Raw genomic sequence first — 109,399 nt, 5'->3', positions numbered from 1 at the left:
TTCCCGCGCGGACGCGGGGGTCGGTCCGCGGTCGGCGCGCCACCCGCCGTTGGCTACGATCGCGGGGGTCCCGGGAGCGCAGTCGCGGGACGACAGTCGCGGCAGAGTCGGAGGATGAGGACGTTGGGTCCCCTAGAGAACACTGACCCCGAACGCATTGGCCGGTACCGGCTGATCGGGCGCCTGGGCGCCGGCGGCATGGGGCAGGTGTTCTTCGGACGCTCGGCCGCCGGCCGGGCCGTCGCGGTCAAGCGCATCCATCCGCACCTGGCCGCGGACGCCTCCTTCCGCCAGCGCTTCGCGCGCGAGGTCACCGCGGCCCGCCAGGTGAGCGGGGCGTTCACCGCCCCGGTGATCGACGCGGGTCCCGACGACGAGGTGCCGTGGCTGGTCACCTCCTACGTTCCCTCGCTGCCCCTGGACGAGGCGGTGCAGGCGTACGGGCCGCTCCCGGAGGCGAGTGTGCGGGTGCTCGCCGCGGGGCTCGCCGAGGCGCTCGTGGAGATCCACCGGGTCGGCCTGATCCACCGCGACCTGAAGCCGGGCAACGTGCTGCTGTCCGAGGACGGGCCGCGGGTGATCGACTTCGGCATCGCCCGTGCCACGGACGGCACGGCCGCCACCCAGTCCATCATCGGGACCCCGGGGTTCATGAGCCCCGAGCAGGTGCAGGGGGAGCACCTGACGCCTGCCGGCGACCTGTTCGCCTACGGCGCCGTCCTGGCCTTCGCGGCGTCGGGCACCGGGCCCTTCGGCGAGGGCAACATGCCCACCATGGTCATGCGCATCATCAGCCGGGAGCCCGACCTGTCGGCGGTGCCCGAGAGCCTGCGCCACCTGGTCGCCGCCTGCCTGTCCAAGGACCCGCAGGGGCGGCCCGGGCCGGGCGAGATCCTCGACTACCTGGGCGATGTGCACGCCGGGGCGTCCTGGCTGCCCCCGGCGGTGATGGCGGGTGTGCAGGAGCAGGTGGCCAAGGTCAACCGGGCGCTGGCGACCTCGGCGGGGGACCCGCAGGCCACCGGCGGCCACCAGCGCACGGAGGTGCTCGGCGCCGGCGGCGCGGCCGCCCTGGGCGGTGCGGCCGGGGCCCTGGGGGGAGCCGCCGCGGCGGGGGCGTTCGGCGACGACCAGGCCACCCGGGTCGCGGGCACGCAGGGCGCCGGCCACGGGGCGGGTTCCGCGCCGGGCGGGTACCAGCCCACGGCGCAGTTCCCGCCCACGCAGCAGCAGCCCGGACAGACGGCCTCCCCGTACGGGCAGGGGGCCACGTCCCAGTACCAGCAGGGGCAGGCGTACGGCGACCAGGGCGCGGACGACCCCTACGCCGACCTGTACGGCGGGCCCCGCGGCGGGCGTGCCGACACCGGCGCCCACCAGCGGCGCCAGGAGGAGGAGCGCCGCCGGCAGCAGGAGGAGCAGCGCCGCCTGGCCGCGGAGCAGCAGCGCCAGCAGGAGGAGCAGCGCCGCCGCATGGAGGAGCAGAGGATCGAGGAGCGCCGCCGGCAGGAGGCCGAGCGCGTGCACCGCGACCGCCTGCGCGCGGAGCAGGACGCGGCCCGCAGGGCGCAGTCCGAGGCGCGCCGGGCCGACCAGCCCGGCCTGTGGGGTTTCGTCAAGCTCCTGCCGCTGCTGATCCTGCCGCTGATCCAGATCCCGCTGGGGTACGGTGCGGCCCTGGCGTGGGCGTGGTTCACGACCGAGACGGATGTGTGGACCGGTTCGGCCTACTACTTCGAGCCGCTGTCGATGGACGGGTTCTGGCACGCGACGATGCTGGGCTACTTCCTCCTCAACAACCTGGTGTCGCTGGAGTTCCTGGTGCGTTCGCTGCGCACCTCGTTCGTCACGGGGGCGGTGCTCGCCCTGGGCGTCGTCGCGGCGACCAACGGCCTGCTGTACAGCTTCGGTTTCTGGGGCTGACCGGGGAGGGTGCCCCCCCGGGGGCACCGGTCCGGCCGGGCGGCCGCCCGGGGAGGGGGCGGGGCGGTCCCCGTCGGCGGGGAGGCCCCGGCCATGTCCCCGGGCCCCTCGTGCACGGGGGCCGCGCCACCCAGTGCGGTGCGCGTCGGCGGGCCTCGCCGGACACGGTTCCGAATACTTCCCTGAGGGTGCGAACACACTGACCTTTGCGCACTCCGGCGTTCGCGGCGGTGGGCTCGCGCGGAGGCGGCCCCGGGTGTCCGGGCGGTGGTCGGCGCACGTCAGGGGAGCCCGGTCCGTGCGAGGGCGGACGGGGTTCCGCAAGGGCCTGTAGCTCAGCGTGTCCGGTTCGATCCGTACCGCGAAAATTCTTCTCCAGGACCCGTTGTGGGCCTGTGTCGTTCCTGTTAACTTGCACCGTGCAAGGCCATGGGAGCGTTCCCAAAATGAATGCCCGTTCATGGTGCTCACGAAAGTCCCGATACGCCCCCGCCCCCGTCGGGGCGGCGCAGCCGATTCCTCGGCGGGCGCCGCCATCGTGCGAGGAAAAGGGGCGGTCGGGGCAGCCCTGCCGGGGCCCTCGCCGGGTCCACCCGGAACGGGCAGGGCGAGGAGCCGCCGGGAGGCCGGGCGGACAGGCCCGCAGACGGAAAGGAAGACCCCCCGTGAAGACTGTGACCAAGGCGGGCGCGATCGCCGCGGCCGGCACCCTCGCAGGTGCGCTGGCCGTGTCGCTCGCCCCGCAGCCCGCCGCCGCCCACGGCGCGTTCACCTACCCCGCCAGCCGCACCTACGCCTGCTACGTCGACGGACTCGAGGGCGGCGCGGGCGGCAACGTCGAGCCGACCAACCCCGCCTGCGCCGACGCCCTGGCCGAGGGCGGCTCGTACCCGTTCTGGAACTGGTTCGGCAACCTCATCGGCGACGCCGACGGCCGCCACCAGGAGGTCGTGGCCGACGGCGAGCTGTGCGGGCCCACTCCCGCCTTCTCCGCGTTCAACGCGGCGCGCACCGACTGGCCGACCACCGGCCTGCCCTCGGGGCAGACGGTCGAGTTCCACCACAACGCCTGGGCCCAGCACCCGGGTACGTTCTTCACCTACGTCACCGAGGAGGGGTGGGACCCCGGCTCCCCGCTCGCCTGGGACGACCTGGAGCTCATCGACGAGGTGACCGACCCGCCGCTGCGCCAGGGCGGCGTCCAGGGCGCCGAGTACTACTGGGACGTCGACCTGCCCGAGCGGCAGGGCCAGCACATCGTGTACGTGGTGTGGGAGCGCTCGGACAGCCCCGAGGCGTTCTACAACTGCTCGGACGTCGTCTTCGGGTGATCCGCCGCCCCGGCCGTGCCGTTCCCCCCGCGCGGGGGGAACGGCACGGCCGGCCGACGTGCCCGCGTCCGCCGCCGAACGCCTCTAGGGGCGGGGCAGGCCGGTGTAGTTCTCCGCCAGCTGGGTCGAGGCGGCCCGGGAGGAGGCCAGGTACTCCAGGTGCGAGAGCTGGAGGCGGTGGTCGAAGGCGTCGCCCGAGGTGTGCAGCAGCGTGGTCATCCAGTAGGAGAAGTGCTCGGCCCGCCACACCCGGCGCAGCGCCGCGGCCGAGTAGTCCTCCAGCGCCCCCGTCCCGCCGTGCGTGTACCGGGCGCGCAGGCCCTCCGCGAGCAGCGCCACGTCGTGCAGCGCCAGGTTGAGCCCCTTGGCCCCGGTGGGCGGCACGATGTGCGCGGCGTCCCCGGCCAGGTAGAGGCGCCCGTGGCTCATCGGCTCGGTGACCAGGCTGCGCATGGGGGTCAGGCCCTTGGAGGTGAGCGGTCCGCGTCGCAGTTCCCAGCCGGGCACGGCCATGCGCTCGGCCAGCTCCTCCCACACCCGCTCCTCCGGCCAGTCGTCGGGGTCGGTGCCGTTGGGCACCTGGAGGTAGAGGCGGCTCACCTCCTCCGAGCGCATGCTGTGCAGGGCGAAGCCGCGTTCGTGGCGGGCGTAGACCAGCTCCTCGCACGAGGGCGGCACGTCGGCCAGCACGCCCAGCCAGCTGAAGGGGTAGAGGCGCTCGAAGGTGCGGACGACGCCCTCGGGCAGGCTGCGCCTCCCGATCCCGTGGAAGCCGTCGCAGGCCGCCACGTAGTCGCACTCCAGCACCTCCTCCCGGCCCTCCAGGGTGTGGCGCACGCGGGGGCTGTCGGTCTCGATCCCCTCGATCGCGGTGGCCCGGGCCCCGAAGAGGACCTGTCCTCCGTCGGCCAGGCGCCGGGCGGTCAGGTCCTTGACGATCTCGGTCTGCGCCCAGATCTCGACGCTGCGCCCGCACAGGTCGGAGAAGTCCACGCGGTGGGATCGGCCGTCGAAGCGCAGTTCGATGCCGTCGTGGGTGATGCCCTCGCGGTCCATGCGCTCGCCGAGACCGCTGCGGCGGAGGAGGCGGGCGACGCCGTGTTCCACGACGCCCGCGCGCTGGCGGGCCTCGACGTAGGCGCGGTCCCGCGTTTCCAGCACCACCGACTCGATGCCGGCCAGGTGCAGCAGGTGGGAGAGCAGGAGGCCGGCGGGCCCTGCTCCGATGATGCCGACGCGTGTGCGCATCAGGTGTCCCCTCGTCGGTCGGGCTTGGCGCCCGGGTGCCACAGAAGTTCCTTATGCGAACACATATTCACATGACGAACGAGCAGGAGGGGCGGTGGGCCCCGTCCGGCGGCGCGGATCCCGGAGTGTCCCGCCCGGGCGCGGCCGTCCCGCCGTCGGCGTCCATGGCGTCGAAATGCGCCCGCACCATATCTTGACCCGGTGAGCCGCATCACCTATGTTCGCCAAAAGAACAAGTGTTCGCAAAACGTACAGTGGTGGGCGCCGGTGCCCACCCCGACGCGGTTGGAGCGCCGATGCGCCGTGGGCCGGCAGTCCTCACCACCGGGGCCGCACCGCCGGCCGTACCCGCGGGCGGCGGCGCCCGCACGCGCCGGGCCGCGCGCGCGGGCCCCGACAGGCCGCTCCTCGGGGCCCTGGGCATCGCCGCCCTCCTCGCGCTCTGGGAGGCCGCGCCGCGCCTGGGAGCCGTCTCCGCCCGCCACCTGCCGCCCGCCTCCGAGGTTCTGGCCACCCTGGCCGAACGCGCCGCCACGGCCGCCTTCTGGACGGCCGTGGGCGACACGCTCACCGGATGGGCACTGGGCCTGGCCATCGCCTTCGCCGCCGCCGTCCTGCTCGGCCTCACCCTGGGCTCGCTGCCCCGGGTGCGCGCCTTCACCGACTCCACGGTGGACTTCCTGCGCCCCATCCCCTCGGTCGCGCTCATCCCGCTCGCCGTCCTCATGTACGGCACCGACCTGCGCTCCACCCTGCTCCTGGTCGTGTACGCCTCCTTCTGGCTCCTCTACATCCAGGTCCTGTACGGGGTGGCCGACGTCGACCCCGTCGCCGAGCAGACCGCGCGCTCCTACGGGCTCGGCCGCCTGGCCCGCGTCCGCCACGTCGTGTGGCCCACCACCCTGCCCTACCTGATGACGGGCCTGCGCCTGGCCGCGGCGGTCGCGCTCATCCTGTCCGTCACCGCCCAGCTCGTCATCGGCTCCCCGGGCCTGGGCCGCGAGATCGCCGTCGCCCAGTCCAGCGGCGCCGTTGCCTCGGTCTACGCGCTCATCGTCGCCACCGGCGGCCTCGGGGTCCTGGTCAACACCGGGGTGCGCGCCCTGGAACGCCGCGTCCTGCACTGGCACGCGTCCGTCCGCGGGGAGGCAGCGGCATGAACCGTCCCCTCGGGACCGCCCGGTCCGACGACAGCGCCGGGACGCGGGCCCCGGCCGCGCGACCGCGCCGCGGCGCCGCGGGCCGACTGGGCCTGCGCACCCTGCACGTGCTCCTGCTCCCCGTCGTGCTCGTCGGGGTCTACGCCTACGCCGGCGCCGCCTCGGACAGCTACTACACGCCCACCCCCGACCTCATCGCCGCCGCCTTCGTCGAGCTGTGGTTCTCCGAACGCCTCTTCACCGACGTGCTCCCGAGCATCGCCCGCCTGCTCACCGGCTTCACCGTCGCGGCGGTCCTCGGTGTGGGCCTGGGGGTCCTGCTGGGCCTGTCCCCCCGGACCCGGGCCCTCCTGGAGCCGGTCCTGGAGTTCCTGCGCGCCGTCCCGCCGCCGGTCCTGGTGCCGCTGATGATCCTGCTGGCCGGCATCGACGACTCCATGAAGGTCATGGTGATCGTCTCCGGCTGCGTGTGGCCCGTCCTGCTCAACACCGTGGAGGGCGTGCGCGCCGTGGACCCGGTCCTGGCCGACACCGCCCGCTGCTACGGCATCACCGGCGCCACACGGCTGCGCGTCCTGGTCCTGCGCTCGGCGGCTCCGCAGATCATGGCCGGGCTGCGCCTGGCCCTGGCCCTGGCGATCATCCTCATGGTCATCAGCGAGATGTTCGCCAGCTCCAGCGGCCTGGGGTTCGCCATCGTCCAGTTCCAGCGCAGCTTCGCCATCCCCGAGATGTGGGCGGGCATGGTCCTGCTCGGCCTGATCGGTTTCGCCCTGTCGGCGCTGTTCGAGCTCGTCGAGGGCCGCGTCCTGGGCTGGTACCGGGGTTTGCGCGCCGCGAACCGGGGCGGGTGAGCCCGTGGGCGCCGCCGCGGAACCGACCACGACCACGACCGACCACGAGGGAGAACGCCCCACCATGCTCAAGGTCACCGGCCTCCGGAAGGTCTACGACGGGGGAGCCGTCGCCGTCGAGGCCGTCCGCGACCTCACCTTCGAACTCGCCGAGGGCGAACTCGTCTGCCTCGTCGGTCCCTCCGGCTGCGGCAAGACCACCCTGCTCAAGTGCATCGCCGGGCTCATGCCGCCCACCGGCGGCACCGTCGAGCTCGAAGGCCGCCCCGTCACCGCGCCGCCGCCCGACATGGCCGTGGTCTTCCAGGAGTACGGGCGCAGCCTCTTCCCGTGGATGAGTGTGCGCGCCAACGTCGAACTGCCGCTGAAGCAGAAGAGGCTACCCGTGGAGCGGCGCACCGGCCTCGTCCGCGAGGCACTGGAGGCGGTGGGGCTGGCCGGATCCGCCGACGCCTACCCCTGGCAGCTCTCCGGCGGCATGCAGCAGCGCGTGGCCATCGCCCGCGCCGTCGCCTATGAGCCCAAGGTCCTGCTCATGGACGAGCCCTTCGCCGCCGTCGACGCCCAGACCCGTGCCGACCTGGAGGACCTGATCCGCGCGCTCTGGAAGCGCCTCGGGGTCACCGTCCTGTTCGTCACCCACGACATCGACGAGGCCGTCTACCTGGGGGAGCGGGTCCTCGTGCTCTCCTCCTCGCCGACCGTGGTGCAGGACGACGTCACCGTCGACCTGCCTGCCGGGCGGGACCAGCTCACCACCCGCCGGGACGGTCGCTTCACCGAGCTGCGCACCCGCGTCTACGCCGAGATCCAGAGGGCGAAGAGGGGCGACGCGGGGGCGGACGGCCGCCCGCAGGACCGGACCGGGGGCAGGGAGGGCAGCCCGGTCGCCGGCGGGTCCCCGGCGGGCTGACCGCCCACCGTCCACGGGCGCCGGTCCCGTGCACCGGCCCCACCGAACAGCTCCCGCACGCACGCGCGGGAAACCGTCGAAGGAGACACACCGTGACCCTGATCGCCTCCGAGGACTTCACCTCCGCCGTCTTCACCGGGGCGTGGACCCCGGCCAAGGGCGGTGACGCCCCCGTGGTCTCGCCGTCGAGCGGGGAGGTGCTGGGACGCACCGGCATCGCCGACGCCGACGACGTCCGCGACGCCGCCGCGCGGGCCGCCCGGGCCCAGAGGGGGTGGGCCGCCGCGTCCTTCGAGGAGCGGGCCGCCGTCCTGCGCCGCGCCGGAGACCTGCTGGAGGCCAACGCCGGCGAGATCATGGGGTGGCTGCGCCGCGAGGGCGGCGCGGCGGCCGGGATGGCCGGCTTCCAGGTGCACGTGGCGGCGGGGGAGTGCTTCGAGGCCGCCGCCCTGGCCTCCCAGCCGCACGGCGAGATCCTGCGCACCGGGAAGCCGAGGCTGAGCTTCTCCCGCCAGGTGCCGGCCGGGGTGGTCGGTGTGATCGCCCCGTTCAACGTGCCCCTGATCCTGGGCATCCGCTCGGTCGCCCCGGCCCTGGCCGTCGGCAACGCCGTGATCCTCAAGCCCGACCCGCGCACCGCGGTCTGCGGGGGCGCCGTCATGGCCGAGGTCTTCCGCAGGGCGGGTGTACCCGAGGGCGTCTTCCAGGTGCTGCCCGGAGGGGCCGCCGCGGGGGAGGCCCTGGTGGCCGACCCGCACGTGCGGGTCATCTCCTTCACCGGGTCCACCGCCGCCGGGCGCAGGGTCGGAGAGGCGGCCGGGCGCCACCTCAAGCGGGTCCACCTGGAACTGGGCGGGAACTCGCCGCTGGTGGTCCTGGACGACGTGGACGTGGACGCGGCCGCCTCCGTCGGCGCCTGGGGCTCGTTCCTGCACCAGGGGCAGATCTGCATGACCACCGGCCGCCACCTGGTGCACGAGTCCGTCGCCGACGCCTACGTGGACCGGCTCTCGGCCAGGGCGGACGCCCTGACCGTGGGAGACGCCGAGTCGGACGGCTCGGCGCTCGGACCGGTGATCGACGCCGGCCAGCGCGACAAGATCCACGCGCTGGTCACGGGCAGCGTGGACCACGGGGCCGAGCTGCGCGCGGGCGGGACCTACGAGGGGCTGTTCTACCGGCCGACCGTCCTGGACCGGGTCGACGCCGCGACCCCCGCCTACGCGGAGGAGGTGTTCGGGCCGGTCGCCCCGGTCGTGCGCTTCTCCTCGGTGGACGAGCTGGTGGAGCTGGCCAACTCCTCGGAGTACGGCCTGTCCCTGGGTGTGCTCACCAGCAACCCGATGCGCGGCATGGAGATCGCGGACCGGGTGCCCAGCGGGATCGTGCACATCAACGACCAGACCGTGGACGACGAGGCCGTCGCCCCCTTCGGCGGTGTGGGCGACTCCGGGACGGGGTCCCGTTTCGGCGGCACCCGCGCCAACCTGGAGGCGTTCACCGCGACCCAGTGGGTGACGATGCAGGCCGACCCGGCCCGTTACCCGTTCTGACCCCGCGCCCGGCGGCCTCGGGCACGGGTGCGGTGGCCGCTCCCAGGGCCCTCAGCAGGTAGGGGAGCAGCCGCTCCGCCATGTCCACGCCCGGTCGTGACCCCGGGGTGTGGGGGATGAGGAAGGTGTGGCTCACCATGGGCCCGATGACCATCTCCCCCACCACGAGGGCGTCCTCCACCGGGGGGATCTCCCCGCGCCCGGCCGCCCGGTCCAGGACGGCGCCGACCCGCTCCTGCAGGGGCATGACGAACTGGTCCATGAGCACGTCGGCCAGGGCCCGGTTGTGGGCGGCCTCGCCCAGGACGGCGCGCAGGAGGCGGCCGGAGGGCCCGTCCAGGGCGGCGGCCTTGTCGTGCAGGAGGGCGCTCAGGTCCGAGTGCAGGGCGCCGGTGTCGCGGTCGGGGCCCAGTTCCTCGGCCCAGGCGCGGGCGGCGCCGACGACGAGGTCCTCCTTGGAGCGCCAGCGGCGGTAGAGGGTGGCGGTGGAGACCCCGGCCCGTTTGGCGACGGCCGCGGTGGTCAGGCCGCTGTAGCCGTTGGCCTGGAGTTCGGCGAGGGTGGCGTCCATCAGCGCGCGGTCCCGGGCGGCGTCCCGCGGGCGCCCCCGGCGGGGGGTGCGGGAGACGCCGGGCAGATGGTCGGTGGTCATACCGGAATCCTATGCGAGCGCCCTGTTGGAAACGAAACACTTTCGTTTACCATCGGTTCATGACGACAACCGACACCCCCGCCGAACCGCTGACCCTGACCACCGACATCCCGCCGATCGTGGCAGGGCTGCGCTCGGCGTTCGCGTCGGGACGCACCAAGCCGATCGCGTGGCGGCGCGCCCAGCTGCGCGCGCTGCGGCGCCTCCTCACCGAGGAGCGGCCGGCCCTGGAGAAGGCCCTGTACACCGACCTGGGCAAGAGCCCGGTGGAGGCCCACACCACCGAGATCGGCTTCGTGGTCAACGAGATCGACCACACGCTCAAGCACCTGGCGTCGTGGCTGCGCCCGCAGCGGGTGCCGGTGCCGGTGGCCCTGGCCCCGGCCAGGGCGCGCAAGGTCCGCGAGCCGCTCGGCACCGTGCTGATCGTGGCGCCCTGGAACTACCCGGTCAACCTGTCGCTGGCACCCCTGGTGGGCGCGATCGCGGCGGGCAACGCGGCCCTGGTCAAGCCCAGCGAGCTCGCCCCGGCCACCTCGGCAGCCCTGGGGGAGCTGGTGCCCCGGTACCTGGACGGCGAGGCGATCGCGGTGGTGGAGGGCGGCATCCCCGAGAGCACCGCCCTGCTGGAGGAGCGCTTCGAGCACATCTTCTACACGGGCAACGGCGCGGTGGCCCGCATCGTCCTGGCCGCGGCCGTCAAGCACCTGACCCCCGTCACCCTGGAACTGGGCGGGAAGAGCCCGGCCGTGGTCGAGCCCGGCGCGGACCTGGCGGTCACCGCACGGCGCCTGGCCTGGGGCAAGTTCACCAACGCGGGCCAGACCTGTGTGGCCCCCGACTACGTGCTCGCGATCGGGGACACCGCCGAACCCCTCCAGCGGGAGCTGGCGGCCGCCATCACGGAGATGTTCGGCGAGGACCCCTCCCGCAGCGCCGACTACGGGCGCATCGTCAACGAGCGCCACTTCGACCGGCTGTCCGCCCTGCTGGAGAGCGGGACGGTGACGGCCGGGGGCGAGCGCGACCGCAAGCGGCTCTACATCTCCCCCACGGTGCTGGGCGACGTCGACCCCGACTCGCCCGTGATGGGAGAGGAGATCTTCGGGCCGATCCTGCCCGTCGTCCGGGTGCCGGACCTGGACGCCGCGATCGCCTTCGTCAACGAGCGGGACAAGCCGCTGGCGCTGTACGGGTTCACGGCCTCGGACCTGACCAAGCGGCGCCTGACGACCGAGACCTCCTCGGGCGGCCTGGCGTTCGGCCTGCCCATCGCCCACCTGGCCGTCCCCGGCCTGCCCTTCGGAGGCGTGGGGGACAGCGGCATGGGCGCCTACCACTCGACGGCCTCGATCGACACGTTCTCGCACACCAAGTCGGTGCTCGACAAGTCGCTCTTCATGGACACGATGAAGGTCGCCTACGCGCCCATCACGGGCGTCAAGGAGAAGCTGCTCCGCAAGCTCCTGTGACCGGGGCCGGGCCGGCGGGGCCGCGCGGAACTCCCCGGCGGCGGGAGCGCGGCCCGCGGGCCCGCCGCCGGGGACCTGCCACGCGCCCGCGGCCCGGACCGGGGCCCCCGTGGGAGCCCGGACCGGGCCGCGGATGCGATCCCCGGGATCAGTCCCCGCCGCCGCCCTCTCCGTTCCCGTCCCCGCCCTCTCCGTCCCCGTCCCCGCCGTCCTGTCCGGCGGGCTGGGCGTCGGTGTACACCTTGCCCGCGGTGAGCGCGTCCGCGCCGAAGATGTCGGTGACCGTCACGAAGTGGTAGCCCTCCCGGTGCAGCCCCGAGAGCACGTCCGGGATGGCCCGCACCGACGTCTCGTGGATGTCGTGGAAGAGGACGACGCTGCCGGGCACGGAGTGCTCCAGCGCGTGCTCGCTGATCGCGCCGGTGTCGCGGCTCTGCCAGTCCAGGGTGTCCACGTCCCACAGGATGAGCGGCTGGTCGACGGCCTCGCGCACCGTGCCGTTGAGCGACCCGTAGGGCGGGCGGATGGTCGGCGGGTCGGAGCCGATCACCTCCTTCACGGCCTGGTTGGTGCGTTCGATGTCCCGCCGCACCGCCTCGCCCGACATGCCCGCGAGGTCGTCGTGCTTCCAGGTGTGGTTGCCGAGCTCGTGCCCCTCCGCCGCCATGCGCTCCAGGGGCTCGGGGAACTCGCCCACCAGGGACCCCAGCACGTAGAAGGTGGCTCGGGCGTCGTACTCGGCGAGGATGTCCAGGAGTTCGTCGGTGTGCTCGCCGGGCCCGTCGTCGAAGGTCAGGGCCACGCACTTGAGGCGCTCGCAGTCCAGGGCGCCGGCCCGGGCGCTCAGCCCCCCGCCCAGGGGGAAGTCCTCGTCGGCGGTGTTCCGGCCCAGCGCGGCCTCGCGGGCGTGGTAGCCCAGCTCGGACAGCAGCTCCTCGGCGTCCCCGGGCTCCACCGGCAGCAGCACCTCGTCGACACGGCCCGCGCCCGGCACGTCGGCCGCCTCCATGCGGACGGCCAGGCCGCCCGCGGTGCTGAACGCCAGGTCCTCCAGAGGGGAGCCCGACCAGCGCTCGGCGGCCTCCGCGGCCTGCTCCGGGTCGGTCAGGTCCAGGGGCTCGCCGCCCCCGTCCGGCCCCCCGTCCCGGGCGTCCCCGGGGGACGGGGCGCCGCCATCGGCGGCGGCGGTGTCGGCGCCCTCCTCGCCCTCCTCCCCGTTCTGCGCGGCCCGGGCGGCGACCTCGCCGACCAGGCCCGGCATCTCCTGGACCGGGAGGTGGTAGCTGTCCTCCAGGATCCCGGCCACCTCCAGGTGCGCCTGCTCGATGGCGGCCTCGTCGCGAAAGAGCGAGGTCCAGGGCAGGACCCTCTCCCCGGCGACGTCGTACCACAGGCTGCGCGCGTCGAAGGTGTCGTTGGTCCCCGCGGAGGCGGCCGCGGTGAGCCGCACCCCGACGACCTCGGAGGAGGCGGCCAGCAGGGCCACGTCCTGGTGCAGTTCCGGGGTGCCGCCCCCGGGAAGCTCCTCCAGGAAGGCCGTCTGCCGCTCGGCCATGGAGGTGCGGAGTTCGGTCATGAGCGCGGGCGCGCCGCCCAGCAGCGGATACCGGTAACTCACCACACTGTGGTCGGTGGTCACCGACAGGGTCTCCGACTCCAGGCCGGGCATCTCGTCGACCGGGGTGCGGACCGCCTCGGCGTACGGGAGCGCCTGGTCCGCGGCATGGCAGCCCGGGACCAGGAGCAGGCCCAGGGCAGCGCTGACAGAGAGATTTCGTCGCAGTGAGGTGACAGCCACGGGGGGACCATATCGAAGCGCCCGGCCGGGGGAGGACCACCGCGCGTCTCCTGGAGCACTCTGGGTGCCGAATTGGCCAATTCGATGCACTCACCAGGCCGAACGGGACCGTGAACGCCTCCGCGGCCCCGTCGGCCGACCCCTCAGGCCGTCGGGGGAGAGGCCCCCGCGGCCTCGGCCACGGTGCGCACGATCTCGCGCACCTGGGCCAGGACCGCGGCGTTCTCGCCCGGGCCCGCGACCTTGGGCAGGTGGACGTGCCCGGCCGGGACCTCCCACCCGGAGCGGTCCCGGAGCAGGGTGTTGCGGTAGGCGATCTCGTTGGAGAGGTAGTTCCCGCCGCCCCCGCGGCGCGCGGCGGAGCCCTCGCTGGGGCCGTCGGGCCGCTCCCGCTGCTCGTCGGCCCCGGCGGGGACCTCGGTGACCGCGGCGTTGACCACCACCGGGTAGGGGCGTCCCGCGGTGGCCTCCGCGATCCTGGCGCCGGGGAGCGACGAGCGCGTCCACTCCGGCGCGTCGGGGCCGGGCACCGGGGCGCGGCCGGTGCGGACCTCGCGGACGTTGTCCGGCCCCCCTCCGCGCCAGATCCCGTTCCACTCCTCGATGTCGAACCGCCCGGGGCGCCCCCGGCTGAGGGTGACCACGGCGTCGGCGCGCCCGTGCTGGTCGGCCAGGGCCTCCTCCACCAGGCCGGCGTCGAAGTCCGCCCACCGCACGGGGAACACGGCGGTGCGCACCACGGCGGTGCGCCCGCCCACGGGGAAGGTCCATCCGTTGAGGTCCAGGGCCGCGGCCCCCGACGGGTTGGAGCACCCCGGGTCCTCGTCCAGGCGGAAGGGGTCGAAACCGGTCACGACGATCCGGATCCACCGCTCGCCCGGAGGGAAGTCGAGGTCGGTGATCCCGCGCGAGCCGGTCTCCAGCAGGTGCAGCAGGTCGGCGCGCTCGGCCTCGGAGAGTGCGAACCCCGGTCTCCAGGTGCGCAGGCGGGCGGCGAGCACCAGCCGTGCCCAGTACGGGGGGCGGTCGTCGGGGCCGTCGACGTCGGTGCGTGTGGCCTCGGTCCACAGGCGGGAGGCGTGTGCGGAGACCGCCTCGCGGGCCTGGGCGAGGTCGGTGGCGGCGCGCAGGTCGGCGCTGAACAGGGGTTCGGCTGCGCCGAAACCGGAACGGGCCAGGATGCGGCGGGGCTCGGGGAGCCCGGCGCGGTCCTCTTCGGGCGTGGTGTCGTGGTGCACGGGGTCGCTGTCTGTCGGAAGGCGGGGCTGGCGTGTGCGGGGATCCGGGGGGTGGAGCCAGCCGAGTCTAACGTCGCCCGAACCCCGCTGTGGCAGGGGTGTGCGGCGCGTCCCGGAACAGGTCCCGGGGGCTGGACCGGGCGGCTCGGACTTGGCAGGGTGTGTGGTGACCGCAGGCCCTCTCAACGGAGAGAGAAACACATGGACACTTCCGCCCTCCCCGACACCGAGCGACTCGCCGAGCGCGCGAGGGACGCCCTGGGACGGTGCGGCGTCGAGCGGCTGCGCGAGCCGGTCGGGGCCGCCGGGGTGGCGAGGACGCCGATCACCGGACAGATCCTCTTCCCCGTCGAGTTCGACACCGCCGCCTCCGCCGAGCGGGCCGTCACCGCCGCCCACGAGGCCTTCACGTCGCAGTGGCGGGACACCCCGGCGCCCGTGCGGGGCCGGCTCGTGCACCGGCTGGGCGAGCTCCTGCGCGAGCACAAGGCGGACCTGGCCGCGCTGGTGACCGTGGAGGCGGGCAAGATCCACTCCGAGGCCCTGGGCGAGGTCCAGGAGATGATCGACATCTGCGACCTCGCGGTGGGCCTGTCCCGGCAGCTGTACGGCCGCACCATGCCCTCGGAGCGGCCCGGCCACCGCCTGATGGAGACCTGGCACCCCCTGGGCGTGGTCGGTGTGATCACGGCGTTCAACTTCCCGGTGGCCGTGTGGTCGTGGAACACCTGTGTGGCGCTGGTGTGCGGCGACACGGTGGTGTGGAAGCCCTCGGAGCTGACCCCGCTCACCGCGCTCGCCTGCCACGGGCTCCTGATGAGGGCGGCGGAGGACGTGGGCGCGCCCGCCGACGTCCACCGGCTGGTGCTGGGGGACCGCGAGGTCGGTGAGGCCCTGGTGGAGGACGGGCGGGTGGCGCTGCTGTCGGCGACCGGGTCGACGGCGATGGGCCGCGCCGTCGCGCCGCGTGTGGCCGCGCGGATGGGCCGCTACCTGCTGGAGCTGGGCGGCAACAACGCGGCCGTGGTCGCCCCGTCCGCCGACCTGGACCTGGTGGTGCGCGGGAGCGTGTTCGCCGCGGCGGGGACGGCGGGGCAGCGGTGCACGAGCCTGCGGCGGCTCATCGTGCACGAGGACGTGGCCGACGAGGTCGCCCGGCGGGTCGTGGACGCCTACAAGCAGCTGCGCGACCGCATCGGGGACCCCTTCGAGGAGTCGACCCTGGTGGGTCCCCTGATCGGCGAGCGCTCCCACACCGCGATGCGGGCCGCGCTGGAGCGCGCGCAGGCCGACGGGGGCGAGGTGCTGGTGGGCGGCGCCCGCAGGTGGGAGGAGGCCGCCGCGGACGCCTACTACGTGGAGCCCGCGGTGGTGCGCATGCCGGCGCAGACCGAGGTGGTGCGGGAGGAGACCTTCGCGCCCGTCCTGTACGTGCTGGCCTACAGCACGCTGGAGGAGGCGGTCGAGCTGCACAACGGCGTGCCCCAGGGGCTGTCGTCGGCGATCTTCACCCAGGACCAGGCCGAGGCCGAGCGGTTCCTGTCGGCGGCGGGGTCCGACTGCGGGATCGTCAACGTCAACATCGGCACCTCCGGCGCGGAGATCGGCGGCGCCTTCGGCGGTGAGAAGGACACCGGTGGCGGCCGCGAGTCGGGCTCGGACTCCTGGAAGGCGTACATGCGCCGGGCGACGAACACCGTGAACTACGGCGGAGAGCTGCCCCTGGCCCAGGGGGTCCGCTTCCTGTGACACCCCGCTGTCCGCGCCCCGCCGCGGGGCGCGGACAGCGCGCCGCACAAAAAGTTGTGGTCAACCATGTTGTGTGCAACTGAATTCTGCTACGGTGGTGCCACCGGCAAGCCCGCAGGCGCGGGGCCCGCGAGGCAGGAGGGAACACCGTGGCGCATCCCGACGAGGGCGACCCCCTCGCGCTGGACAACCAGCTGTGCTTCTCCCTCTACACCGCCTCCCGGGCCCTGACCGGGCTGTACCGGGAACTGCTGGGGGACCTGGGACTCACCTACCCCCAGTACCTGGTGATGATCGTCCTGTGGGAACGCGGAACGCTCACGGTCAAGGAGCTCAGCCGCGCCCTGCACCTGGACTCGGGCACGCTCTCCCCCCTGCTGCGCAGGCTGGAGGCCTCCGGGCTCCTGACCCGGGAGCGCAGCACCACCGACGAGCGCGTCGTCCGCGTCACCGCCACCCCGCGGGGCCTCGCCCTGAGGGAGCGGGCGACGGACATCCCCGGCCGGCTGGTCTGCGCCACGGACCTGACGGCCGCCCAGGCCCGCGAGCTGCGGGACGCGCTCGGCCGCCTCACCTTCTCGGTGGAGACGGCCGCGAGCAGGCGCGCCCCGTGCGACACGGCCGAAGCGCCCGGAACCTGACCACGCACCGGAAGAAACCCACCACTGTTGGCTCCGCGCGTGCGGAGCCGGGAGAGAGGCAAGCAATGGCATACAAGGCCATGTACACCACCAACGCCACCGTCACCGGCGAGGGCCGCAAGGGCAGCGGGAAGACCGACGACGGGCGCCTCGCGGTCGACCTGTCCGTGCCCAAGGGCGTGGGCGGCGACGACGGCCTCGGCACCAACCCCGAGCAGCTCTTCGCCGTCGGCTACGGCGCCTGCTTCCACGGTGCGCTCAAGAACGTGGCCCGCCAGTCCAAGACCGACGTCGAGGGCTCGTTCATCGAGGCCCGGGTGACGCTCGGCAAGTCCGACGAGGGCCTGGACATCGCCGTGCAGCTCACCGTCACCATCCCCGGCGTGGAGCAGGCCAAGGCCGAGGAGCTCGTCGAGGCCGCCCACCAGATGTGCCCCTACTCCCGCGCCACGCGCGGCAACATCGAGGTCGACCTGGTGGTCAAGACCGCCTGACGCGCCGATCGCAGACGCGGCCGGTACGGGGCGGGGCCCGCCCCCGGCGGTCCCCGTACCCGCCGGCCGGGGTTCGACGCCCGCACGCGCCCCCGGCAGGGGAGGGCGGCGGAGGGCGGGCCCCGGCCGCCGCATCCGGCACGATCCGCGACGAGGGGGAGGGCGCGTGAGCGCCCTCCCCCTCACGCGTGCGCCAGGCCGCCGGGCGCACGCGCAGCCCCCGCGGCGACCCGCCCGTGCGAAGGGGCCGGGAGGGACCCCTCGGTCCCTCCCGGCCCCGTGACGCACCGGTTCCGCCCTCGTCAGGCGGCCGTCTCCAGCAGCAGCAGGCGGTCCAGGATGTCCTGGAGGGTGACCAGGCCGATCACCTCGCCGTCCTCCTCCACCAGCGACAGGTGGCTGCGGCTCTCCCGCATGATGCTCATCGCCGCGTACATCGGCGTGCCCGAGGGCAGCGTGAGCACGGGGCGCATCAGGTCCGCCGCGGTCGTCCCGGCGGGGCTCGTCAGGGCCTCGCGCACGTGCAGGACGCCCACGGGCTCCTCGCGGTCCATGACCACCAGCCTCAGGTGCGTGGAGCTGCGCGACACCTGCTTGATGACCTCGACCCCGTCCTCGGGGGCGACCGAGGCGATCTCCTCGCGCCGGGTGACGATCTCGCTCAGCGGGCGGGAGTTCACCTCCAGGGCGGTGGCCAGCTGGGCGCGCCTCTCGGCGTCCAGGGCGCCCGCCTTGGCGGAGTGCTCCACCAGCTCCCGCACGTCGTCCGGGTTGTGGCCGGAGGACATCTCGTCCACGGCCTCCACACCCAGCCGGTGCAGGCACCAGTTGGCCATGCCGTTCAGCATCAGCAGGGCCGGGCGGGTGAACCACATGAACGCCCGCATCGGGATCGCCAGCATGATCGCCGACTTCTCCGGGTGGGAGATCGCCCAGGACTTGGGCGCCATCTCGCCCACGACCAGGTGCAGGAAGGTCACGATGATCAGCGACACCACGAACGAGACCACGTACCCCACCGTGCTGGGCAGGCCGCCGAACAGCGGCTCCAGCAGGTGGTGGACCGCGGGCTTGGAGATCGCGCCCAGCGCCAGGGCGCACAGCGTGATGCCCAGCTGCGATCCGGCCAGCAGCAGCGACAGGTCGCGGGCGCTCTTGAGCGCCGCCCGCGCCGAGGCGCTGGTCTCCGCGGCCTCCTCCAGCCGGTAGCGGCGGGCCGCCACCAGGGCGAACTCGATGGCCACGAAGAACGCGCTCAACGCGATGATGACCGCGGTCACCGCCATGGCCACCCACACGTTCATGTCACTCATGCGCGCACCTCCTCGGCGCCGTTCTCGGCCGCTTCGCGCAGGCGCAGCTCCACGGTGTGCGGAACGTGCCTCTGCACGGTGTTGACGATCAGGGTCAGCGCCATGTCGGGGTCGCCTTCATGGGCGCTGGGCGGACGGGGCAGGGCGATGTCCACCCGGTCGCCCGTCTCGGGCAGCCGGTGCAGCTCGTGGATGACCAGCCCGCCGACGGTCTCGTAGTCGCCCTCGGGCAGGTCGTGCCCGATCAGCCGCTCGACCTCGTCGATGTGCAGCGCGCCGGGGACCAGGTAGGAGCCCTCGCCGTCCAGGTAGGACGGGGACTCCTCCTCCGGGGTGTGCTCGTCGGCGATCTCGCCGACCAGCTCCTCGGCCAGGTCCTCGGTCGTGATGACCCCGGCCAGGCCGCCGTACTCGTCCACGACGCAGGCGAACTCCTCGCCCGCCTCGCGCAGCTGGTCCAGCAGCACGGGCAGAGGCAGGGACGCGGGAACCATGACGGTCTCCCGGGCCACCTCGCTGACCTTGACGTCGGACAGGTCGCGGTCGCCCTGGGCGAGCACGTCCCGCAGGCAGATGACGCCCACGATGTCGTCCACCCCGTCGCCCAGGACCGGGAAGCGGGAGTGGTCGGAGGCCATCAGCTCGACGACCCGGCTGACCGGGTCGCCCTCCTCCACGGTGGTGACCTCCGGACGCGGGATCATCGCGTGCCCGGCGGTGCGCTCGTGGAAGTCCAGGGTCCGGTCCAGCAGGGTGGACAGCTCGGCGGGCAGGTCCCCGCTCTCGCGGGACTCGGCGATGATGCTCTCCAGGTCGCGGGCGGTCGCCGCGTGCTGGACGTCCTCCACCGGCTCGATCCGCACCGCCTTCAGCAGCAGGATCGCGGCCTGGTCGAAGAGCCAGATGACCGGACCGAAGATCTTGAGGTAGATCCCCGTGGACAGCGCCAGCCAGCGTGCCACGGGCTCGGGCCGGGCGATGGCCAGGTTCTTGGGGAAGAGCTCACCGAAGACCATCTGGATGACGGTGGAGAAGACAAGGGCGAGAACGGTGCCGATCGCGACGCCGGCGCCCGTGGGCACCCCGACGCCGCCGAGGAGTTCACCGATTCCCTGGCCGATCATGGGCTCTGCCACGTAACCCACCAGAAGGGCGGTCACGGTGATGCCCAGCTGGGCGCCGGAGAGCATGAACGACGTGCGGTTGGTGATGTCCAGGGCCCGTTTGGCCCCTGCGTCACCGGCCGCGGCCCTCGCCCGCAGGCGCGAGCGGTCCACGGCCATGTAGCCGAACTCCTGGGCGACGAAGTAGCCCGTCGCCACGGTGATCAGGAAGACCACCAGGAATCCGAAGGCGATACTGAGGACTGTGCTCATCATCGGGCACGCACCGCCTGGTTCCGGTTCGTGGTCGGATCCTGGTTGCTACGAGGGTGCGCACCCTTCGGAGAAGGAGGCTCGTCGAGGTCTGGGTCACAGCATCCGTGAGGGATGCTGCTGGTACTTCGGGACGGGTCCACTGTTCCTCTCTCTGCGCTGACACGCGTTGAGTGTGTGACTGGTGTTGGTACTGCGATGGAATGACGAAAAAGCCGCCGGGAAAGTTCCCGGACGCTCAGCTCCCGACGGGAGCGTCGGCCTCTTCGCCGAAGGAGACCCACTCGCGACGGCGGGCCTCGGCGAGGGCGATCGAGGTGGCGACGGCCACGTTCAGCGATCCCACCCGCCCGATCTGGGGAATGTAGGTGACGGCATCCGCGCCCGCCAGGAGGGCGGGGGAGCAGCCGTGGTCCTCGGCGCCGACGGCCAGGCACACGTCAGGCTCCAGGGGGGCCGCGTGCAGCGGCACCGCGCCCCGGGCCAGTTCGACGGCCACGACCTTGTAGCCGTCGGCCCGCGCCGCGGACAGGGCCTCGGCGGTCGAGGAGAGCCGCGTGTGGCTCACCTTGGCGGCGGTGCCCAGGGCGGTCTTGCCGACCTTGGGGTCGTCGGGGTCCGCGCTGTTGCCCGTGAGCCAGACCTGGTCCACCCCGAAGGTCGCGCAGGTGCGCAGGATCGATCCCAGGTTGAAGGGCTGGGTGACGGATTCGACGATGAGGGCGAGTCGCCCCTCGGTGCGCCGGCGCCATTCACGGTTGAGGCGTTTGACGTCGGTGGGGCGCAACTGCGTGCTCAACTGCGGTGTGTTCCTCAGCGGGTGTACCCGGGCGGTCCCGGTGTGCGGATGTTCGCAACAGGCTACCGGTCAGCGGGCCCGCGCGCACGCATGACCCCTGACACATCCAGGCAAAACGTCTCTCAGTCGGCCGAACGCCGCACGGCCAGGACCCGGAAGCCGGCCCGTGAGGCCACACGTTCGGCGGGCAGGCCCTCGGCGTCCAGCCACTTCTGGAGCGAGTCGGACCCCAGGTGGCGCTGGACCACGAGGTGGGCCACGCCCTCGGGGGAGAGCCGGCCGAGCCAGGTGCGCAGCATCGCGTGCAGCACGCCCTTGCCCACCCGGATCGGCGGATTGGACCACAGCGCGTCGAAGGGGCCGAGCAGGTCCTCGGCCAGGGGCGCGGGAGCCCCTTCCCGGTCCTGCTCCGGCACCGGCTCCCCCTCGGGGGAGACGACCGCGAACCGGACGTTGTCCAGCCCGTGGTCGGAGGCGTTGCGCCGGGCCAGGCCCACGGCGCGGGAGTTGACGTCCACGCCCAGCACGGTCGCGCCCGGGGCGCGTGAGGCCATGGTCAGGGCGACGGGGCCGTAGCCGCACCCCAGGTCGAGCAGGCGCCCGCCCGCCGGCGGGGCCGGGACCGTCTCCAGGAGCACGCGTGTGCCGAGGTCGACCCTGTCGGGGGAGAAGACGCCCCGGTCGGTGTTCAGGCGCAGGTGCAGGTCCGGCAGGACCAGGTCCGCGGTGGAGGGCCGGCTGGCGGCGTCGGGGTCGGAGTCGAAGTAGTGCTGGGCCACGCCGTGACGCTACCAGGGCCCGTGGCGCGCCGCGTACCGGCAAAAACCTCACCTGCCCGGGGGAACGAAATCCCCAACCCCGGAGACCGTGCCCGGGACAGTGCGGAAGATGGAGGTATCCGAGGTTTGTGGGGTATCCCATGCGAGCAGAGGTAGGGGACCGACTGGTGGTGGAGAGCCCGCGCGACGACGCCCACCGCAGGACCGGCGTCGTCACCGGGATCCGGGGGGCGGGCGGGTCGCCCCCGTACCAGGTGCACTGGTCCGACGCCGAAGGCGGGCACGACGCCCTGGTCTACCCGGGGCCGGACGCCCACATCGAACACCCGCCCGGCGGCACGGGCGCGGAGGCAGAGGGGACGGACGCAATGCACACGACCAAGCGCTGGAACGTCGACGTCGTCGTCGAGGAGGAGAACGAGGGCGAGAGCGCGCGCACCTGGGCCGAGGTCGGGCTGGTGGCCGACGACGGTACGGCTCTGCGCGGACACGGCATGTCGCGCAAGCACCCCACCGACCTCGACGTCCCGGAGATCGGTGAGGAACTCGCGGTCTCGCGGGCGCTCTCCGACCTCTCACGCCAACTCCGCCAGGTCGCCGCGGAGGACATCAACGACAACACCGGGACCCCCTGGCGTCCCACCTGACGCCCGGGAGGCACGGCCGCCGCTCGCCCGCCCGGGTCGCCCGGAGGTCCGGAACCGGCCACCTCCGCCATAGGAGGTTTGCACCCGGTGGTCACCGGCATCGGGCACACTCGGAAGTCGGGCACGACTCCCGCCCCCTCGGCGGGGGGACGTCCCAGCCCCGGACGGGCTGGGACTTCGTCGTGTCCGCCAGGGAACGGACGACGAGGGGCGGATTCACCCGAGCAGCACAAGGCCCGACGTCACGTTCCGAGGTACCGCTGTGCTTTTGCCGGAGGAACTCCGGGGAGAAGCGCGTCGCCGTCCGGCGCGAGCCGGGAGTACTCACGCAAGGAGACCCCGTTGACCACCCCTTCCGGGCCCCAGGCCAGACCCGCCAGGGTCCTCGGTACCGTCGACGCCGTCGCCATCGGTGCGGCCTCGATGCTCGGCGCGGGCGTCTTCTCCGTCTTCGCCCCCGCGGCCCTGGGCGCGGGGGCGTGGCTGCCCGTGGCCATCCTGATCGCGGGCGCCGTCGCCTACTGCAACGCCGTCTCCTCGGCCAGGCTCGCCGCCCGCCACCCCGAGTCGGGCGGGGCCTACGTCTACGGGCGCGAGCGCCTGGGGGAGCTGTGGGGCTACCTGGCGGGCTGGTCCTTCGTCGTCGGCAAGGTCGCCTCGTGCGCCGCCATGGCGCTGACCTTCGCCGCCTACGTCCTGCCCGGCTGGGAGAAGCCCCTGGCGGTGGCAGCGGTGGTCGCGGTCACCGCCCTCGACTACCGGGGCCTGAGACGTTCGACCCTGGTGCTCAAGCTCATGCTGGGCGCGGTCCTGGCCGTCCTGGCCGCCGTCGTCGTCACGATGCTGCTCAGCGGCCGGCTGGCGGCCGTGGCCGAGGTCGACGGCCTGGGGCCCTGGCCCGGCTCCTTCGGCGTGCTGGGTGCGGCCGGGATGATCTTCTTCGCGTTCGCCGGGTACGCGAGGGTGGCGACACTGGGCGGGGAGGTGCGCGACCCCGGGACCACCATCCCCCGCGCCATCGCCCTGTCCCTGGGCGGCGTGCTGGCGCTGTACCTGGTCGTGGGCACCGGCCTGCTGATCGTGCTGGGGCGCGAGCGCCTCACGACCAGCGCCGCGCCGATGGCCGACGCCGTCCAGGTGGCCGGGTTCCCGTGGATGGTCCCGGTGGTGGCCGCGGGCGCCGCCGTGGCCAGCCTGGGCGCGCTGCTCACCCTCGTCCTGGGGGTCTCGCGCACGACCGCGGCGATGGCCTCCGACGGGCACCTGCCCCGCGCCCTGGCCGCGGTCCACGAGCGCCACGGCGTGCCGCACCGCGCGGAGATCGCCGTCGCGGCCGCGGTCGTCGTCCTGGTCCTGGTGGCCGACCTGCGCGGCGCGATCGCCTTCTCGGCGTTCGGCGTCCTGGTGTACTACGCCATCACCAACGCGTCGGCGCTGAGGCTGGGCCCCGACGAGACCCGCCCGCCGCTGCTGGTCCCCCTGACCGGGCTGGTGGGGTGCGTGGTCCTGGCGTGCAGCCTGCCGCTGCCGGCGGTCATCACCGGGATGGCGGTCCTGGCCGCCGGAGCGGGCCTGTGGTGGCTGCGCGAGCGGCTCGCGCTGCGCTAGCCGGCCCTGGCGGGCCTCCCCGGCGGCACGCGCCGCCTCAGCGGGGCGGGGCCGACCGGCCGTCGCCCGCGACCACGTGGGCCAGGCCCCTGCGGGCGGTCGTGGACAGGTGCAGCCCGGCCACCTCCCCGGGCTCGAACCAGCCGCAGTCCGAGGTGGAGCCGTTCTCCTCCATCACCCGGGCCGGCCCGGGGTTCGCGACGTACACGCGGAAGAAGGCCCACACGGCGTAGATCTCGTAACCGGTCGGCGGGACCCGGTGGTGGCTGGCGGCGGTGACCAGTTCCCCGACCTCGCCGTCCTGCCCGGTCTCCTCGGCCACCTCGCGCCGCAGCGCGGTGCGCACGTCCTCGCCCGCGTCCACGCCCCCGCCCGGCAGGTGCCAGGTGCCGCCGCCGGGGAACCCCTCGGCGATCCGGCTGAGCAGGATGCGCCCGGCGGGGTCGGTGACGATCCCGTAGGAGGCGAACCGGCGCAGGCGGGGACGGGTGTCCTCGGGGAGCTCCTCCTCGGGCAGCAGCTCGGCGGCCGAGGGCGCCAGCACGCCCTGCGGGGCGTCCGCCGGGGCGGTCCCGGCCTCGGCGAAGACGACCCGCTCCACGTGCAGGGGGGTGCCGTCGGGGGCCTGCACCAGTTCGGTCAGCACGTCCACCGCGACCAGGGGCGTGTGGGGGGAGAGCCCGCCCAGCTCGCGCACCACGTCGGCCGGGTCCTGCCCGAACAGCACGCGCGCGCCGAGGACGGAGGGGCCCCCGGTGAGCAGGTGCGCGGTGACGCGCCGGGCGGGCACCTCCGGGGGGACTGCTGTCACAGGGACCCCGCGGCCGGCGCCAGGCCGGGCGCGCCCAGGCCCACCATGCGCAGCAGCTCGTCGAGGCCGCCGATGGTGGTCACGCCCTCGACGCGCGGCCGGCCGTGCCGGTCGATCAGCACCGGGCGCATCCGCGAGGCGACCGCGCCGACGCCGTCGGACTGGATCTGGTCGCCCACGTGCCAGCAGGCGGCGGGGTCCACGCCCAGGCGCTGGGCGGTCATGTGGAAGATGCGCGGGTCGGGCTTGCCCGCCCCCGCGGTGTCGGCGCACACGACGGCGTGGAAGTAGGGGGTCAGTTCCAGGGCCTGGAGCTTGGCGTGCTGGAGCGACTCGGCCCCGTTCGTGAGCACGGCGAGGCGGTAGCCGGCCGATCCCAGGGCGTTGAGGGCGGCGACGGTGTCGGGGAAGACCCTCCAGGCGGAGCGGTGCGCCTCCAGGTAGAGCCGGTAGAGGTCGTCGCAGTGCTGGTCGGCGATGTCGGCGTGCCCGGCCTGGACGGCCAGGGCGCGGACGCGCTCGCGGCGCTGCTGCTCCAGGCTGAGGTTTCCCCGCAGGTAGGCGGCGAAGGAGATCTCGGTCTGCACGTCCCACAGGGCGCGGGCCGCGCCGAAGTCGGGGTGTCCGAGCCGCTCCATGACCGCGCGCAGCCCCTGGGACGAGGCCCCGGTGTCGTCGATGAGGGTGTCGTCCAGATCGAAGCAGATGGCGGTCGGCGGTGCGGGTAGGTTCGGCATCGTTCCTCAACAGGGTGGCCTGACAAAACATGCCAACGCTAACCCCTGGACATAACATAAATGGTGTAAACCCCACCTAAAGGGTTGTGACCAACGTCACCGAAGTCCTGGTTTACGACCGGTTTCCGCACTCCGCCGACGTCACGGAAGCCGCTGGAACCACAGCAGGGACGTGAGAGCGGTGGCCAGTCCCAGGATGATCGCGACCAGCACGAACCGTGTGACGATCTCCTCGTGGACGAGCTCGGTGCCCAGGGACGAGCCGATGTCCTCGTAGACCTCGTTGAGCTCCGTCTCGCTCTCCGCCTCGTAGAAGTGGCCCTCGGTCTCCTGCGCCAGCCCGCGCAGCGCGTCCTTGTCGATGTCGGCCGGCACCTGGTACCCGTCGATCTCGATCATCGCCGCCCCCGTGCCGAACGCGATCGTGGAGACCGGCACCTCCTGCTCGGCCGCCGTCGCGGAGGCCTGCACGATGTCGCGCCCGCTGGTGTTCTCCCCGTCCGACAGCAGCACGATCGCCGACGGGGGCGGGTCCTCCTCGGAGTCCTCGTCGAAGCTGCTGATCGCCTCCAGGGAGGCGAACACCCCCTCGCCGATGGCCGTGCCCGGCCCCAGCTGCAGGTTCTCGATCGACCCGATCACCGCCTGGTGGTCCTGCGTGGGCGAGGACACCACCGTCGCCGTCGAGGAGAACGCCACCAGCCCCACGTTGAACCGGTCCGGGAGCGTCTCCACGAACCCCTGCGCCGACTCCTTGGCCGCCTGCAACCGGTCGGGCTCGATGTCGGTCGCCGCCATCGACAGCGACACGTCCACGGCCACCATGATGGTCGCCCGCTCGCGCGGCTGCTCCACCGGCATCGCCGGCAGGGCCATCGAGGCGATCAGGACCGCCAGGGAGGACACGAACAGCACCGCCGGGACGTGCCTGCGGATGTCGGGGCGGTGCGGCGCCACCTGGTCCAGCAGCGCCAGGTTCGTGAAGCGCAGCGTGTACTCGCGCCGCTGGTTCTGCGCGAACACGTACGCCCCGACCACCAGGACGATCAGGAGCAGCCACCACAGCCGCTGGGGCTCCAGGAAGGTCATCGCTCAGTCCCCCGTGCGTCGGCACTGTCCCGCGGGTCCGGCCCCGCGCCCTCGTTCGGTTCCATCGTGCTCCGCTCTCACCGGGGAGACCCCGGAGTGTGGCGGGCCAGGTGGTGCGCGGTGCGCCGTTGGTGGATGACGAACCGTGCCGTATCCAGTACCCAGTCCCGGTCGGTTCGTAGCAGGAGGTGGTGCACCCCGCACCGGCGCAGGGCGTCGCGCACCGCCGTCCTCTGGTCGGCCGCGGCCCGCCGGTAGCGCTCGCGCACCGCCTTCGTCAGCCGCACGTCGCGCACCCGGCCCGACCGGGGGTCGCGCATGGTCACGTCCCCGACCTCCGGGAGGTCGAGTTCGCGCGGGTCGACCACCTCCACCACCAGCACCTGGTGCCGCGAGGCCAGCTGGCGCAGGGGCCGCTCCCAGCCGATCTCACCGCCGAACGCGGGGGTGTCCAGGAAGTCCGACACCACCACGCGCAGGCCCCGGCGCCGACGGGTGCGGACCAGGTCCGTGAGCGCGTCGGCCAGGGTCGCCCGGTCGGCGGAGGGGGCGCGCTCGTCGCCCGTCGGGGCCGCGGCCACCGTGGCCAGGAGGGCCAGCAGCGCCTCCTTGCCCGAGCGGGCAGGCCAGCGCCGGATCCTGCCGTGGTGCAGGAAGTGGGCGCCGAACCGGTCTCCGACCTTCTGGGTCAGCAGGTTCGCCGCCACCATCGCGCCGACGGCGACGTCGCGCTTGGAGCGCAGACCGGTGCCGAAGTCCATGCTCGGCGACAGGTCCAGCAGGGTCCAGCTCTCCAGCTCCCGGTCCGCGACCAGGTCGCGGACGTGCGGGGTGTCGGTGCGCGCGGTGACGGCCCAGTCCATGCGCCGCACGTCGTCCTCGCCCGGCTGGTAGAGGCGCGCCTCGGCGGCCTCCGAGCCCGGGCCGAGCCGCAGGCCGAGGTGCTCGCCGTGCAGCAGCCCCTCCAGCCGGTGGACGATGTTCAGGTCGAGGCGGCGCAGTGCCGCGCGGAGTCGGGGATCGGTGCCGATCGCCGGAGTGGTCACGGGGTCACCTCGGGGAGGCGAGGGAAGCGGTCTCTCCGCTGGGAGGCTCGTCCCAGATCACACGGGGCGCCAGGACGGTCGACAGGATGCGGTCGACGACCTGGGCCGGGGTGATCCCGTCGGCAAGGGCGTCGAAGGTGAGCACCAGCCGGTGCGCGATGACGTCGTGGGCGAGCACGCGAACGTCGTCGGGGAGCACGTAGTCGCGCCCGCGCAGCAGGGCCAGGGCCCGCGCCGAGGCCACCAGGCCCAGGGTGGCGCGCGGGCTGGCGCCCACCTCCAGCACCTGGCGCAGGTCCGGCATCTGGTAGGCCTCCGGCTCCCGGGTGGCCATGACCAGCCGCACGACGTAGTCGGCGATGAGCTGGTGGACGTGCACGCGCTCGGCGTCGGACTGCAGCTCGCCCAGCGTGACCGGGTCCAGGACCTGGTGTGCCGTGGGAGGGCTGCTGGACATGCGCCGCAGGATCTCCATCTCCTCGTGCGCGCGGGGGTGCCCGACGTCGACCTTCATCAGGAACCGGTCCCGCTGGGCCTCGGGCAGCGGGTACACGCCCTCGGACTCGACCGGGTTCTGTGTGGCGATGACGATGAAGGGGGAGGGGAGTGGGTAGGTCGTCCCCCCGAGGGACACCTGCCGCTCGGCCATGACCTCCAGCAGGGCCGACTGGACCTTGGCGGGGGCGCGGTTGATCTCGTCGGCGAGCACGAAGTTGGCGAACACCGGCCCCAGCTCCACGTCGAACTTCTCGGTGGAGGGATGGTAGATGCGCGTTCCGACGATGTCGGAGGGCACCAGGTCCGGAGTGAACTGGAGCCTGGTGAACGAGCCGCCGGTGACCTTGGCCAGGGTGGACACGGCCAGGGTCTTGGCGATGCCGGGAACACCCTCGATCAGGCAGTGGCCCTTGGCGACCAGGGCGATGAGGGAGCGCTCCACCATGCGTTCCTGGCCGACGATGACCGTGGACACCTCGTGCAGCGCCGCGCGCAGCAGCCTGGTCGGCTCGCCCGGCGCGCTCTCGGAGCCCGACCGGGGCGCTGAGCCGTTTCCGGGTGAGGTTTCTGCCATGTCCCGCCTTCCTGGCTGGGAGCCCCCGGGAGGGGCACCGGATAGGTTGTGGATCACTCACCTGTGGCGACACTACCTGCTTCGCGGCCGCCGGTCCGGTACACGACGCGGCGGAGCGGACCGGGTGGGGACGGGAAAGGGGGCGTGACATGGCGGTTCCCACGATGGGACTGAACGAGGGAGATCCGCGCCAGCTGGGCGGCTACCGCCTCCTGGGAAGGTTGCGCGACTCCTCCCTGGGAGTGGTGTACCTGGGACGGGACGGTGCGGGGGACCGGGTCAGCGTGGCCGTGCTCGACTCGGGCGCGGGCGGCGACGGCTCGGCGCGCTCCCGCTTCGTGGAGGCGGTCAAGGGGAGCGAGGACGTGGTGGCGGCGCGCACCCACGGGCGCTCGCCCCTGTGGGTGGCGGTGCCCTACGACGGCTCCGGCCGGGGCGCGGAGGACTTCCTGGAGTCGGCTGCCAGGTCGGGGCGCGTGTCCGAGCACGGGCCGGTGGTCATGCCGCACTGGGCGGGTTCGCGGGGAGGGGCCGCGGTGCGGTGGGCGCCGTGGGCCTCGCGCGGGGGCAGTGCGGTGGAGTCGGGGAGGGGCAACTGGTGGCTGATCGGCGGCCTGGGCCTGGTCCTGCTGCTGCTCCTGCTGCTGGTGTCGCTCCTGTACTGGTGGATGCTCCAGTTCCCGCCGCCCGAGATGCCGGGGCCGGCGCAGCCCTCGGAGGCGGAACAGGAGGAGGGCGGCGAGGGGGAGGAGGCCCAGCCGACCCCCGGTGAGGACGGGGGGAGCGGACCCTCCCAGCCGATACCGACGCCGGGGGAGGGCGACGGGGAGTGGGGCGAGCAGCCCGAGGACAACCTCTGACCGGGGGTCGGGGGAGATTGCCGGGGGCGCGGCACAGGTCCGCGCCCCTTCTTGTCCCATCACAAAAATCTACGTCGTAAAGGTGGGCCGCTGTTTCTGTAAAAACAGAACAGAGAACCTGATTCGTGCGGCTACGCCGCCCCCTTCTAAAATTTCCGATGCCGGAGAAGCCGGGCGTGTCGTGGTCGGAGGGGTAGGGGCCTGGAACGTGTTCAGCGTCGTTCAGTGGGCCCGCCGGGGAGGGACCCGGTAGGCGGGGGAGGGGCGGAGGCGCGCTCCTCCTACCGGAGATCTGAGCGCCGCGGTGTCCGGGCGTCGGCGGGCCGGTGCCTATGCTGGTCCGCGTGCTGAAAAAGGTGATAGCGACGCGATACGTGCTCGCGCTGCGCGAAGGTGGTTCGCTCCCGGGGTTGGTCGAGGCCGACGACCTGGGGATGTACGTGGTCAAGTTCATCGGCGCCGGCCAGGGGCGCAAGACCCTGGTCGCGGAGGTCGTCGCCGGGGAGCTGGGCCGGGCCCTGGGGCTTCCGGTTCCCGAGCTGGCCCTGGTGGACTTCGACGCGGTGATCGCCCGCGGTGAGCCCGACCAGGAGGTGCAGGCGCTGCTCAAGGCCAGTGGCGGGCTCAACCTGGGGATGGACTTCCTGCCGGGGTCGCTCGGGTTCGATCCCCTGACGTTCGAGGTGGACCCGGGGTTCGCCGGGCGGGTCCTGTGGTTCGACGCGCTCACGGGCAACGTGGACCGTTCGTGGCGCAACCCGAACATGCTGCTGTGGCACGGGAGTCCCTATCTGATCGACCACGGTGCGACGCTGATCTTCCATCACAACTGGTCGGGCGCCGACCGCTTCGTGGGTCGTGCCTACGATGCCGCCGACCACGTCCTGTCGGGGTTCTCGCCCGACGTGGCCGCGGCGGACGAGGAGTTCGCCCCCCTGGTGGACGAGGATCTGCTGCGGGGTGTGGTGGGGCTGGTGCCTGACGAGTGGTTGGTGGACGAGCCGGGGTTCGGCGCCCCGGAGGAGGTGCGGGAGGCGTACGTGAAGCACCTGTCGGCGCGTGTGGCCGACCGTTCGTGGCTGCCGGGGGTGGCGGGGTGAGCGACGTGAGGCGTTACAGCGATGCGGTGACGACGGGGCGTGTGGGCGTGGAGCGTGACCGGGTGGTGTTCGAGTACGCGTTGTTGCGGGTGGTTCCCTGTCTGGAGCGCGGTGAGTGCGTGAACGCCGGTGTGATCGTGTACAGCCAGGAGCGGGGGTTCCTGGCGGCCCGGTGGTCGTTGGACGAGGGGCGTCTGCGTGCGGTGTCGCCGGGGGTGGATGTGGCCGGTGTGCGGCGTGCGCTGGAGGCGGTGGAGGCGATGTGCCGGGGTGGGGCCGGGGCGGGTGCTGCGGGGCGTGAGCGGCCGGGGCAGAGGTTCCGGTGGTTGACCGCTCCGCGGAGCACGGTGGTGCAGCCGGGGCCGATTCACGGGGGGTTGGCGGAGGATCCGGAGGCGGAGTTGGAGAGGTTGTTGGATCGCCTGGTGCGGTGACGCACGGGTTGGTAACGGACATCACAGGCGATTGGTCGGTCGGCGGGGGAGCGATTCGTCCCTTTGGGGTGTTGGTATGGAGTGGTCCATGCCTGTGGGTTCGCTCCCACGCGGCCCCCTTTTCCTCTTTCTTGAGCTGGAGCGCCTGTGCAGTCCCCGAACTCCCCCGCCTCGCCCCCTGCGCAGGGGGCGGGTGAGAGGTCCGAGAACCTGTCGTCGTCCGAGAGTCCTGCTGTGTCCCGGACCGTGCCTTGGACGCGGTCGCGTAGGTCGATCGCGCTGTTGGTGATGGTGCTGGGTGTTCTGACGGCCACGGGGCCGTTGGCGACCGACATGTACCTGCCGGCTTTTCCGGAGATCACGCGGGCTCTGGGGACGGGTGAGGCGCAGATCCAGCTGACGCTGACCTCGATGATGCTGGGTCTGGCCGTGGGGCAGTTGATCCTGGGGCCGATGAGTGACGCGTGGGGGCGTCGGGGTCCTTTGTTGGTGGGTGTGGCCGTGTTCACGGTCACGTCGGTGCTGTGTGTGTTCGTGCCGGATGTGACGTCGTTCATCGTGTTGCGGTTCGTGCAGGGTGTGGCGGGTGCTGCGGGTGCGGTGATTTCGCGTGCGGTGGTGCGTGACCTGTTCGCCGGTGATGACGCGGTGCGGTTCTTCTCGCGTCTGGCGCTGGTGATGATGCTGGCTCCGCTGTTGGCGCCTTTGGCGGGTGCGCAGTTGTTGCTGGTGGGTCCGTGGCAGGTGAGTTTTTGGGTGCTGGCGGTGATGTCGGCGGTCAGTTTCGTGTTGGTGCTGGTGTGGTTGCCGGAGAGTCTTCCGGTGGAGGCGCGTCGTCGTCAGGGGCCGCGTCAGTTGTTGTCGACGGTGGCGGGGTTGGTGCGTCAGCCGCGTTTCGTGGGTCCGGTGCTGACGCTGGGTCTGAGTTTCGGGATGTTGTTCACGTATGTGTCGGCGTTCTCGTTCGTGTCGCAGCAGGAGTTCGGTGCGTCGCCGCAGACGTATGCGTGGCTGTTCGCGGTGAACTCGTTGGGGATGATGGCGGGTACGCAGGCGAACGGTTTCCTGGTGGGTCGTGTGGATACGTTGCGGCGTCTGGGGTTGGGGCTGGGGATGGCTCTGGCTTCGGTGGGTGTGCTCGCGGTGTTGGCGTCGGTGGGTGTGGCGTCGTTGTGGACGGCTGTGGGGTTGTTGGCGTTGATGATGTTCAGCGTCGGTTTCATCATGCCGAATGCGACGGTGACGGCTCTTGACGGGCAGCCGGTCTCGGTGGCGGGTACGGCTTCGGCGTTGATGGGGTCGTTGCAGTTCGCGCTGGGTGGTGGTGTGGCGGCGTTGGCGGGGATGACGCCTTCGGGGCAGGCGTCGTTGTTGAGCATGGCGGTGGTGATGGTGTGTGCTGCGTCGTTGTCGTTGGCGGCGTATGTGTGGACGGTGCGTGCGAAGGTTCGGTGATCCCGGGGGTGTTGGGGTTCGGGTCGTGGTGCCAGGTTGCCGTGGGGTGTGGATTGTGGGCACAGTAGGTCACAATTCACCGATTGAGGCGGGTCTGGTCTTGTGTGGGCCCGTCTTCCGATGTGGCAGAGGATGAATTGGTATGGGCGAGCCGAGTGACACCCCTGGTGCGTGGGCTGTGGGCCTTTCGGGTCTGAGTGACCTGGTCTATGGGGTGGCGAACTCCGACGCCCATGCGGAGGTGTTCTCGGTGCCCCGGGGTGAGGGTGGCTGGGAGCGGGTCACGGCGGGTGAGTTCGCGACCGAGGTGACGGCGGTGGCCAAGGGGTTGGTGGCTGCCGGGGTGGGGGCGGGGGACCGTGTCCTGGTGGCGGCTTCGGCGCATCAGGACTGGGTGCGTGTGGCGTTCGCGGTGTGGTCGGTGCGGGGTGTGCTGGTTCCGTTGCCGGAGTCGGCTTCGGTGGAGCGGGTGGCGCATGTGGTGCGGCAGACGCGTCCGGCGGCGGCGGTGATCCAGGGGGATCGGTTGTTGCGTGCTGCGACGGGGTTGCAGCGTGAGTTGCCGGATCTGGGTCGTGTGTGGCGGATGGAGGCGGGCCTGGAGGGGATCGTCTCGTTGGGCCAGTACATGGATGCGTCGTCGGTGCGGTTCAGGCGGGACGAGACGATGCCGGAGGATGCGGCGGTGGTGCTGTATCCGGTGAGTACGGTGTCGCGTTCGATGCGTGGTGTGGTGTTGTCGCACGGGGCGTTGTTGGCGTCTGCGGCGGGTGTGGTGGATCGGGTGTGGCCGCGGTTGTCGGAGTTGCCGGCGGGGCGGGCGAGTGCGTTGTTGGATCTGCCGTTGTCGCAGGTTCAGGGGTTGGCTTCGTTGTTGGCGTGCATGGTGGGGCGTGTGCGTGTGGGTTTGGCGGGGCCGGGTGGGTTCTTGCGTGGGGCGGAGGTGTTCCGGCCGACGGTGTTGGTGTGTGGTGCGGGGTTGTTGGAGTCGGTGTTCGAGTCCGAGCGCGGGAGTGCGCGTTCGACGGGGTGGGACTCGTTGGGGACGTTCAATTCTGCGGTGGATTCGGCGGTGCAGTTCGACCGGTCGCCGAGGAAGGGTGCCTGGCAGCGGTTGTCGAGGTCGATGTACGACTGGCAGTTCGCGAGGTTGCGTGAGGCGTTGGGGAACCGGGTGCACTTGGCGGTGTGCTGGGGCGGGGGGTTGTCGGACCGGTTGGACTCGTTCTTCGGCGGTGTGGGGATTCCGGTGTTCCAGGTGTTCGGTACGGCGGAGACGGCGGGGGCGTTCGCGGCGGCCGGTGTGGGGGAGCGGGTGCCGGGGACGGTCGGGCGTGCGGTTGGCGGTCGGGAGGTGTGGGTTTCGCGGGAGGGTGAGGCCCATGTGCGTGGCGGGGGCGTGTTCTCGGGTTATTGGGGGGATGAGGAGGCGACGCGGAGTGCGTTCCGTGAGGGGTGGTTGGCGACGGGGTTCGCGGTGGAGGTGGACGGGGACGGTTTTGTGAGTGTGGTGGGGCGGTTGCGTCCGCAGGCGGCTTCGGTGGAGGTGCCCGGGCGGTTCGTGTCCGGGGCCGTGGCGGAGTTGGAGGTGTCGTCGGAGTCGGAGCCGGTTTTGGTGGGGCGGGTTGTGGAGCCGGCGGTTTCTCCGGTTGCGGCGGTTGCTGCGTTGCCGGCGGTGGAGGAGCCGGTGGAGCGGGGGGACGCGGAGCTGGTGGCGGAGTTCGAGGCGCGGTTGCGTGCTCATCCGTTGATCAGTCAGGTGCTGGTGATCGTGGAGGGGCGTCCGTTCGCGAGTGCTCTGGTGACGTTGGTGCGTGATCAGTTGGAGTACTGGCGTTTGGTGAACGGTCGGCCGTTGGCGATGGCGCCTGAGGAGATCGCGGGGGATCGTGATCTGCTGCGTGAGGTGCAGGGGTTGGTGTATGAGGCCAATCGGAGCGTGCCGCGGCATTTGGCGGTGCGGTCGTTCCATGTGTTGGCTGAGGAGTTCACGGTGCAGTCGGGGTTGGTGCAGCCTTCGGGTGAGTTGCGGCGTGAGGCAGTGTTGCGGGCGTTTTCGGAGGAGATCGACGGGTTGTATCGGGCGCGTCGGGATCGGTAGTGGTGTGGTGGTGGCCGCGGCCCTCGGTGTTGTTGCCGGGGGCCGCGGTTTTTTGTGTCTATTGGCCGTTGAGGTAGGCGAGGACGGCGAGGACGCGGCGGCTGTCGTCGGAGGAGGGGGGGAGGTCGAGTTTGGTGAAGATGTTGTTGATGTGTTTGCTGACGGCTTTTTCGGTGATGTAGAGGCGTCCGGCGATGGCGGAGTTGGAGCGTCCTTCGGCCATTTCGGCGAGGACTTCGCGTTCGCGGGGGGTGAGTTGGGCGAGGGGGCCGCTCTGGTCCTGGCGGGCGAGGAGTTGGGAGATGACGGCGGGGTCCATGGCGGTGCCGCCGGCGGCGACGCGGCGGACGGCTTCGATGAACTGGCCGATGTCGAAGACGCGGTCCTTGAGGAGGTAGCCGACTCCGCCTTCGGCGTCGGAGAGGAGTTCGCGGGCGTAGAGCTGTTCGACGTGTTGGGAGAGGACGAGGATGGGGAGTCCGGGGATCTGGGCGCGGGCTCCGATGGCTGCTTGGAGGCCTTCGTCGGTGAAGGTGGGGGGGAGTCGGACGTCGACGACGGCGACGTCGGGTTTGTGTTCGGTGAGGGCTGTGTGGAGGTCGGGTCCGTTGTCGACTGCGGCGACGACGGTGAAGTCGTGTGCTTCGAGGAGTCTGATCAGTCCGTCGCGGAGGAGGGCAAGGTCTTCGGCGATGACAACGCGCACGGGATCTCCAGGGTCACGATGGTGGGGCCGCCCGGTGGGCTGGTGATGTTCATCGTGCCATCGAAGGCGTCGAGGCGTCGTCTGATGCCGGCGAGGCCGCTGCCGGGGGCGGGGTCGGCGCCGCCGGTTCCGTTGTCGGTGACGGTGATGACGAGGCGGTTGCGGCCGTGGTTGATGTGGATCCAGGCCTGGGTGGCGTGTGCGTGTTTGGCGGTGTTGGTGAGGAGTTCGGCGATGGCGAAGTAGGCGGCGGATTCGACGGGGTCGGCGGGGCGGCCGTCGAGGTCGATGGTGACGGTGATGGGGAGGTGGTGGGTGAGGGCGAGGGCGTGGACGGCTCCGTGGAGTCCTCGTTCGACGAGGACGGGTGGGTGGATGCCGCGGACGAGGTCGCGGAGTTCGGTGAGGGCGTGGCGGGTGGTTTCGCGGGCTTCGGTGAGCATGGTGCGGGCGGTGTGGGGGTCTTGTTCGACGATTTGTTCGGCCATGCCGAGGTGCATGCCGAGGGCGACGAGTCGGGCTTGGGCTCCGTCGTGGAGGTCGCGTTCGATGCGTCGGATTTCGGAGGCCTGGGTGTCGATGGTGTTGGCGCGGCTGGTGGCGAGGTGGGCGACGCGGGCGGTGAGTCGGGCTTTTTCGGAGGGGGCGAGGAGGAGGCGGTTGAAGCGGATGTAGATGTCGAGGGCGGGTGGGAGGAGGACTAGGCCGAGGGTGAGGAGGAGGGCGGAGGGGGCGAGGAGGATGAGTTGGTCGGTGAGTGTGGTGGGGGCGTAGGTGTTGTAGAGGGCGTTGCCGGCGAGGCCGAGGGCGAAGAGGAGTTGGTAGAGGGCGTGGCCTATGAGGGCGCCGGGGATGGCGATGAGGGTGATGTTGGCTGTTCCGGCGATGAGCCAGAGGAGGTCTTTCCAGGTGCCGGGGTCGGTGATGATCGTGGTTCCGCGGCGGGTGAGGCCTCCTGGGGGGATGGGGCGGTAGGCGGAGGGGATGGGGCCTTTGGGGAGGAGGTGGCCGAGGGTGCGGCGTTGGCTGTCGGCGAGGGTGCGTAGGAGGGTGCCGGTGAGGATGACGAAGGGGAGGCCGATCCAGAAGAGGGTGAGGATGGCGGAGGCGAGGACGAGGGGGAGCAGGAGGAGGGCGGCGATGTTCTGGGAGAGCAGGAGGAAGAGGTAGGCCAGGGTGGTGAGGCGGCCTGCGCGGTGGTGGGGTGCGGTGGCCATGGGTGTTCTTCCGTTCCTGCTGGTGTGGTGTGTGGTGTCCATTCTGGCTTGTGGTGGGTGGTGGTTGCGGTGGTGGTGGCTCCCCTTTTTTGGGGGTGGGCATGGGTGTGGCCCGCCCTGGTGGGGGCGGGTGGGGTGGTGTTGTGGGTCAGGGCCAGCGGATGTCGGTGGCGGTGTCGAGTGCGGGGATGCGGGTGCTGGCGTGGGCGTTGAGGGCGTCGGTGAGTTGGGTCCAGGCCTGGCGGGGGGTGTTGTCGGTGTTGTTGCAGGTGCGTTGTTGGCAGGCGGTGTGTTGGGACATGGCTCCGGCGAAGCGGAGGGGGTCGTTGGCGTGGGTGTGGCCCCAGCGGCTGATGTTGGCCCATTGGCGGGCTTGGATGCCGTCGGTGCGGTAGATCTGGGGGAGGGCGTGGACGGTGGGTCGGCCGCCTCCGGCGAGGTGGTGGACGTCGGCGAGGGTCCAGTTGTTGTTGCAGTGGGCGGTGCCGGTGGTGGGGCAGCCGTCGGCTGAGTTGGCGGTGTGCAGGGGTGTGGTGGTGTTTTTCGTGTAGGCGTCGATCCAGCCGCGGGCCCAGGTGGGGGTGGACCAGGCGGGTTCGGCGTCGAGGGCGCCGGTGATGGTGACGGCGGGTGTGGTGGAGCGTTGGCGTGCGTCGTGGACGAGGGTGGCCCATTGTTTGCCGGCGGTGGGGCCGGTGAGGTTGCCGTCGTCCTTGTTGTTGACGCCGAGGGCGAGGGTGGCTGTGGTTTGGCCGGTGCGGCAGTCGGTGAAGCCTTGGGCCCAGTGGTGGGCGTAGGAGGCGGCTTTGGTGGTGGCTGCGCGGGGTGTGGTGGTGGCGTGGCTGGTGCCGGGTTCGCGGAGTTGGTGGTCGGTTTCCTGGGTGCCGAAGAAGAGGATGCGGACGCCGTTGGTGCCGGTGCGGGCTTCGGTGCATCCGGCGTCGCGTGCGTGGTCGGCTGTGGCGGGGCCCAGGGGGACGTAGCGGCTCGTGGTGTGTCCGGGGTAGGTGGTGGTGTGGGTGGGGGTGGTTGTGGGGGTTGTGGTGGCGTGTGCGGGGGCGGGCAGGGTGAGTGCGGTGGCGAGGGCTGTGGCGAGCAGGCGTTGTGTGGTGGTGGCCATGGCAGCATTATTACCGTTTGTGGCTTTGCCTACACTCAGAGTGACGTTTTGGGCGTGTTCGGGGCGTTCGCGGCATCTGGTGCGTGGGGGTGGGAAGGAGTGCGGGACGGTGCGGCGGTCGCCTCACGGCGTGGCGCACAACGCGGTTCCGTGGCCGCCCCTGGGGGCGCGGTGTTCCGCGAAGGCTTTGTGTGAGCCCGGGGGACACTTGCTACCGCACCGTCCCGCAGTGGGGTCAACGGGTCGGGGGGTGCGGCTATTCCCGTGGGGGCCGGTTGGGGGTGTGGGTGGTGGTTTGTGACGCTGCGGACGTGGTCCGTGCGGGTTTTTGGCGCAACTCGCCGTCGACGATTTCCCGTGTCTTGCCACGACCTGTGATGATCGGGAGTGTGTGGCGTGAACTGATCCTGGAGATGTATCCCGAGGCCGATCTGTACGATCCGGCCGATGAGGTGACCCTTGCCGAGGTGGAGAAGCGGTTGATGCTGCCTCTGCCGTTCGAGTTGGCCTCCCTGTTGCGGGAGACGGACGGGGTGACCAACGAGTACGGGGACGCGGTGGTGTGGAGTGCCCGGCGCCTGGTGGAGGACAACCTGGCGATGCGGGGTGAGCCCGATTATCTGGAGTTGTACGCGCCTTTCGACGAGATGATCTTCTTCGGCGACTCCGACATGGGGCCGCAGTTCGCCTACGTGCACACCGACTACGGTCCGGGGATCGTGGTGTGGGATCATGAGAGCGACCGGCGGCGGCTGGTGGTGGTGTCGTTGCGCGACTACCTGGCGCGATGCCTGATCCAGGGCAATTCCTGGTTCCGTTGACCGGGTGTTCCGTGCGTGGCTGACCTGCCGTTTCGTGCTATTTTTCGGGGTATTGGTGGCGTTGTGTCACTGTTTGTCTCCCCTAGTGCGTTTGAGAGTAGGACCATGTCGGAGCAGTCCACGCCTGCCCATGTCGCCGCTGTTGTCCAGGGCCGGGAGGTGGAGGACTTCCCCGAACTGGCCCCGGAGGCCTCGCGCGGTCGTGTGCGGCGCATCACCGTGACGGGTGAGGAGGTCCTGCACCGGCGCAACGCGGAGGTGCCCGAGCAGATGTGGGGCGGCCGGGAGCTGCACCAGCTCGTCGACGACATGTTCGTGACGATGTACGCGGCCGAGGGTGTGGGCCTGGCGGGCAACCAGGTGGGTGTGGACCTGCGGCTGTTCGTCTACGACTGCCCCGACGACGACGGGGTGCGCCACGTGGGGCACGTGGTCAACCCGGTGCTGGACGAGCGCGACCCGGAGGAGGCCGTGGAGGTCGACAGCGAGGGCTGCCTGTCGGTACCGGGCCCGCACGCGGACCTGGGGCGGGCCGCGACCGCGACGGTGCGTGGCGTGGACCGGGACGGCAACCCGGTGGTGGTGAGCGGGAGCGGGTACTTCGCCCGGTGCCTGCAGCACGAGACCGACCACACCATGGGCCGGCTGTACGTGGACCGGCTCTCGGCGCGCGAGCGCAAGCGGGTGCTGAAGAAGATGAACGAGATGGCCAACGACGTGTTCGCGCGTCGTGAGGAGCGTGCGGCGCAGCTGGCGGAGGAGTTCGCGGGCTGAGCGCGCGAGCGCGAAGGGGGTGTCCCGGCGTCGGCCGGGGCACCCCTTTTTCCGTGGCCGCCGGGGTGGGCGGTCGGCGCCGTGTTCTCACCACGTGCCCTGCCCGTGGCCTGTCGCGGGGGCGGCGTCCGGGGCCGGGGGCCCGAAGGCGTGCGGACCGGTGGGGGCCGGGGCGGGCGCCCCGGGGAGTGGGGTCGGAGGGCGGCCGCTTGTGCGGCGCCGCGGTCCCCCGAGGGCCCCGCCGACGGGGTCCGGCGTTCTGGGGCGAGGCCTTCGCGACGGCCGGGGCGGGTGCTCACGGTGGCGTTGTCGTCGCGGAGGGTGGCGGTGGATGGTCGTGTGCGGTGGTCGGTGGTGGTGTGGTCGGTGGGTGCCTTTGGGGGACTTGTTGGTCCGAAATGATGGGTTTAGGGGAGCCAGTGGTGGAATGTGGCTCTGTTTATGGCTCCTCCGGTGGGGGGTGTGACTCTTCTGTGACTGCGGGGGGCGGTAGATTGCGCGGCATGCACAACGGGGACGAGGTCGGCCGGGAGCCGGCGCACAGGGTGGTCGTCTACACCGACGGGGCGTGCAGCGGCAACCCCGGCCCGGGAGGGTGGGGGGTGTGGCTGAGCTACGGCGAGCACGAGAAGGAGCTGTACGGGAGCGAGGAGCAGACCACCAACAACCGGATGGAGCTGATGGCGGCCATCCAGGCGTTGGAGAGCTTGAAGAAGCCGCTGCCGGTGCTGGTGCACACCGATTCCTCCTACGTGCGCAACGGGATCACGACCTGGCTGCACGGGTGGAAGAAGCGCGGGTGGCGCACGGCCGACAAGAAGCCGGTGAAGAACGTGGACCTGTGGCAGCGCCTGGACGAGGTGGCCTCGCGCTACGAGGTGGAGTGGCGCTGGGTGCGCGGGCACAGCGGCGACGAGGGCAACGAGCGCGCGGACGAGTTGGCCCGGCGCGGGCGTGATGAGGCGGCCGGGCGGTAGGCGGTCTGCGGGTGTGGGGTGGCGGCGGTCCCTGTGGGGGCCGCCGTTCTCGTGTGCGGGGCCGGGTGCGGCGGGGTGGGCCGCGGGTGGTTCAGAGGGCGTCGGCGTCCTGGGCGAGGGCCTGGACCATGAGGCGGCGGGGTCCGGGGCCCGCGGCGGCGAGTTCGTCGTCGGGGTTGGACAGGGTGCAGGTGTCCAGGGACAGGCAGCCGCAGCCGATGCAGCCGGTGAGGTCGTCGCGCAGGCGGATGAGCTGGGCGATGCGCGTGTCGAGTTCGTCGCGCCACTGTTCGGAGACGGCGGCCCAGTCGGTGCGGGTGGGGGTGCGGTTGTCGGGGAGGGCTTCGAGGGCCTGGCGGATGCGGGCCAGGGGCATGCCGACGCGTTGGGAGATGCGGATGAAGGAGACCCTGCGCAGGGTGTCGCGGCGGTAGCGGCGCTGGTTGCCGCTGGTGCGGCGGCTGTGGATGAGCCCTTGGCGTTCGTAGAAGTGCAGGGCGGAGACGGCGACTCCGGCGCGTTCGGCGACCTGGCCGACGGTGAGTTCCTTGGTGATGGGTGGCACGGTGCCCATCTTAGGTCGTGGGTGGTGGTGGGGTGCGTGGGTCAGGGGGTGCGGGTGCGGTGGGCGCCGTGGAGGGCGTACAGGCGTGCGTAGGCGCCGCCGCGGACGAGGAGTTGGTGGTGGGTGCCGGTTTCGGTGACGCGTCCGTTGCGCAGGAGGAGGATGCGGTCGGCGGTGCGGGTGTGGGTGGGGTGGTCGGTGAGGGAGAGCAGGGCGGTGTCGGGGGTGGGGGTGGGCGGGGGTGGTGCTGGGGTGGTCAGGAGGAAGAGGCGGGCGCCGGTGTGGCGGGTGTAGAGGGTGCGGGCCTGGTGGATGCGGGTGGCCAGTGCGGGGTCGAGGCGGGTGAGGGGGGTGTGCAGGTGGGCGGGGTCGAGTCCGGCGGTGGTGAGGGTGTGGGTGAGGTGGGGGTCGTGGGGGTCGGGGGCGGGGTGGCCGGTGATGGTCTGGGCGAGGGTGGTGTGGGGGGTGGGGGTGAGCAGGTGGGTGGGGGCGTGGGTGGTGATGCGGCCGCGGGTGGGGGTGGTGCGGTGGGTGAGCAGGTGGGTGAGGGCGGTGGTGGCGGTGGGGGTGAGGCCGACGAGGGAGACGTGTTCGCCGGGGTGGACGGTGAGGTCGAGGTGGTCCAGCAGCGGGGGGTGGGCGGGGGGCAGGGACACGTCGTGGAACTCGAGGAGGGGTCGGGTGGTGGGTGGGGTGTGTGCGGGGCTGCGGCGCAGCTTTCCGCGGTTGGTGAGCCTCACGGGTGTCCGTTCGTGTGGGTGGTCGTCACCTGCCTGGGATTGTCCTGGGCGCATGAGAGTTCTCGTTATCTGTTCGTGTCCTTGGTCTCCGTGGGTGGGTGTTCGGTGTGTGGAACGGGCGGTGGGGCGGGTTGGTTCCCGGGGGCGGTGGTGGGTGTGGGCAGGGGTGTGGGCCCGCGCCCGGTGGTGGGTGCGGGCCGTGTGGGGCGGGGGTCAGCGGAAGTCGGTGGCGTGGTCGGCGACCCATTGGCGGTAGGAGCGTGCGGGGCGGCGGAGGACCTTTTCGACGGTGGTGGTGGCGGGTTCGGGCTCGGCGGAGGCGGGGTCGTGGGGGGCGGTGTGGGTCAGGGTCAGGTCCAGGACCTGGGCGAGGATGCGGACCTGTTCGGCTTCGGTGTGGTGGTGGGGGCCGGTGAGGTGGTGGGTGCGCTCGTGGTGGTGTTCGGGGTGGGTGAGGGCGTGGACGGCGACGTCGGCGATGTCTGCTTCGTGGATGAGGGGGCGGGCCGGGTGGGGGCGGGTGGAGTGGACGGTGCGGTGGGTGCGGATGCGGGGGGCCCAGCGCAGGGTGGTGGCGGCCGGTGTGCCGGGGCGCAGGAGGGTCCAGTGGGCGCCGGAGCGGGTGATGAGGTTCTCGAGGTGTCCGTGGGTGCTGTCGCGGGGGTCGGGGGCGTGGGGGTCGGCTGTGGCTGAGGAGAGGTAGACGATGTGGCGGGCGTGGTGGGCCAGGGCGGTGATGAAGTCGGCGGCGTGGTCGGGGGTGGGGTGGGGCCAGGTGAGGAAGGCGGAGGTGGCGCCGTGCAGGGCGGCGGGCCAGGTGGCGGGGTCGTGCAGGTCGGCGCGGACGGTGGGTGTGCCGTGGGGGATGCGGGGGTGGTGGGGGTGGGGGGTCAGGGCGCGGACGGGGTGGGCGTGGGTGAGCAGGGTGGTCAGGACGTGGTGTGCGACGGTGCCGGTGGGTGTGGTGATCAGGTGCACGGGTGGTTCCTCGGGGTGGGTGGGTGTGCCCCCACGCTTGCACCTGAAGTTTGGTTGAGGTCAAGGTGTGGTGGCAGGAAGGGTGGGGTGTGCGACCTTGTGGCCGCCTCGGGGGGCCGGTGAGGATGGGGGCATGGTCCATGAGGTGGTGGTGGTCGTCTTCGACGGGGTGCAGAGCCTGGTCGTGACGGGTCCGCTGGAGGTGTTCTCGGGGGCCTCGTATGTGCGCGAGGGGTTCTACCGGGTGCGCACGGCGTCGTTGGGCGGGGCGCGGTGGTCTGCTCCAGCGGTCTGGGGTTGGCGCCGTCGGTGGCGTTGGAGCGGGCGGTGCGGGTGGACACCCTGGTGGTGGCGGGGGGGTGAGGGCACGCGGGGGGTGCGGGGCGGGTGGCGTCGGTGTGCACGGGGGCGTTCCTGTTGGCGGAGGCGGGTGTGCTGGACGGGTTGCGGGCGACCACGCACTGGGCGGCGGTGGAGGAGCTGGGGCGCTGGGGTGCGGTGCCCGTGCGCGAGCGGGTGGTGTGGGAGGGCAAGTACGTGACGGCGGCGGGGGTGTCGGCGGGGATCGACATGGCGTTGGCGCTGGCGGAGCGGTTGGCGGGGTTGCAGGCGGCGCAGCTGGTGCAGTTGGCCACCGAGTACGACCCGTGCCCGCCCTTCGACGCGGGGTCGGTGGAGAGCGCGCCGGCCGGGGTGGTGGCGCTGGCGCGCTCGTACTCGCGGTTCCTGTGGGGGGAGCGGGGGTGAGGGGCGCCACAGGGGCGGTGCGGTATGGGGGCGGGTAGGGGTTCGGTGTCTTCTTCCCCCGGTGTGAGAGGTGGGTGTGGGCCGTGGGCCCTGCTGTGGACGGTGGAGCGGACCTTGAGCGCCTTGCGCGCGGGTACCGCGGTTTCGCCCGGCACTGTGCGGCGGGGGGTTCCCCCGCCTATGCGCGGATCTGTGAGGAGGTGGCGCGGGACGGGGAGGTGCTGGGTCTGGTGGCGTCCCTGCCGCGGGGCAACAAGAGGCAGCCCAACCTGTTGTTGGGGGCGGTGCGCTACCTGGGCGGGCCGGTGCAGGGGTGGGGGCCGTGGCGGGCGTGGCTGGTGGGGCACTGGGAGCAGGTGCGGCGGGTGGTGATGGAGCGGCACACCCAGACCAACGAGGTGCGCCGGTGTACGGCGCTGCTGCCGGTGCTGGCGGGTGTGCCGGGCCCGTTGGCGCTGTTGGAGGTGGGTGCCTCGGCGGGGCTGTGCCTGTATCCGGACCGGTACCGGTACTCCTTCGACGGCGGGGCGCAGGTGGGCCCTGCGGGCAGCCCGGTGCTGTTGGAGTGTGCGACCTCGGGCGGGGTGCCGGTTCCGGAGCGGGTGCCGCGGGTGGTGTGGCGGGCGGGGGTGGACCTGAACCCGTTGGATGCGGGCGCCGAGGAGGATGTGCGCTGGTTGGAGGCGCTGGTGTGGCCGGGGCGGGAGGAGGCGGGGCGGCGTGCGCGGCTGCGCGGGGCGGCGTCGGTGGTGGCGGCCGATCCGCCGCTGCTGGTGGAGGGGGACCTGGTGGAGCGGGTGGGTGCGGTGGCGGCCCTGGCCCCGGCGGGGGCGACGCTGGTGGTGTTCCACAGTGCGGTGCTGGCCTACCTGTCGCAGGAGCGGCGGGAGGAGTTCGTGCGGGTGGTGGGTGCCCTGGAGGGGCGCTGGGTGGCGAACGAGGGGTGGCGGGTGTTCGCGGGGTGGGAGAACGCGGAGCCGGTGGTGGAGACCGATTTCACGGTGGCGGTGGACGGGCGGGTGGTGGCCTATGCCGGTGAGCACGGGCAGTCGCTGGCCTGGGTGTGAGGCGGTGGCGGTGGAGGGGCCCCCTCCCCTGGGGGAGGGGGCCTGTGGTGTGTCTACCCGGTGGCGGGGTGGGCGTCGACTTCGGCGATGAGGGCCTTCTTGCGTTCGGGGGGCAGGAAGGAGGCGGTGAAGGAGTTGCGGGCGAGTTGGCGCAGGGTGGCCTCGTCCAGGCCCAGGTGGGTGCGCAGGGCCTCGTAGTTGTCGTGGACGTAGCCGCCGAAGTAGGAGGGGTCGTCGGAGTTGACGGTGACCAGGAGCCCGGCGTCGAGGAGGGCGGGCAGGGGGTGTTGGGCGAGGGTGGGTACGGCGCGCAGGCGCACGTTGGACAGGGGGCACACGGTGAGGGGGGTCTGGGTGCGGGCCAGGTGGGCGAGCAGGTCGGGGTCCTCCAGGGCGCGGATGCCGTGGTCGATGCGTTCGGCGTGCAGGAGGTTCAGGGCCTGCCAGATGTAGGAGGGGGGTCCTTCCTCTCCGGCGTGGGCGACGCAGCGCAGGCCCAGGTCGCGGGCGGCGGCGAAGACGGCGGTGAAGTTCTGGGGCGGGTGTCCGACCTCGGCGGAGTCCAGGCCCACGGCGCTGATGCGGTGCAGGTGTGGGCGGGCCTGGTGGAGGGTGTGCAGGGCTTCGGAGGCGGGGCGGTCGCGTAGGAAGCACAGGATGAGTGCGGTGCTGATGCCGTGGTCGCGCAGGCTGGTGTCCAGGGCGGCGGCCAGGCCGTTGACGACGGTGTCCAGGGGGATGCCGCGGCTGGTGTGGGCCTGGGGGTCGAAGAAGATCTCGGCGTGGCGCACGCCCTGGGCTGCGGCGCGGGTGAGGTAGGCGTTGGCCAGGTCGGTGAAGTCGGCTTCGGTGCGCAGGACGTCCATGAGCTCGTAGTAGAGGTTCAGGAAGGACTGCAGGTCGGTGAAGGAGTAGGCGGCGCGCAGGTCCTGGACGGTGGGGTGGGGCAGGGTGATGCCGTTGCGGTGGGCGAGGGTGAAGGCGAGTTCGGGTTCGAGGGTGCCTTCGATGTGGAGGTGGAGTTCGGCTTTGGGCAGGGGCATGGCGGTGCTCTCTTGTGGCGGGTGTGGTGTGTGTGGTCATTGTGGCTGATGGGTGGGGGTGGGTGGGTCGTGTGCGGGGGCGTTGTGGCCCACATCGGGTGTGGGTGTTGTGGGTGGCTGCGGTGCGCTGGGCGGGGTGGGCGGTGGGTAGGTTCCGGGGGGTTGGTGGTCTCCTCCTGGAAGGTGGCGGTGTATGGGAATCGATGTGGGCGCGGTGCGGGCGGACACCCCGGCGGTCGCGGATCTGGTGCATCTGAACAACGCGGGTTCGTCGTTGCCGCCGGTGCCGGTGGTGGAGGCGGTGGTGGGGCACCTGCGGTTGGAGGCGCGGGTGGGCGGCTATGAGGCGGCCGAGCGCGCCGAGGGGCTGGTGGAGGGGTTCTACACGGCGGTGGCGCGAATGCTGGGGGCGCGGCCGGAGGAGGTGGCGTTCGTGGAGAGTGCGACGCGGGCGTGGGAGGCGGGGTTCGGTGCGGTGCGCCTGGAGGCGGGGGACCGGGTGCTGACGACCACGAGCGAGTACCCCAGTAACGCGTTGGGGCTGGTCAAGGCGGCCCGTGAGCGGGGTGTGCGGGTGGAGGTGGTTCCGGACGGCCCGGAGGGGGTGGTGGATCTGGGGGCGTTGGAGCGGGAGCTGGGGCGGGGCGGGGTGCGGTTGGTGGCGTTGAACCACATGCCCACGCACAACGGGTTGGTCAACCCCGTGCAGGAGGTGGGGGCGCTGTGCCGGGCTGCGGGGGCGGTGTTCCTGTTGGATGCGTGCCAGTCGGTGGGGCAGTGGGATCTGGATGTGGAGCGGTTGGGGTGCGATCTGTTGACGGGGACGGGGCGCAAGTTCCTGCGGGGGCCGCGGGGGACGGGTTTTCTGTACGCGCGTGCGGGTGCGGACCTGGTGGAGCCGGCGGTGGTGGATGTGTCCTCGGCGCACTGGGTGGGGGAGGGCGAGTACCGGGTGCGTGCCGATGCGCGTCGTTTTGAGAGTTTCGAGCGCAGTGTGGCCGGTCAGATCGGTTTGGGTGTGGCGGTGGACTACGCGGTGGCGCTGGGGTTGGAGCGGGTCCGGGAGCGGGTGGGGGCTCTGGCGGAGTACGCGCGGGAGCGGTTGGGGCAGGTGGCGGGGGTGCGGGTGCTGGACCGGGGGTCGGTGCGGTCGGGGATCGTGACGTTCGCGGTGCGGGGGGTGCCGGCCGAGCATGTGCGGGCGCACCTGGTGGGGGCCCGGGTGAACGTGAGTGTGGCGCGGGTGTGGAACCAGGTGTGGGAGCCGCGGGAGGGGGTGGACGAGGCGGTGCGGGCCTCGGTGCACTACTTCAACACCGAGGAGGAGGTGGAGGTGTTGGTGCGGGAGGTGAAGGAGCGCCAGGGGCGGGGGTGAGCCCTGCCGGGCGGGGCGCCTCAGGCGCCGCCCCGCCCGGCGCTCGGCCGCTGCGGCGGGGGTGTCAGGGGGCGAGCCGGTCGGTGGCGGCGCGGGTCGCCGCTTTGAGGGTGGTGGTGCCCGCTCCGTGTCCGGCTTCCTCGACCACCACCAGGTCGGCGTCGGTCCAGGTGAGCGAGAGCCGGTAGGCGATGTCGGCGGGTCCGCTGATGTCCATGCGCCCGTGGACCATGGCCCCGGGGGTGCCCGCCAGGCGGTGGGCGTCGCGTTGGAGCTGCCCGTCGGGGAGGAAGGCGGCGTGGGACCAGTAGTGGGTGACCAGGCGGGCGAAGGTCATGCGGAAGGCGGGGTCGGCGAAGGCGGGGTGGGGGGTGTGGCCGGGGGCGGTGGAGACGTGGACGTCCTCCCAGCGGCACCAGGCGCGGGCGGCGTCGAAGCGTACCTGGGGGTCGGGGTGGGCCAGGCGGTGTGCGTAGGCGGTGGACAGGTCGTGGGGGTCGGCGCCGGGTCCGGCGCCGTGGCGGAAGAGTTCCCATTCCTCGGGGAAGACGCGGCCCATGGCGTGGGTGAGCCAGTGGACCTCGGCGGCGGTGGTGTTGGTGACCGCGGCCAGGATCAGGGCGCTGACGTGTTCGGGGTGGGCCTGGGCGTAGGCCAGGCCCAGGGTGCAGCCCCAGGACAGACCCAGGACGTGCCAGGTGGTGAGGCGGTGGTGGGTGCGCAGGGCTTCGATGTCGTGGATGAGGTGGTGGGTGGTGTTGGTGCTCAGGTCGGTGGTGGTGTGGCGGGCGTTGGGGGTGGAGCGTCCGCTGCCGCGCTGGTCGAGCATGATGACGCGGTAGCGGTCGGTGTCGAAGAAGTCGGTGTAGGCGGGGTGGCAGCCGCTGCCGGGGCCGCCGTGCAGGACCAGGGCGGGGTGGCCGCGGGGGTTGCCGTACTCGTGCCAGTACAGGTGGTGTCCGTCGGCGGTGGGGAGTAGGCCCTGGGTGTGGGGGGTGGGTGCGGTCATGGGGGTCTCCGCGGTCGCAGGGGTGGGCCGGGGACTCTACTACAGGGCGGTGCGGGGTTGACCGTGCTCTTGGGGCAGGGGGCACACTGGCGCGCATGGTTGCCGAAGGGGTCCGGGGCGGGCTGTCGCGGGGGGAGTTCGCGCGTCGTGGGGGGCTCTCTCCCGAGGCGTTGCGGTTGTACGAGCGTTCGGGGCTGCTGGTGCCGGACCGGGTGGGGGACTGGTTCTATGCGCCGGGGCAGGTGGAGCGGGCGCGGCGGATCGGTCTGCTGCGCCGGTTGGGGGTGCCTTCGGCGCTGGTGGCGCTGGTGGCGCAGGTGGTGGATCTGGGCGGTGCGGAGGCGGCGGCGCGGGTCGGGGGGTGGTGGCGGGCGCAGGAGGAGGCGATGCGTTCGCGGCGCGGGGCTCTGGAGGAGTTGCGGCTGTCCTGGGCGAAGGGGTTCGTCCTGGTAGGGGCGTGATGGGAGGTTGAAGCCCGCTGGGCGCGTGTACTGTGCGTCGCCGTCGGGGTAGCGGGGGTGGGTGGATCTGGTCTCGCGGCGGGCGGATCCGCCCGTGTGGGGGGCGGGGTGAGGGGTTTCCTCCCGGGGTGGTGGTCGCGGGGGTGCGGAGGTCCCCGGCTTGCGACTCTACCGACTGGTCGGTAGAGTCGCGGGTGCGGGCCGGCGCCCCGGTCCGCACCGCCGTCCACCAGCGAGGAGCCCACCATGACCGGCGACACCCGGACCAGGGCCATGTCCGTCTACGCCGCCCACTTCGCCGCCCGCGGCTACCGCGGCACCTCGCTGGAGGCCGTGGCCACCGAGGTCGGCGTGCGCAAGCCCACGCTCTACCACCACTTCCCCGGCGGCAAGGAGACCCTGCACAAGCTCGTGGCCCTGGACTTCATCGACAGGCGCGGCCGCAGCCTGCAGGAGTCGCTGGCCGCCCCGGGCGGGCTCGCCGCTCAGCTGCGGGCCGTCATCGTGGGCGCCGTGGCCGACCCCACGGGTGCCACCTCCTCCTTCGAGCAGCACCTGTTCGACTCCCTGGACCAGCTGGAGGGGGATGCGGAGAAGGAGCTGCGCGAGGCGTACGTGAGCAGGCTGCTGGAGCCGGTGACGGCGCGCCTGGCGCGGGCGGTGGCCGAGGGCGAGCTCGCCGACCGGGACCCGGCTCTGCTGTGCAACGCCTTCCTGCACCTGGCCAGGGCGGTGGACATGGCGCCGGGTTCCCCCGAGGAGGCGGCCGCCGCCCTGGTGTCGCTGTTCCTGGACGGGGCCCGCGCGGCCTGACCGCGCACCGGCCCCCCGGGTGCGGGGCCGGGCGCCGTCGGCCCCCGGTGCGCCCGGCCGCACCTGCCCGCGCGGGGGCGCCCCTGGGTGGGGCGCCCCCGCGCGTTCTCGCGCCGAGGGGGCGCGGGGTTCCCTGTGGCCCCGCGCCCCCTCGGCCGTGTGGGCGTCAGAGGGTCGCGCCGCCCTGGTCCAGGAGGATCTTGCGCGGCTTGGCCTTCTCGGCCACGGGAAGGCGCAGGGTCAGGACGCCGTCGGTGTAGTCGGCGCCGATGTTGTCGGTGTCCAGGTCCCGGCCCAGGCGCAGGCGCCGGGTGAAGGGGCCGGTGGGGCGCTCGGTCAGGACGGGGGCGGCCCCCTCCTGGCGGGCGGGGCGCCGGGCGTTGACGGTGAGTACGTCGCGTTCGACCTCCAGGTCGATGCTGTCGGCGTCGGCGCCGGGCAGGTCGAGCCGGACGAGGAGTTCGTCCTCGGTGCGCAGGATGTCCATGGGGACGGTGCGCTGGTGGGCGGTGGCGGCGCGGGTGGGGTCGAAGGGGATGGTGCGGGTGAGGAGCATGGTGTGAACCCCCGAGAAAGTCTCAGAAACATAACTTGATGCTGATGGACTCAAGTTTATTGACGGAGTTTGACGCGTCAATGTGGTGTGCGCCACCGCACACCCGGGGTTCTGGGATCCTGGGGTCCTCAGCCGTGCCCTGATTCGACGACCAGAGAAGAGCCGCCCGTGTCCCAGATCCCCGACGACCCCTTCCTCGCCTTCTGGAGCGAGCGCCGCATCTGCACGCTGGCCAGTCCGCGTCCGGACGGCAGCATCCACCAGGTCCCGGTGGGGGCGACCTACGACCCCGGGCGCCGCCTGGTCCGGGTGATCGCCGACGGGGCCAGCTTCAAGGCGCGCAACCTGGCCGCCCACCCCGGGGCGCGGGTGTCGGTGTCGCAGGTGGAGGGTGCGCGCTGGTCCACCCTGGAGGGCACGGCCACGGTGACGCGCGACCCGGAGGCGGTGGCCGAGGCGGTGCGCCTGTACACCGGGCGCTACCGGGCCCCGCGCCCCAACCCCGGGCGGGTCGCCATCGAGATCGCGGTCACCCGGGAGCTGGGCAACGTCCGCCCTGGCCCGGCGCGGGACTGATCCGGGGCGCACGGGTGCGGGAGCGGTGGCCGGTGCGGGGTGAGGGCCCGGCCCGCAGGGCCGTGCGTCCTTGCGGCCACCGCGCCGTGCCCCCGCCGGGCCCGCGGCTCAGAGCAGGGCGCGCGCGGCCAGGTCGGCGTCCTGCGGGGTGTTGTACAGGTGGAAGGCCAGGCGTGTCCCGCCGCCCCGGCTCGTGGTGACGATCCCCGCGCGCGCCAGGCGCTCGGCGGCCCCGGGCCGCTCCACCGAGGTGATCGCCGACCCGCCGGGCTCCTGGCCCAGGGCGGCGCGCAGGCGGTCGGCCAGGGCGACGTTGTGGTCGCGGACCCGTTCCACTCCGGCCTGCAGGAGCACGCGGGTGGAGGCGGCCGCGGCCACGCACGCGAACCAGTTGGGGGAGGTGTCGAAGGCCCGGGCGGTCTCGGACAGCTCCGGGGCCGGGTCGCCGGCGTAGAGCGAGGCGGCCGGGTCCCGGGTGGCGGCGGGGCCGGCGTTGTGGGGGCGCAGCTCGGTGCGCAGTGCCGGTGACAGGTAGGCGAAGGCCAGCCCGCGCGGGGCCATGAGCCACTTGTAGGCGGCGCCGAGCAGGGCGTCGAAGTCGGTGGCCCGTACCGGCAGCCATCCGGCGGCCTGGGTGGCGTCGCCCACCAGGCGCGCGCCGTGGGCGCGTGCGGCGGAGGCGATGTCGGCGGTGGGGGCGATGCGCCCCGTGGCGGAGTGGACCAGGCTGTAGGCGACCAGGTCGGTGTCGGGGCGCACGCTCTCGGCCAGGTGCTGCAGGGGGGCTGTGCGCACGGTGACGCCGCGGTCGGCCTGGGACAGCCACGGCAGGACGAGGGAGGAGAACTCGTCCTGGGGGACCAGGACGCGGGCCCCGGCGGGCAGGGAGGCGGCGAGGGTGCCGGTGATCTGGGAGACCGCGGTGCCCAGGGCGATGTCCTGGGCGGGGGCGTGCACGAGCGCGGCCAGGTTGGTGCGTGTGTCGTGGACGGCCCGCCCCCAGTGCAGGGGGTCGCCGGTGCCCGACCTCCAGGCGTGCAGGGCCTGGTCGAGGGCCTGGTGGGCGGGGGCGGGCGGGATGCCGTACTGGGCGGTGTTGAGCCAGACGGTGTCGGTGTTCCACAGGTGGTCGAAGGTGTCCATGGTGTCCATGGTCGGCGAGTGTGTCAGGCGGTGGTCTGCAGGGCGCGTGCCAGGTGGTGTTCGGCGATGGAGAGCATGAAGGCGCGGTCGGGGTAGTCGCCCTCGAGCAGGCGCAGGGGGCCGGCGACCAGGGACAGGTGCATGGCCAGGTCGTACAGGGCGCTGCGGTGGGGGTCGGGGGTGCGTGTGCGCAGGCGGGGGTGGTGTTCGCCGAAGCGCAGGCGCAGGAAGGAGTGCTCCCATTCGGCGTCGAAGAACATCATGCCCTCGATGTCGATGAGGACGGGGGTTCCGTCGGTGTCGACCAGGACGTGGTCGGGGCCGAGTTCGCCGTGGATGAGCACGTGTTCGCGGCGCGGGGTGATGCGGTGGGCCAGGGTGTGCAGGGCGCTGGTGAGCCGTGCGTGGTGGGGGTGCAGGCGCGCATCGCGTGCGGCGGCCTCGTCCAGGTCGGCCAGGGCGCGGTCCAGGACGGTCTGTTCGCAGGAGGGGGCGTGGGGGCGGCCTCCCGTGGTGAGGTGGTGGACCTTGCCGAAGCCGGGGTGGGTGGTGGCGTGCATGGTGCGCAGGAAGGCGCCGAGGCGGTCCAGGACGGGGGCGGCCGCGGCGGGGTCGCGTTCGAGGAGTTCTTCGAGGGTGGGGCCGGGCACGTCCTGGACCAGGGCGATGGCGCCGGGGTGGTGGGTGCCGGTGGTGTCGTGGGCGAGCAGGCGGGGCACGCGTACGCCCAGGTCGGTCAGGGCGCGGTGGGCGGCGGTGAACAGGTGGGGGCCCGAGGCGTGGGAGAAGGGGTCGGCGGGGTCCTGGCTGTGGGCGGCGCCGGGGTGCCAGTAGTCCTCGGTGCTGTGCCACAGGTAGGCGATGACGGTGTCGGTGTGGTCGAGGGTGAGGCGGTAGACGCCCTTCTTGCTGCCGCCGCGCAGGCGTTGGACGCCGGTGACGGGGCGGGGGTCCTGGAGCAGGGCCGTCAGGGCTCGGGCGAGGCGGGTGTGGGGTTCGCGGCTCATGAGGGGGTCCTGGTGGGTGTGGTGGGGCGGGGGTGGGTGGTGGTGGACGTCCGGGTGGTGGGGCCGGTACGGGTTCAGGCTCGGTCGATGGGGGCCAGGACGCGGGCGAGCAGGTCGGCGAGCTGGGCTTGTTCGTCGGTGCTCAAGGGGGCCAGGACGGTGGCCTCGCGGTCGAGTTGGGCGGCGAAGAGGGTGTCGGCCAGGGTGCGGCCGCGGTCGGTGAGGCGGACCTGGACCTCGCGGCGGTCGCGTTCGAGGGGGGTGCGGGTGATGAGTCCGGCGGACTCCAGGCGGGTGAGGCGCTTGGTGGTGGAGGCGCCCGAGGCGATGGTCTCGCGGGTGAGCTGGCGGGGGCGCAGTCCGTCGGGGGAGCGGCGCAGGGCGGCCAGGACCTCGAACTCGGGGCGGGTGACCTCGGCGCCGGCCAGGCCGTCCTCGGTGATGTTGTTCATCAGGGCGGCCAGGCGCAGGACGCGGCCCATGGCGGCCACGGTGGACAGGTCCAGGTCGGGGCGCAGGCGGGTCCAGCTGTGGAGGAAGCGGGAGACGGCGTCGCTCATGGTGGCCTTCCTGGTGGGGGAGGTCTCCCTCTCCGCGGGTGGTGTGTGCCGGTGGACCACCCTAATATAATTTACTTGTGAATTACTTTTTGTCGAAAGTGGCGTCCCTGCGCGGCGTCCTCGGTGTCCGCGGGGCCTTCGCCCCCCGCCGCGTCCACGGCAACGTCACCCTCACCGCCCTGCGCGCGGGGGCGTGCGTGGCCCTGCCCCTGCTGCTGCTCCACGCCCTGGGTCGCGTGGACCTGGCGCCCTACGCCGCCATGGGCTGCTTCACCGCCCTGTACGCGCGCGACGACACCTACGCCCGCCGCGCCCGGGTCCTGGCCGTCGTCGGCGCCGCCCTCACCCTGGCGGTGGCGGTGGGCGGGCTCACCGCGGCCCTGTTCTCCCACCCCCTGGCCGCGGTCCTGGCGGGCTCCCTGGTGGCCGCCGGAGCCAAGTACCTCTCCGACGCGCTGGCCTTCGGCGCCCCCGCGGGGCTGATGTTCGTCTTCGCCACCGGTGTGGCCGCCTACAACCCGCAGACCCTGGCCGCGCTCCCCCTGGAGGTGGCCGTCACCGCGGCGGCCGCCGCCCTGTGCTGGGCCGCGGCCGTGGCCGGAGCCCTGGTCCACCCCACCGCCCCCGAGCGCCTGGCGGTCTCCCGCGCCCTGTACGCCCTGGCCCGTCACCTGGGCGGGCCCACCGGCGCCACCCGCGCCGCCGCCGAGGCCGCCGTGCAGCACGCCTGGACCACGCTGCTCTCCCGTACCCGCCCCGCCCGGCCGGGGAGCGCCTCCGTGCTGGAGTCGCTGGAGATCCTCACCGCCCGGGCCGAGTCCCTGCTCGGCGGCACGGGGGACGCCCTCGGCGACGCCCGTGCCGCCGCCGAGATGGGCGAGCTCGCCCGCCGCACACGGCGCGAGCGCGGGGTGCGGCCCCTGGTCGCGGGCCGCGAGCGCGCCGCCCTGGCCGCCCACGCCGAGCACCTGCGCCGGCACAGCACCCCCGCGCCCGGTGCGGCCGAGCGCCTGCGCGGTGCGCTGCGTTCCCCCTCGCCCACCCCGGTCTCGGTGGCCCGGGTGGGGCTGGCCTCCCTGCTCGCCGGGGCCCTGGCCTGGGCCGCGGGGATGGACCACGGGTACTGGGCGGCCGTCTCGGCCGGGTCGGTCCTGCAGGCCACCGACGTCACCACCACCTGGCACCGCACCCTGCAGCGCGCCCTGGGCACGCTCGTGGGCGTGGCCCTGGCGGCCGTGCTCTTCTCCTTCGACTACTCGCCCCTGGGCGTCATCGCGCTGGTGGTGCTGTGCCAGATGGCCGCGGAGATGGTGGTGGTCACCAACTACTCCTACGCGATCGTGTTCGTCACCCCGCTCACCCTGGCCCTGTCGGGGCTGGCCCACCCGGCGGGCGGGGCGCAGGACCTGGCGGCCGAGCGGCTGTGGGCGACCGTGCTGGGGGCCGCGGTGGGCATCGTGGTGTGCGCCGTGCTGGCCAACCGCAGGGCCGACGAGCACCTGGAGGCCGCCCTGGCCGAGGGGGAGCGGGCCCGCCTGGCGCTGGAGCGGGAGGGCGGCGCCCACCCGGCCGCCCGGCGGGGCCTGGCCCGCGCACTGGTCGCGCTGCGCGAGGCCCACGCCCTGGCCTCGGGCGAGCCCCGCTCCCGCGGGGCGGCGCGCACGGGCGAGGTCGAGGACCTGCACCGGCGCGCCCGCGCACTGCTGGACGCCCCCCGCGGCGGCTGAGGCCGGGGCGCCGCCTCCTCGCGCGGGGGGACCGTCGGCCCGCAGGCGGGCCGCTCACGCACCTGATGCGCGGCCGGGGGAGGGCGCCGTCGGCGGGCCCTCGTGCGCGGGGGAGGGCGGTGCGGGCGAACGGCGGCGGGAGATCGCCACCCCGGCCAGGCACAGGGCCCCTCCCGCGAACGCCGGCGGCGCGGGCGTCTCCCCCAGGACCGCCCAGGAGAGCACCACCACCAGGACCGGCACCAGGTAGGTGGTGGCGCCCAGCCGGCCCGCGGGCATGCGCGCCAGGGCGTAAGCCCACGTGGTGAAGGCGATCGCGGTCGGGAACACCCCCAGGTAGAGCATGTTGAGCGTGGCCGCGGCGGGGGCGCGGGCCGCCTCGGCGGCCAGGTCCCCGGCGAAGGGCACGCACGCGGCCGTGCCCACCAGGCAGCCGAACGCGCAGACCTGCAGGGGGGAGGCGTGGCGCAGTGCGGGCTTTTGGCAGACCGTGCCGACGGCGTAGGTCACCGCGGCCACCAGGCACAGCAGGACGCCCAGGACGGAGGCGTCCTCGGCGCCGGCGGTGGCGATCCCCGCGACCACGGCGCCGGTGAAGGCGACCGCTGTCCCCCACAGCAGCGGGCGGGGGAGCCCCTCGCCCGACCACGCGGCGCCCAGCAGGGCGATGAGGACCGGCCCGAGGTTGACGACCATGGCGGCGGTGCCCGCGTCGACCTCGCGCTCGCCCCGGTTCAGGGCGACCGTGTACACCCCGAACCAGAGCACGCCCGAGGCGGCGATGCCCGGCCAGGCGGCGCGGGCGGGCAGGCCTGTGCGGGTCGCCGCCAGGAGTGCGACCAGGGAGCCGGCCGCCAGGCGGCCCAGGGCCAGGGAGCCGGGGGAGTAGAACTCCCCGGCGCTGCGGATGCAGACGAAGGCCGAGGCCCACAGCAGCACGGTGAGGCCTGCGGCTGCCGGGGCGGCCCGGTGGCGGGGGTGTGCGAGGAGGTCATGGGAGGACGGTAGGGGGCGGACGCTGCGGCGCTCAGCGAAGTGTGTCCGCGTCCAGGCCCAGGGCCTCCCCCAGGGCCTGCGCCCCCCGGTCGGTGATCCTCAGGGCGCGGCCCGAGCCGATCCGGGTGAGCCAGCGCGCGTTCAGGGCGTGGGCGCACAGTGCGGCTCCGGCGGTCCCGGCCAGGTGGGTGCGGCGTTCGGTCCAGTCCAGGCAGGGGCGGGCCAGGGGGCGTGAGCGGGTGCGCTCCAGGGGGATGGAGTGGTCGCCGAACCAGGCCAGGCCGTCCTCGGTGAGGGCGAACCCGGTGTCCTGGCGGAGCAGTCCGCGGCGGGTCATGGCGTCGGTGAGGGCGCAGCCCAGGCGTCCGGCCAGGTGGTCGTAGCAGGTGCGTGCGCGGGCCAGGGCCTCGTTGGCGCGTGAGGTGCGCAGGGTGCGCGGGGGGTCGGCGGCGGGGGCGGCCTGGGAGGCCAGGGTCTCGACCAGGCGGGCCGCGCCCGCGTCGGCCAGGCGGACGTAGCGGTGGCGGCCCTGGCGTTCCTGGGCGAGGAGGCCGCCCTCGGTGAGCCTGGTCAGGTGCGCGCTGATGGTGGAGGCGCCCACACCGGTGTGGCGGGCGAGTTCCCCGGCGGTCCAGGCGCGCCCGTCCAGCAGGGCCAGGCACACCCCGGCCCGGGTGGGGTCGGCCAGGAGTGCGGCCAGGGCGGCCAGGCGGGATCCGTCGGGAGCGTGCATGTCCTCCAGGATGCGTCATGGACGGTGCGTTCGCGGACGAAGCGTCCGGGCGGGTGCGGGCAGGTGGTCCGCGGGGCGCCGTGCCCGGGGGCGCGCCGTGTGCGGGAGGCTCCTGCCGCCCCGGGGGGCGGGGTGTCCCCGCCCGAACACGGGGACACCCCTGGAGGGGGGAGCGGGGGTCAGAGGGTGTCGGTGACGCGCTTGCCGTCCTGGTCCTTGACGATGGTGAAGGAGTCCACGACCGTGCCCTGGGCGGTGCGCGCCCGGTACCGCAGGGTGTCGCCGTCCACCGACACCGCCTGGAAGGTCTGGGTGTGGCCGAGCTGCACGCGGGCCTCGGCCCCGTTGGCGGTCCAGTTGCCGTCGCCGACGTCGTACATCTTGGGGCCGGTCACCGTGACCGCGTAGACGGGGCCGGTCTGCACGTCGGGGTCGCCGGTGCGGTTCCGTACCAGGTTGCCGCGGCTGTAGGAGTGGTCGTGGCCCTGCAGGACCAGGTCCACGTCGTACTCCTCCAGGGTCTGCAGCCAGGCCTGGCGCAGGGGGGCGTTGTCGCGGCCGGGGCTGTTGGAGAAGACGGGGTGGTGGAAGGTGACCACGGTCCACCGGTGGGGGTTCTGGCTCAGGGCCTGCTCCAGCCACTGCTGCTGGGTGCGCAGCCACGCCGACGCGTTGAGCGGGGCGGCGTTGCGGTAGTTGGAGTTCAGGACGATGAAGCGCACACCCTGGTAGTCGGTGTGGTAGACGGTCCGGGGCAGGTCGCGGCCGGAGGCGGGCCCGTTGGCGGCGCCGGGGAACTGCGGGGCCCAGTGGCCGCTCAGGTTCAGGCCGGAGTACTCGTGGTTGCCGGGGGCGGCGATGTGGTTGATGCCGCCGGTGGCCTGGGCGCCGAAGGCGTCGAACCACTCCCCCCACTGGGAGTCGCTGTTGGCGCTGTCGACGAGGTCGCCCGCGTGCACGGCCAGTTCGGCGTCGGGTTCGGCGGCCAGGGCGGCGCGGACCACGGGGGCGGCGCCCCGGGTGATGTCGTTCTGGATGTCGCCGAAGTAGAGGAAGTCGAAGGGCTGCGCGTCCTGGGCGGGGGTGGTGAGGGTGCGCCAGGGGGTGTCGGCGCCGGCCCCGTCGCCGACCCGGTACCGGTAGGCGGTGTCGGGTTCCAGGCCGGTGGCGGTGGCGGCGTGGTAGGTGCCGCCGATGCGGGCGGTGGTGCGCGCGGGGACGCGGGTGACCTGGTCGGGGGCGGCCCCGGGGGCGATCTCCAGGACCTGGCTGCCGGCGTCGTCGGTGCGCCAGGTGAGGGTCTGGGAGGTGGAGGGGTCGGCGGTGGGGGAGAGGATGACGCGTTCGGGGGCGGTCTGGGCCAGGGCGTGGGGGGAGGCCGGGAGGGCGGCCATCGCCAGGGCGGCGCCGCTCAGGACGGCGAGGGTGCGGCGGGCGGCGGATCGGGGGGAGGCGGGCATGGGGTGCCGGGCCTTTCTGCCGGGTGCGCTGACGGTGCGAACGTAGCGAGCGCGGCGCAACGGTGCGTGAACGCCCGGCGCTCCTCCGTGTCCGAGTGGTGAACTCGGCGCCCGCGCGCCCGCCCCGTGCGGGGGCGCCCCTTCAGGAGTCGCGGGCCGGCAGGGGGATGCGGTCCAGGTCCTGGGCCAGGACGATGCGGCCGTCGAACTCCTGGCCGGCCTGGGCGGTGAAGAGCGGGTCCTCGCTGTGCTCGTAGCGTTCGGAGATGTGGGTCAGCACCAGGGTGCGCACCCCCGCCCGGGCGGCGATGCGCCCGGCCTGGCGTGCGGTCAGGTGCCCGTAGGAGGCGGCCAGCCCCTCCTCGGTGTCCAGGTAGGTGGACTCGATCACCAGCATGTCGGCGCCGCGTGCCAGTTCCAGGGCGCCCTCGCACTCGGCGGTGTCCATGACGAACGCGAACACCTGGCCGCGGCGCGGGCGGGCGCACTGGGCCAGTTCCACCCGGCGCCCGTCGCCGGTGGTGACCGCGCCCTCGCGCTGCAGGCGTCCCACCAGGGGGCCGCGGACCCCGTGGGCGGCCAGCCGTTCGGGGAGCATCCGCCACCCGTCGGGCTCGGCGAGCCGGTACCCGTAGGCGGGGACCGAGTGGCGCAGCGGCAACGCGGTCAGCGTCAGGTCCTCCTCGCCCAGCGGGCAGGCGCCCAGGCCGCCGACCGGTTGGGGCAGGACGGCGTCGGTGTCGCGGAAGGGGGTGGCGTGGCGCAGCCTGCGCCAGTACTCCTCGCCCTGGGCGGGGTAGGAGACCCGCACGGTGTGGGGGACCTGGTCGCGGGCGATGCGCTGCAGGGTGCCGGGCAGCCCCAGGCTGTGGTCGCCGTGGAAGTGGGTGAGGCAGATGCGGGTGATGTCGGTGGCGGCGAGCCCGGCCGTGCGCATCTGGCGCTGGGTGCCCTCGCCCGGGTCGAACAGGATGCCGTGGCCGTCCCAGCGCAGGAAGTAGCCGTTGTGGTTGCGGCGGCGGGTGGGCACCGCGCTGGAGGTCCCCAGGACGACGAGTTCGCGTACGGACATGACAGGGATGCTGCCACACCCGTGGCCGGGCCCGGCCGCCCCGGCGCGGGACCCGGCTGCGGGTGCGGGGCGCTCAGCCCAGTGCGTCCGCGGCGCGGCGGGCGGCGCTCGCCCAGTGCGGTGCGCCGGCCCGCTCGGCGGTCTCCAGGGCCCGGCGGTAGTGGCCTGCGGCCCGGCCGGGGTCGCCCAGGGCCAGGGCGAGGTCGCCGAGCTGGTGGGCGACCGGGCCCAGGGTGAGCAGTCCGCTGCCGGCCCCGGCCAGTTCCCCGGCGGCGGGCAGCAGCAGGCTGTGGGCCCGTTCCATGGCGGCGCGGTCGCCGCGTTCGACGGCGGCCCGGGCGCCCAGGCAGGCCAGGGCCTCGGTGAGCAGCCCGGGGGGCGGTCGGGGCGGCAGCGGTGGCCGGTCGGGGTCGGTGAGGGCGCGGATCCACGGTGCGTGGGGGCCGGGGGCGTCGGTGGTGGGCGGGGGGTGGCCGTGCTGCAGGTGCAGGCACACCAGGGCCAGGTCCAGCAGCCCCTCCTCCATGCCGGGCATGCCGCCTCCCGCCAGGCGCACGCTCGCGGTGCGGTAGGCGGCCTCGGCCTCGCGGGCGGTGCCGGTCACGGCCAGGCGCAGTGCCGCGTACCAGTGGGTGAACACGCCCACGAGGGGGATCTCGTGGAGGGCGCCCAGCCGGTCGGCGGCGCGCATGTGGGTGTCGGCGGCGGCCAGGTCGGCCAGGGCCGCGTGGGCCTGGACCAGGATGAGGTGGCCCAGGACCTCGAAGGTGACCAGGGAGTGCTCGGTGGCCAGCGCGACCAGTTCGGCGCCGATGCGCAGCCGTTGCGGGGCCTGGCCGGTGCGGGAGAAGGACTGCATGAAGCGGGCGTTGAGCGCCAGGGCGAGCAGTGCGGGCTCGTCCAGGCGTCGGGCGCTCTGCTCGGCCAGACGGGCGGCCCGGGCGCCGCGCCCGTCGAGGGTTCCGCGCATCTCCAGTGCCTGGGCGGCCAGCAGGCGGGCGCGCAGGGCCTCGCGGTCCCGGGGCAGGGCGGCCAGGGTGCGTTCGGTGGCGCGGACCAGGTGCGCGGACAGGCCCGGGTCGTCGTTGCGGGGCCACAGGGCGGGCACGTCGAAGGCGGTGATGACGCGGGCGCTCAGGTCGGGGTCGCCGAGCCGGTCGGCCTCGGCGACGGCCCGGCCGCGGTGGTGGCGGGCGGACTCCAGACGGCCGGTGAGGGCCAGGGCCCGCACCAGTCCGGTGAGGGCGTCCAGGCGGGCGCGGGGGTCCTCCTCGCCGGAGCGGTCGTGGGCGGTGAGGGCGTCCTGCCACAGGCGGGCGGCCTCGTGGGGGGCGAAGCGGTGTTCGGCCTGCAGGGCGGCGGCGCGGGCGTGGTGCGCGGCCAGGGCGGCGGTGGCGGGGGTGTGCGCGCGGGCGTAGTGGTGGGCCAGGGCGGCGTCGGCGCCGGGCCGGTCCGGGTGCAGGGCGGCGATCGCCTCGGCGGCGGCGGTGTGCCAGCGGGCCCGGCGGGGGTGGGACAGGGAGTCGTAGAGGGTGTCGCGCACCAGGACGTGGGAGAAGCGCAGCGGTGTGTCCTGCTGGGTGAGGAAGCCGGCGTCCAGGGCGGCGTCCAGGGCGTCCAGGTGGGTGTCCTGGTCCGGGGCCAGGACGGCCAGGACGTCGGGGTCGATGTCGTGGCCGATGACGGCGGCCTGGTGCAGGAGGCGCTGCGCGGGCGGGGGCAGGGCGGCCAGGCGGTGGCGGATGACGTCGCGTACGCCGGCGGGGACGGTGGCCAGGGCGCTCGGGCCGTCGGTGCGCAGCAGGCGGGCGAGTTCGCGGGCGAAGAAGGGGTTGCCGCCGCTGCGCCGGTGGATGGTGCGCAGGGTGGGGGCGTCCACGTCGTGGTCCAGGACGGTGCGCAGGAGTTCGCCGGTGGTGTCCTGGGGGAGTCCGCCCAGGTAGACGCGGACGGGTTCGTGGGGGGCCAGGCGGGCCAGGGCTGCGGCCAGGGGTGCGGAGATCTCCCCGGTGCGGTGGGTGCCCACGATGAGCAGGGGGCCGGGGATGTGTTCGGCGACCAGGGCGGTGAGCAGTTCCAGGGTTTCCTGCGCGGCGCGGTGCAGGTCCTCCAGGACGAGCAGGAGGGGGCCCTGGCCGGTGGTGCGTGTCAGGAGGTCGGTGGTGCTGCGCAGGGTGTGGAAGCGTGCGGCGGCGGGGTCGCCCGAGGTGGGGCCGGGGTGGGGTGTGTCGGTGTCGGTGCCGGTCAGGGCGGTGGTGATCTGTGTCCAGGGCCAGGTGGGCGGGGCTCCGTCGTGTTCGGGGCTGCGCCCCCAGGCGGTGCGCCAGCCGCGGTGGGCCAGGCGCCGGGTGAGTTCGCGGGCCAGGGCGCTCTTGCCCGCCCCGGCGTCGCCGGAGACCAGGACGGGTGTGGTGCGGGCGTGTGCGGTGGCGGTGGCGGCGGCCTGTTCGAGCAGGTCCAGTTCGTGGGCGCGGCCCACGAAGGGGTGATCGGCGGGGAGGGGGCGGTCGGGCAGGTCGGGGGCCGCGGGGGTGGGGGTGGGGGTGGGGGGAGTCAGGCGGGGTGCGTGGGAGAGGATGTCGGCTTCGAGGCGGCGCAGGTCGGGGCCGGGGTCCACGCCGAGTTCGTCGGCCAGGGTGCGGCGGGCGCGGCGCAGGGCGTGCAGGGCCTCCCCCTGGCGCCCGCACCGGTACAGGGCCAGGGCCAGCAGGTTCCAGGCGTTCTCGCGCAGGGGGTGGGCGGCGGCGTGGGGGTGCAGGTCGGCGGCGGCCTGCTCGGCGCGGCCCAAATCCAGCAGGGCGCGGGCGCGCTGTTCCACGGCCAGGAGCCGCAGCCCTTCGAGGCGGTCGGCCTCCTGGTGCGCCCACGGGTAGGCGGTGAACTCGGCGTAGGCGGGGCCGCGCCACAGGGCCAGCGCCCGGTCCAGTTCGGCCAGTGCGGGGCCCGGCTCCCCGGTGTCCAGGTGGGTGCCGGTGCGGGTCAGGGCGGCCTCGAACCTCCAGGCGTCGACGCCCTCGGGGCCGGTGCGCAGGGCGTAGCCGGGCGGGGCGGTCACGAGCAGGTGGGCGGGCCGGCGCGGGGCCCGGTCGGGTTCCAGGGAGCGGCGCAGCGCGGAGACGAAGGTGCGGACCGCGGACACCGAGCCCTCGCGGGGGTGTTCCCACAGGTCCTCCACGAGCAGGTCCACGGGGACGGTGCGGCCCCGGGCCAGGATCAGCCGTGCCAGGACGGCCCGGTGGCGGGGGCCGGGGAGGGGGAGCGGCCCCTGGGCGCGGCGGGCCTCCAAGGGGCCCAGGACGCGCAGCTCCACGGCCGTGTCCTCGTGTTCCCCCGTCATGTCCTCCACGGTAGCGGGCTCGGGGCCGTGGCCGGTCGTCGCAGGCGGGGGCGCTCAGCGGGCGCTCATCGCCTGCTCATCCGCGCCCGGCATGCTCTGGACGAAGAACCGAACCAGTGGAGGTAACCGTGGAACCGAGGATCAGCGGATTCGACTACCAGCGTGTGCCCGTGGCCGAGGGGGTGGCGCTCAACGCCGCCGTGGGGGGCTCGGGCAGCCCCCTGGTGCTGTTGCACGGGTTTCCGCAGACGCACCTGATGTGGCGCCACGTGGCGGCGGACCTGGCCGCCGACCACACCGTCATCTGCCCGGACCTGCGCGGCTACGGTGACAGCGACAAGCCCGCCGACACCGACGGGCGCGCCTACGCCAAGCGGACCATGGCCGCGGACGTGGTCGCCCTGGCCGCGGCCCTGGGCCACGACCGGTTCGCGCTGGCGGGCCACGACCGCGGTGCGCTGGTCGCGATCCGCGCGGGCCTGGACCACCCCGGCGCCGTCACCCACCTGGCGTCGCTGGACGTGCTGCCGACCCTGGACATGTGGGACGTGATGCACGGGGTGTCGGCGTCGGTGGGCTTCCACCTGTACCTGATGGCGCAGCGGCCGGGTCTGCCCGAGGCGTTGATCGGCGCGGAGCCCGACGTGTTCTTCGGTCACTTCCTGGACGTGTGGGCGCGCGACCCCGAGGCGATCCCGGCGCCGGTGCGCGCCGCCTACCTGCGGGCGAGCCGGGAGGCGGTGCCCTCCATCGTCGCCGACTACCGGGCCTCGGCCGGGGTGGACGTGGCCGACGACGAGGCCGACCGGGCGGCGGGGCGGACGTTGTCGATGCCCGTGACGGTGCTCCAGCAGGACTGGGGGTCCGAGCTCGGCTTCGACGCCCTGTCCCGGTGGAGGGAGTGGGCGCGGGACCTGCACCACGCCACGGTCTCCTGCGGCCACTTCATGGCGGAGGAGGACCCGGCGGAGGTCGTCAAGGCGCTGCGCGCCCTGCTGGCCCGGTAGGGCGGAGGAACCCTCGGGAGGGGTTCCTCCTGGGGGGTGCGGGGCGCCGCCGCACCCGGGGCGCGGTGGAGGAGCCGGGCCGCGCCGTGGGGCGGGATTCCCACGCCCGGGGGCGGTGGGCGGCCGGGGCGGGGTCGGCGCGGTGTGCGGGCCCCGCCCCGGCGGTGGGTCTAGGAGTGCGCCCATACCCCCAGTTCGTTGCCGCTGGGGTCGGCGAAGTGGAAGCGGCGCCCGCCCGGGAAGGCGTAGGGGGCTTCGACGATGCGCCCCCCGGCGCGGGTGACCGCCTCCACCGACCGGTCCAGGTCCTGGGAGAAGAGCAGCACGAAGGGGCCTCCGGGCCGCACCCGGCCCTGGGTGGTGAGGCCGCCGACCTCGTGGTCCTCCTCCCCCGGGCCCCGGATGCCCGCGTACATGGGGCCGTAGTCGTTGAAGCGCCACCCGAACGCCTCGGCGTAGAACCGTTGGGCCTCCTGCAGGTCGGTGACGGTGAGTTCCACGTAGTTCAGGGCGTGGTGGGCGGGTGTGGCTGATGGGTTCATGGGCCGCATTGTGCCGGAGGGGTCCGACAGCGGGCGGTCGCGTGTTCCGGACGCGGCCCCGTGGCGTTGCCCGTGGGGCGGGGCTCCGGGCGGGGCGTGGAGCCGGGAGAAAACGTCGGATGCTCCGCGAAAACTACTGGGACACCGGCAGCGCGGGAGCGGCCAAGCGGCGTTCACGCCCCTCGTTCGGCGCTCTTCCACGGGTGTCGGTGTCCGTTCAGCCAGGCGCCGAGCGGTGTGCAGCGGACGGCTAGCTGGTACGTGAGGAGCAGCATCGCGCTGGAACCGATCAGGGTGATCGACAGCTTGACCGCGACCGGGAGGTTCAGGTCCGCAAGGCTCATCCCGATGGCGACCACGATCGGCAGGTGCATCAGGTACATCCAGTAGGAGGCGTCGGCCAGGTACCGGATCGCCGGGCGGGGGCGGCTGAGGAAGCGCACGCACACGCCGATCAGACCGTAGGTCACGCACCATCCGCCGAGGGCGACCAACGCCGCGCCCATGGGTAGCGGAACCTGCCCTTGGGCGATCAGCATGATCGACAGGCTGATCGCCCCGACGGTGAGATACGCGGCCCAGTCCCTGCTGATTCCGGCCAGTGCGTCGGAGCGACGGCGCAGTGCCCAGCCGACCGCGAAGGCGCCGAGGTATCCGACGAGTGGGGCGACCTCGGGAACGATCGTTGCGGGCTCGATGATCCCCGACATCGGCCTCCCCTGGATCAACACGACGACGGTGTAGGGCACGGATGCCACGAGGACGCCGGCGCGCGACGAGAACAGCGTCGCCATCCGCTCGGAGAACGCCGACGTCCGTTCCCTCCCGATGAACCGGATGAGCAGAGCGCGCACCGCCACAGTGATCACGATGCATTCCATGAGCACGAGAAGGAACCAGAGCTGACCGGGACCGAACATGACCAGCGGGTCGGTCACCTCGGGCTGCGCCGTGCCGGGACGAGTGCTTGCGAACATGAGCGCCAGCAGGCCGAGCGGAAACACCGCGACCGGCCAGAACGCGAACATGGGCAGCAGGACGCGCTTGGCTCGATCACCCACGTACCGCCGGGCGCCGCGCCGGTCGAGCATCAGAGCCCCGAAGTAACCGGCCAGCGTCATGAACAGCACCATCCTGAACGAGTGGATGACGAAGTTCGTCTCGGCGAGTCCCACCGACGTGTATCGATCGTGGAAGAACCAGGACTGGGTCGCGATGAACGGCACGCATGCGTGCAACACGATGCCCAGCAGCAAGGCACCGCCACGAAGCGCATCCAGTCCGTGTATCCGTTGCGGGCGGCCGGCGGGCTCCGCCGTGCGGACAGGGGCCGGTTCCTTGGAGGAGGTCGTCATGCCGGCGACGCTACGGATCGCACCGGGCCGGCACATCGATCATCGGGGCAGCCGGATATCCACCGATCGGTGGAGCGGAGACGCCGGCGGATCGTCGTTCGGGACGGCGACAATCGAGTGGTGCCAAGACGAAGCGGATCGGGGCGAGGCCCGGCGCCGACATCTGCCGGCCCGGCGGGAGCCTCCGCGCTGTGGATCGGATTGTCGGTCGCCGCGCTCTCCCTCGTGCTCGCGATCAGCCTGGGAATCGGCGGAGACTTCCCTCCTCTTCTCAGTGATCGAGCGGAGCCGGCTCCGCTGCGGGTCGTGTCACCGATCGTCGTGCTGCTCGTGCTCCGCGTCTGTATGGAACTGGTGTACCAGAGGGCGCACGAGGGCAGCCGCCTGGCGACGGCCCTCTACCTCGTGCACGGCCTCACCCTGCTGGCGGGGGTCACCCTCAACCCGTTTCTGTGCGTCTACGCCTTTCTGGGCTTCCTCGACGTCGAGCGTTTCCTGCCTCGACGTGTCGTCTTCGCAGGGATCATCGGTACGGCTCTGCTGTGCGCCTTCGGCCAGGCGGGCGCTGTTGCAGGCGTGACGACCAGCCCGCTCGTCTTCGTCACCCTGCTCCTGGTCAACGTCGGCCTCGCCGGCGCGATGACATGGTTCGCGCAGTTGCGGGAGGAGCACGCGGACGAACGGGAGCGCGTCGCCGCCGAACTCGCCGAAGCTCACCGGGAGAACCTCGCCCTTCACGAGCTACTGCTCGAACAAGCCCGCTCCGCGGGCGTCGCTCAGGAACGCGCCCGGCTGTCGCGCGAGATCCACGACACGGTGGCCCAGGGCCTCGTCGGAGTGATCCGCCAGCTCGAGGCGCTCCCCGGCGATCTCGGGCAGAGTGCACGGCCGGGGATCGAACGGGCGGAGCACGCAGCAAGGGACTGCCTCTCCGAGGCACGCAGAGCCGTGCGCGCCCTGGCTCCACACCAACTGGCCAAGGACGATCTCACCAGCGCGCTCCGCGGCCTCATCGAACGCTGGGCCGCGTCTCAGGCAACGCCGGCCGAACTCGTCGTCGTCGGAGCCCCGGTCGCCGGCGACGGTGACGACGTGGTGCTACGAGTCACGCAGGAGTCGTTGGCCAATGTCGCACGCCATGCCCGGGCCTCGTCGGTCACCGTGACGCTGAGCTGGCTCCCTGACACCCTGCTGCTGGACGTCGCGGACGACGGCGTCGGATTCGATCCCGGCACGATAGTTCGAGGGAGGGGTCTCTCGGGAATGAAGGAGCGACTCGCCGAAGTCGGCGGCCATCTGATCGTCGAATCCGACCCCGGCCACGGCACCACGATCGCAGCGAAGGTGCCACGATGAGCGCCGTTCGAATCGTCATCGTCGACGACCATCCGATCGTCAGGCACGGCCTGGCCGGAGTCTTCGCCGACGAGCCCGGCATCGACGTGGTCGGCGAGGCGGACAGCGGCCCCCGAGGCCTGGTTGTCATCGCCGACACCGAACCGGACGTCGTCCTCATGGACCTGCGCATGTCGGACGGCGACGGTGTCCCCGCGATCCGGGAACTCGTCAAGAACAGAACCCGGGGCCGACCGCGAGTGCTGGTCCTCACGACCTACGACACCGATCGTGACATCCGCAGCGCCCTCAACGCCGGCGCAGACGGATACCTGCTCAAGGACGCATCGCGCACCGAACTGGTCCGCGCCGTGCGCGACCTGGCCGTTGGCCGGCCGGTGCTGGCACCCGCAGCACTCGCGGCCCTCCTCGGACGCGAGGCGGAGACCGAGCTCAGCACCAGAGAAATCGACGTACTGCGCCTCGTCGCCGACGGCCTCACCAACAGAGCGATCGCAACCCGACTGCGAATCAGCGAGTCCACCGTCAAAACCCATCTCCTCCACACGTACTCGAAGCTGGGAGCCGCCGACCGCGCGCAAGCCGTCCGCATCTGCTGGGAACGCGGCCTCGTCTGACCCCCAGCAGGGCGGGATCCCGCTCTCGGGACCGGCCGACAGGCGCCGCGCGACCCTGGCCCGTCGCGCCGATGGCCCGTCGCTGGGCGCGATCCCCCGCGGGGCCGGGGTAAGCCTGGCCGTCGTGCACTGCGAGGTCACCGCAGTTCGCCTCCCGGAAGCCGACCGGGCCTGCCGGTCTTCGTCACGAGCACGGGTCCCGGGGTGCGCCGGCGCACGTCCGGCGGCTCACCGCACCGGGGTCCGCACGGGTGTGATCCAGGGGGCGTCGGCCCCCGCGGCGTGAAGAGGGCCCCGCACCCGGCGACATGACAGCGGTCACTGAATTCAGGCGATGGTGTACCCATCGCGTTCTCGATGCCCCCTGACCTGCCCTGAATTACGTTGTGGGGCCCTGGAGGGGGTCGCCGGGGGCCTCGGCCGCCCCCACGGGGGTAACCCCCGATAAGGTTCACTTATCGGGGGTGAGGATTCGGGGGCCTCCAGGGATTCGTTTCGTGTGCTCGAGGGGTTTTTGTTGTTGAGTTACGTTACCAACGAAACGTTATTAACGAGGGGCGGGGAACGGCCGCCCACGGGAAGGACGCCGGTCGCGGGGCGACACGGGCGGGACCCAGTGCCCTGAGGCCCTGGCGGCCCCTGGTCGGGCATCGCCCGCGTACACGGGGCCCGGTAGCTTTCGTGGAAAATCCAACGCTCAGCGCTCGACCCGGTTGAGCAAACGAGGGTGCGCACCGCCGCACGGTGCCAGACCGGCCCGCACGAACGAGGGCGTCCATCGCTGCGAGCCGCCCCGGTGTCGGCGTGCCGTGGTCGCGGCCAGCCGACCGTTGCCCCTTTCCGGCTTATCGGGACCCCGGGAGCGCTGATTCGTCAGCAGGATGTGCCCATCGGTGAGCGGCAGGGGTGGCCGGCGCCGTTCGGGGGATGTCCGGGCAGGGCTGCCGCAGGTCGGGGAACCTCAGCGCGCTCGAGGGAAGAGCCGCTCGACGGCGGTCACCACCGCGGCGCGGCGGGCGGCGATGGTGGGGTCCACGGCGTGTGCGGCGGCGGCCTCGCTGAGTTCGGGCTGAGAGGCCCAGGTCATGGCGATCTGATTCACCAGGGCGAGGACGTCCGCCGGGTCCCAGGCGGGGTCGAGCTGTCCGGCCTGCTGCACTTGGCGGATCTGGTCGATCTTGCGGGCGATCGCTGCCTGGGCGGGATCGTCGGCACCGGCTGCGGCGCCCGGCAGTTCGAGGCGGCCCCAGGTGATCAGGCGGTGGTGGTCTGGACGGGCGACGAAGTAGTCGAACAGGCGGCCCGCGTAGCCGGGGAGGTCGGACGGGTCTATCTGGGTGGCCTCGGCGATGACGACGTACTCCCGTGCAGTGACGTCGGCATAGAGCGCGTCTTTGCCGCGAAAGTAGGCGTAGACGCGTTCTTTGCTGGTTCTGGCGAGCTTGGCGATGCGGTCCACACGGGCGCCTGCGATGCCATGGCGGGCGAACTCCTCCATGGCAGCGTTGAGAATGCGCTCGCGGGTGGCGTCGCCGACGGCGGCTGCTGCTGTGCTCTGATCGGAGTCGCGAGACTGAGGCATATCCCCAGGGTAGAGCACCGAACCGTTCGGTTTGCCGTTACGGTGATCGACGCGTAGTGTCAAACCGAACAGTTCGGTTTGACCTCTGGGTGGAACCGGCGAACCGTTGAGGGAGTGAACTCATGCAGCACCGCAATCTGGGCTCTCAGGGTCTGCGCGTCTCGGCGCTCGGCCTGGGGACCATGGGCATGTCCATGGCCTACGGCGCCTCGAACGACGACGAGGGCATCGCGACCATCCGCCGCGCCCACGAACTCGGGATCGACTTCTTCGACACCGCCGAGCTGTACGGCGCCGGGACCGGCAGCAACGAGATCCTCCTGGGCAAGGCGGTCAAAGACTTCCGCGACGAGGTGGTCCTCGCCACCAAGTTCGGCTTCGACATGACCGCCCCGGCGATCGGCTCCGCCTTCGACAGCCGCCCGGAAAACATCCGCAAGGTCGCCGAGAACAGCATGCGCTACCTGCAGAGCGACCACATCGACCTCTTCTACCAGCACATCTCCGACCCCGACATCCCGGTCGAGGAGGTCGCCGGCGCGGTCGGCGAACTGATCACCGAAGGCAAGGTGAGGTACTTCGGCCTGAGCAACGTCGGCCCCCGGTACATCCGCCGCGCCCACGCCGTCACCCCGGTCTCCGTGCTCCAGTACGAGTACTCGCTCTTCGAGCGGGAGGTCGAGGAGGAGATCCTTCCCGTTCTGCGGGAACTCGGCATCGGCCTGGTGCCCTACTCCCCGCTCGGCCGCGGCTTCCTCACCGGCCAGGTCAAGCCCGCCGGCGAGTACGCCGCGGACGACATGCGCAGCTGGGACGAACGTTGGCAGGGCGAGAACTACGCCTACAACCTGCACGCCACCGAACAGCTCAAGAATCTGGCCGACACCAAGGGCATCACCACCGCCCAACTCGCGCTGGCCTGGCTGCTCGCCCAGGGCGAGGACGTCGCGCCCATTCCCGGCACCCGCAGCACCAAGCGCATCGAGGAGAACGCCGGCGCCACCGACGTCCAGCTCTCCGCCGCCGAACTGGCCCGCATCACGGAGATCCTCCCCCACGGCTCGGCAGGCAGCCGCCTCCCGGCCGCGGCCCTGTCCAGCTTCACCACGGACTGACCGTGTCGGCACCCGCGTGTGCGCTCGTAGGCGCAGCGGCTGACGTGGACGTACGGGCGGCGGCGCCCCGGTTCGGTCCTCCGTGCTGCCACACCGGGCCGGGCCGGATCACACACGCGCTGCGAAGGTGCGCGCACGCGGCGCGGAACAGGGCGGTGGGCGAGTCGTGCTCCATCGCGCGGGCGAGCGGGCAGGTCTCCAGCTCCTTGGCCTGGGCCTCCTTCATCGCCCGCCATCGCAGCCGGAGCGGGGGCGGGGACCCCGGTCAGGTCGGTGGGCACGTACCCGGGCCAGGGCAGTGTGCACAGTTGCACCGCCGGCCGAGTCGGTTGGCCGCTCCGCGGCGGTGTTCGACGAACTCGGCGTCGGTGGGGGCCAGGGTGAAGTAGCGGATCAGCTCCTGGGAGCTGATGGTGTCGGGGAACGCGCGGAGCTGGGCGGGTTCGGCCTCGGAGAAGACCTGGGTGGCCGACGTGAGACTCCGGTCGGGGGGTGAGGGGTGACCGTCGGCGAACAGCCAACCGGCGGGGGAGGCTCAGCGTTGGATTTTCCGCGAGAACTACCGGGCCCCCTACGCAGGGGCCTCGGCTTTGCCCTCGTGTCGGGCTCCGCGCCCACAGGGACGGCCCCGGGCGCACCGGAGGCATACGCTATTGCTCATGACGCAAGAAGACGGGGAGCTGGACAGCCTCGTACGCAAACGCATCCGTGCCCTGCGGGTGGCGCAGGGGTGGTCCCTGGCCGAACTGGCCACCCGTGCCCACCTGAGCCAGTCCTCGCTGAGCCGCATCGAGAACGGCAGGCGCCGCCTGGCCCTGGACCAGCTGGTCACCCTCGCCCGGGCCCTGGACACCACGCTGGACCAGCTCGTGGAGACCGCCACCGACGACATCGTCACCAGTCCGATGATCGACGCCGCCCACGGCCTGATGCGCTGGCCCGTCAAGGGTGACCCCGGCATGAGCGTGGTGCGCCAGCGCATGACCGAACCGCCGCCCGACAACCCTGCGCGCATGCGTGCCCACCCCGGGCGCGAATGGCTCGTCGTCCTGTCCGGCACCGCGACCCTCATGCTCGGCCACCGCCGGTTCCGCGTCGAGGCGAACCAGGCTGCCGAGTTCCCCACGATGATGCCGCACGCGATCGGCGCCGAGGGCGGCCCCTGCGAGATCCTGGGCATCTTCGACCGCGACGCCCGCCGCGGACACCAGCGCGAGGGCGAGGCTCCCGGGGGTCGGGGCTCCGACGGGTGAGCTCACCGGCCCGGGGGCGGCATCGGATCGGCGGGACCGGCCCCGCCGACGGCGCCGAACCGGTCGACGTGCTCTGGCGGCCGGGCCGATCACGTCGGCTTGGACACCGCCCGCCGCTGTGCCCTGCCCGGCGAGGTGGGCGCGGCCGGGGTGTCGGAGGCGCTCACCGGCGACCGGTGGGCCGGTGGGTCCTGAGGCCGCCATCCCCTACCGATCCTCCTCGACCCCCGTGTCTTGCGCGTCGGGCCGCGCATCCGACCATCGTCTTGCGCAACGGGGAAGGAATCGCGCTTCAAAGGCATGACCGTCCTACGGTGAAGGCATGAACGAAGCGCACTCGCACACTTCCCACCACGGCACCCGGCACGAGCACCACCGGGAGCACGACTCCGAGGTCCAGGCGGAGATCCTCGACCTGGACGCCGAGGTCCTCGCCGAACACATGGCCTCGATCACCGCGTGGCTGCCGCTGGAGACCGTCCCGCGCCGGATCGTGGACCTGGGCTGCGGCACGGGCGCGGGGACCTTCGCCCTCCTGGAGCGCTTCCCCGACGCGCACGTCACGGCCGTGGACACCTCCGCCGGGCACCTGCAGCGGCTGCGCGCCAAGGCCTTTGACCGCGGCGTCGGCGCGCGCGTGCGCACGGTGCAGGCCGACCTGGACGCACCCGGGTGGCCCGACCTCGGCTCACCGGACCTGGTGTGGGCGTCGGCCTCGATGCACCACCTGTCCGACCCCGACCGCGCCCTGCGCAACGTCCGTGGCGCGCTCGCGCCCGGCGGCCTGTTCGCCGTCGTCGAACTGGCCGGGTTCCCGCGATTCCTGCCCGAGGGCGCCCCGGAGGAGAGGCCCGGCCTGGAGGAGCGCTGCCATGCCGTGGCCGACCGCCTGCACGCCGAGCACCTGCCCCACCGCGGTGCGGACTGGGGTCCGATGCTGGCCGCCGCCGGGTTCACGGTCGAGGGCGAGCGCACGGTCTCCGTGGACGTCAAGGGCTCCCGCAGCGAGGCGGTCGGCCGCTACGCGCTCGGCGGACTGCAGCGCATCCGCACCGCCGTGGCCGCGGAGCTCTCCCCGGAGGACCTCGCCGCGCTCGACCGGCTCCTGGACGCCGGGAGCCCGCACGGCATCCTGCGCCGCGAGGACCTGGCGGTGCGCACCGAACGCACCGTGTGGGCCGCGCGCCGTGCCTGACCCCGGGTTCCTCCTGGTTGCGGGGCGGGCCGACCGGTAGCCGGTGGCCCGCTTGTTCGCGCGGATCGGCGGGGCCGGTCCCCGGCCGGCTGTGGCCGGGCTCCTGTACGGCCCGGCCCGGGTGTCCGCCCCGGGTCGGGCCCGCCGTGGTCAGGCGCGGAGGAATTCCAGGACGGCCCCGGACCGGTCCAGGATCGCGTGCCCGACCCCGGGCAGGACGTGCACGGAGGCGTGCGGCACGCACCTTCGCACGCGGCTCGCGGTTCCCGCGGAGTCGAACATCGCGTCCCGCTCGCCCACGCTCACCTGCACCGGCATGGTCAGGCGGCGCAGGGTGTCGTCGGAGAACACCGGGAGCCGCTCCGTGCGCGGCCGGAACTGCTCGAAGGTCAGGCTGATCCGGTCCAGGGCGGGGCCGGCCGAGAGCGCGTCCAGGCCGGTGGCCACCAGCACCGAGCGGCGCCGGCCCCGGCGCCCGAAGGGTCGCAGCAGGAGGGTCGCGAACAGCCATCCCACTTTCTGGGCGCCCACGCCCCCGGGGCACAGCAGTGCCAGGCGGCGCACCCGGTCGGGGCGGTGGGCGGCGTAGTCCAGTGCCATCCAGCCGCCCAGGGAGGTGCCGACCAGGGCCGTGTCGACGAGCCCCAGTCCCTCCAGCACGTCGTCGAGCCAGAGCCGGTGGGCGCCCGAGGACAGGGGCGGGCGGGAGGGGGCGCTCAGGCCGGGTTCGCCCACCAGGTCCACGGCGTAGGTGCGGAAGTGCCCTGCCCAGGCGGCCGCGTCCTGGCGCCACATCGTCGCGTTGGCCCCCGATCCGTGCAGCAGGACCACGGGGGGCGCGTTCGCGGGGCCCGAGGCGAGCACGAAGGTCTCGCCCTCGCGGGTGGGCACCCGCAGGTGGTCGGCGGGAACAGGCCAGGTGCGCAGCTCCTCCTGGTAGCGGCGGCGCAGCTCCTGTTCCCCCGCTTCGGTCTTGTAGATCGCACTCATGGGTCGAGCGGTCCTCCCCGGATCGGCCGCCCGTGTCCGTCGGGGCAAGGGGCCCCGGTCGACACAGACGAACATGTGCCACCAAAGTAAACCAAACTTCCCTAAAAGCGAACCAATAAAGGGAGTTTTGGGGAGTATTAGAGTAGGTCGGTGGAAGGCCGGTGGCCCCTGTCGTGCTCCTGCGGCCCCGTGAGCCGGGGATACTGCGCACGGTGACGCGCCCCGACCGGGGCGCGGGGGTTCCGGAGTGGCCGGGATCACCTCCGCCGCAGGGCCTCGGGGGCGTTCGGGGTTCCAGTACTCTCGTACATGTACAGATGTACTAGAGCTTGTCCGGGGCAGGAGGGATACGTATGCGCCGCAGGAACGGCCGCGCGCCCGGGGCGGTGCGGCGGTGAGCGCCCGACGCGACCCCCAGGGGCGCCGCCGGAGCATCGTCGAGGCCGCCGCCGCGCTGATCACCGAGAGCGGCGTCTCCGGCCTCACCCACCGCGGCGTCGCCGCGCGCGCCCGTGTGCCGCTGGGCGCCACCACCTACTACTTCGCCACGCTGGACGACCTCAGCACAGCGGCCCTGGAGCACCTGGCCCAGGACACCGACGAGGCCCTGCGCGAGCTCGCCGGGCAGATCGCCCGCGACCGGGGCGACCCGGCCGCCGTGGCCGCGCTCCTGCACGACTACCTGCGCCAGGGCCCCCGGGTGCGGGCCGACGCCGAGCTGTACCTGGCCGGAGTGCACCGGCCCGACCTGCGCCCGCTGACACTGCGCTGGTTCGAGGGGCTGGTGCGGATCCTGGCCGAGCACACCACCCCCCGGGCCGCGCGGGCGCTGGCCCTGTACGTGGACGGGGCGATGCTGCACGCCCTGACGCACGACGACCCCCTGGACCCGGACGAACTCGCCTTCGCGGTCACCGCCCTGATGGGCCGGGCCGCCACCACCGACACGGAGCTCTGATGGGAACCGATCCCGCCCCGACCGCCACCACCGGGAAGGGGCCGATGTCGGCCGCCCGGCGCTGGGCCGCGCTGATGGTGCTCTCCGGCAGCCTCCTCGTGGTCGTCATGGACATGACCATCCTCAACGTGGCCCTGCCGGCGCTCTCGGCCGACCTGAGGCCCACCTCCGGCCAGCAGCTGTGGATCGTGGACGCCTACTCCCTGGTGCTGGCCGGGCTCCTGGTGACGATGAGCGCCCTGAGCGACCGGTGGGGCCGCAAGAGGATGCTGCTGGCCGGCTTCGCGGTCTTCGGCGGCGCCTCGCTCGCGGTACTGGCGGCCGACAGCCCCGGCACCGTGATCGCGGTGCGCGTCCTGCTGGGCGTGGGCGGGGCGATGATCATGCCCACCACCCTGTCGATGATCCGCACCGTGTTCCCCGACCCCCGCGAGCGCGCCACCGCGCTGGGGATCTGGGCGGCCATCGCGTCGCTGGGCGCGGCGGTGGGCCCCATCGTGAGCGGGCTGCTGCTGGAGCACTTCTCCTGGCACGCGGCGTTCCTGGTCAACGTGCCGTTCATGGCCGCGGGCCTCCTGGCGGGGCTGCTCCTGCTGCCCGAGGCCCGCGACCCGCACCCGGGCAGCTGGGACATGGTGGCGACCGTGCTGTCGATCGTGGGCATGGTCGCGCTGGTGTGGGGCATCAAGCAGTTCAGCAAGGCCGGGATCCTGGACCCCTCGGCGCTGCTGGCGTTCGCCCTGGGCGCGCTGGTGCTGGGCTGGTTCGTGGTGCGCTGCCTCAGGCGCCCGGACCCGCTGCTGGAGGTGCGTCTGTTCTCCTCCCCGTCCTTCACCGCGGGGACCGTGGCCGCGCTGGCCTCCATGTTCGCCATGGCGGCGATGCTGCTCCTGGTCGCCCAGTGGCTCCAGCTCGTGGAGGGGCACTCGCCGCTGCAGGCGGGGGTGCGGCTGCTGCCGATGGCGCTGGGCGCCGCGGTGGCCTCGCCTCTGGCGCCGGTGCTGGCCCGGCGCCTGGGGAGCCGCACCGTGCTGGCGGGCGGGCTGTTCGTGGCCGCGCTGGGGTTCGTGCTGATGTTCGCCCTGCCGGGGCCGCTGTCCTACCCGGTGGTCATGGTCGCCCTCGTCCTGCTCGGAACGGGTTCGGGCTCCCTGGCGATCGCCTCGGCCGTCATCATGTCCAGCACCCCGCAGGCGAAGGCGGGCAACGCCGCCGCCATCGAGGAGACCTCCTACGACCTGGGCAACGTCCTGGGGGTGGCCGTCCTGGGCAGTGCCGCCGCGGCGGTCTACCGGGCGGAGCTGCCCGTGGGGCTCCTCACCGGCACCGGCCTGGGCGAGCAGACGGTGCTCGCCGCCCAGGAGTCGCTCGGGGGAGCCCTCGACATCGCCGCCGAGACCGGCTCCGCCGAGCTCGCCGCGCTGGCCCGGTCGGCCTTCAGCGAGTCGCTGACACAGATCAGTCTGGCGGGCGGCCTCGCGCTGCTGGCCGCCGCGGTGGCCGTGTTCGTACTCACGCCCAGGTCACTGGACGTCTCCCAGGGGCACTGAGCCCGGCCCGGGGCGGACAGGGGCGAGAAGGGCCGGAACCGGGTCTGTGGACAACCGGTTCCGGCCGCCTCCGACCCCGCATACTCCGTAGGTATGGACTCCCACAAGGTCCGGGCCCTCCTCGACCCGCTCCTGGACGGCGCCCCCGGCGACCTGCACATCCTCACCCTCCTCACCACCTCCTCCGCCTACACCTGCCTGCGGCGCCGTCTGGGCGTGCTCAGCGTCGAGCACCCCGAGGTGGTCGACGCCCTGGGCGCGGCCCTCCTGGACGGCTCCCCCGGGACGGCCGTGCTGCGCACCTTCACCGACCGCACCTCCCACACCCTGCCCGACGGCCGCGCCGTCCCCCTCAAGAGCGTGTGCGGGTGGCGGCTCGACGGGGGAGGGCTCCACCCGCTGGACGCGCGGGGCGTCGCCGCGGTCGCCCGTACCGACGCCCTCACCGGTCGGCGGCTGCCGCCCGAGCGCGGGGTCGGGTACGCCGACGCCTGGCCCGTGGACCTGGCCCGCTTCCACGCCCCGGCCAGGAGGTGAGGGGCGTGGAAGCGGCGGCCCGCGCGTGTGGCACGGGCGCGTTCGGCACGGGTCCCCCTGGGGCGAGGACCGTCGGCCCCTGGGAAACCTGCGCCCCGTTCCTGGACGGCGGGACCACCTCGCTGTCGCCGTTCAGCCATGAGCGCGTGCCCCTGTCCTCGGGTCCCGGATATCCGGGGTCGAACCCGGCCACCGCGTCCAGGCGGCGCACCGCCTGCTCGGGCAGGTCCACCCGGACCGCGCCCAGGTTGTCCCGGAGCTGGTCGGCGGTGCCGGCGCCGATGATCGGGTGGACGGTGTGCGAGCGGGCCAGGGTCCAGGCGATCGCGACCTGGGCCGGGCTCGCCCCCACCTCCCCGGCCACCTCGCGTACGGCGCGTGCGGCCCCGTGCTCGTGCGGGGAGAGGGCGGCGGCGTCGACCCGGCGGCCGGAGGCCTCGGCGCCGGGGCCGGTGAACCTGCCCGAGAGCACCCCGGCGGCCAGGCCGCCGTAGGTGGCCGCGCTCAGCCCCAGGGCCTCGGACATGGGCAGCAGTTCGCGTTCGATGTCGCGCCGCAGGAGGCTGTAGGGCACCTGCACGCCCACAAAGGGGGACCAGTCCCGCCACAGGGCCAGGGTGTTGGCCTGGGCGACGAGCCACGCCGGAAGGTTGGAGGCCCCCACGTACAGGACCTTTCCCGCGCGCACCGCCTCGTCCAGGGCGCGCATGGTCTCCTCCACGGGGGTGTACTCGTCCCAGGTGTGCACCCACAGCAGGTCGACGTAGTCGGTGCGCAGCCGTCGCAGGCTCCGGTCGAGGGAGCAGGCGAGGTTCTTGCGGTGGGTGCCGCCGGTGTTGGGGTCGGTGGGGTCCCGGGGCAGGGCGTACTTGGTGGCGAGCACGAACCGGTCGCGGCGCCCCCGCAGGAGTCCGCCCACGACCTCCTCGCTGTCGCGGTAGGCGGAGGCGGTGTCGATGACGTTGCCGCCCGCGGCCTGGTAGAGGTCGACCATGCGGCGCGCCTCCTCGGGCCCGGAGAAGGTCATCGCTCCGAGGAAGAGCTGGGAGACGCGCAGGCCCGAGGGACCCAGGAGCCGGTAGCGCATCAGGCGGCTTCCCCCGTCGCGTGTGCGGCGCCCCCGGTGCGGGCGGGCCGGTCCGCCGCCGGGCGCGGCCTGCTCGCCGGGGGCCGGCCGTGCGGGTGGGCGGTTTCGTCCGGTGTGAAGGTCATGGGGCCAGTGTGGAGAGGAGGCGGGCGCGGAGGAAGGCCGTGGCGAGGCTGGCCGTGAGGGGGCCAGGACGGCAGGGGCGCCCGATCCTGGACTCGGCCCATGGACGACAACGCATTGGGAGAGTTCCTGCGCGCCTGGCGGGCCCGGTCGGGCTCCTGGACGAGGACGGCGAGCCGGTGAACCGGTGGTGGTTCGTGTTCGCCGACGACCGGGGGCGGCAGGTGTACCCGGACTGGGACGGCGTCGCGGACGAGCGGATCGCCGAGCTCAGGGCCGAGAGCGCGCTCGACGACCCCTTTCTCGCGCACCTGGTGGAGGAGCTGGAGATCGTGGGCGGCGCGCCCTTCACCGACCGGCTCGCGGCGGCGCCTGCCGTGCCCCGGCGCACCGGCCTCGAACGCCTGGTGCACCCGGAGGCGGGCGAGCTGTAGTTGTCCTACGAGAGCCTGGACGCCGGAGGCCAGCGCCTGGTGGTCTACCTCCCCGCCGACGAGGGGACCGCCGCGGCCCTGGACCGCCTCACCCTGCGCGGACCCGTTCCCCTGCGGGCGGTGTCCGGGTAGCGTCTCCGGCCGCCCCGGCACGGGGGCGCCCGCCTCCCGGTGGCTAGGCTGTGGGGCTCTGGCGACCGAGAGAGAGGACTGCGCCCATGGGCCCGGTCGTGGAATCGGTGAGCAGCAGCCCCGTGCACGCTTTCAGCAAGGACGTCCTTCCCGGTATCCGGCTCCTGGCCGGGCTGGGTGTGGAGGGCGACGCCCACATGGGCGCCACCGTCAAGCACCGGTCCAGGGTGGCCGTCGACCCCACCCGGCCCAACCTGCGCCAGGTGCACCTGATCCACGCCGAGCTGTTGGAGGAGCTGGCCGCGGCCGGTTTCGCGGTCGCCCCCGGGCAGTTGGGGGAGAACGTCACCACGCGCGGGCTGGACCTGCTCGCCCTGTCGACCGGGACCGTCCTGTGCTTCGGCGGCCGCGCCCGGGTGGAGGTCACCGGGTTGCGCAATCCGTGCCTGCAGATCGACGGGTTCGCCGGGGGCCTGCTCAAGCGGCTGGTCCACCGCGACGGGGACGGGGGCATCGTGCGCCGGGCCGGGGTGATGGGGGTCGTCCTGGAGGGAGGCCCCGTGGAAGCGGGCATGCCCGTCGAGGTGAGCGCGCCCGCGGGGGAGCACTCCCCCCTCGTGCCGGTCTGAGGAGGGCCCGTCCCCGCCCCCGTGACCGGGGGCGGGGACGGGCCCGCCGTCGGGGCCCGCGGGGTCAGGCCAGCCCGGCCAGGAGTTCGGGTTCGTAGAGGACGTCGAACCCGGTGATGCGGTCCCCGTGCACCGTGAACGCCAGTGCGGCGTAGGGCCGCCCGTCCTTGAGGGAGACGAACCCGGGCAGGCCGCGGACCAGTGCCGGGCGCGCCTGCTCCGCCAGCCGCGCGAAGGTGATGGCCTGGGAGGCCACGGCCCGCGCGCCCCGGGTCTCGGCGGGGACGCCGGCGAGTCTGGCGGCGGTGTCGGGGCGGACGACCACGTCGGGGGCCAAGACCCGCAGGAGCGCCTCGAAGTCGCCCCCGCGGGCCGCGGCGAGGAAGGCGTCCACCACCTCCCGGCGTCGTGCCAGGTCGGTGCGGCCGTCGGCGCCGCCCCCGCGGACCCTGCGCCGGGCCCGGCTGGCCAGCTGCCGGGTGGCGGCGGGGCTGCGCTCGACGACGGGGGCGATCTCCTCGAAGGGCAGGGCGAACATGTCGTGCAGCACGAACGCCAGCCGTTCGGCGGGAGAGAGGGTGTCCAGGACCACCATGAGCGCCGTGCCGACGGTGTCGGAGAGGACCGCCTGGTGCTCGGGGTCGGTGTCCGGGGCTGGTGCGGCGGCGGGTGCGGGTTCGGGCAGGTCCTCGCCGGCGGGGTCCTCGCGGCGCGCCGAACGGGATCTGAGCAGGTCCAGGCACACCCGGCCGGTGACCGTGGTCAGCCAGGCCGCGAGGTTGTCGATCTGCGAGGCGTCCGTGCGGCTCAGCTTCAGCCAGGTCTCCTGGACGGCGTCCTCGGCCTCGGCGCGGGAGCCGAGCATGCGGTGGGCGATGGAGTGCAGCAGCCCGCGGTGTTCGTGGAAACGGGCGGCGAGGGATTCTGCGGTGTTCACCGGTCACATTCTTCCGTGCAGGTTCGTCGTGGTTCCGACGCTTGTTGATGCTGACGTTTTCGGGTCAGCCGGTGTGACCGATGTCGACGGAGGATGACGCATGAGTGACCTGGGCGATCTGCGCGGAATGCTGCGGGGCCGGGTGCTGGTGGCGGGCGAGGAGGGTTTCGACGCCGCCGCCCGGCCCTGGAACCTGGCGGTCGAGCAGCCGGTGGCGGCGGTGGTGGAGGCCGCCGGTGCGGACGACGTGTCCGCGCTGGTCCGCCACGCCCGCCGGTGCGGGCTGACGGTGGCGGTGCAGCCCACCGGGCACGGCGCCTCGGGGGCGGTGGAGGGTGTGGTGCTGCTGCGCACCGGGGCCCTGGACGGGGTGGAGGTGGACCCGGTCCGGCGCACCGCCCGTGTGGGGGCGGGGGTGGCCTGGGGGCGGGTGCAGGAGGCCGCCGCCGCGTACGGTCTGACCGGGCTGCCGGGAAGTTCCACGGTGGTGGGGGTGGTGGGGTACACGCTGGGCGGCGGTCTGAGCTGGTTCGCCCGACGCCACGGGTGGGCTGCCGACAGTGTGAGGGCGTTCGAGGTGGTGGACGCCGAAGGCGGGCGGGCCCGGGTGGACGCGGCTTCGGACCCGGACCTGTTCTGGGCGCTGCGCGGGGGCGGAGGGGACTTCGCCGTGGTCACCTCCGTGGAGTTCGACCTGTACCCGGCGCCGGAGCTGTACGGGGGCCGGGTGGTGTGGCCGGTCTCGGCGGCGGCGCGGGTGATGGCGGCTTTCGCCGAGGTCGTGTCCGGGGCGCCGGAGGAGTTGACGGTGTGGGCGAACCTCCAGCAGATCCCGGGGCTGGATCCGACGGTTTCGGTGGACGTCACCTTCCTGGGCGGGGAGGAGCGGGCGCGCAAGCTGCTGCGGCCGCTGGAGGTGGTGGGCGCGCCGCTGCGGGACGGGCGCGGGACGATGTCGTCGGCGGCGCTGGGGTCGATCACCGCCGAGCCCACCGCCCCCTCGCCGGGGATGGCGCGTGCGGAGCTGCTGAGGGGGTTGGACGGGGGTGCGGTGCGGGCTCTGGTGGAGGAGCCGCCGGCGCCCCTGCTGGGGGTGCAGGTGCGGCACCTGGGCGGCGCCCTGGCGCGGGAGTCGGCCACCCCGTTCGGTGCGGTGGAGGAGCCGTACTACGTGTACGCGCTGGGGGTTCCCGTCTCCGCGCAGGCGGCGCAGGGGATCCGGGAGCGCCTGGGGCGGCTGGTGGCGGACCTGGGGCCGCTCGTGAGCGGACGCAAGCCGCTGACGGCGCTGGCCCCGGGGGAGTCGGTGGCCGACGTGTTCGGGCCGGAGGCGTTGGCGCGGCTGCGGCGGATCAAGCGCGAGCGCGACCCGCACGGGGTGGTGCGGTCCAACTATCCAGTGGGCGGCTGAGGGCTGCGGGGGCCGGCCGCGCGGTCGGCCCCCGCAGCGCGGTCAGGAGTCGGTGCGCCGGGAGAGCCGTTCGTGGCGCTGTCGGGCGGCCTGGGCCGAGCCGAGGCCCAGTCCGAAGGCGATCTCCTGCCAGGTCATGCCGCGGCCTTTGGACATCTGGAGCAGGCCGGCCTCCAGCTGGTCGAACTCCGCGCGGGCCCAGGGCACCAGGGTGAGTGCGGCGGTGAGGTCGTCCTGGTCGACGGGGGGTTCGCCGTCCTGGAGCAGGGCGCTGCCGGCGGCGAGGTCGGCGACGCGGCGCAGGGCGTCGAAGGGCTGCATGGGCATGCGCTGCTCGTCCCAGCGCGTGCGGTGCTCGCCGGCGGCGTGGCGTTCGGTGATGTGCAGGAGCGCCTGGTGGGTGCGCAGGCGTTGGGCGTTGCGGGCGTCGGGCCGGGTGAAGGCGTCGTCGCGTTCTTGCTCGGTCATGCACCCAGCATGGGACTTGAACAAGTTGTTGTCAACTAGTTTTTTTCAACCAAGTGTTCACGGCCGGGGCGGCGGGTCCCGAGGCCGTTCCCCGGCGACCGGTCGGCGCGCCCGCCGCACGGTCCCGGCCCGGGAGCGCCCTGGTCCTCAGCGGGCCAGGTACTCCGCGAAGGTGGTCCTTCCGACCGCCCTGTCCGGGGCCAGGTGGCCGCCCGCCCGGTAGGCGGCGAAGGTCCTGCCGGGCAGGCGCAACGGCAGGAGCCGCCGACGCAGCCCCTCCGCCTCCAGGTAGGCGCGGGCCAGGTCGCGGAAGGACTCCACGCGCGGTCCGCCCATGTCGGGGGCGCGGCCCGCCGGGGCCCCCTCCGCCAGGCGTGCCAGGCGGGAGGCGACCTCGGCGCTGTCGACCGGCTGCACGTCCACGTCCGGGAACGGCATGAGCGGTGAGCGGGCCGCGCCCGCGCAGATCCGCCGGACCAGGGCGTGGAACTGGGTGGCGCGCAGCACCGTCCAGCCCAGACCGGAGGCCTCCAGGGCCCGCTCGACCAGCAGCTTGTCCTTGTAGTAGCCCAGGGGTACGCGGTCCACGCCGACGATCGAGACGTGGACCACGTGCGCCGTGCCCGCCGCGCGCACCTCGCGGACGAGGTGGGTGGCGGACTCGATGTCGCCGCCGGCGGGACTGGAGGCGCAGTGGACCACCGTGTCGACCCCCTCCAGTGCCCGGCCCAGGCCGGCGCCGGTGCGCAGGTCGACGCCGACGGCGTCGGGGTCCCCGGGGTCGGGGTGGCGGCTCAGGGGGCGCACGCCGTGCCCCGCCCGGCGCAGGTGCTCCACGACGGCACGGCCGAGGGTTCCGGTACCGCCTGTGACCAGCACTGTCTTCATGATGGCTCCCTCTGTGGCCGGTGGGGACGACGCTAACACCGGAGCAGGGTCGTACGTGTGCTTTCGCGGTGGTTCGTCGCGGTGTGTGTTCCGGCCGCCGAAGGGCCCAGCCGGATCGTTCGGCCGGTTGCCCGGGGGACGGGTGACCTGCGGGGGAAGGCGCGGCGCTAGGGTGCTGGCAGCGTCGGCGCAGCGGGCGGCGGCGCGAAGCGGTGAGGAGTGTGCCCATGTCCGGGATCGCCGAGAGGCTGACGGCAGCGATCGGGGAGGAGCAGGTCGTCACCGACCCCCAGGTCATGGAGGGCTACTCCCACGACGAGGCCGAATGGGCCCCCTACGGGCGCCCCGCGGCCGTGGTGCGCCCCCGCGACACCGCCGACGTGTCGGCCACGGTCGCCCTGTGCGCCGAACTGGGGGTCCCGGTGGTCGCGCGCGGCGCGGGCACCGGGCTCTCCGGAGCGGCCAACGCCGTGGACGGCTGGGTGGTGGTCTCCTTCGAGCGCATGAACCGCGTGCTGGAGGTGGACCCGGTCCAGCAGACCGCGACGGTGCAGCCCGGCGTCGTCAACGACGACCTGCGCGAGCGGGTGGCCCGGGACGGCCTGTGGTACCCGCCCGACCCCGCCTCCGCACCCTGGTCCACCATCGGCGGGAACGTGGCGACCAACGCGGGCGGGCTGTGCTGCGTCAAGTACGGGGTCACCCGCGACTACGTGCTGGGCATGGAGGCGGTCATGGGGTCCGGGGAGGTGGTGCGGCTGGGCCGCGTCACCGCCAAGGGCGTGACCGGCTACGACCTGTGCGGGCTGATGGTCGGGTCGGAGGGCACCCTGGGCATGGTCACCGAGGTGACGCTGCGGATGCGGCCCCTGCGCACCGGCGCCGAGCACACGGTGGTCGGCTACTTCGACTCCCTCACCGACGCCGGGCGCGCCGTGGCCGCCGTCTCGGCGGCGGGGGTGGTCCCCTCGGCGATGGAGCTCATCGACCGGTTCTGCCTCCAGGCGGTCGACGCCTGGAAGAACATGGGGCTGTCCGCCGAGGGCGAGGTGCTCCTGCTGGCGCGCAGCGACCAGCCGGGCGCGGCCGGGGAGGAGGAGGCCGAGCGCATCCTGTCCTGCTTCCGGGAGGAGGGCGCGGTGTACGCGGTGCGCTCCACCGACCAGGAGGAGGCCGAGGCGCTGTTCGAGGCCCGCCGCCTGGCCTACCCGGCCCTGGAGCGGCTCGGGCCGCTGCTGACCGAGGACATGTGCGTGCCCAAGGCGAAGCTGCCGGAGATGCTGGAGAGGATCGAGGCCGCCGCCGAGCGGTTCGACACGCGGATCGGCAACATCGCCCACGCGGGCGACGGCAACCTGCACCCGCTGTTCATCGTCCCCGCCGGCGACGAGGCGGCCAAGAAGCGCGCGCAGGAGGCCTTCGAGGTGATCGTGGACGAGGCCCTGGCCCTGGGAGGGACGGTCACGGGTGAGCACGGTGTGGGGTTGTTGAAGATGCGCGGCGCGGCACGGGAGATGGGGCCGGACGTGGTTCGGATGCACCACGCGGTCAAGAACGCCCTCGACCCCCGGGGCATCTTCAACCCGGGCAAGGTGTTCGCCTGACCCGCGGTCCGGGCGGGCCGGGGCCTGCCCGGGGGCAGCGCTGTGGCAGATTGTGGTCATGGACGACGAACTCGCGCCGACCCTGGCCGCGGTCGGGCCCCGCCTTCGCGCCCTGCGCCGAGAACGCGGGGCGACCCTCTCCCAGCTGTCGGAGGCCACCGGCATCTCGGTGAGCACCCTGTCGCGCCTGGAGGCCGGACGCCGGCGCCCCACCCTGGAACTCCTGCTCGCGCTGGCCCGCGCGCACGGCGTGCCCCTGGACGAACTCGTGGGGGAGGACCCCGCCTCCGATCCGCGCGTGCGGCGCAGCTCCTTCGTCCGCAACGGGATCACGTTCGTGCCGCTGACCCGCAAGCCCGGGGGGCTGCAGGCCTTCAAGGTCACCTATCCGCCGCCCCGGGGCCACACCGAGATCGAGCAGCGCACCCACGAGGGCTACGAGTGGCTGTACGTCCTGAGCGGGCGCCTGCGCCTGGTCCTGGGCGACCACGACATGGTGCTCTCGGCCGGGGAGGTCGCCGAGTTCGACACGCGCCTGCCGCACGCCTTCGCCAACCCCGGCCCCGAGCCGGTGGAGTACCTGGGCCTGTTCGGCCCCCAGGGGGAGCGCGCCCACGTGCGGGTGCGCCCGCGCACCAGGGGATCCGCCGACAAGGAGTGAGCGGGAAAGGGGAACCGGTCCGGTGGTGGGCGGCGTCTCACCGTGGGAGAGCCGCACCCGGATGAGGAGTTCCCCTTGGACGTCGCCCTACTGGTCCTGGCCGTCACGGTCGCTGTGGTCGCCGCGGTCGGCGCCCTGGTGTTCGCGGGCTCGGCCGCCGAGCGCCGGCGTGCGAAAGCCCTGGCCGCCTGGGCCGAACGCGAGGGGGGGCGCTACGACCGGGAGCGCCCGGAGCTGGTGGACCGCTTCTCGGGGGATCCGTTCGTGGAGGGCCGTTCCGACGCCAGGGCCACGCACGTGCTGTGCACGGAGCTGCGCGGCCACCGCGTCCTGGCCTTCGAGTACCGCTACTCCTCCTCGCACCACGACGGGCGCCAGACCAGGACCGCCACCCACACGCACACCGTCGTCGTGCTCCCGGTCCCGTCCGGCGCCCCCGTGCTGGAGCTGCGGGAGGAGGCCCTGGGGCATGCGGTGCTGGGCCCGCTGGGGGTCCACGACCTGAGGCTGGGCGAGACGGCGTTCGACTCCCTCTTCTACGTCGCCACCTCCGACGACGGCTTCGCCCGCGCCGTCCTGGACGAGGACGTGCGGTCGTGGCTGGCCGGCGCCGGCGCGGCGGCCGTGCCCTTCCGCATCCACGGCGACCGTCTGCTGTGCTGGGACCACCGGGCACTGGACGCCGAACGGGTCCGTGCCTCGGCCCGGACCATGGTCGGACTGCTGGAGCGGATCCCCGCCTCGGCCTGGGAAGGCGCCCCGAAGGCCCCGGAGGTCCGTCCCTGAGGCGGCTGTCTCAGGGGCGCCGCGCGGGCGCGCATCCGCTCCACCGCAGGTCCGGTTCCAGGTGCGAGACGTCGTTGAAGGCCAGGACCTCGGCCGCCCGCCCGGGCGTGTGGCGGATGACGGTCAGGGCGGCGTTGGCCGGGGCCAGGGTCGCCCACCGCCAGGCGGGCGCCCCGAGTGCGGCCACCGTCAGCCAGCCCACCGGGTAGGCGTGGGTGATGACCGCCTCCCGGACCTCCCGTTCGCCCGGGGCCGTACCGGTCGGATCCCGCGGAGCGGTGCGCGGTTCGGCGCGCGGGCGGAAGGTGAGACGTCCCCCCTGAGCGGGTAGGGCGGCCAACGCGGCACCGGAGCGGTGCCGAGGACGCGACCCGAGGGGGCAGCCATGGCCGACAGGCTCAACGGACGCAGGATCGCGATTCTGGCCGCGGACGGGGTCGAACGGGTCGAACTCGTCCGCCCGCGCGAGGCGCTGCGGGAGGAGGGCGCGAGCACCGACCTGGTCTCGCTGAGCGAGGGGGAGATCCAGTCGATGAACGGCGACATCGAGCCCTCCGAGCGGTTCGCGGTGGACCGTGTGGTCTCCGAGGCCAAGGTGGAGGACTACGACGCCCTGGTGGTCCCGGGAGGGACCGTCAACCCGGACAACCTGCGCCTGGACGCGGACGCCGTGGGGTTCGTGCGCGACTTCGTCGCGGCGGGCAAGCCGGTGGCGGCGATCTGCCACGGGCCCTGGATCCTGGTGGAGGCCGACGTGGTGCGGGGGCGCACGGTGACCTCCTACCCCAGCATCCGCACCGACATCCGCAACGCCGGCGGGGTCGTGGTGGACGAGGAGGTGGTCACCGACCACGGGGTCACCACCAGCCGCAACCCCGACGACCTGCCCGCGTTCTGCGAGCGCATCGTGCGGGAGTTCGCCCAGGGGTGAGGCGTGCGCCGGCGCGGTGCGAACGACGGGCGGGGCGGTGGATGCTCCCGGCATCCACCGCCCCGCCCGTCGTCTGCCCGGCGCCTACTCCGGCCCGGACTCGTCGGGGTGGCGCCGCAGGTGGACGACGGCCGCGACGAGGCCGCCCCAGAGCACGGCGATGGAGACGACCATCATGACGATCGCGCTGGTGGACATCAGCTGTCACCTTCCTTGGCGGTCAGGGCGGCGTCGGCCGCGTCCTCTCGGGCGATGGCGTCGGCGCGCTTCCAGGGGAACAGCGAGACGACGATCCCGAACACGAGGGCGCCGATCGCCACGCCCCAGCCCGCGGAGAGCAGGAACCCGGTGGAGTAGCCCGCGTAGTTCTCCGTGAGCTCGGTGCGCAGGCTGTCCCACATCATGAAGCCGAGCAGGACCGGTGTGATTCCGCCCAGCACGACCTTCCACCACGTGCCCAGGCGGATGGAGGACACCTCGTTGGCGTGCTTCTGGAACATCGGCAGTCGGCGCAGGACCCACCCGAAGACGATGAGCATCGCCAGGGCGGCCAGGACGATGCCGTACTGGTTGATGAAGTGGTCGAACACGTCCAGGTAGTGCAGGCCCTGGTGGGTGGGGAAGATCAGGATGGAGACCAGGGCGATGATGCCGCCGACCAGGAAGACGGACTGCAGGCGGCCCAGGCCGACCCGGTCCTGGACGGCGGAGACGACGACCTGGACGATGCTGATCAGGGAGGTCAGCCCGGCGATCATCAGCGAGGCGAAGAAGAGCACGCCGAACAGCGCCCCGCCGAAGGGCAGGGTGGAGATGATCTGCGGGAAGGCGATGAAGGCCAGCCCGATGCCCGAGGTGGCGACCTCGTCGACCGCGGTTCCGGCGGCGGTGGCCATGAAGCCCAGCGCCGCGAACACACCGATGCCCGCGAGCAGCTCGAAGGAGCTGTTGGCGAAGCCCGCGACCATGGCCGAGCCGGTCAGGTCGGCCTTGCGCTTGAGGTAGGAGGCGTAGGTGACCATGATGCCGAACCCGATGGACAGCGAGAAGAAGATCTGTCCGTAGGCCGCCACCCACACGCTGCCGTCGAGCATGGCGTTCCAGTCGGGGGTGAACAGGGCGTCCAGGCCGGCGACGGCGCCGTCCAGGGTGAGCGCCTGCACCACCAGGACGAGGAACAGGACCGCCAGCAGCGGGATGAAGACCTTGTTGGCCTTCTCGATGCCGTTGCGCACGCCCAGGGCCAGGATGGCCAGTACCACGACCCACACGCCGACCAGCGGCCATGCCACCGCGGGCACGTACCCGGTGATCCCGCCGGGGGTCTCGCTCATCTGGAGGTAGTCGCCGAAGAAGAACCCGTTGGGGTCGTCCCCCCAGGCGCCGGTGACCGAGAAGTAGATGTACGAGGCGCTCCAGGCGATGATCGCGCCGTAGAAGATGGCGATGACGAAGCAGATCGCCACCTGCCACCAGCCGATGGCCTCGGCGGGCCGGGAGATCCGTCTGTAGGACAGGGGGGCGGAGGACCGGTACCGGTGGCCGATCGAGTACTCCAGGATCAGGAGTGGGATACCGGCGGTGAGCAGGGCCACCAGGTAGGGCAGCATGAACGCCCCACCGCCGTTCTCGTAGGCGATGTAGGGGAATCGCCAGATGTTCCCGAGTCCGACGGCGGATCCGATCGCCGCCATCAGGAATCCCGCGCGCGTCCCCCACTGCTCGCGAGGCTGTTGGGCCATGTTCAGGCCTCCTAAATCATCCCGTAGTTCGCGAACCGCACCGTAGCAGGAGTTGGTCCAGGCGGCATCGTTGGGACATTTCGCCTCGCCGCATGTCGTGCAGCAATACGGTTTTCGTATCACTTTGTCCAGGTATGGACGTACCCCGCGTGTGTGTCAAGGAACACTGGACACCTCTCTTCAGTCGCGCTTGCACACGCGTGTGGCGGCGCCCCCGGGGTACGGGGGCGCCGCCACAGGTCCTGCCGTACGGGGCCGGAGGGGTCTCAGGGGCGGTGGCGGGGCCTGGGCCGCAGGCGGGCGTTGGGCAGGTCGGGCGCGGGCAGTGCCGCGCCCCCGTCACCGGCCACCGCGGGGAAGCGGGATCCGGGTGCGGGCGCCTCGCGGCCCTGTTCCCAGGCGGTGCGCGCCCGGACGATCTCGTCGTGGTCGCGTCCGACGAAGTTCCACCACATCACCAGGTCCTCGGCGAAGGGCTCGCCGCCGATGACCAGCAGGTGGGCGCGCTCCTCGGCGTGCAGGACGGCGTGGTCGCGCCCCTGCCCCAGGTAGAGCAGGGATCCCGCGCCGACCCGGTGCCCGAGGGTGTGCACGGTCGCGTCCAGTGCCAGCACGCCGTGCTCGAACCCCGGTTCCAGGGGCATGCGCACGCGGGCGCCGGGCTCCAGCACCAGTTCGGCGCCCATGAGCGGGGTGTAGGTGCGGGCGGGGGAGCGGCGCCCGTCCACCTCGCCCATGATCACCGTGACCCTCGCCCCGTGCGCCGGCGGTTCCGCGGGGGCCGCGCCGGCCCGGTCCAGGAGAGGGAGGTCCAGGACGGGCAGGTCGGCGTGGTGCTCGAAGTGCGGGTCGCCCTCGCGGTCGGCCCCGGGCAGGGCCACCCACAGCTGGGCGCCGTGCAGGTCGCGGGGGGCGTCGGCGGGGGTGCGCTCGGAGTGGGCGATGCCGTGCCCGGCGGTCATGAGGTTGAGCTGGCCGGGGCGGACCAGCTGGTCGGAGCCGACGCTGTCGCGGTGGTGGACCGTCCCCCTCACCAGCCAGCTGACGGTCTGGAGGCCGATGTGGGGGTGCGGCGGCACCTGCATGCCGGCGCCCGGGGAGACGTCCGTGGGGCCGTAGGCGTCGGCGAAGCACCAGGCGCCGACCATGCGGCGGTTCTTGCCCGGGAGGGCCCGGCGGACCAGCATCGCGCGGGGCCCGCCCAGGGGGACCTCGCGGGGTTCGAGGAGTTCGGTGTCCGGGTCGGGGAGGGCGGGGTCGATCTCCCCGGCGCACACGCGCTCTTCGGCGGGGTGGGGTTCGAGATTGCTCACCCTGCCGAAAATAGCCGAGGCGGCGCCGGCTCGGGCACCGCCACGGACCGGGACCGCACCCGTGTCACCAGCGCATGTGCACGTGTTCGGCGAATCCGAAGAGGCCGTCCACGGCCACCGGGTGGCCGTCGTCGGTGTGCACGGTGCCGGTGTAGTGGCCGAAGCACTGGTGGGTGTCGTTGACGAGGACGCCGGCGTCGGTGCGGTCGACCCGCTCGTGGAAGGGGGTGAAGACGAGGTCGACCTGGTCGGAGCCGGGGGTGCGGATCCACCAGGGGGTGAGGGCGTCGTCGGGGTCGTACTCCCATTCGAGTTCCTCGCCGATCTTGGACAGGCGCCCGTCCACGCACAGGGCGTTCTCGGTCAGGCCGGTGCCCTCGGTCCACCTGCCGCCGAACTGCAGCCCCACCGTGCGGCCGTCGGTGCGGCCGGAGGCCGCGCCCCAGTTCCACCGGGTGTCGTAGGGCCAGCGGCCGCGCCCGTGGTCGAGCACCCCCCAGCCGCCCCCGAAGTCCAGGACGTCCCCTCCGAGGCGGACCGCGCCCCGGGCGGGGCGGGCGGTGTGCTTGGAGGTGTACTGGAAGCGGTCGGCGCTCCAGGGGATGACCACGTTCATGGTCTCGTGGTCCTGGGGCAGGTCGACGGTGAGGTCGCCGTGGAGCCTGCCCTCGGGGGTGTCGCAGGAGAAGCGGAGCCGTGTCGCGCCGGGCGCCTCCTGGACGAGGGCGCGCACGGGTCCGATGGCCGCGCCCGTCCCGGCGCCCAGGGTGTCGGGCAGGCGGACGCCGTGGGCGAGCGGACGCAGGGAGGTGCGGCTCACCTCGCGGCCCCCGTACTCCAGGAGGTACACGCCGACCACTCCGAGGTAGTCGATGTCGGCGACGGTGAGGGCGACCAGGTGGGTGGGGGTGGACACACACCAGTACTCCCACTTCTTGCGGCGGCCCCAGCCGGGGAGCGCGCTCCGGTGCAGGGGGGTGCGCGACCACCCCACGGCGTCGGGGTTGAGGCGGCCGTCGGGCGCGCACAGGTCGACAGGGGCGGTGATCTCCCGCTCGTGTGTTGCCATGCCCGGCAGCATAGGGGGGAGCGGGGCCGCCGGTAAGGGCCCGGCGGGCCAGGTCGGCGGCGGTGCGGCGTGCGCGGCCGCCCAAGGCGGCGGTGTCGGGCCGGTCCGTCGCGCCTCGGCCCGGGCCCCACACGGGTGTCAGGCCGGCCCCGGCCCCTCACCGAACCTGGTCGCCTGCATGCGCTGCGCGGCTGCGGACGCGTCGCCGACGGCCTCCCAGTCCTTGGGCCTACATCCCCGGAAGATGCGCTGGACCGGTGTCCATCCGACCCAGCGCGGGGGATCCCAGCCCGGAGGCGCCGCCAGGTCCGGGATGTCGAGATAGTGGTCGATCCTGACCCGGTCCCAGGCGTGCACGACCCGGCCGTCCCCGACGCACAGCCCCACGTGGCCCCAGTCCTGTCGGCGGCCGAACAACTCCCCGGTGCTGTCGTAGAAGGCGAAGGCGCCGGTCGGAGGAACTCCGGTATTCTCCCGCGCCGCATAGATCCGGGCGGACTCACCGGCGAAGTCGCCACCGAAGATCTCCACGTGGTTGGACCGTTCGTAGGCGTCCTCCACGAAGGCGAGGCAGCGCGAGGTGTAAGCGGTCGATCCGAGATGCTGTCGTGCCCAGGTGACGGCGTTGTCGGCACAGACCTGCCAGTCGTGTTCCATGGCTCCCCTGGATGAGAGAACAGGCGGTTGTGCATGTTAGCGCCGCGCCGGCGCGCAACAGAAAGGGTTTTCCGCGGGGCGGCGGGCCGAACGCCTCCGCCGAGAACCCGCGCGTGGACCGGCCCGGGCGCTCCGGACCGGGCGGGCGCGGCACCGTCTCCCGTACCCGCCCGGCGTGCCGCTACCCGCCCGCGTCCGCGGCCTCGACCGGTTGCCGGAGGATGGTGCGCATCCTCTCCGGTGCGACCCTGCGCAAGTCGCCGAGGTAGATCTCGTGGTGTTTTCCGGTCATGCGCAGCCCGTGGTCGGGGATGAACTCGTGGTGCATCCGTGCCAGGACCCCGGCCTCCCCGTCGAACGGGCCGACGTGCAGCGTCTGCACGCACCGGCCCTCCGACAGCCGCTCCAGGCGGACGTCGCCCAGGCGCGCCGGCCTGTTCCCGGCCGCCGCACGCTCGACGGCGGAGGCGAACATGTCCTGGTCGGTCCAGTCCGGGACCATGATCATCATGGTCCAGTCCCACCGGGACTTGTCGCGGGCCGCCGTGAAGGCGTCCATGTCCTCGGCCCACCACAGGCCCTCCAGGGGCATGACGACGTAGTCGCGCCCGAGCTCCCGCTTGCTGGCGAACTTCAGCTTGTAGGCCACCGGGTAGAGCGCCCCGACCGCCTCGGCGAAGGCCGGTGAGGTGTTCGGGTCCCCGCGGCCGTCGATCATCAGGTAGTGCAGGTCCGGTATCTCGGCGATCCGGAACCGGCCCCGTGGCGCCCGGTAGGCGTCGAGGGTCTTCTTGAAGTCGGTCTTGTTCGTCATCGCGTACCTGGGCCCGGACTGCGAGCCGCGGCCTTTCCGCCTCGGGTGGGTGGGGTGGAGGGTCCGGGTCCGCCGCCGGTCGGCGGCGGACCCGTCGTCAGGCGTGGGGGCCCACGGTGACGGTGTCGAAGGCCGGGCGCGGAGAGGCCTGGAGGATGCGCCCGACCCGTTCGGCCTGCTCGGCGACGGCGTCGCGCCGTGCCGGCGGGAGCGGGGCCAGGGCCTCCACGGTGATGTCGAGGTGACGGCCCGACCGCCGCTGGTGCCAGACCCCGGCCGCCAGACCGTCCACGAACAGGACGGGGTGGGTCCCGGCCTGGCCCCGGGCCAGCGCACGCCGGCGGGCCGGACCGGGGAAGACCACGTCGCGCGGGTGGCAGCCCACGGTGTAGGCGTCGAAGTAGGGCAGCAGCAGGACCTCCGGGGCGGGTGCGGGAGGGGCGGCGGCGTCCCCGGCGACCTGGTAGAGGGTGGCGCCCTCCACCTCGACGGGTTCGACGAGCCCGCCCATGGACGCGAACAGCTCGACCGCCCAGCGCCTGGGCGCGGAGAGCCACTGGGCGAAGTGCTGGGGCGTGGCCGGGCCGTAGGCGCGCAGGTAACCGGTCAGCACGTGGGCGAGGGCCCGTTCGGTGTCGGCCGGAGCGGTGTCCGGCAGCCATCGGCGGGGGCTGGTGTAGGTGACCTTGCGGCCGCGCATCGGGCCGAAGCACAGGGAGCCGCGGTTGGCGAGGGTGTGGGTGGCCTGCCGCCAGCGCGGCCACTTGGCCTGGAAGGCGTCCATGACGGGGTCGGCCGCCCAGGAGCCGACCCGCTCGGCCAGGGCCTCGGTGAGCTCGTCCACGGTCATCTCGGTGTCGGCGAGGACGGCGGCGGACGCCTCGACCAGTTCGTCGGTCTGCTCGGGGGTGAGCAGCGCCCCCTTGGGGGAGGGGTTGCCCGCGCGCTGGGCCGCCGAGAGCGCCGCGGTCCACAGCGGCAGCTCGCGGGTGGGCAGCAGGTGGACGGTGCCGCGCGGGCCGAAGGTCTTGACCAGCTCGTGGGTCTCCCACAGGGCGGCGCGCACATGCGTGCGGTCGGCGTCCTCCAGGCGCAGTCCGAGCGACACCTCGGCCGCCGGCATCACCTGGGCGTGGACCCCGCACATGGCGCCGACCACGTCGGCCGCGCTCGTGCCCGGGGAGGTGAGCGCATGGCGCCACAGGCGTCGTGCGGTCATGTCCTGCCAGGTGGGGGCGCCCATGGGTCTCCTCGGGGTGCTGGGGTGCGCCCCCACTCTAGGAACCGTTCAGGTCAGGAACTGTCCTCCACTCGGCGTGCGGTGACTTTCTCTGCGACCGCGCTCGCGGACGTCCTGACGCCGGGGGCTCCGGGTCGGCCGGGCCCTGTGGGCGACCCCGGCCGCGCAGGGCCCCGGTGTTCCTCCGTCTGCCACCGCCGCACCCGTCCTCGGAGGCCTCAGCGGCCGTTGCGGCTACTCACCGGTCGCCTGTCCCGTCGCCGGGCGTTCGGGGGGACGGCCCTTCTGCGACGGCGGGGTGGACGGGTGCTTCGCGGAGGAGAACTGTCCCGTGGCGACCAGGACCACGACGAGCGCGAGCGGCACGATCCATCCGCTCCAGCCCAGGACCGTCGCCTGCGTGGTGTCGACGTGCTCTCCCGCCTTCGCGAAGAGGAGGTAGGACCCGCCCGCCCCGTTGAACGCGGCATGTGCGAGGGCCGCGGGCCACACGGACCCCGATCGGAGCCTCAGCCAGCCGAAGACCGCGCCGATCAGAACGCACATGCCGACCATCGCGGCCAGGCCGAGCCAACCCGGCGCATCGGGGTAGTTGTACCCGAGGAGGATGAGCGGCGCGTGCCACAGGCCCCAGATCACACCGGAGACCAGGAGGGCCGGCAGGGTGCCGAGCGGCATCAGCTTCGGGAGCAGCCACCCCCGCCACCCGAGTTCCTCGCCCAGTGCCGGGATGAGGTTGACGAACGCCGCCAGGGGGAGTGCGGCGAGCTGGACGGCGATGAGCGCGCCGATCGGCATCGGGATCCCGGCAGCCCCTGCGGCGCCCGCCTGCTCGTCGAGGACCTGCTGGAACGCGGAGAAGTTCGCGAAGTCGGCCGGATAGACCCCCAGCAGCGCACCGACCGGGAGCGCCACCAGGACCAGAGCGATGGACACGAAGATCCCCAGCGCCCCGTAGCCGAGCAGCCCGCGGACCGGTCTCAGCGGCCACACCCCGAGTTTCCACGCCTTGTGCTTCGGCCGCTCCACGAAGAACACGACGACGAGGGCGGCGATCGCGGGGGTCGCCATCGTGGCGGTCGCCACGAGGGGGAACCAGGGGCCGGCGAGCCCGTCACCGAACCAGAGCGGGAGCGCGAGGAGCCAGGCGAGCGCGAACGCCAGGGCGGTGAACACGCCGACGGATCGCAGATCGCGGCCGTTCATGCGGGGCCCGCCTCGGGCCGCGGTCGCCTTCGATCCGAGCTGAGGTCTGATGGTCATGGCGTCTGCCCTTCGAGGATGTGCAGGCCGGCGATGGCGCGGTCGTCGCGGAACGAGATCCGTGCCGTGTAGTCGCCCGCCTCGAACGAGAGCGGCGTGTTCGTGATCGTCACGTCGCCGGCCCGGGTGACCTCCGGCTCCCCACGCCCTTCGAAAGCTCCCGACAGGCCGATGATCTGCGCCCACGCGGCCGCGAGCGCCTCCTCCGACAGGCCGTCGCGCATGGCCGGATCGAACTGCTCGGTGACACGCGTCCATTGCCCGGAAGCGAGGTCCCCGATCACCGACGCGGCCAGTTCGGCGGCGCCGGGGAGTGGCGTGGTGTTCATGGGTTCTCCTGTTCGGGGATCGATCGGTTTGCCATAGCGCTGAAACGCCGCTTGCCTGCTCACGCCGAGCGCGTCACCGATGACCTGCCACGTGGCGCCGTTCCGGCGCGCCTGCTGCACGACAGCGCGCACGACGTCGTCGGCGGCCGCCTGCATGCTCACGGCACGCCCTATCGCGTCGGCCCAGTCGTCGTCCTTCGTCAGGACGCGTGACGCGAGGAACGCGTCCAGGCGCGTCTTCACGACCTTCAGCACATCTGTCAAATTTCCTTGCACATGTAAAGGGTACCTTTACAAGCGGACCGCGCGCCAGGGGGTGCGCGGCGCCGCCCGCCCGCTCCTCCGGGGCGCCACGACCCCCTGTCCGGCGGGAACGCCCCCGGTGCGCGGGGGTTTTCCGCGGTTTTCCTCCTCGGAGCCCCTTGCGGCACCTCCGGCCCACTGGTGTGGACGGACGGTTTGCCGTACGCTGGAAAGCGCTTTCACAAGGAGAGGTGGTAACAACCCATGAGTGATCACGTGCTGGGTGTCGCCATGAACGGCGTCACCGGACGCATGGGGTACCGGCAACACCTGACCAGGTCGATCCTGGCGATCCGCGAGGCCGGAGGGGTTCCCCTGCCCGACGGCTCCCGGATCATCCCCGAACCCGTGCTGGTCGGGCGCTCCGAGCGGAAACTGCGCGAGATCGCGGACCGGCACGGCATCGAGCGCTGGACCACCGACCTGGACTCGGTTCTCTCCGACGACCGGATCTCGATCTACTTCGACGCGCAGATCACGCACGCCCGCGAGGCCGCGGTGCGCGCCGCCATCGCCGCGGGCAAGCACGTCTACGTCGAGAAGCCCACCGCGAGCACGCTCAGCTCAGCGCTGGAACTGGCCAAGCTCGCCCGCGACGCGGGCGTGCGCAACGGCGTCGTCCAGGACAAGCTCTTCCTGCCCGGACTGCTCAAACTGCGCCGGCTGGTCGAGAGCGGCTTCTTCGGAAAGGTCCTTTCCGTCCGGGGTGAGTTCGGCTACTGGGTCTTCGAGGGCGACTGGCAGCCCGCGCAGCGGCCCAGCTGGAACTACCGGGCCGAGGAGGGCGGCGGCATGGTGCTGGACATGTTCCCGCACTGGCACTACGTGCTGGAGCACCTGTTCGCCCCGGTGCGCACGGTCACCGCCAAGGTGGCCACCCACATCCCGCAGCGCTGGGACGAGGAGGGGCGCGCCTACCAGGCCACCGCCGACGACTCCGCCTACGGCATCTTCGAGCTGGAGGGGGGCGTCATCGCCCAGATCAACTCCTCCTGGAACGTGCGCGTCAACCGCGACGAGCTCGTGGAGTTCCAGGTCGACGGAACCCACGGCAGCGCCGTGGCGGGGCTGCGCTCCTGCCGCTTCCAGCACCGCGCCTCCACCCCCAAGGCCGTCTGGAACCCCGACCTGGAGGACCCCGCCAGCTACCGCGAGCAGTGGGAGGAGGTCCCCGACAACACCGACTTCCCCAACGGGTTCCGCGCCCAGTGGGAGGGCTTCCTGCGGCACGTGGTCCTGGACGCCCCGTTCCCGCACGACCTGCTCTCCGGCGCGCGGGGCCTGCAGATGGCCGAGGCCGGGCTGCGCTCGGCCCAGAACGGGCACACCGTCGAACTGGACGAGGTCACCCTGACGTGAGCACACTGCGCCTGCCCTCCCCCGACGGCGCCGTCGCGCCCTACACGCTGACCGGCGCCCCCGCCGACACCTCCCCCCTGCCGCCCGCGCGCTCCCGCGTCGCCTACGCGGCGGCCCACGTGGTCGCCGACCCGGCCGCCCCCAACGCGCCCGGGGCCCCCGCCCGCCTGGACTGGGAGGCCACCCTCGCCTTCCGCCACCACCTCTGGGACCAGGGGCTGGGCGTCGCCGACGCCATGGACACGGCCCAGCGCGGCATGGGCCTGGACTGGGAGGCCACCGCCGAGCTGATCCGCAGGTCGGGGGCGGAGGCCGCCGCGCGCGGCGCCGCCCTGGCCTGCGGGGTGGGAACCGACCAGCTCGATTCTTCCCATGTCGACCTGGAAAGCGTTATCACGGCCTATGGGGAACAGCTCGACGTCGTCCAGGGCGCCGGTGCCACACCCGTCCTGATGGCCTCGCGGGCCCTGGCCGCCGTCGCCCAGGGGCCGGGGGACTACGCCAAGGCCTACGGCCGCCTGCTGCGGCGGGCGGAGCGCCCGGTCGTCCTGCACTGGCTGGGCACCGCCTTCGACCCGGCCCTGGCCGGGTACTGGGGGTTCGCCGACCCGGCCGAGGCGATCGAGCCCGTGGCCGCGCTGATCGCCGAGCACGCCGACGCGGTGGAGGGCATCAAGGTCTCCCTGCTCGACGCCGCCCTGGAGGTCCGGCTCAGACGCCTGCTCCCCGAGGGCGTGCGCCTGTACACCGGCGACGATTTCAACTACCCCGACCTGGTGCTGGGCGACGAGCAGGGCCACTCCCACGCCCTGCTCGGGATCTTCGCCGCCATCGGACCGGCCGCCGCCCGGGCGCTCGCGGCGCTGGACGAGGGCGACACCGGACGCTACCGCGCGCTGATGGACCCGACCGTCCCCCTGGCCCGGCACCTGTTCGCCGCGCCCACCTTCTACTACAAGACCGGCATCACCTTCCTGGCCTGGCTCAACGGCCACCAGAAGGGGTTCCACATGGTGGGCGGCCTGCACAGCGCCCGCGACCTGCCCCACCTGGCCCAGGCCCTGCGCCTGGCCGACGCCGCCGGGGTCCTCTCCGACCCCGACCTCGCCGCGGCGCGCATGCGTGCCCTGCTCCAGGTGTCGGGGGTGGACCAGTGACCACGTACCCGCCCCACGGCGCCGCCCCGGTGGTGCCCGGCGCCGTCGACGTCCCCTCCGGCCTCCCCGCGGCCGTGGACACCCCGGAGCCGGGCGACCCCCGGCTCGCGCGGCTGTCCCTGAACCAGGCCACCGTCAAGCGCTGGAGTCTGACCCAGGCGGTGGACGGGTGCCTGCGCGCCGGGCTGCCCGCCATCGGCCTGTGGCGCGAACCGGTCGCCGAGACCGGGCTCGCCAAGGCCGCTGACCTGGTGCGCCGCAGCGGTCTGCGGGTCTCGTCCTACTGCCGTGGAGGGTTCCTCACCGGTGGGGACAGGGCCGCCGCGCTGGAGGACAACCGCCGGGCCGTCGACGAGGCCGCCGAGCTGGGCGCGCCCTGCCTGGTCATGGTGGTGGGCGGCATGCCGGACGGGGACCGCGACCTCGCCGGCGTGCGCGAGCGGATGGTCGAGGCCCTGGCCGAGCTCGTCCCGTACGCGGTCGAGCGCGGTGTGCGCCTGGCCCTGGAGCCGCTGCACCCGGTGTTCTGCGCCGACCGCGCGGTGCTGTCCACCCTGGGGCAGGCCCTGGACGTGGCCGAACGCTTCGACGCCGAGGCGGCGGGCGTGGTCGTGGACGCCTACCACGTGTGGTGGGACCCGCAGGTGTGGACCCAGATCGAGCGGGCCGGGGCGGGCGGGCGCATCGCCTCCTTCCAGGCCTGTGACTGGGTGGTGCCGCTTCCGGCCGACAACCTGCTGGGCCGGGGCATGGTCGGTGACGGCCACGCCGACGTGCGCGGCCTGCGCCGGGCCGTGGACGCGGCGGGGTACGACGGGGACATCGAGGTGGAGATCTTCAACCGGCAGGTGTGGGACGCCGACGGCGACGACGTCATCGCCACCCTGGTCCGGCGTCACGTGCAGCACGTCCTGTGAGGTCCTGCGGACCTCGCCGGGGCCGCCCGTACCCGGGGCGGCCCCGATCCCTCAACAGCCAAGGAGCGGCATGAACTTCGAAGGAATCCTGTTCTTCCCCCTCACCCCCTTCGACTCCGGAGGAGGCGTCGCCGAGGCCGTGCTGGCCGAGCACGTGGCCTCGGGCGTGGAGCACGGGGCCGGCGGGGTGTTCGCGGCGTGCGGTACCGGTGAGGTGCACGCCCTGTCGGCCGCCGAGCACGCCGCGGTGGTGCGGCGGTCGGTGGAGGTCACCGCGGGGCGTGTGCCCGTGGTGGCCGGTGCGGGCGGCAGCGTCGGCACCGCGGTCGAGCAGGCCCGCGCGGCCCGGGAGCTGGGCGCGGACGCCGTCCTGCTGCTGCCCCCCTACCTGGTGGGCGCCCCGCAGCGGGGACTGGTGGAGTACGTGCGCACCGTGACCTCGGCCGTCGACATCCCGGTGATCGTCTACCAGCGCGGATCGATGGTGTTCACCCCTGAGAGCGCCGCCGAGCTGGCGGCGATCCCCACGGTGGTGGGCATCAAGGACGGGGTGGGCGACCTCGGGCGCATGCACCAGATCGTCCTGGCGGTGCGCGAGGTGCGCGGGGACGAGTTCACGTTCTTCAACGGGCTGCCCACGGCGGAGCTGACCGTGGCGGCCTACCGGGGTGTGGGTGTGCCGCTGTACTCGTCGGCGGCGTTCGCGTTCGTGCCCGAGGTGGCGAACGCGTTCTACACGGCCTTCCACGCGGGGGACCCGCTCGCGGACCGGCTGCTGTCCGGGTTCTTCGAGCCGCTGGTGCGGCTGCGCGACCGGGTGCCCGGGTACGCGGTGTCCCTGGTCAAGGCGGGGGCGCGGCTGCGCGGGGTGGAGGCGGGCGGGGTGCGGGCCCCGTTCACCGACCCCACGGCCGAGGAGGTGGCGGCTCTGGGCGAGCTGATCGAGACGGGCCTGTCCCTGGTGAAGGAGGGCTGACGGTGCGTGTCACCGAGGTCGTGGCCCGTGCCTTCCGGCTGCCGCTGCACCGGGCTTGGGACGGCGGGGTGGACCGCAACGACGTGGTGGTGGTGCGGGTGGCCACCGACACGGGGCTGGTCGGCACGGGTTTCTCGTGGACCCCGCTGATCGGGGCCCGTGCGGTGGCGGCTCTGGTCAACGACGACCTGGGCCCGGTCCTGTCGGGGGGAGCGGCGCACCCCTCCCGGTGGGACGAGCTGCGCTGGCACCTGCGCGAGGCGGGGACCAGCGGGCTCACCCTGATGGCGCTGGCCGGGGTGGACATCGCCCTGTGGGACCTGTCCGCCCGTGCGGCGGGGGTGAGCCTGGTCGACCTGGTGGGCCGGCGCCGTGACTCGGTGGAGTCCTACGGCAGCGGGGTCAACCTCGACTACTCGCTGCCGGACCTGGTGGAGCAGGTGCGGGGCTGGGTCGGGGCGGGGCACCGGGCGGCCAAGATGAAGGTGGGCTCGGCCGAGATCTCCCGCGACGTCGAGCGCGTGGGCGCGGTGCGGGAATCGCTGGGGCCGGAACGGTTGTTGATGGTGGACGCCAACCAGCGCTGGGACGTGCCCAGGGCGGCGCGTGCGCTGCGCGCGCTGGAACCGTTCGATCCGTACTTCGTGGAGGAGCCCCTGCCCGCCGAGGACCTGGAGTCGCATGCCCGGCTGCGCGAGCGGACGGGCACAGCTTTCGCGATCGGTGAGAACCTGCGCACGGCCGCGGAGTTCGAGCGGGCCGTGGACCTCGGTGTGTGCGACGTGGCGCAGCCCAACGTGGTGCGGGTGGGCGGGGTGACCCCGTTCCTGCGGATCGCGGAGTCGATGGCGCGCCGCGGCGTGCCGGTGGCTCCGCACCTGTTGCCCGAGCTGTCGGGCCAGTTGGCGCTGTGCCTTCCCCGGGTGGCCATGGTCGAGGACATCGACCGTGCCTCCTTCGCCGCGCTGGGAGCGTTGGCCCGCCCCAGCGGGGTGGAGTTCGACCGGGGGACGGTGCGCGCCGACACCGGGCTCGGCCACGGCCTGGTGTTCGCCGACACGCTCACCCCGGTCGCGGACCCCTCCCCCTAGCACAGGGTCCGCGACCGTGCGCCGGGGCGCCCTCCGCAGGTCGGGGGGCGCCCCGGCGCGGTCATGAGCACGGGTACTCAGAGGGGGTGGGTGCGGGTGCCGATGTGCGCGGCGCCGCCCCGGCCTAGGTTCGGGGCATGCCCTACCTCCTCCTCGGCCACACCGCGATGGTCCTCCACTTCGCGTTCCTCGGCTTCGTCGTCCTCGGCGGGTTCCTGGCCTGGCGATGGCCCCGGCTGTTCCGGGTGCACCTGGTGGTCGCCGCCTACGCCCTGGGCATCGTGATCGTCGACTGGCCGTGCTTCCTGACGGAGATCGAGAACTGGGCCCGGCTCAACACGGGTCGCCCGGTGATGGAGTTCGGCTTCATCGACTTCTACCTGACGGAGCGCTTGTACCCCCGCGAGCACCTCATGACCTCGCGCTGTGTGATGGCCGCCGTCGTGGCCGCGGCCTGGGCGGGTGTGTGGGTGCGCCGCCGGCGCGCCCGGTCCGGTGGCGGTGCCTCCGCACCGGCGGCCTGAGGGCGGTGACGGGCAGAACTCGGCCGGGGACCGTACGACGGCCCCGGGATCGTTCTCCATCGGGGACGTGCGCAGTGCGGGCGCCGGGTCGAGGGGGTGGCGGGGGTCCGCCGCGGCGGCCGGTGCCCTCCAGGACCGGGCGCCCCGGACGCGGGGCTGGTCAGGGAGTGGTGGTCTCCGTCGCTGCCTGGTCGTAGGCGCGGATGCCCGCGCTGATCGCGTGCATGGTCCACAGGTAGTACTCGTCCCAGTCGTACAGGTCGACCTCACCGGGGTCGGGGAAGGCGATTCCCAGCTCGTCGTAGGCGTTGGCCAGTGCCCAGCGCGCCGACGCCTCGTGCTCGAGGTCGTAGCCGTTGTTCTCGTTCAGGACCTTGCGCGCCCGCTCCAGGACACCAAGGGACTCGGCCTCCTCGGTCAGCCAGTCGCGGAAGCGCTGCTCGGACCAGGAGCGGGCGGTGCCGGCGTCCAGCGTCTGTGCCCAGTAGGCGGGGTCGACGCCGCTGAAGCGGAAGCTGCTGAAGATGTCGGGGGAGCCGTTGGCGAAGACGAAGGCGCCGTGGTCGCCGCGCACCATCAGCCCACCGGGGAAGGCGTGCAGATCCCACCAGGCTGTGCCCTGTTCGAAGTGCAGGTGGCGGTATCCGGCGTTGTCCATGCGCACGTCCATGGTGAACCCCGCGCTGTCGCGGGCGAACGCCTGCTGGGCGCGGTCGAGTTCGGCGGTGGTGATCATCCGGGGTTCGTCCACGGGTGCGGTGCGATCGGTCGGGTCGATGCCGGCGGCGCGCAGGTCGGCGTGGACGGTGTCGCGGCCCACGCTGTGGCGGATGGCCAGGGCGCGGATGTCGCGGTCCCCGCGCCGCCAGGCGGCGGCGATGTCGCGGGCGCGCTGCTCGGCGACGGCTCTGCGGGCGGTCAGGGGTGAGGTGGTGCGGTCGTTCATGGGCACAGCCTGTGTTGGACAAGACGACATGTCCAATCACTCGTCATGTCCGAATAAGCGGACACAGGGGGTGTTCGGGGGTGGGTCGAGTACGCCGGAAAACGGCAATGGGCTGGTCGACGGCCCTGAGCGCGAGCGCGTTGGGGGGTCTGCTCCCCGGTGGAGGCCACCGGCTTCGCCTTGCGGAAACCGGTTGCGGAGGACGGCGCCCGCCAGCATGCTGGCAGGCATGCAGATCCGTGAGGCCGCTTCCGCCGACTGGCCCGCCATGTGGGCCTTCATGCGCCCCGTCATCGCCGCGGGGACGACGTTCACGTGGGAGACCGACCTCGGTCCGGAGGAGGCGCGCGAACGCTGGTTCCCGCCCCCGCCCGGACGCACGTTCGCGGCCGTGGACACCGACGGGACGGTGCTGGGCACCGCCAACTCCGTCCGCAACCACCGCGGGCCCGGTTCGCACATCGCGAGCGCGAGTTTCATGGTCGACCCCGCCCACGGCGGGCGCGGTGTCGGCCGTGCGCTGGCCGCCCACGTGCTGGACACGGCCCGCGCCGACGGGTTCCGCGCGATGCAGTTCAACGCGGTCGTGGAGACCAACACCCGCGCGGTCGCGCTGTGGCGCTCCCTGGGCTTCACGGTCGTGGGCACCCTGCCCGAGGGGTTCGCGCACCCCGAGCACGGCTACGTCGGCCTGCACATCATGCACCGCAGGCTCTGAGCCAGGGCCGCCGGCCCGCGTTCCGGCGGCGGCACGGACCGGTCGGGCCCGCACCCGGGGCCGGGGGAGTCGGCGCCCGCCTCCGCGCCGCGCCCGTCATCCCTGCGGGAGAACTCCCGCCATGGTCAGACCGAGCATCCGGTCCGCCTCGGCGACGGGGTCGGGGTGGTGTTCCGTGGCCAGGGTGATGCCGGTGACCAGGGTGACCAGATCCTCGGCCGTCACGCCCGGGGCCACCGCTCCCGCCTCCGCGGCGCGCTCCACCAGCGGTTCCCCGGCAGCGGCGAGCTCGTTCGCGCAGGTGTTCCCGTGCTCCGCGTCGGCGGAGGCTCCCGTGTCGCGGAGCAGCGCCACGGCCAGTCCCCGGGTGGACGCGCCGTACTCGGTCACGGCGCGCAGCCACTCCAGGAGCGCGGTCCGGGCGTCGGCCGTGCTTCCCAGGTCCCGCGCGTGGGCGCACAGGGCCTCGATCCGTCCGCGGAAGACCGCGTCCAGCAGGGCACGGCGGTTGGGGAAGTGGCGGCGTACGGTGGCCGATCCGACCCCCGCGACGCGGGCGATCTGCTCCAAAGAGGCGTCCGCGCCGTGCGCGGCGATCTCCTCCTCGGCCACGGCGAGCAGGCGGGCGTGGTTGCGCCGGGCGTCCGCGCGCTGGGCGGGCATGGTGTCACCTCTGCGGTTGCTAAGTGGCGGGGCCCTCCGTATCTTAGCGGACAAGAAACGGCGGGCCCCGCCGTTTAGCGGTGCACACCCGAGGAGCGACCCCATGTCCACCGATTCCGCACCCGTCCTGGTCACCGGCGCCACCGGCCGCCAGGGCGGCGCCACGGCCCGCGCCCTGCTCGCGGCGGGCGTCCCCGTCCGCGCCCTGGTACGGGACCCCGCGACCGACCGGGCCAGGGCCGTCGAGGCGCTCGGCGCGGCCCTGGTCACCGGCGACCTCCGCGACCGCGACTCCGTGGCCGGGGCCGCCGAGGGGGCCCGGGCGGTCTTCTCGGTCCAGCTGCCCGAGATGAGAGGGGACTCCGTCGACTTCGAGGGCGAGGTGGTCCAGGCCGCCAACCTGATCGCGGGCGCACTGGCCGCGGGCGTGCCGCAGTTCGTGCACACGTCCGTCTCCGGAGCCGGGCAGCACACCGGCATCGCCGGATGGGACGAAGGCCGCTGGACGGCGCTGGAGCCCTACTACACCGCCAAGACCGGGATCCAGGACCGGGTGCGGGAGGCGGGGTTCCGGCACTGGACGATCCTCAAGCCGGGCTTCTTCATGGAGAACTTCCTCCCGTCGATGGCGTTCCTGTTCCCCCGCGGAGTCGAGGGCGGTCTGGTGAGCGTGCTGAAGCCCGGGACGCCGGTGTCCCTCGTCGCCGTCGACGACATCGGCGGGGCGGCCGCCGCGGCGGTGGCCGCCCCGGAGCGGTTCCACGGGGTCGAGCTGGAGCTGGCGAGCGACCACCTGACCATGACCGAGATCGCGCGGACCCTGTCACACGCCCTGGGGACCGATCTGGGCGCGCCCGACATGAGCACGGCGGAGGCGGTCGCCGCGGGGATGCCGGGGATGGGGGCGTCGCACGAGTTCATGAACGTGACCGGCCAGCCCGCCCGGCCGGAGTTCGCGCGGGCCCTCGGCATCCCGCTCACGACCTTCGCGGAATGGGCGGACCGCTACCTGCGCACCGCCGGCTGACGCCGCCCGCGCATCCGCCGGACACACGTGTGGGCCCGCCCCCCGGGGGGGGCGGGCCCACACCGGAGCGGTGTCGGCGGCGGGGTCAGACGGTGCCGACGGCCGGGTTCCGGGCCGACCGGCCGGGCGGCGCGGTGCTCTCCCGCTCGACCACCTCGCCCCGGACGGTGATCACGCGGGCCTCCTGGCCGGACTCCTCCTCCAGGGCGAGCACCGCGGCCCGCTCGCCCATCTCCTCCAGCGGAAGGCGCACGGTGGTCAGGGCGGGGGTGAGGTCGCGCAGGGTCGGGATGTCGTCGAAGCCCGCCACCGACAGGTCCTCGGGCACGCGCAGCCCCAGGTCGCGCAGGGCGGCCATCGCCCCGGTGGCCATCACGTCGTTGACCGCGAACAGGCAGGTGGCCCCGGTGCCCACCGCCATCAGGCGGCGGGTGGACTCGTAGCCGCCGTCGCGGGTGAACGCGCCGTGCACCACGTTGTGGTGGGCCAGCTCCAGGCCCGCGCCCGAGAGCGCCGAGTGGAACCCGTCCAGGCGCTCGCGCGCGGTCCACAGGTCGGTGGGCCCGGCCAGGATGGCGAACTCGCGGTGCCCCTGCGCGATGAGGTGGCGTGCGAGGTCGGCCGCGCCGGTGTGGTTGTCGGGCGTGACCGTGTCGGCGGGCAGCCCCTCCTGGGACACGCACGCCACCCGTCCGCCCTGGCGGCGGAACAGGCGGATCTCCTCGGCCAGGCGGCGGTTGCTCTCGTCGTCGGTCGAGCGCGATCCGACCAGTACCACCGCGCGCGCCCGGTGGGCGCGCAGTGCGGCCAGGATGCGCCCCTCCTTCTGGGCGGAGCGGCTCGTGGTGCCCAGCACCAGGACCAGTCCGCGCTCCTCGGTGTGGCGGGTGACCCCCGCCGCGATCGAGGAGAAGTAGGGGTCGGCGATGTCGTGGACGAGCAGCCCGACCAGTGAGCTGCTGTTGCGGGCGAGCGTCTGCGCCGAGGCGTTGGCCAGGTAGCCGAGTTCCTGGGCGCTCGCGGTGACCTTGTCGCGCAGCCGCTGGCTCACCTGCCTGGTGCTGCCGTTGATCACCCTGGAAGCCGTGGCCAGGGACACCCCGGCGTGTGAGGCGACCTGTTCCAGCGTCACGTAACCGGACTCCACACCGCTCCCTCTTCTGGTTCGGGCCACTGGGAAAACTCTTTCCTAGCGTAGCGGAGCCCTCGACCTGTTCACGGCCGATCGGGTCTCACGGGGTGGGGGCGGACATCTGGTCGCGCCAGGTCCGGGTGGGGTTCCAGCCGAGGGCGGTGCGGGCGGCCTCCGAGGAGAACACGGAGCGGCCGTCCGCCAGGGACGCGGCGGTCTGCGCCGTGGAGGGGTGGAAGCGGGGGAGCAGCTCGTGGACCGGGCCCTCCGCGAGCGGGTCCGGCGCGACGGCGTTGAAGACCTGGCCGCTGCGCACCCGCTCCGGCCGCTCCACCACGAGCGCGAACAGCTCGGCGGCGTCGCGCGCGTCCACGTAGTTGAACAGGGAGGTCGCGGCCAGAGCCGGGTCGGCCAGGCGCTCGGCCATGGTGTGGCCGAGCTGGGTGACCGCGCCCCGCCACTCCTCGGGGGCGACCACGTAGCCGGGGCGCACGCAGGACAGCACGCAGGTGTCGCTGGTGCGCGCCAGGGAGCGCACGGTGTCCTCGATGATGGCCTTGCTCAGCCCGTAGGCGTGCCAGGGGGCGACGGGGTGCTCCTCGTCCAGCGGCAGGGCCAGGGGCCGCCAGGAGGGCGTGTTGTAGCCGTAGACGGTGGGGCTGGAGGCGGCCACCGCCGAGCGGGCCCCGTGGGCGACGGCGGCGGAGAGCACGGCCCAGGCCAGGCCGGTGTTGACCTGGAGGGTCTCCACGTCGGGGCGGGCGAAGGGCACGGCGATCCCGGCCAGGTGGACGACGGCCTCGGGGCGCGCCCGGGTGAAGGCGTCCTCCCGTCCGGCGTCGTCCAGCAGGTCGGCGACGATCCCGGTGACCCCGGCCGGGTGGTCCGCCTCGGCGGTGTCAACCGACGTGACGTCGTGGCCGCGCTCGGCCAGGGTGGCCACGACGCTGCGGCCGAGCCTCCCCGAGCCTCCGGTGACGAGGACGCGCATGGGTGATGCCTTTCTCTCGTACGGCGCGTGGGCGCCGTGGTCGTCCACAGGCCGGTGAAGGGCCTGGTCCGGCCCGCTCCGCGGGCCTGCATTCGTTATAGGGGGCCGCCCGGACGGACGGCCCCGTGCTGCCCGCCCGCGGGGGCGTCGCAGGGCCCGGGGCGGCTTCCGGCACGGGCCTGCGCCGTTCCGGCGGCCAGGGGTTGCCGGGCCGCGAGGACCCACGGTCCCACGCCCCGGCCCCCGTGATCCCGGAACCCGGAGGCGTGCCCACCCGGCCGGGGCCCGAGGGCCGCCCCCGATCCCTCGGAACCCACGGCCGCCGCTCCGGCCCCGTCCGGCTCTCCCGCCCCGGGGCTTCCCGCGCTCAGTCCAGCGCGCCCACGGCCTCCGCCAGGGCCGCCGGGTCGGCGGGACGGCCGTCGCACACCGCCACGCGCAGTCCCCGCTCCAGCCGGCCGCCCCCGGGCAGGGGCAGTCGCTCCTCCCAGGCCAGAGCGGGGCCCACCCCCGGGTAGTCCGAGGCGCGCAGGAACCACGGGTCGCGGTGCCCGCCGGGCTGGACGAACAGGAGCGTCCACGGCGCACCGGAGCCGTCCTCCCCGGCCAGGGCCAGCCACGCGGCCCGGGAGCCGTGCAGGGCCTCCTCGCCCCGCAGGCCCCCGGCGCCGGTGACCTCCGGGGGCCGCGCGCCCAGCGGGGCGCGCCAGAACAGCCCGCCGTACCCCGCCCCGGGCCGGCCGTTCGTGGCGGGGCTGCCGATGCTCAGGTCCCGCCCGGAGGTGTTGGCCAGTTCCACCCGCAGGTCCAGCACCCAGGTGCGGGCGTCCAGGTCCAGGGCCCGGGTGGACCGCAGCTCGCGCAGCAGTTCCGCCCCGTCGGGCCCGGTCCAGGACAGCTCCTCGACCCGTTCGGCGTCCTTCTGCACCGCCCATGCCAGGTGCTCCTGGCGGCCGTGGTTGTCGAGCATCACCGAGCCCCGGTCGCGCACGAAGGTGCGTCCGCCCCAGAAGCTCACCCCCGAGACGTCGGGGACGGCCACGCCGACCCCCAGGTGGTGCAGGTGGTCGGCGGGCAGGTGCTCGGTGACCTCCGTGCCGCCCCGCGTGCGTACGGGGTGCAGGTAGGGGCGGGGCGAGAGCCGGGGATCGATGTCGGCACCGTCCCGCTGGACGGCCAGGACGGCACCGTTGAGGGACAGGGACGCGGTCATGGGCGGTCCTTCGTGGTCGGTGTCGCCTCCGCGGCCCCGGGGAGCCACGCGGGTGCGAGTTCGGAGAACAGGGCGAGGTTCTGCGCGCTGCGGTGGACGAGCGCGCCGATCCCGTTGACGGTGCGGTGGGTGACGTCGTCCTCGTTCCACACCCGCTGGTGTTCGAGGGGGATCGGGGCCGGGTCCGGGGCGTGCCGGACCGCTTCCAGCACGTGCATGAACCCCCGGGTGGCCTCGGGCGGCACCAGCAGCGGAACGCCGTCGCGCAGGTGGTCGACCAGGTTCTCCAGCAGGCCCGTGCGCGGGTGGACGGTGGTGGCCGGCGCACGGCCGGGCCGGTGCAGGGTGACCCGGTCGAGGGTGTAGTCCAGCTCGATCCGGCCGCGCTCGCCGTGCACGACCAGGCGCGGCGGTTGGCTGTCGGGGGCGCACAGCGTCACCGCGAGGGTGATGACGGTTCCGTCGGCGGTGCGCAGCCGCAGGCAGGAGGTGTCGTCGCTCTCGATGGGGTGGGCGTGGAACAGCTCCAGCTCCACGTCCCGGGGCGCCTCGGTGGCGGCCCCGGCCACGGCCAGGGCGGTGGCGACCGCGTGCGCGAACGGGTTGGTGAGCGCCCCGTCCACGACGTCGCGGCCGTCCAGGTGGCGGCGCCCGGCCCAGGGGGCCCGGTCGTAGTAGGCGGAGGTGCGCTTCCAGGCGCCTTCGCCGCCGATGCCGCGCACGCGGCCCACCGTTCCCTCGGCGATCAGGTCGCGCACGGCCGTGACCGCCTGGGAGCCCAGGCTCTGGAAGCCGACCTGGCAGGCGAGCCCGGAGGCGTCGACGGCCGCGCGCAGCTGCTCGAACTCGGCCAGGCCCGCCGTGGTGGGCTTCTCCAGCAGCAGGTGGGAGCCGTGGTCCAGGGCGATCCTGGCCAGCGGCAGGTGGGTGTGGATCGGGGTGACCAGGACGGTGATCCGGGCGCCGGTCTCGTCGACGGCCCTGCCGAGGTCGTCGAACCAGGGGACCGGGCCGTGGCCCTCCAGGTCGTCCCCGGGTTCGGGCGGTCGGCTGTCGCAGACGCCCGCCAGCCGGACGAGTCCGCTCTCGCACAGGGGGATCAGGGAGCGCAGGTGCGAGCGGCCGTGGCCGTGCAGGCCGACCAGGAGCACCGGGGCGGGGCCGCCGGCGCGGCCCGCCCGTTCCTCGGCCCCGGCTCCCCGGGGCGCGGTCACCGGTCCGTCCCGAGCAGGTCGGCGATCCTGACCGGGGTTCCGGAGTCGATGGAGGCGTTCGCCGCGAGCCCGGTGAGCAGGGCGTTGCCGCCGTCGGCGTGGTCGGGGCGGATGCCGTCGTCGGATCCGCCGAACAGGGAGTCGAGCATGACCTGGTCGCCTCCGCCGTGGGGGCCCTCGCCGACCGCGATCGGGATCTCCTCGGGCTCCTGCCAGTGGCGGCGCAGGAGGAGGCGGGCCGAGGTGTGGTCCTTGGGGGCGGGCATGCCGCGCACGGGGGTGGACTCGTCCTGGTGGGGGGAGGTGTGGTCGAACTCGGTCATGTCCAGTTCCAGGCGCCCCCGGCTGCCGGTGATGGAGATCCGGTAGCCCTCCCAGGGGGCGTAGGCGACCAGGTGGTAGCTCAGGCGGGCTCCGGTGTCGTAGCCGACGAGCACCGACATGTCGTCCTCGATGGTGATGCCGGGGCCGAACACGTTGAGGTCGCGCCGGTAGCCGTCCTCGTGCTCGGCGTCCAGGTACAGGGCGGTGAGGTCGGGGCTGTCGCCCATGTGCAGGGCGAAGGGGTCGGCCTCGGCGGCGGGGGAGCCGTGTCCGCGTTCGTAGTCGCCCGCGAGGCCGTGGCGGCGGCCGTTCTCGTCGCCGTAGAAGAACAGGCGGCCCCAGGCGAACACCTCGGTGGGTCGGGCGCCGATCCACCAGTTGACGAGGTCGAAGTGGTGGCTGGCCTTGTGGACGAGCAGTCCGCCGGACTGGGTCT

General features: G+C 73.3%; 109 protein-coding genes (1 of these 109 only partly in view). 52 read left to right on the top strand and 57 right to left on the bottom strand.

Annotated elements, in window-relative coordinates; translation table 11 throughout:
• Positions 1–123: 123 nt before the first annotated feature.
• Positions 124–1,923, top strand: a complete 1,800-nt coding sequence (locus tag OUQ99_RS15835; protein ID WP_267944519.1) for a serine/threonine protein kinase — start codon at positions 124–126, stop codon at positions 1,921–1,923.
• Positions 1,924–2,588: 665 nt separating this feature from the next.
• On the top strand, positions 2,589–3,254 hold the full coding sequence (locus OUQ99_RS15830; protein ID WP_267944518.1) for a lytic polysaccharide monooxygenase auxiliary activity family 9 protein: 666 nt from the start codon (positions 2,589–2,591) through the stop codon (positions 3,252–3,254).
• A gap of 84 nt (positions 3,255–3,338) precedes the next feature.
• Here the strand turns inward: OUQ99_RS15830 and OUQ99_RS15825 are convergent, their stop codons facing one another.
• The gene (locus OUQ99_RS15825) at positions 3,339–4,502 is read right to left on the bottom strand and encodes a 4-hydroxybenzoate 3-monooxygenase (RefSeq protein ID WP_267944517.1); all 1,164 of its coding nucleotides are present in this window, start codon (positions 4,500–4,502) and stop codon (positions 3,339–3,341) included.
• 296 nt (positions 4,503–4,798) lie between these two features.
• Here OUQ99_RS15825 and OUQ99_RS15820 point away from each other — a divergent pair, with 296 nt between their 5' ends.
• The 4 genes from OUQ99_RS15820 to OUQ99_RS15805 all read left to right on the top strand — a co-directional run bounded on the left by OUQ99_RS15820 (position 4,799) and on the right by OUQ99_RS15805 (position 8,982).
• Positions 4,799–5,662, top strand: a complete 864-nt coding sequence (locus OUQ99_RS15820) for an ABC transporter permease (RefSeq protein WP_267944516.1) — start codon at positions 4,799–4,801, stop codon at positions 5,660–5,662.
• Positions 5,659–6,516: an ABC transporter permease gene (locus tag OUQ99_RS15815; RefSeq protein WP_267944515.1), complete on the top strand. Its 858-nt coding sequence runs from the start codon at positions 5,659–5,661 to the stop codon at positions 6,514–6,516. Before OUQ99_RS15820 ends, OUQ99_RS15815 begins: the two co-directional genes overlap by 4 nt.
• A gap of 64 nt (positions 6,517–6,580) precedes the next feature.
• Complete coding sequence (locus OUQ99_RS15810) at positions 6,581–7,429, top strand: ABC transporter ATP-binding protein (RefSeq protein WP_267950400.1); 849 nt, start codon at positions 6,581–6,583, stop codon at positions 7,427–7,429.
• 92 nt (positions 7,430–7,521) lie between these two features.
• Positions 7,522–8,982, top strand: a complete 1,461-nt coding sequence (locus OUQ99_RS15805; RefSeq protein WP_267944514.1) for an aldehyde dehydrogenase family protein — start codon at positions 7,522–7,524, stop codon at positions 8,980–8,982.
• Here the strand turns inward: OUQ99_RS15805 and OUQ99_RS15800 are convergent.
• Positions 8,927–9,634, bottom strand: a complete 708-nt coding sequence (locus OUQ99_RS15800; protein WP_267944513.1) for a TetR/AcrR family transcriptional regulator — start codon at positions 9,632–9,634, stop codon at positions 8,927–8,929. The two genes, OUQ99_RS15805 and OUQ99_RS15800, sit on opposite strands and share 56 nt — an antisense overlap.
• Positions 9,635–9,693: 59 nt before the next feature.
• Between OUQ99_RS15800 and OUQ99_RS15795 the strand changes: the two genes are divergently transcribed.
• On the top strand, positions 9,694–11,106 hold the full coding sequence (locus OUQ99_RS15795) for an aldehyde dehydrogenase family protein (protein ID WP_267944512.1): 1,413 nt from the start codon (positions 9,694–9,696) through the stop codon (positions 11,104–11,106).
• 148 nt (positions 11,107–11,254) lie between these two features.
• Here the strand turns inward: OUQ99_RS15795 and OUQ99_RS15790 are convergent, their stop codons facing one another.
• Positions 11,255–12,904 carry a polysaccharide deacetylase family protein gene (locus tag OUQ99_RS15790; RefSeq protein ID WP_267944511.1) on the bottom strand — a complete coding sequence of 550 codons (1,650 nt, stop codon included), beginning with the start codon at positions 12,902–12,904 and terminating at the stop codon, positions 11,255–11,257.
• A 143-nt stretch (positions 12,905–13,047) separates the two neighbouring features.
• Positions 13,048–14,142 (bottom strand): pyroglutamyl peptidase, encoded by a 1,095-nt coding sequence (locus tag OUQ99_RS15785; RefSeq protein ID WP_267944510.1) that lies wholly within the window; start codon positions 14,140–14,142, stop codon positions 13,048–13,050.
• Positions 14,143–14,343: 201 nt separating this feature from the next.
• On the opposite strand from OUQ99_RS15785, the gene amaB reads away from it, so the two are divergent.
• The 3 genes from amaB to OUQ99_RS15770 all read left to right on the top strand — a co-directional run bounded on the left by amaB (position 14,344) and on the right by OUQ99_RS15770 (position 17,026).
• A complete protein-coding gene (gene amaB, locus OUQ99_RS15780) occupies positions 14,344–15,891 on the top strand; it encodes an L-piperidine-6-carboxylate dehydrogenase (protein WP_267944509.1) in 1,548 nt (515 codons plus the stop codon).
• Between the two features lie 149 nt (positions 15,892–16,040).
• A complete protein-coding gene (locus OUQ99_RS15775; protein ID WP_267944508.1) occupies positions 16,041–16,532 on the top strand; it encodes a MarR family winged helix-turn-helix transcriptional regulator in 492 nt (163 codons plus the stop codon).
• A 65-nt stretch (positions 16,533–16,597) separates the two neighbouring features.
• Positions 16,598–17,026 carry an organic hydroperoxide resistance protein gene (locus tag OUQ99_RS15770; protein ID WP_267944507.1) on the top strand — a complete coding sequence of 143 codons (429 nt, stop codon included), beginning with the start codon at positions 16,598–16,600 and terminating at the stop codon, positions 17,024–17,026.
• A 302-nt stretch (positions 17,027–17,328) separates the two neighbouring features.
• On the opposite strand, the gene OUQ99_RS15765 is transcribed toward OUQ99_RS15770, so the two are convergent.
• From OUQ99_RS15765 to OUQ99_RS15750, 4 genes are all read right to left on the bottom strand, one after another.
• Positions 17,329–18,339 (bottom strand): hemolysin family protein, encoded by a 1,011-nt coding sequence (locus OUQ99_RS15765; protein WP_267944506.1) that lies wholly within the window; start codon positions 18,337–18,339, stop codon positions 17,329–17,331.
• Positions 18,336–19,718: a hemolysin family protein gene (locus OUQ99_RS15760; protein ID WP_267944505.1), complete on the bottom strand. Its 1,383-nt coding sequence runs from the start codon at positions 19,716–19,718 to the stop codon at positions 18,336–18,338. Before OUQ99_RS15760 ends, OUQ99_RS15765 begins: the two co-directional genes overlap by 4 nt.
• 235 nt (positions 19,719–19,953) lie before the next feature.
• A complete protein-coding gene (locus OUQ99_RS15755; RefSeq protein WP_267944504.1) occupies positions 19,954–20,514 on the bottom strand; it encodes a TrmH family RNA methyltransferase in 561 nt (186 codons plus the stop codon).
• A gap of 122 nt (positions 20,515–20,636) precedes the next feature.
• The gene (locus OUQ99_RS15750; RefSeq protein ID WP_267944503.1) at positions 20,637–21,293 is read right to left on the bottom strand and encodes a class I SAM-dependent methyltransferase; all 657 of its coding nucleotides are present in this window, start codon (positions 21,291–21,293) and stop codon (positions 20,637–20,639) included.
• Positions 21,294–21,433: 140 nt separating this feature from the next.
• Between OUQ99_RS15750 and OUQ99_RS15745 the strand changes: the two genes are divergently transcribed.
• The gene (locus OUQ99_RS15745; RefSeq protein WP_267944502.1) at positions 21,434–21,940 is read left to right on the top strand and encodes a dsRBD fold-containing protein; all 507 of its coding nucleotides are present in this window, start codon (positions 21,434–21,436) and stop codon (positions 21,938–21,940) included.
• Between the two features lie 342 nt (positions 21,941–22,282).
• Positions 22,283–23,548, top strand: coding sequence for an APC family permease (locus OUQ99_RS15740; protein ID WP_267944501.1), 1,266 nt, complete (start codon positions 22,283–22,285; stop codon positions 23,546–23,548).
• A 37-nt stretch (positions 23,549–23,585) separates the two neighbouring features.
• On the opposite strand, the gene OUQ99_RS15735 is transcribed toward OUQ99_RS15740, so the two are convergent.
• The 5 genes from OUQ99_RS15735 to OUQ99_RS15715 all read right to left on the bottom strand — a co-directional run bounded on the left by OUQ99_RS15735 (position 23,586) and on the right by OUQ99_RS15715 (position 28,303).
• Positions 23,586–24,359, bottom strand: coding sequence for an NUDIX hydrolase (locus OUQ99_RS15735; RefSeq protein WP_267944500.1), 774 nt, complete (start codon positions 24,357–24,359; stop codon positions 23,586–23,588).
• The gene (locus tag OUQ99_RS15730) at positions 24,356–25,096 is read right to left on the bottom strand and encodes an HAD family hydrolase (RefSeq protein WP_267944499.1); all 741 of its coding nucleotides are present in this window, start codon (positions 25,094–25,096) and stop codon (positions 24,356–24,358) included. The genes OUQ99_RS15735 and OUQ99_RS15730 overlap by 4 nt, the downstream gene beginning before the upstream one ends.
• A gap of 141 nt (positions 25,097–25,237) precedes the next feature.
• Positions 25,238–26,185, bottom strand: coding sequence for a VWA domain-containing protein (locus OUQ99_RS15725; protein WP_267944498.1), 948 nt, complete (start codon positions 26,183–26,185; stop codon positions 25,238–25,240).
• A 77-nt stretch (positions 26,186–26,262) separates the two neighbouring features.
• On the bottom strand, positions 26,263–27,231 hold the full coding sequence (locus tag OUQ99_RS15720; RefSeq protein WP_267944497.1) for a DUF58 domain-containing protein: 969 nt from the start codon (positions 27,229–27,231) through the stop codon (positions 26,263–26,265).
• A 4-nt stretch (positions 27,232–27,235) separates the two neighbouring features.
• Positions 27,236–28,303, bottom strand: a complete 1,068-nt coding sequence (locus OUQ99_RS15715) for an AAA family ATPase (protein ID WP_267944496.1) — start codon at positions 28,301–28,303, stop codon at positions 27,236–27,238.
• Positions 28,304–28,452: 149 nt separating this feature from the next.
• On the opposite strand from OUQ99_RS15715, the gene OUQ99_RS15710 reads away from it, so the two are divergent.
• The 5 genes from OUQ99_RS15710 to OUQ99_RS15690 all read left to right on the top strand — a co-directional run bounded on the left by OUQ99_RS15710 (position 28,453) and on the right by OUQ99_RS15690 (position 34,253).
• On the top strand, positions 28,453–29,163 hold the full coding sequence (locus OUQ99_RS15710; RefSeq protein ID WP_267944495.1) for a hypothetical protein: 711 nt from the start codon (positions 28,453–28,455) through the stop codon (positions 29,161–29,163).
• Between the two features lie 332 nt (positions 29,164–29,495).
• Positions 29,496–30,263: a HipA family kinase gene (locus OUQ99_RS15705; protein WP_267950399.1), complete on the top strand. Its 768-nt coding sequence runs from the start codon at positions 29,496–29,498 to the stop codon at positions 30,261–30,263.
• Positions 30,260–30,697: a DUF3037 domain-containing protein gene (locus tag OUQ99_RS15700; RefSeq protein WP_267944494.1), complete on the top strand. Its 438-nt coding sequence runs from the start codon at positions 30,260–30,262 to the stop codon at positions 30,695–30,697. The genes OUQ99_RS15705 and OUQ99_RS15700 overlap by 4 nt, the downstream gene beginning before the upstream one ends.
• Before the next feature lie 147 nt (positions 30,698–30,844).
• Entirely contained in the window at positions 30,845–32,152 is a 1,308-nt protein-coding gene (locus OUQ99_RS15695) for a multidrug effflux MFS transporter (RefSeq protein WP_431061420.1), read from the top strand.
• Between the two features lie 142 nt (positions 32,153–32,294).
• Positions 32,295–34,253 carry an AMP-binding protein gene (locus OUQ99_RS15690; RefSeq protein ID WP_267944493.1) on the top strand — a complete coding sequence of 653 codons (1,959 nt, stop codon included), beginning with the start codon at positions 32,295–32,297 and terminating at the stop codon, positions 34,251–34,253.
• Positions 34,254–34,311: 58 nt separating this feature from the next.
• On the opposite strand, the gene OUQ99_RS15685 is transcribed toward OUQ99_RS15690, so the two are convergent.
• From OUQ99_RS15685 to OUQ99_RS15675, 3 genes are all read right to left on the bottom strand, one after another.
• Positions 34,312–34,959: a LuxR C-terminal-related transcriptional regulator gene (locus OUQ99_RS15685; protein ID WP_267944492.1), complete on the bottom strand. Its 648-nt coding sequence runs from the start codon at positions 34,957–34,959 to the stop codon at positions 34,312–34,314.
• Positions 34,911–36,176, bottom strand: coding sequence for a sensor histidine kinase (locus tag OUQ99_RS15680; protein ID WP_267950195.1), 1,266 nt, complete (start codon positions 36,174–36,176; stop codon positions 34,911–34,913). Before OUQ99_RS15680 ends, OUQ99_RS15685 begins: the two co-directional genes overlap by 49 nt.
• A 148-nt stretch (positions 36,177–36,324) precedes the next feature.
• Positions 36,325–37,296 (bottom strand): hypothetical protein, encoded by a 972-nt coding sequence (locus tag OUQ99_RS15675; RefSeq protein ID WP_267950194.1) that lies wholly within the window; start codon positions 37,294–37,296, stop codon positions 36,325–36,327.
• A gap of 377 nt (positions 37,297–37,673) precedes the next feature.
• Between OUQ99_RS15675 and OUQ99_RS15670 the strand changes: the two genes are divergently transcribed.
• The 3 genes from OUQ99_RS15670 to rnhA all read left to right on the top strand — a co-directional run bounded on the left by OUQ99_RS15670 (position 37,674) and on the right by rnhA (position 39,868).
• Positions 37,674–38,117 (top strand): SMI1/KNR4 family protein, encoded by a 444-nt coding sequence (locus OUQ99_RS15670; protein ID WP_267950397.1) that lies wholly within the window; start codon positions 37,674–37,676, stop codon positions 38,115–38,117.
• Positions 38,118–38,222: 105 nt separating this feature from the next.
• Positions 38,223–38,891, top strand: a complete 669-nt coding sequence (def, locus tag OUQ99_RS15665) for a peptide deformylase (RefSeq protein WP_267950193.1) — start codon at positions 38,223–38,225, stop codon at positions 38,889–38,891.
• Between the two features lie 503 nt (positions 38,892–39,394).
• On the top strand, positions 39,395–39,868 hold the full coding sequence (rnhA, locus tag OUQ99_RS15660; RefSeq protein WP_267950192.1) for a ribonuclease HI: 474 nt from the start codon (positions 39,395–39,397) through the stop codon (positions 39,866–39,868).
• A gap of 91 nt (positions 39,869–39,959) precedes the next feature.
• Here rnhA and soxR read toward each other — a convergent pair whose 3' ends face one another.
• The 3 genes from soxR to OUQ99_RS15645 all read right to left on the bottom strand — a co-directional run bounded on the left by soxR (position 39,960) and on the right by OUQ99_RS15645 (position 42,151).
• Complete coding sequence (gene soxR, locus OUQ99_RS15655) at positions 39,960–40,433, bottom strand: redox-sensitive transcriptional activator SoxR (protein WP_267950191.1); 474 nt, start codon at positions 40,431–40,433, stop codon at positions 39,960–39,962.
• A gap of 41 nt (positions 40,434–40,474) precedes the next feature.
• The gene (locus OUQ99_RS15650; RefSeq protein WP_267950190.1) at positions 40,475–41,173 is read right to left on the bottom strand and encodes an ABC transporter ATP-binding protein; all 699 of its coding nucleotides are present in this window, start codon (positions 41,171–41,173) and stop codon (positions 40,475–40,477) included.
• A 213-nt stretch (positions 41,174–41,386) separates the two neighbouring features.
• Positions 41,387–42,151: an SDR family oxidoreductase gene (locus OUQ99_RS15645; RefSeq protein WP_267950189.1), complete on the bottom strand. Its 765-nt coding sequence runs from the start codon at positions 42,149–42,151 to the stop codon at positions 41,387–41,389.
• 387 nt (positions 42,152–42,538) lie between these two features.
• Between OUQ99_RS15645 and OUQ99_RS31595 the strand changes: the two genes are divergently transcribed.
• Together OUQ99_RS31595 and OUQ99_RS15635 are read left to right on the top strand one after the other, a co-directional pair.
• Positions 42,539–42,898, top strand: coding sequence for a DJ-1/PfpI family protein (locus OUQ99_RS31595; protein WP_346660247.1), 360 nt, complete (start codon positions 42,539–42,541; stop codon positions 42,896–42,898).
• Positions 42,899–42,981: 83 nt separating this feature from the next.
• Complete coding sequence (locus OUQ99_RS15635; protein ID WP_431061512.1) at positions 42,982–43,965, top strand: DUF2332 domain-containing protein; 984 nt, start codon at positions 42,982–42,984, stop codon at positions 43,963–43,965.
• A gap of 53 nt (positions 43,966–44,018) precedes the next feature.
• Here OUQ99_RS15635 and OUQ99_RS15630 read toward each other — a convergent pair whose 3' ends face one another.
• Entirely contained in the window at positions 44,019–45,008 is a 990-nt protein-coding gene (locus tag OUQ99_RS15630) for an adenosine deaminase (RefSeq protein ID WP_267950188.1), read from the bottom strand.
• A gap of 193 nt (positions 45,009–45,201) precedes the next feature.
• Between OUQ99_RS15630 and OUQ99_RS15625 the strand changes: the two genes are divergently transcribed.
• The gene (locus tag OUQ99_RS15625) at positions 45,202–46,383 is read left to right on the top strand and encodes an aminotransferase class V-fold PLP-dependent enzyme (RefSeq protein WP_267950187.1); all 1,182 of its coding nucleotides are present in this window, start codon (positions 45,202–45,204) and stop codon (positions 46,381–46,383) included.
• Positions 46,384–46,447: 64 nt separating this feature from the next.
• On the opposite strand, the gene pip is transcribed toward OUQ99_RS15625, so the two are convergent.
• Positions 46,448–47,392, bottom strand: coding sequence for a prolyl aminopeptidase (gene pip, locus OUQ99_RS15620; RefSeq protein ID WP_267950186.1), 945 nt, complete (start codon positions 47,390–47,392; stop codon positions 46,448–46,450).
• A gap of 95 nt (positions 47,393–47,487) precedes the next feature.
• On the opposite strand from pip, the gene OUQ99_RS15615 reads away from it, so the two are divergent.
• Together OUQ99_RS15615 and OUQ99_RS15610 are read left to right on the top strand one after the other, a co-directional pair.
• Positions 47,488–47,853, top strand: a complete 366-nt coding sequence (locus tag OUQ99_RS15615) for a MerR family transcriptional regulator (RefSeq protein WP_267950185.1) — start codon at positions 47,488–47,490, stop codon at positions 47,851–47,853.
• 246 nt (positions 47,854–48,099) lie between these two features.
• Positions 48,100–48,666 carry a TetR/AcrR family transcriptional regulator gene (locus tag OUQ99_RS15610; protein ID WP_267950184.1) on the top strand — a complete coding sequence of 189 codons (567 nt, stop codon included), beginning with the start codon at positions 48,100–48,102 and terminating at the stop codon, positions 48,664–48,666.
• Between the two features lie 166 nt (positions 48,667–48,832).
• Here OUQ99_RS15610 and OUQ99_RS15605 read toward each other — a convergent pair whose 3' ends face one another.
• Positions 48,833–49,222, bottom strand: a complete 390-nt coding sequence (locus OUQ99_RS15605) for an Hsp20/alpha crystallin family protein (protein ID WP_267950183.1) — start codon at positions 49,220–49,222, stop codon at positions 48,833–48,835.
• A 168-nt stretch (positions 49,223–49,390) separates the two neighbouring features.
• On the opposite strand from OUQ99_RS15605, the gene OUQ99_RS15600 reads away from it, so the two are divergent.
• Positions 49,391–49,798, top strand: coding sequence for a pyridoxamine 5'-phosphate oxidase family protein (locus tag OUQ99_RS15600; RefSeq protein WP_431061511.1), 408 nt, complete (start codon positions 49,391–49,393; stop codon positions 49,796–49,798).
• A gap of 108 nt (positions 49,799–49,906) precedes the next feature.
• Here the strand turns inward: OUQ99_RS15600 and OUQ99_RS15595 are convergent, their stop codons facing one another.
• The 3 genes from OUQ99_RS15595 to OUQ99_RS15585 all read right to left on the bottom strand — a co-directional run bounded on the left by OUQ99_RS15595 (position 49,907) and on the right by OUQ99_RS15585 (position 52,508).
• Positions 49,907–50,941, bottom strand: a complete 1,035-nt coding sequence (locus OUQ99_RS15595) for an aminotransferase class V-fold PLP-dependent enzyme (protein WP_431061530.1) — start codon at positions 50,939–50,941, stop codon at positions 49,907–49,909.
• A gap of 23 nt (positions 50,942–50,964) precedes the next feature.
• Positions 50,965–51,948, bottom strand: a complete 984-nt coding sequence (locus OUQ99_RS15590; RefSeq protein WP_267950181.1) for a phosphotransferase family protein — start codon at positions 51,946–51,948, stop codon at positions 50,965–50,967.
• Between the two features lie 74 nt (positions 51,949–52,022).
• Positions 52,023–52,508: a MarR family winged helix-turn-helix transcriptional regulator gene (locus tag OUQ99_RS15585; protein ID WP_267950180.1), complete on the bottom strand. Its 486-nt coding sequence runs from the start codon at positions 52,506–52,508 to the stop codon at positions 52,023–52,025.
• A 77-nt stretch (positions 52,509–52,585) separates the two neighbouring features.
• Between OUQ99_RS15585 and OUQ99_RS15580 the strand changes: the two genes are divergently transcribed.
• Positions 52,586–54,235 carry an FUSC family protein gene (locus tag OUQ99_RS15580; RefSeq protein ID WP_267950179.1) on the top strand — a complete coding sequence of 550 codons (1,650 nt, stop codon included), beginning with the start codon at positions 52,586–52,588 and terminating at the stop codon, positions 54,233–54,235.
• A gap of 54 nt (positions 54,236–54,289) precedes the next feature.
• Here OUQ99_RS15580 and OUQ99_RS15575 read toward each other — a convergent pair whose 3' ends face one another.
• The 5 genes from OUQ99_RS15575 to OUQ99_RS15555 form a co-directional block, all read right to left on the bottom strand.
• The gene (locus OUQ99_RS15575; RefSeq protein ID WP_267950178.1) at positions 54,290–55,174 is read right to left on the bottom strand and encodes a DMT family transporter; all 885 of its coding nucleotides are present in this window, start codon (positions 55,172–55,174) and stop codon (positions 54,290–54,292) included.
• A gap of 88 nt (positions 55,175–55,262) precedes the next feature.
• Complete coding sequence (locus tag OUQ99_RS15570) at positions 55,263–55,964, bottom strand: ArsR/SmtB family transcription factor (protein WP_267950177.1); 702 nt, start codon at positions 55,962–55,964, stop codon at positions 55,263–55,265.
• Positions 55,965–56,143: 179 nt separating this feature from the next.
• Positions 56,144–57,424: a purple acid phosphatase family protein gene (locus tag OUQ99_RS15565; RefSeq protein WP_267950176.1), complete on the bottom strand. Its 1,281-nt coding sequence runs from the start codon at positions 57,422–57,424 to the stop codon at positions 56,144–56,146.
• A gap of 142 nt (positions 57,425–57,566) precedes the next feature.
• Positions 57,567–58,496 (bottom strand): ribonuclease Z, encoded by a 930-nt coding sequence (locus OUQ99_RS15560; protein ID WP_267950175.1) that lies wholly within the window; start codon positions 58,494–58,496, stop codon positions 57,567–57,569.
• A 73-nt stretch (positions 58,497–58,569) separates the two neighbouring features.
• Complete coding sequence (locus OUQ99_RS15555) at positions 58,570–61,833, bottom strand: BTAD domain-containing putative transcriptional regulator (RefSeq protein ID WP_267950174.1); 3,264 nt, start codon at positions 61,831–61,833, stop codon at positions 58,570–58,572.
• A 128-nt stretch (positions 61,834–61,961) separates the two neighbouring features.
• Here OUQ99_RS15555 and OUQ99_RS15550 point away from each other — a divergent pair, with 128 nt between their 5' ends.
• A complete protein-coding gene (locus tag OUQ99_RS15550; protein WP_267950173.1) occupies positions 61,962–62,840 on the top strand; it encodes an alpha/beta fold hydrolase in 879 nt (292 codons plus the stop codon).
• Positions 62,841–63,010: 170 nt separating this feature from the next.
• Here the strand turns inward: OUQ99_RS15550 and OUQ99_RS15545 are convergent, their stop codons facing one another.
• Together OUQ99_RS15545 and OUQ99_RS15540 are read right to left on the bottom strand one after the other, a co-directional pair.
• Positions 63,011–63,382, bottom strand: a complete 372-nt coding sequence (locus tag OUQ99_RS15545) for a VOC family protein (RefSeq protein ID WP_267950172.1) — start codon at positions 63,380–63,382, stop codon at positions 63,011–63,013.
• A gap of 173 nt (positions 63,383–63,555) precedes the next feature.
• The gene (locus OUQ99_RS15540) at positions 63,556–64,737 is read right to left on the bottom strand and encodes an acyltransferase family protein (protein ID WP_267950171.1); all 1,182 of its coding nucleotides are present in this window, start codon (positions 64,735–64,737) and stop codon (positions 63,556–63,558) included.
• A gap of 306 nt (positions 64,738–65,043) precedes the next feature.
• Between OUQ99_RS15540 and OUQ99_RS15535 the strand changes: the two genes are divergently transcribed.
• Complete coding sequence (locus tag OUQ99_RS15535) at positions 65,044–66,093, top strand: sensor histidine kinase (RefSeq protein WP_267950170.1); 1,050 nt, start codon at positions 65,044–65,046, stop codon at positions 66,091–66,093.
• Positions 66,090–66,710: a response regulator gene (locus OUQ99_RS15530; protein WP_267950169.1), complete on the top strand. Its 621-nt coding sequence runs from the start codon at positions 66,090–66,092 to the stop codon at positions 66,708–66,710. The genes OUQ99_RS15535 and OUQ99_RS15530 overlap by 4 nt, the downstream gene beginning before the upstream one ends.
• Before the next feature lie 961 nt (positions 66,711–67,671).
• Here OUQ99_RS15530 and OUQ99_RS15525 read toward each other — a convergent pair.
• Positions 67,672–68,292 carry a TetR family transcriptional regulator gene (locus OUQ99_RS15525; RefSeq protein WP_267950168.1) on the bottom strand — a complete coding sequence of 207 codons (621 nt, stop codon included), beginning with the start codon at positions 68,290–68,292 and terminating at the stop codon, positions 67,672–67,674.
• A gap of 122 nt (positions 68,293–68,414) precedes the next feature.
• Between OUQ99_RS15525 and OUQ99_RS15520 the strand changes: the two genes are divergently transcribed.
• Complete coding sequence (locus tag OUQ99_RS15520; protein ID WP_267950167.1) at positions 68,415–69,407, top strand: aldo/keto reductase; 993 nt, start codon at positions 68,415–68,417, stop codon at positions 69,405–69,407.
• On the opposite strand, the gene OUQ99_RS31720 is transcribed toward OUQ99_RS15520, so the two are convergent.
• Positions 69,394–69,648: a hypothetical protein gene (locus OUQ99_RS31720; protein ID WP_431061529.1), complete on the bottom strand. Its 255-nt coding sequence runs from the start codon at positions 69,646–69,648 to the stop codon at positions 69,394–69,396. The genes OUQ99_RS15520 and OUQ99_RS31720 overlap by 14 nt on opposite strands.
• A gap of 24 nt (positions 69,649–69,672) precedes the next feature.
• Positions 69,673–69,924, bottom strand: coding sequence for a DUF4158 domain-containing protein (locus OUQ99_RS31715; protein ID WP_431061528.1), 252 nt, complete (start codon positions 69,922–69,924; stop codon positions 69,673–69,675).
• A gap of 142 nt (positions 69,925–70,066) precedes the next feature.
• Here OUQ99_RS31715 and OUQ99_RS15515 point away from each other — a divergent pair, with 142 nt between their 5' ends.
• Positions 70,067–70,660: an XRE family transcriptional regulator gene (locus tag OUQ99_RS15515; RefSeq protein ID WP_267950166.1), complete on the top strand. Its 594-nt coding sequence runs from the start codon at positions 70,067–70,069 to the stop codon at positions 70,658–70,660.
• Positions 70,661–70,982: 322 nt separating this feature from the next.
• Positions 70,983–71,855, top strand: coding sequence for a class I SAM-dependent methyltransferase (locus OUQ99_RS15510; RefSeq protein WP_267950165.1), 873 nt, complete (start codon positions 70,983–70,985; stop codon positions 71,853–71,855).
• A gap of 150 nt (positions 71,856–72,005) precedes the next feature.
• Here OUQ99_RS15510 and OUQ99_RS15505 read toward each other — a convergent pair whose 3' ends face one another.
• Positions 72,006–72,845 (bottom strand): alpha/beta fold hydrolase, encoded by an 840-nt coding sequence (locus OUQ99_RS15505; protein WP_267950164.1) that lies wholly within the window; start codon positions 72,843–72,845, stop codon positions 72,006–72,008.
• A gap of 394 nt (positions 72,846–73,239) precedes the next feature.
• Here OUQ99_RS15505 and OUQ99_RS15500 point away from each other — a divergent pair, with 394 nt between their 5' ends.
• The 3 genes from OUQ99_RS15500 (at position 73,240) to OUQ99_RS15490 (ending at position 75,890) form a co-directional block, all read left to right on the top strand.
• A complete protein-coding gene (locus tag OUQ99_RS15500; protein WP_267950163.1) occupies positions 73,240–73,803 on the top strand; it encodes a TetR/AcrR family transcriptional regulator in 564 nt (187 codons plus the stop codon).
• A gap of 44 nt (positions 73,804–73,847) precedes the next feature.
• Positions 73,848–75,353, top strand: a complete 1,506-nt coding sequence (locus OUQ99_RS15495) for an MFS transporter (RefSeq protein WP_267950394.1) — start codon at positions 73,848–73,850, stop codon at positions 75,351–75,353.
• 93 nt (positions 75,354–75,446) lie between these two features.
• Complete coding sequence (locus tag OUQ99_RS15490) at positions 75,447–75,890, top strand: hypothetical protein (protein WP_267950162.1); 444 nt, start codon at positions 75,447–75,449, stop codon at positions 75,888–75,890.
• Here OUQ99_RS15490 and OUQ99_RS15485 read toward each other — a convergent pair.
• A complete protein-coding gene (locus tag OUQ99_RS15485) occupies positions 75,796–76,977 on the bottom strand; it encodes an aldo/keto reductase (RefSeq protein ID WP_346660246.1) in 1,182 nt (393 codons plus the stop codon). The two genes, OUQ99_RS15490 and OUQ99_RS15485, sit on opposite strands and share 95 nt — an antisense overlap.
• Before the next feature lie 20 nt (positions 76,978–76,997).
• Here OUQ99_RS15485 and OUQ99_RS15480 point away from each other — a divergent pair, with 20 nt between their 5' ends.
• From OUQ99_RS15480 to OUQ99_RS15470, 3 genes are all read left to right on the top strand, one after another.
• The gene (locus tag OUQ99_RS15480; RefSeq protein WP_346660245.1) at positions 76,998–77,534 is read left to right on the top strand and encodes a hypothetical protein; all 537 of its coding nucleotides are present in this window, start codon (positions 76,998–77,000) and stop codon (positions 77,532–77,534) included.
• Complete coding sequence (locus tag OUQ99_RS15475) at positions 77,535–77,666, top strand: hypothetical protein (RefSeq protein WP_267950161.1); 132 nt, start codon at positions 77,535–77,537, stop codon at positions 77,664–77,666. It begins immediately after the preceding gene.
• 86 nt (positions 77,667–77,752) lie between these two features.
• Complete coding sequence (locus tag OUQ99_RS15470) at positions 77,753–78,295, top strand: MOSC domain-containing protein (RefSeq protein ID WP_267950160.1); 543 nt, start codon at positions 77,753–77,755, stop codon at positions 78,293–78,295.
• 64 nt (positions 78,296–78,359) lie between these two features.
• Here the strand turns inward: OUQ99_RS15470 and OUQ99_RS15465 are convergent, their stop codons facing one another.
• Entirely contained in the window at positions 78,360–79,232 is an 873-nt protein-coding gene (locus OUQ99_RS15465) for a sigma-70 family RNA polymerase sigma factor (RefSeq protein WP_267950159.1), read from the bottom strand.
• A gap of 100 nt (positions 79,233–79,332) precedes the next feature.
• Here OUQ99_RS15465 and OUQ99_RS15460 point away from each other — a divergent pair, with 100 nt between their 5' ends.
• Positions 79,333–80,643 (top strand): FAD-binding oxidoreductase, encoded by a 1,311-nt coding sequence (locus OUQ99_RS15460; RefSeq protein WP_267950158.1) that lies wholly within the window; start codon positions 79,333–79,335, stop codon positions 80,641–80,643.
• Between the two features lie 42 nt (positions 80,644–80,685).
• On the opposite strand, the gene OUQ99_RS15455 is transcribed toward OUQ99_RS15460, so the two are convergent.
• Entirely contained in the window at positions 80,686–81,111 is a 426-nt protein-coding gene (locus OUQ99_RS15455; protein ID WP_267950157.1) for a DNA-binding protein, read from the bottom strand.
• 147 nt (positions 81,112–81,258) lie between these two features.
• Positions 81,259–81,999 (bottom strand): SDR family oxidoreductase, encoded by a 741-nt coding sequence (locus OUQ99_RS15450; protein ID WP_267950156.1) that lies wholly within the window; start codon positions 81,997–81,999, stop codon positions 81,259–81,261.
• A 227-nt stretch (positions 82,000–82,226) separates the two neighbouring features.
• Here OUQ99_RS15450 and OUQ99_RS15445 point away from each other — a divergent pair, with 227 nt between their 5' ends.
• The 3 genes from OUQ99_RS15445 to OUQ99_RS15435 all read left to right on the top strand — a co-directional run bounded on the left by OUQ99_RS15445 (position 82,227) and on the right by OUQ99_RS15435 (position 85,050).
• Positions 82,227–83,603, top strand: coding sequence for an FAD-binding oxidoreductase (locus OUQ99_RS15445; protein WP_267950155.1), 1,377 nt, complete (start codon positions 82,227–82,229; stop codon positions 83,601–83,603).
• Positions 83,604–83,661: 58 nt separating this feature from the next.
• A complete protein-coding gene (locus tag OUQ99_RS15440; RefSeq protein WP_267950154.1) occupies positions 83,662–84,264 on the top strand; it encodes a helix-turn-helix domain-containing protein in 603 nt (200 codons plus the stop codon).
• A 75-nt stretch (positions 84,265–84,339) separates the two neighbouring features.
• A complete protein-coding gene (locus OUQ99_RS15435; RefSeq protein WP_267950153.1) occupies positions 84,340–85,050 on the top strand; it encodes a hypothetical protein in 711 nt (236 codons plus the stop codon).
• A gap of 10 nt (positions 85,051–85,060) precedes the next feature.
• Here OUQ99_RS15435 and OUQ99_RS15430 read toward each other — a convergent pair whose 3' ends face one another.
• Positions 85,061–85,390 (bottom strand): hypothetical protein, encoded by a 330-nt coding sequence (locus OUQ99_RS15430; RefSeq protein WP_267950152.1) that lies wholly within the window; start codon positions 85,388–85,390, stop codon positions 85,061–85,063.
• A gap of 45 nt (positions 85,391–85,435) precedes the next feature.
• Between OUQ99_RS15430 and OUQ99_RS15425 the strand changes: the two genes are divergently transcribed.
• Positions 85,436–85,981: a type 1 glutamine amidotransferase domain-containing protein gene (locus OUQ99_RS15425; RefSeq protein ID WP_267950151.1), complete on the top strand. Its 546-nt coding sequence runs from the start codon at positions 85,436–85,438 to the stop codon at positions 85,979–85,981.
• An 84-nt stretch (positions 85,982–86,065) separates the two neighbouring features.
• Here OUQ99_RS15425 and OUQ99_RS15420 read toward each other — a convergent pair whose 3' ends face one another.
• The 9 genes from OUQ99_RS15420 to OUQ99_RS15380 form a co-directional block, all read right to left on the bottom strand.
• Positions 86,066–86,179, bottom strand: a complete 114-nt coding sequence (locus OUQ99_RS15420; RefSeq protein ID WP_267950150.1) for a methionine/alanine import family NSS transporter small subunit — start codon at positions 86,177–86,179, stop codon at positions 86,066–86,068.
• Entirely contained in the window at positions 86,179–87,723 is a 1,545-nt protein-coding gene (locus tag OUQ99_RS15415) for a sodium-dependent transporter (RefSeq protein ID WP_267950149.1), read from the bottom strand. Before OUQ99_RS15415 ends, OUQ99_RS15420 begins: the two co-directional genes overlap by 1 nt.
• Positions 87,724–87,989: 266 nt before the next feature.
• Positions 87,990–89,036 (bottom strand): pirin family protein, encoded by a 1,047-nt coding sequence (locus tag OUQ99_RS15410; protein ID WP_267950148.1) that lies wholly within the window; start codon positions 89,034–89,036, stop codon positions 87,990–87,992.
• Positions 89,037–89,100: 64 nt separating this feature from the next.
• A complete protein-coding gene (locus tag OUQ99_RS15405; protein WP_267950147.1) occupies positions 89,101–90,105 on the bottom strand; it encodes a DUF2804 domain-containing protein in 1,005 nt (334 codons plus the stop codon).
• A gap of 138 nt (positions 90,106–90,243) precedes the next feature.
• The gene (locus OUQ99_RS15400) at positions 90,244–90,762 is read right to left on the bottom strand and encodes a hypothetical protein (RefSeq protein ID WP_267950146.1); all 519 of its coding nucleotides are present in this window, start codon (positions 90,760–90,762) and stop codon (positions 90,244–90,246) included.
• Between the two features lie 181 nt (positions 90,763–90,943).
• Complete coding sequence (locus OUQ99_RS15395; protein WP_267950145.1) at positions 90,944–91,576, bottom strand: GyrI-like domain-containing protein; 633 nt, start codon at positions 91,574–91,576, stop codon at positions 90,944–90,946.
• 97 nt (positions 91,577–91,673) lie between these two features.
• Positions 91,674–92,819, bottom strand: coding sequence for a winged helix DNA-binding domain-containing protein (locus OUQ99_RS15390; RefSeq protein WP_267950144.1), 1,146 nt, complete (start codon positions 92,817–92,819; stop codon positions 91,674–91,676).
• 231 nt (positions 92,820–93,050) lie between these two features.
• On the bottom strand, positions 93,051–94,022 hold the full coding sequence (locus tag OUQ99_RS15385; RefSeq protein ID WP_267950392.1) for a CPBP family intramembrane glutamic endopeptidase: 972 nt from the start codon (positions 94,020–94,022) through the stop codon (positions 93,051–93,053).
• Positions 94,023–94,075: 53 nt separating this feature from the next.
• A complete protein-coding gene (locus tag OUQ99_RS15380) occupies positions 94,076–94,639 on the bottom strand; it encodes a DUF3887 domain-containing protein (RefSeq protein WP_267950391.1) in 564 nt (187 codons plus the stop codon).
• Between the two features lie 276 nt (positions 94,640–94,915).
• On the opposite strand from OUQ99_RS15380, the gene OUQ99_RS15375 reads away from it, so the two are divergent.
• The 6 genes from OUQ99_RS15375 (at position 94,916) to OUQ99_RS15350 (ending at position 100,735) form a co-directional block, all read left to right on the top strand.
• On the top strand, positions 94,916–96,070 hold the full coding sequence (locus OUQ99_RS15375) for a Gfo/Idh/MocA family protein (RefSeq protein WP_267950143.1): 1,155 nt from the start codon (positions 94,916–94,918) through the stop codon (positions 96,068–96,070).
• Positions 96,067–97,227, top strand: coding sequence for a dihydrodipicolinate synthase family protein (locus OUQ99_RS15370; RefSeq protein ID WP_267950142.1), 1,161 nt, complete (start codon positions 96,067–96,069; stop codon positions 97,225–97,227). Before OUQ99_RS15375 ends, OUQ99_RS15370 begins: the two co-directional genes overlap by 4 nt.
• Positions 97,224–98,144, top strand: coding sequence for a sugar phosphate isomerase/epimerase family protein (locus OUQ99_RS15365; protein WP_378552104.1), 921 nt, complete (start codon positions 97,224–97,226; stop codon positions 98,142–98,144). The genes OUQ99_RS15370 and OUQ99_RS15365 overlap by 4 nt, the downstream gene beginning before the upstream one ends.
• 70 nt (positions 98,145–98,214) lie before the next feature.
• The gene (locus OUQ99_RS15360) at positions 98,215–99,120 is read left to right on the top strand and encodes a 5-dehydro-4-deoxyglucarate dehydratase (protein ID WP_267950141.1); all 906 of its coding nucleotides are present in this window, start codon (positions 98,215–98,217) and stop codon (positions 99,118–99,120) included.
• A 2-nt stretch (positions 99,121–99,122) separates the two neighbouring features.
• Positions 99,123–100,211: a mandelate racemase/muconate lactonizing enzyme family protein gene (locus OUQ99_RS15355; RefSeq protein ID WP_267950140.1), complete on the top strand. Its 1,089-nt coding sequence runs from the start codon at positions 99,123–99,125 to the stop codon at positions 100,209–100,211.
• A 137-nt stretch (positions 100,212–100,348) separates the two neighbouring features.
• The gene (locus OUQ99_RS15350; protein WP_267950139.1) at positions 100,349–100,735 is read left to right on the top strand and encodes a DUF2784 domain-containing protein; all 387 of its coding nucleotides are present in this window, start codon (positions 100,349–100,351) and stop codon (positions 100,733–100,735) included.
• A gap of 160 nt (positions 100,736–100,895) precedes the next feature.
• Here the strand turns inward: OUQ99_RS15350 and OUQ99_RS15345 are convergent, their stop codons facing one another.
• Positions 100,896–101,681, bottom strand: a complete 786-nt coding sequence (locus OUQ99_RS15345; RefSeq protein WP_267950138.1) for a hypothetical protein — start codon at positions 101,679–101,681, stop codon at positions 100,896–100,898.
• 229 nt (positions 101,682–101,910) lie between these two features.
• Between OUQ99_RS15345 and OUQ99_RS15340 the strand changes: the two genes are divergently transcribed.
• A complete protein-coding gene (locus OUQ99_RS15340; RefSeq protein WP_267950137.1) occupies positions 101,911–102,399 on the top strand; it encodes a GNAT family N-acetyltransferase in 489 nt (162 codons plus the stop codon).
• A 96-nt stretch (positions 102,400–102,495) separates the two neighbouring features.
• Here the strand turns inward: OUQ99_RS15340 and OUQ99_RS15335 are convergent, their stop codons facing one another.
• Positions 102,496–103,062 (bottom strand): TetR/AcrR family transcriptional regulator, encoded by a 567-nt coding sequence (locus OUQ99_RS15335; RefSeq protein WP_267950136.1) that lies wholly within the window; start codon positions 103,060–103,062, stop codon positions 102,496–102,498.
• Between the two features lie 103 nt (positions 103,063–103,165).
• Here OUQ99_RS15335 and OUQ99_RS15330 point away from each other — a divergent pair, with 103 nt between their 5' ends.
• Positions 103,166–104,089 (top strand): NmrA family NAD(P)-binding protein, encoded by a 924-nt coding sequence (locus OUQ99_RS15330; protein ID WP_267950135.1) that lies wholly within the window; start codon positions 103,166–103,168, stop codon positions 104,087–104,089.
• 85 nt (positions 104,090–104,174) lie between these two features.
• Here OUQ99_RS15330 and OUQ99_RS15325 read toward each other — a convergent pair whose 3' ends face one another.
• The 5 genes from OUQ99_RS15325 to OUQ99_RS15305 form a co-directional block, all read right to left on the bottom strand.
• Positions 104,175–105,236 (bottom strand): LacI family DNA-binding transcriptional regulator, encoded by a 1,062-nt coding sequence (locus OUQ99_RS15325; protein ID WP_267950134.1) that lies wholly within the window; start codon positions 105,234–105,236, stop codon positions 104,175–104,177.
• Between the two features lie 85 nt (positions 105,237–105,321).
• Positions 105,322–106,212, bottom strand: a complete 891-nt coding sequence (locus tag OUQ99_RS15320) for an NAD-dependent epimerase/dehydratase family protein (protein WP_267950133.1) — start codon at positions 106,210–106,212, stop codon at positions 105,322–105,324.
• Positions 106,213–106,579: 367 nt separating this feature from the next.
• Positions 106,580–107,425 carry a PmoA family protein gene (locus OUQ99_RS15315; RefSeq protein ID WP_267950132.1) on the bottom strand — a complete coding sequence of 282 codons (846 nt, stop codon included), beginning with the start codon at positions 107,423–107,425 and terminating at the stop codon, positions 106,580–106,582.
• Positions 107,422–108,639: a Gfo/Idh/MocA family protein gene (locus OUQ99_RS15310; RefSeq protein WP_267950131.1), complete on the bottom strand. Its 1,218-nt coding sequence runs from the start codon at positions 108,637–108,639 to the stop codon at positions 107,422–107,424. Before OUQ99_RS15310 ends, OUQ99_RS15315 begins: the two co-directional genes overlap by 4 nt.
• On the bottom strand, positions 108,636–109,399 hold the 3' portion of the coding sequence (locus OUQ99_RS15305; RefSeq protein ID WP_267950130.1) for a Gfo/Idh/MocA family oxidoreductase. It continues 556 nt past the right edge of the window; only the last 764 of its 1,320 coding nucleotides appear in the window; its start codon lies beyond the right edge, outside the window — the gene reads right to left on this strand; its stop codon occupies positions 108,636–108,638. Before OUQ99_RS15305 ends, OUQ99_RS15310 begins: the two co-directional genes overlap by 4 nt.

It is taken from the genome of Streptomonospora nanhaiensis, assembly GCF_026642255.1.
GTDB lineage: Bacteria > Actinomycetota > Actinomycetes > Streptosporangiales > Streptosporangiaceae > Nocardiopsis > Nocardiopsis tropica.
This window is presented reverse-complemented; position numbering and strand designations above follow the sequence as displayed.

What these genes read in the sequence shown, in the direction of transcription:
- OUQ99_RS15725 (WP_267944498.1), bottom strand. Translation starts at nt 26,185, where the DNA reads ATGACCTTCCTGGAGCCCCAGCGGCTGTGGTGGCTGCTCCTGATCGTC.
- OUQ99_RS15425 (WP_267950151.1), top strand. Translation starts at nt 85,436, where the DNA reads ATGGCCGACAGGCTCAACGGACGCAGGATCGCGATTCTGGCCGCGGAC.
- OUQ99_RS15395 (WP_267950145.1), bottom strand. Translation starts at nt 91,576, where the DNA reads ATGACGAACAAGACCGACTTCAAGAAGACCCTCGACGCCTACCGGGCG.
- OUQ99_RS15670 (WP_267950397.1), top strand. Translation starts at nt 37,674, where the DNA reads ATGATCGGGAGTGTGTGGCGTGAACTGATCCTGGAGATGTATCCCGAG.
- OUQ99_RS15585 (WP_267950180.1), bottom strand. Translation starts at nt 52,508, where the DNA reads ATGAGCGACGCCGTCTCCCGCTTCCTCCACAGCTGGACCCGCCTGCGC.
- OUQ99_RS15455 (WP_267950157.1), bottom strand. Translation starts at nt 81,111, where the DNA reads ATGACCGAGCAAGAACGCGACGACGCCTTCACCCGGCCCGACGCCCGC.
- OUQ99_RS15715 (WP_267944496.1), bottom strand. Translation starts at nt 28,303, where the DNA reads ATGGCAGAAACCTCACCCGGAAACGGCTCAGCGCCCCGGTCGGGCTCC.
- OUQ99_RS15335 (WP_267950136.1), bottom strand. Translation starts at nt 103,062, where the DNA reads ATGCCCGCCCAGCGCGCGGACGCCCGGCGCAACCACGCCCGCCTGCTC.
- OUQ99_RS15485 (WP_346660246.1), bottom strand. Translation starts at nt 76,977, where the DNA reads ATGCGCTACCGGCTCCTGGGTCCCTCGGGCCTGCGCGTCTCCCAGCTC.
- OUQ99_RS15555 (WP_267950174.1), bottom strand. Translation starts at nt 61,833, where the DNA reads ATGACGGGGGAACACGAGGACACGGCCGTGGAGCTGCGCGTCCTGGGC.
- OUQ99_RS15505 (WP_267950164.1), bottom strand. Translation starts at nt 72,845, where the DNA reads ATGAGTGCGATCTACAAGACCGAAGCGGGGGAACAGGAGCTGCGCCGC.
- OUQ99_RS15615 (WP_267950185.1), top strand. Translation starts at nt 47,488, where the DNA reads ATGGTTGCCGAAGGGGTCCGGGGCGGGCTGTCGCGGGGGGAGTTCGCG.
- OUQ99_RS15630 (WP_267950188.1), bottom strand. Translation starts at nt 45,008, where the DNA reads ATGCCCCTGCCCAAAGCCGAACTCCACCTCCACATCGAAGGCACCCTC.
- OUQ99_RS15450 (WP_267950156.1), bottom strand. Translation starts at nt 81,999, where the DNA reads ATGAAGACAGTGCTGGTCACAGGCGGTACCGGAACCCTCGGCCGTGCC.
- OUQ99_RS15345 (WP_267950138.1), bottom strand. Translation starts at nt 101,681, where the DNA reads ATGAACGACCGCACCACCTCACCCCTGACCGCCCGCAGAGCCGTCGCC.
- OUQ99_RS15825 (WP_267944517.1), bottom strand. Translation starts at nt 4,502, where the DNA reads ATGCGCACACGCGTCGGCATCATCGGAGCAGGGCCCGCCGGCCTCCTG.
- OUQ99_RS15760 (WP_267944505.1), bottom strand. Translation starts at nt 19,718, where the DNA reads ATGATGAGCACAGTCCTCAGTATCGCCTTCGGATTCCTGGTGGTCTTC.
- OUQ99_RS15590 (WP_267950181.1), bottom strand. Translation starts at nt 51,948, where the DNA reads ATGAGCCGCGAACCCCACACCCGCCTCGCCCGAGCCCTGACGGCCCTG.
- OUQ99_RS15795 (WP_267944512.1), top strand. Translation starts at nt 9,694, where the DNA reads ATGACGACAACCGACACCCCCGCCGAACCGCTGACCCTGACCACCGAC.
- OUQ99_RS15375 (WP_267950143.1), top strand. Translation starts at nt 94,916, where the DNA reads ATGAGTGATCACGTGCTGGGTGTCGCCATGAACGGCGTCACCGGACGC.
- OUQ99_RS15705 (WP_267950399.1), top strand. Translation starts at nt 29,496, where the DNA reads ATGCTGGTCCGCGTGCTGAAAAAGGTGATAGCGACGCGATACGTGCTC.
- OUQ99_RS15445 (WP_267950155.1), top strand. Translation starts at nt 82,227, where the DNA reads ATGTCCGGGATCGCCGAGAGGCTGACGGCAGCGATCGGGGAGGAGCAG.
- OUQ99_RS15745 (WP_267944502.1), top strand. Translation starts at nt 21,434, where the DNA reads ATGCGAGCAGAGGTAGGGGACCGACTGGTGGTGGAGAGCCCGCGCGAC.
- OUQ99_RS15800 (WP_267944513.1), bottom strand. Translation starts at nt 9,634, where the DNA reads ATGACCACCGACCATCTGCCCGGCGTCTCCCGCACCCCCCGCCGGGGG.
- OUQ99_RS15560 (WP_267950175.1), bottom strand. Translation starts at nt 58,496, where the DNA reads ATGTCCGTACGCGAACTCGTCGTCCTGGGGACCTCCAGCGCGGTGCCC.
- OUQ99_RS15710 (WP_267944495.1), top strand. Translation starts at nt 28,453, where the DNA reads ATGGCGGTTCCCACGATGGGACTGAACGAGGGAGATCCGCGCCAGCTG.
- OUQ99_RS15770 (WP_267944507.1), top strand. Translation starts at nt 16,598, where the DNA reads ATGGCATACAAGGCCATGTACACCACCAACGCCACCGTCACCGGCGAG.
- OUQ99_RS15730 (WP_267944499.1), bottom strand. Translation starts at nt 25,096, where the DNA reads ATGCCGAACCTACCCGCACCGCCGACCGCCATCTGCTTCGATCTGGAC.
- OUQ99_RS15330 (WP_267950135.1), top strand. Translation starts at nt 103,166, where the DNA reads ATGTCCACCGATTCCGCACCCGTCCTGGTCACCGGCGCCACCGGCCGC.
- OUQ99_RS15525 (WP_267950168.1), bottom strand. Translation starts at nt 68,292, where the DNA reads ATGCCTCAGTCTCGCGACTCCGATCAGAGCACAGCAGCAGCCGCCGTC.
- OUQ99_RS15545 (WP_267950172.1), bottom strand. Translation starts at nt 63,382, where the DNA reads ATGAACCCATCAGCCACACCCGCCCACCACGCCCTGAACTACGTGGAA.
- OUQ99_RS15570 (WP_267950177.1), bottom strand. Translation starts at nt 55,964, where the DNA reads ATGCACGCTCCCGACGGATCCCGCCTGGCCGCCCTGGCCGCACTCCTG.
- OUQ99_RS15440 (WP_267950154.1), top strand. Translation starts at nt 83,662, where the DNA reads ATGGACGACGAACTCGCGCCGACCCTGGCCGCGGTCGGGCCCCGCCTT.
- OUQ99_RS15360 (WP_267950141.1), top strand. Translation starts at nt 98,215, where the DNA reads ATGAACTTCGAAGGAATCCTGTTCTTCCCCCTCACCCCCTTCGACTCC.
- OUQ99_RS15815 (WP_267944515.1), top strand. Translation starts at nt 5,659, where the DNA reads ATGAACCGTCCCCTCGGGACCGCCCGGTCCGACGACAGCGCCGGGACG.
- OUQ99_RS15470 (WP_267950160.1), top strand. Translation starts at nt 77,753, where the DNA reads ATGGGCCCGGTCGTGGAATCGGTGAGCAGCAGCCCCGTGCACGCTTTC.
- OUQ99_RS15405 (WP_267950147.1), bottom strand. Translation starts at nt 90,105, where the DNA reads ATGGCAACACACGAGCGGGAGATCACCGCCCCTGTCGACCTGTGCGCG.
- OUQ99_RS15510 (WP_267950165.1), top strand. Translation starts at nt 70,983, where the DNA reads ATGAACGAAGCGCACTCGCACACTTCCCACCACGGCACCCGGCACGAG.
- OUQ99_RS15385 (WP_267950392.1), bottom strand. Translation starts at nt 94,022, where the DNA reads ATGAACGGCCGCGATCTGCGATCCGTCGGCGTGTTCACCGCCCTGGCG.
- OUQ99_RS15420 (WP_267950150.1), bottom strand. Translation starts at nt 86,179, where the DNA reads ATGTCCACCAGCGCGATCGTCATGATGGTCGTCTCCATCGCCGTGCTC.
- OUQ99_RS15315 (WP_267950132.1), bottom strand. Translation starts at nt 107,425, where the DNA reads ATGACCGCGTCCCTGTCCCTCAACGGTGCCGTCCTGGCCGTCCAGCGG.
- OUQ99_RS15765 (WP_267944506.1), bottom strand. Translation starts at nt 18,339, where the DNA reads ATGAGTGACATGAACGTGTGGGTGGCCATGGCGGTGACCGCGGTCATC.
- OUQ99_RS15520 (WP_267950167.1), top strand. Translation starts at nt 68,415, where the DNA reads ATGCAGCACCGCAATCTGGGCTCTCAGGGTCTGCGCGTCTCGGCGCTC.
- OUQ99_RS15495 (WP_267950394.1), top strand. Translation starts at nt 73,848, where the DNA reads ATGTCGGCCGCCCGGCGCTGGGCCGCGCTGATGGTGCTCTCCGGCAGC.
- OUQ99_RS15675 (WP_267950194.1), bottom strand. Translation starts at nt 37,296, where the DNA reads ATGGCCACCACCACACAACGCCTGCTCGCCACAGCCCTCGCCACCGCA.
- OUQ99_RS15605 (WP_267950183.1), bottom strand. Translation starts at nt 49,222, where the DNA reads ATGCTCCTCACCCGCACCATCCCCTTCGACCCCACCCGCGCCGCCACC.
- OUQ99_RS15610 (WP_267950184.1), top strand. Translation starts at nt 48,100, where the DNA reads ATGACCGGCGACACCCGGACCAGGGCCATGTCCGTCTACGCCGCCCAC.
- OUQ99_RS15390 (WP_267950144.1), bottom strand. Translation starts at nt 92,819, where the DNA reads ATGGGCGCCCCCACCTGGCAGGACATGACCGCACGACGCCTGTGGCGC.
- rnhA (WP_267950192.1), top strand. Translation starts at nt 39,395, where the DNA reads ATGCACAACGGGGACGAGGTCGGCCGGGAGCCGGCGCACAGGGTGGTC.
- OUQ99_RS15515 (WP_267950166.1), top strand. Translation starts at nt 70,067, where the DNA reads ATGACGCAAGAAGACGGGGAGCTGGACAGCCTCGTACGCAAACGCATC.
- OUQ99_RS15490 (WP_267950162.1), top strand. Translation starts at nt 75,447, where the DNA reads ATGGACTCCCACAAGGTCCGGGCCCTCCTCGACCCGCTCCTGGACGGC.
- OUQ99_RS15350 (WP_267950139.1), top strand. Translation starts at nt 100,349, where the DNA reads ATGCCCTACCTCCTCCTCGGCCACACCGCGATGGTCCTCCACTTCGCG.
- OUQ99_RS15320 (WP_267950133.1), bottom strand. Translation starts at nt 106,212, where the DNA reads ATGCGCGTCCTCGTCACCGGAGGCTCGGGGAGGCTCGGCCGCAGCGTC.
- OUQ99_RS15565 (WP_267950176.1), bottom strand. Translation starts at nt 57,424, where the DNA reads ATGCCCGCCTCCCCCCGATCCGCCGCCCGCCGCACCCTCGCCGTCCTG.
- OUQ99_RS15400 (WP_267950146.1), bottom strand. Translation starts at nt 90,762, where the DNA reads ATGGAACACGACTGGCAGGTCTGTGCCGACAACGCCGTCACCTGGGCA.
- OUQ99_RS15820 (WP_267944516.1), top strand. Translation starts at nt 4,799, where the DNA reads ATGCGCCGTGGGCCGGCAGTCCTCACCACCGGGGCCGCACCGCCGGCC.
- OUQ99_RS15460 (WP_267950158.1), top strand. Translation starts at nt 79,333, where the DNA reads ATGAGTGACCTGGGCGATCTGCGCGGAATGCTGCGGGGCCGGGTGCTG.
- OUQ99_RS15810 (WP_267950400.1), top strand. Translation starts at nt 6,581, where the DNA reads ATGCTCAAGGTCACCGGCCTCCGGAAGGTCTACGACGGGGGAGCCGTC.
- OUQ99_RS15680 (WP_267950195.1), bottom strand. Translation starts at nt 36,176, where the DNA reads ATGGCCACCGCACCCCACCACCGCGCAGGCCGCCTCACCACCCTGGCC.
- OUQ99_RS15540 (WP_267950171.1), bottom strand. Translation starts at nt 64,737, where the DNA reads ATGACGACCTCCTCCAAGGAACCGGCCCCTGTCCGCACGGCGGAGCCC.
- amaB (WP_267944509.1), top strand. Translation starts at nt 14,344, where the DNA reads ATGGACACTTCCGCCCTCCCCGACACCGAGCGACTCGCCGAGCGCGCG.
- OUQ99_RS15340 (WP_267950137.1), top strand. Translation starts at nt 101,911, where the DNA reads ATGCAGATCCGTGAGGCCGCTTCCGCCGACTGGCCCGCCATGTGGGCC.
- OUQ99_RS15415 (WP_267950149.1), bottom strand. Translation starts at nt 87,723, where the DNA reads ATGGCCCAACAGCCTCGCGAGCAGTGGGGGACGCGCGCGGGATTCCTG.
- def (WP_267950193.1), top strand. Translation starts at nt 38,223, where the DNA reads ATGTCGGAGCAGTCCACGCCTGCCCATGTCGCCGCTGTTGTCCAGGGC.
- pip (WP_267950186.1), bottom strand. Translation starts at nt 47,392, where the DNA reads ATGACCGCACCCACCCCCCACACCCAGGGCCTACTCCCCACCGCCGAC.
- OUQ99_RS15595 (WP_431061530.1), bottom strand. Translation starts at nt 50,941, where the DNA reads ATGGACACCTTCGACCACCTGTGGAACACCGACACCGTCTGGCTCAAC.
- OUQ99_RS15625 (WP_267950187.1), top strand. Translation starts at nt 45,202, where the DNA reads ATGGGAATCGATGTGGGCGCGGTGCGGGCGGACACCCCGGCGGTCGCG.
- OUQ99_RS15530 (WP_267950169.1), top strand. Translation starts at nt 66,090, where the DNA reads ATGAGCGCCGTTCGAATCGTCATCGTCGACGACCATCCGATCGTCAGG.
- OUQ99_RS15690 (WP_267944493.1), top strand. Translation starts at nt 32,295, where the DNA reads ATGGGCGAGCCGAGTGACACCCCTGGTGCGTGGGCTGTGGGCCTTTCG.